This window comes from Afifella sp. IM 167, assembly GCF_020144925.1.
GTDB lineage: Bacteria > Pseudomonadota > Alphaproteobacteria > Rhizobiales > Afifellaceae > Afifella.
Window position 1 is genome coordinate 55775 of sequence record NZ_NSLC01000006.1, and the last position, 110318, is coordinate 166092.

General features: G+C 66.5%; 114 protein-coding genes (2 of these 114 running past the window's edge). 65 read left to right on the forward strand and 49 right to left on the reverse strand.

Annotated features, from left to right (window positions below):
* On the reverse strand, window positions 1–307 hold the 5' portion of the coding sequence (locus CLD20_RS11950; protein ID WP_224406872.1) for a MarR family winged helix-turn-helix transcriptional regulator. 161 nt of this gene lie to the left of the window's left edge; 307 of the gene's 468 nt are visible here — the first part of the coding sequence; the start codon lies at window positions 305–307; the stop codon falls past the left edge of the window.
* Between the two features lie 133 nt (window positions 308–440).
* On the opposite strand from CLD20_RS11950, the gene CLD20_RS11955 reads away from it, so the two are divergent.
* The 5 genes from CLD20_RS11955 (at window position 441) to CLD20_RS11975 (ending at window position 6490) form a co-directional block, all read left to right on the forward strand.
* Window positions 441–1691 carry a sarcosine oxidase subunit beta family protein gene (locus tag CLD20_RS11955; protein WP_224406873.1) on the forward strand — a complete coding sequence of 417 codons (1251 nt, stop codon included), beginning with the start codon at window positions 441–443 and terminating at the stop codon, window positions 1689–1691.
* A 13-nt stretch (window positions 1692–1704) separates the two neighbouring features.
* Window positions 1705–2070 (forward strand): sarcosine oxidase subunit delta, encoded by a 366-nt coding sequence (locus CLD20_RS11960; RefSeq protein ID WP_370636875.1) that lies wholly within the window; start codon window positions 1705–1707, stop codon window positions 2068–2070.
* Complete coding sequence (locus CLD20_RS11965) at window positions 2070–5129, forward strand: sarcosine oxidase subunit alpha family protein (protein WP_224406874.1); 3060 nt, start codon at window positions 2070–2072, stop codon at window positions 5127–5129. Before CLD20_RS11960 ends, CLD20_RS11965 begins: the two co-directional genes overlap by 1 nt.
* A complete protein-coding gene (locus tag CLD20_RS11970) occupies window positions 5122–5781 on the forward strand; it encodes a sarcosine oxidase subunit gamma (protein WP_224406875.1) in 660 nt (219 codons plus the stop codon). The genes CLD20_RS11965 and CLD20_RS11970 overlap by 8 nt, the downstream gene beginning before the upstream one ends.
* Window positions 5782–5863: 82 nt before the next feature.
* On the forward strand, window positions 5864–6490 hold the full coding sequence (locus CLD20_RS11975) for a class I SAM-dependent methyltransferase (protein ID WP_224406876.1): 627 nt from the start codon (window positions 5864–5866) through the stop codon (window positions 6488–6490).
* A 158-nt stretch (window positions 6491–6648) separates the two neighbouring features.
* On the opposite strand, the gene CLD20_RS11980 is transcribed toward CLD20_RS11975, so the two are convergent.
* Window positions 6649–6792, reverse strand: a complete 144-nt coding sequence (locus tag CLD20_RS11980; protein ID WP_224406877.1) for a hypothetical protein — start codon at window positions 6790–6792, stop codon at window positions 6649–6651.
* A gap of 287 nt (window positions 6793–7079) precedes the next feature.
* On the opposite strand from CLD20_RS11980, the gene CLD20_RS11985 reads away from it, so the two are divergent.
* Entirely contained in the window at window positions 7080–7262 is a 183-nt protein-coding gene (locus tag CLD20_RS11985; RefSeq protein WP_224406878.1) for a hypothetical protein, read from the forward strand.
* 217 nt (window positions 7263–7479) lie between these two features.
* Here CLD20_RS11985 and CLD20_RS11990 read toward each other — a convergent pair whose 3' ends face one another.
* From CLD20_RS11990 to CLD20_RS12005, 4 genes are all read right to left on the reverse strand, one after another.
* On the reverse strand, window positions 7480–9495 hold the full coding sequence (locus CLD20_RS11990) for an ASKHA domain-containing protein (RefSeq protein WP_224407167.1): 2016 nt from the start codon (window positions 9493–9495) through the stop codon (window positions 7480–7482).
* A 205-nt stretch (window positions 9496–9700) separates the two neighbouring features.
* Window positions 9701–10666 (reverse strand): methyltetrahydrofolate cobalamin methyltransferase, encoded by a 966-nt coding sequence (locus CLD20_RS11995; RefSeq protein ID WP_224406879.1) that lies wholly within the window; start codon window positions 10664–10666, stop codon window positions 9701–9703.
* 80 nt (window positions 10667–10746) lie between these two features.
* The gene (locus CLD20_RS12000) at window positions 10747–11046 is read right to left on the reverse strand and encodes a virulence factor (protein ID WP_224406880.1); all 300 of its coding nucleotides are present in this window, start codon (window positions 11044–11046) and stop codon (window positions 10747–10749) included.
* A 94-nt stretch (window positions 11047–11140) separates the two neighbouring features.
* Window positions 11141–11770: a DUF1638 domain-containing protein gene (locus CLD20_RS12005; protein WP_224406881.1), complete on the reverse strand. Its 630-nt coding sequence runs from the start codon at window positions 11768–11770 to the stop codon at window positions 11141–11143.
* Between the two features lie 205 nt (window positions 11771–11975).
* Between CLD20_RS12005 and CLD20_RS12010 the strand changes: the two genes are divergently transcribed.
* A complete protein-coding gene (locus tag CLD20_RS12010; protein WP_224406882.1) occupies window positions 11976–12125 on the forward strand; it encodes an entericidin A/B family lipoprotein in 150 nt (49 codons plus the stop codon).
* A 69-nt stretch (window positions 12126–12194) separates the two neighbouring features.
* Here the strand turns inward: CLD20_RS12010 and CLD20_RS12015 are convergent, their stop codons facing one another.
* Window positions 12195–12842, reverse strand: a complete 648-nt coding sequence (locus CLD20_RS12015; protein ID WP_255599854.1) for a B12-binding domain-containing protein — start codon at window positions 12840–12842, stop codon at window positions 12195–12197.
* A gap of 274 nt (window positions 12843–13116) precedes the next feature.
* Between CLD20_RS12015 and CLD20_RS12020 the strand changes: the two genes are divergently transcribed.
* A complete protein-coding gene (locus CLD20_RS12020) occupies window positions 13117–14673 on the forward strand; it encodes a trimethylamine methyltransferase family protein (protein ID WP_224406884.1) in 1557 nt (518 codons plus the stop codon).
* A 111-nt stretch (window positions 14674–14784) separates the two neighbouring features.
* A complete protein-coding gene (locus CLD20_RS12025) occupies window positions 14785–15171 on the forward strand; it encodes a DUF4345 domain-containing protein (RefSeq protein ID WP_224406885.1) in 387 nt (128 codons plus the stop codon).
* A 7-nt stretch (window positions 15172–15178) separates the two neighbouring features.
* Here the strand turns inward: CLD20_RS12025 and CLD20_RS12030 are convergent, their stop codons facing one another.
* Both CLD20_RS12030 and CLD20_RS12035 read right to left on the reverse strand, forming a co-directional pair.
* The gene (locus tag CLD20_RS12030) at window positions 15179–15805 is read right to left on the reverse strand and encodes a glutathione S-transferase family protein (protein ID WP_224406886.1); all 627 of its coding nucleotides are present in this window, start codon (window positions 15803–15805) and stop codon (window positions 15179–15181) included.
* 88 nt (window positions 15806–15893) lie between these two features.
* Entirely contained in the window at window positions 15894–16790 is an 897-nt protein-coding gene (locus CLD20_RS12035) for a LysR family transcriptional regulator (RefSeq protein ID WP_224406887.1), read from the reverse strand.
* Window positions 16791–16883: 93 nt separating this feature from the next.
* On the opposite strand from CLD20_RS12035, the gene CLD20_RS12040 reads away from it, so the two are divergent.
* Window positions 16884–17912, forward strand: coding sequence for a DMT family transporter (locus tag CLD20_RS12040; protein ID WP_224406888.1), 1029 nt, complete (start codon window positions 16884–16886; stop codon window positions 17910–17912).
* Here CLD20_RS12040 and CLD20_RS12045 read toward each other — a convergent pair.
* From CLD20_RS12045 to bmt, 7 genes are all read right to left on the reverse strand, one after another.
* On the reverse strand, window positions 17857–18279 hold the full coding sequence (locus tag CLD20_RS12045; RefSeq protein WP_224406889.1) for an MAPEG family protein: 423 nt from the start codon (window positions 18277–18279) through the stop codon (window positions 17857–17859). The genes CLD20_RS12040 and CLD20_RS12045 overlap by 56 nt on opposite strands.
* A gap of 131 nt (window positions 18280–18410) precedes the next feature.
* Complete coding sequence (locus tag CLD20_RS12050; protein ID WP_224406890.1) at window positions 18411–19178, reverse strand: ABC transporter permease; 768 nt, start codon at window positions 19176–19178, stop codon at window positions 18411–18413.
* Entirely contained in the window at window positions 19175–19954 is a 780-nt protein-coding gene (locus CLD20_RS12055; RefSeq protein WP_224406891.1) for an ABC transporter ATP-binding protein, read from the reverse strand. Before CLD20_RS12055 ends, CLD20_RS12050 begins: the two co-directional genes overlap by 4 nt.
* Window positions 19955–19967: 13 nt before the next feature.
* A complete protein-coding gene (locus tag CLD20_RS12060; RefSeq protein WP_224406892.1) occupies window positions 19968–20981 on the reverse strand; it encodes an ABC transporter substrate-binding protein in 1014 nt (337 codons plus the stop codon).
* A 96-nt stretch (window positions 20982–21077) separates the two neighbouring features.
* On the reverse strand, window positions 21078–22481 hold the full coding sequence (locus CLD20_RS12065) for an adenylate/guanylate cyclase domain-containing protein (RefSeq protein WP_224406893.1): 1404 nt from the start codon (window positions 22479–22481) through the stop codon (window positions 21078–21080).
* A 110-nt stretch (window positions 22482–22591) separates the two neighbouring features.
* Complete coding sequence (locus CLD20_RS12070; protein WP_224406894.1) at window positions 22592–23587, reverse strand: magnesium transporter CorA family protein; 996 nt, start codon at window positions 23585–23587, stop codon at window positions 22592–22594.
* A gap of 112 nt (window positions 23588–23699) precedes the next feature.
* Complete coding sequence (gene bmt / locus CLD20_RS12075; RefSeq protein ID WP_224406895.1) at window positions 23700–24704, reverse strand: betaine--homocysteine S-methyltransferase; 1005 nt, start codon at window positions 24702–24704, stop codon at window positions 23700–23702.
* Window positions 24705–24894: 190 nt separating this feature from the next.
* Here bmt and CLD20_RS12080 point away from each other — a divergent pair, with 190 nt between their 5' ends.
* Window positions 24895–25398: a DUF992 domain-containing protein gene (locus tag CLD20_RS12080; protein WP_224406896.1), complete on the forward strand. Its 504-nt coding sequence runs from the start codon at window positions 24895–24897 to the stop codon at window positions 25396–25398.
* 37 nt (window positions 25399–25435) lie between these two features.
* On the opposite strand, the gene CLD20_RS12085 is transcribed toward CLD20_RS12080, so the two are convergent.
* Window positions 25436–26275: a helix-turn-helix domain-containing protein gene (locus tag CLD20_RS12085; RefSeq protein ID WP_224406897.1), complete on the reverse strand. Its 840-nt coding sequence runs from the start codon at window positions 26273–26275 to the stop codon at window positions 25436–25438.
* 122 nt (window positions 26276–26397) lie between these two features.
* Between CLD20_RS12085 and CLD20_RS12090 the strand changes: the two genes are divergently transcribed.
* From CLD20_RS12090 to CLD20_RS12100, 3 genes are all read left to right on the forward strand, one after another.
* Window positions 26398–27309 carry a fatty acid desaturase gene (locus CLD20_RS12090; protein ID WP_224406898.1) on the forward strand — a complete coding sequence of 304 codons (912 nt, stop codon included), beginning with the start codon at window positions 26398–26400 and terminating at the stop codon, window positions 27307–27309.
* On the forward strand, window positions 27309–28154 hold the full coding sequence (locus CLD20_RS12095) for a phosphate/phosphite/phosphonate ABC transporter substrate-binding protein (RefSeq protein ID WP_224406899.1): 846 nt from the start codon (window positions 27309–27311) through the stop codon (window positions 28152–28154). The genes CLD20_RS12090 and CLD20_RS12095 overlap by 1 nt, the downstream gene beginning before the upstream one ends.
* A 75-nt stretch (window positions 28155–28229) precedes the next feature.
* A complete protein-coding gene (locus CLD20_RS12100) occupies window positions 28230–29303 on the forward strand; it encodes a hypothetical protein (protein ID WP_224406900.1) in 1074 nt (357 codons plus the stop codon).
* A gap of 18 nt (window positions 29304–29321) precedes the next feature.
* Here CLD20_RS12100 and CLD20_RS12105 read toward each other — a convergent pair whose 3' ends face one another.
* On the reverse strand, window positions 29322–29936 hold the full coding sequence (locus tag CLD20_RS12105; protein ID WP_224406901.1) for a YitT family protein: 615 nt from the start codon (window positions 29934–29936) through the stop codon (window positions 29322–29324).
* 74 nt (window positions 29937–30010) lie between these two features.
* Window positions 30011–32455 (reverse strand): FAD-dependent oxidoreductase, encoded by a 2445-nt coding sequence (locus CLD20_RS12110; protein ID WP_224406902.1) that lies wholly within the window; start codon window positions 32453–32455, stop codon window positions 30011–30013.
* A gap of 89 nt (window positions 32456–32544) precedes the next feature.
* On the opposite strand from CLD20_RS12110, the gene CLD20_RS12115 reads away from it, so the two are divergent.
* Window positions 32545–32826 carry a DUF6516 family protein gene (locus CLD20_RS12115; RefSeq protein ID WP_224406903.1) on the forward strand — a complete coding sequence of 94 codons (282 nt, stop codon included), beginning with the start codon at window positions 32545–32547 and terminating at the stop codon, window positions 32824–32826.
* Window positions 32827–32836: 10 nt separating this feature from the next.
* Window positions 32837–33169: a transcriptional regulator gene (locus CLD20_RS12120; RefSeq protein ID WP_224406904.1), complete on the forward strand. Its 333-nt coding sequence runs from the start codon at window positions 32837–32839 to the stop codon at window positions 33167–33169.
* Between the two features lie 22 nt (window positions 33170–33191).
* Here the strand turns inward: CLD20_RS12120 and CLD20_RS12125 are convergent, their stop codons facing one another.
* Window positions 33192–34766: a trimethylamine methyltransferase family protein gene (locus CLD20_RS12125; protein WP_224406905.1), complete on the reverse strand. Its 1575-nt coding sequence runs from the start codon at window positions 34764–34766 to the stop codon at window positions 33192–33194.
* A gap of 305 nt (window positions 34767–35071) precedes the next feature.
* Between CLD20_RS12125 and CLD20_RS12130 the strand changes: the two genes are divergently transcribed.
* The 8 genes from CLD20_RS12130 (at window position 35072) to CLD20_RS12165 (ending at window position 45058) form a co-directional block, all read left to right on the forward strand.
* A complete protein-coding gene (locus CLD20_RS12130; protein WP_224406906.1) occupies window positions 35072–36769 on the forward strand; it encodes an ABC transporter substrate-binding protein in 1698 nt (565 codons plus the stop codon).
* Between the two features lie 109 nt (window positions 36770–36878).
* Complete coding sequence (locus tag CLD20_RS12135; RefSeq protein ID WP_224406907.1) at window positions 36879–37820, forward strand: ABC transporter permease; 942 nt, start codon at window positions 36879–36881, stop codon at window positions 37818–37820.
* A 116-nt stretch (window positions 37821–37936) separates the two neighbouring features.
* The gene (locus tag CLD20_RS12140) at window positions 37937–38959 is read left to right on the forward strand and encodes an ABC transporter permease (RefSeq protein WP_224406908.1); all 1023 of its coding nucleotides are present in this window, start codon (window positions 37937–37939) and stop codon (window positions 38957–38959) included.
* Window positions 38960–39049: 90 nt separating this feature from the next.
* The gene (locus CLD20_RS12145; RefSeq protein WP_224406909.1) at window positions 39050–41260 is read left to right on the forward strand and encodes an ABC transporter ATP-binding protein; all 2211 of its coding nucleotides are present in this window, start codon (window positions 39050–39052) and stop codon (window positions 41258–41260) included.
* Between the two features lie 202 nt (window positions 41261–41462).
* A complete protein-coding gene (locus CLD20_RS12150; protein WP_224406910.1) occupies window positions 41463–41891 on the forward strand; it encodes a hypothetical protein in 429 nt (142 codons plus the stop codon).
* An 87-nt stretch (window positions 41892–41978) separates the two neighbouring features.
* Window positions 41979–43136: an iron-containing alcohol dehydrogenase gene (locus CLD20_RS12155; protein ID WP_224406911.1), complete on the forward strand. Its 1158-nt coding sequence runs from the start codon at window positions 41979–41981 to the stop codon at window positions 43134–43136.
* A complete protein-coding gene (locus tag CLD20_RS20400; RefSeq protein WP_224406912.1) occupies window positions 43133–44242 on the forward strand; it encodes a mandelate racemase/muconate lactonizing enzyme family protein in 1110 nt (369 codons plus the stop codon). Before CLD20_RS12155 ends, CLD20_RS20400 begins: the two co-directional genes overlap by 4 nt.
* Before the next feature lie 156 nt (window positions 44243–44398).
* A complete protein-coding gene (locus tag CLD20_RS12165; protein WP_224406913.1) occupies window positions 44399–45058 on the forward strand; it encodes a hypothetical protein in 660 nt (219 codons plus the stop codon).
* A gap of 3 nt (window positions 45059–45061) precedes the next feature.
* Here the strand turns inward: CLD20_RS12165 and CLD20_RS12170 are convergent, their stop codons facing one another.
* From CLD20_RS12170 to CLD20_RS12210, 9 genes are all read right to left on the reverse strand, one after another.
* Entirely contained in the window at window positions 45062–45769 is a 708-nt protein-coding gene (locus CLD20_RS12170) for a DUF1194 domain-containing protein (protein ID WP_224406914.1), read from the reverse strand.
* Window positions 45770–45806: 37 nt separating this feature from the next.
* Complete coding sequence (locus CLD20_RS12175; RefSeq protein ID WP_224406915.1) at window positions 45807–46373, reverse strand: sarcosine oxidase subunit gamma; 567 nt, start codon at window positions 46371–46373, stop codon at window positions 45807–45809.
* A complete protein-coding gene (locus tag CLD20_RS12180; protein WP_224406916.1) occupies window positions 46366–49425 on the reverse strand; it encodes a sarcosine oxidase subunit alpha family protein in 3060 nt (1019 codons plus the stop codon). Before CLD20_RS12180 ends, CLD20_RS12175 begins: the two co-directional genes overlap by 8 nt.
* A 3-nt stretch (window positions 49426–49428) precedes the next feature.
* Window positions 49429–49698 carry a sarcosine oxidase subunit delta gene (locus CLD20_RS12185; protein ID WP_224406917.1) on the reverse strand — a complete coding sequence of 90 codons (270 nt, stop codon included), beginning with the start codon at window positions 49696–49698 and terminating at the stop codon, window positions 49429–49431.
* Between the two features lie 34 nt (window positions 49699–49732).
* Window positions 49733–50992 carry a sarcosine oxidase subunit beta family protein gene (locus tag CLD20_RS12190; protein WP_224406918.1) on the reverse strand — a complete coding sequence of 420 codons (1260 nt, stop codon included), beginning with the start codon at window positions 50990–50992 and terminating at the stop codon, window positions 49733–49735.
* A gap of 127 nt (window positions 50993–51119) precedes the next feature.
* Entirely contained in the window at window positions 51120–51917 is a 798-nt protein-coding gene (locus CLD20_RS12195; RefSeq protein ID WP_224406919.1) for an ATP-binding cassette domain-containing protein, read from the reverse strand.
* 1 nt (window position 51918) lies between these two features.
* Window positions 51919–53283 (reverse strand): sugar ABC transporter permease, encoded by a 1365-nt coding sequence (locus tag CLD20_RS12200; RefSeq protein ID WP_224406920.1) that lies wholly within the window; start codon window positions 53281–53283, stop codon window positions 51919–51921.
* Between the two features lie 61 nt (window positions 53284–53344).
* A complete protein-coding gene (xylF, locus tag CLD20_RS12205) occupies window positions 53345–54400 on the reverse strand; it encodes a D-xylose ABC transporter substrate-binding protein (protein ID WP_224406921.1) in 1056 nt (351 codons plus the stop codon).
* A 142-nt stretch (window positions 54401–54542) separates the two neighbouring features.
* The gene (locus CLD20_RS12210) at window positions 54543–55184 is read right to left on the reverse strand and encodes a tetratricopeptide repeat protein (RefSeq protein WP_224406922.1); all 642 of its coding nucleotides are present in this window, start codon (window positions 55182–55184) and stop codon (window positions 54543–54545) included.
* A 250-nt stretch (window positions 55185–55434) separates the two neighbouring features.
* On the opposite strand from CLD20_RS12210, the gene CLD20_RS12215 reads away from it, so the two are divergent.
* The 6 genes from CLD20_RS12215 to CLD20_RS12240 all read left to right on the forward strand — a co-directional run bounded on the left by CLD20_RS12215 (window position 55435) and on the right by CLD20_RS12240 (window position 64978).
* Window positions 55435–56010 (forward strand): TRAP transporter small permease, encoded by a 576-nt coding sequence (locus CLD20_RS12215; RefSeq protein ID WP_224406923.1) that lies wholly within the window; start codon window positions 55435–55437, stop codon window positions 56008–56010.
* Window positions 56007–57329, forward strand: coding sequence for a TRAP transporter large permease (locus CLD20_RS12220; RefSeq protein ID WP_224406924.1), 1323 nt, complete (start codon window positions 56007–56009; stop codon window positions 57327–57329). The genes CLD20_RS12215 and CLD20_RS12220 overlap by 4 nt, the downstream gene beginning before the upstream one ends.
* A 113-nt stretch (window positions 57330–57442) precedes the next feature.
* Window positions 57443–59713 carry an acyl-CoA dehydrogenase gene (locus tag CLD20_RS12225; RefSeq protein ID WP_224406925.1) on the forward strand — a complete coding sequence of 757 codons (2271 nt, stop codon included), beginning with the start codon at window positions 57443–57445 and terminating at the stop codon, window positions 59711–59713.
* A 3-nt stretch (window positions 59714–59716) separates the two neighbouring features.
* Window positions 59717–61003, forward strand: a complete 1287-nt coding sequence (locus CLD20_RS12230) for an acetyl-CoA C-acetyltransferase (protein WP_224406926.1) — start codon at window positions 59717–59719, stop codon at window positions 61001–61003.
* 8 nt (window positions 61004–61011) lie between these two features.
* Entirely contained in the window at window positions 61012–63129 is a 2118-nt protein-coding gene (locus CLD20_RS12235) for a 3-hydroxyacyl-CoA dehydrogenase NAD-binding domain-containing protein (RefSeq protein ID WP_224406927.1), read from the forward strand.
* Entirely contained in the window at window positions 63116–64978 is a 1863-nt protein-coding gene (locus CLD20_RS12240; RefSeq protein ID WP_224406928.1) for an acetyl-CoA hydrolase/transferase C-terminal domain-containing protein, read from the forward strand. The genes CLD20_RS12235 and CLD20_RS12240 overlap by 14 nt, the downstream gene beginning before the upstream one ends.
* A gap of 1 nt (window position 64979) precedes the next feature.
* Here CLD20_RS12240 and CLD20_RS12245 read toward each other — a convergent pair whose 3' ends face one another.
* Complete coding sequence (locus CLD20_RS12245; RefSeq protein ID WP_224406929.1) at window positions 64980–65258, reverse strand: helix-turn-helix domain-containing protein; 279 nt, start codon at window positions 65256–65258, stop codon at window positions 64980–64982.
* Window positions 65227–65499 (reverse strand): BrnT family toxin, encoded by a 273-nt coding sequence (locus CLD20_RS12250; protein ID WP_224406930.1) that lies wholly within the window; start codon window positions 65497–65499, stop codon window positions 65227–65229. The genes CLD20_RS12245 and CLD20_RS12250 overlap by 32 nt, the downstream gene beginning before the upstream one ends.
* Window positions 65500–65607: 108 nt before the next feature.
* Between CLD20_RS12250 and CLD20_RS12255 the strand changes: the two genes are divergently transcribed.
* The 5 genes from CLD20_RS12255 to CLD20_RS12275 all read left to right on the forward strand — a co-directional run bounded on the left by CLD20_RS12255 (window position 65608) and on the right by CLD20_RS12275 (window position 68205).
* Window positions 65608–66468 carry an urease accessory protein UreD gene (locus tag CLD20_RS12255; RefSeq protein WP_224406931.1) on the forward strand — a complete coding sequence of 287 codons (861 nt, stop codon included), beginning with the start codon at window positions 65608–65610 and terminating at the stop codon, window positions 66466–66468.
* Window positions 66469–66477: 9 nt separating this feature from the next.
* A complete protein-coding gene (locus tag CLD20_RS12260; protein ID WP_224406932.1) occupies window positions 66478–66780 on the forward strand; it encodes an urease subunit gamma in 303 nt (100 codons plus the stop codon).
* 125 nt (window positions 66781–66905) lie between these two features.
* Window positions 66906–67496 (forward strand): HupE/UreJ family protein, encoded by a 591-nt coding sequence (locus tag CLD20_RS12265; RefSeq protein ID WP_224406933.1) that lies wholly within the window; start codon window positions 66906–66908, stop codon window positions 67494–67496.
* A 2-nt stretch (window positions 67497–67498) separates the two neighbouring features.
* Window positions 67499–67804 carry an urease subunit beta gene (locus CLD20_RS12270; RefSeq protein ID WP_224406934.1) on the forward strand — a complete coding sequence of 102 codons (306 nt, stop codon included), beginning with the start codon at window positions 67499–67501 and terminating at the stop codon, window positions 67802–67804.
* 47 nt (window positions 67805–67851) lie between these two features.
* On the forward strand, window positions 67852–68205 hold the full coding sequence (locus tag CLD20_RS12275; RefSeq protein WP_224406935.1) for a GFA family protein: 354 nt from the start codon (window positions 67852–67854) through the stop codon (window positions 68203–68205).
* A 46-nt stretch (window positions 68206–68251) separates the two neighbouring features.
* Here the strand turns inward: CLD20_RS12275 and CLD20_RS12280 are convergent, their stop codons facing one another.
* Together CLD20_RS12280 and CLD20_RS12285 are read right to left on the reverse strand one after the other, a co-directional pair.
* The gene (locus tag CLD20_RS12280; protein ID WP_224406936.1) at window positions 68252–69100 is read right to left on the reverse strand and encodes a cytochrome c; all 849 of its coding nucleotides are present in this window, start codon (window positions 69098–69100) and stop codon (window positions 68252–68254) included.
* Between the two features lie 240 nt (window positions 69101–69340).
* Entirely contained in the window at window positions 69341–69823 is a 483-nt protein-coding gene (locus CLD20_RS12285; RefSeq protein WP_224406937.1) for a hypothetical protein, read from the reverse strand.
* Window positions 69824–70072: 249 nt separating this feature from the next.
* Between CLD20_RS12285 and ureC the strand changes: the two genes are divergently transcribed.
* The 7 genes from ureC to ureG all read left to right on the forward strand — a co-directional run bounded on the left by ureC (window position 70073) and on the right by ureG (window position 75118).
* Window positions 70073–71785 (forward strand): urease subunit alpha, encoded by a 1713-nt coding sequence (gene ureC, locus CLD20_RS12290; RefSeq protein WP_224406938.1) that lies wholly within the window; start codon window positions 70073–70075, stop codon window positions 71783–71785.
* 8 nt (window positions 71786–71793) lie between these two features.
* On the forward strand, window positions 71794–72315 hold the full coding sequence (locus tag CLD20_RS12295; RefSeq protein ID WP_224406939.1) for a GNAT family N-acetyltransferase: 522 nt from the start codon (window positions 71794–71796) through the stop codon (window positions 72313–72315).
* A 72-nt stretch (window positions 72316–72387) separates the two neighbouring features.
* On the forward strand, window positions 72388–72996 hold the full coding sequence (locus CLD20_RS12300; RefSeq protein WP_224406940.1) for a LysE family translocator: 609 nt from the start codon (window positions 72388–72390) through the stop codon (window positions 72994–72996).
* On the forward strand, window positions 72993–73481 hold the full coding sequence (locus CLD20_RS12305; RefSeq protein WP_224406941.1) for an urease accessory protein UreE: 489 nt from the start codon (window positions 72993–72995) through the stop codon (window positions 73479–73481). Before CLD20_RS12300 ends, CLD20_RS12305 begins: the two co-directional genes overlap by 4 nt.
* A gap of 29 nt (window positions 73482–73510) precedes the next feature.
* Window positions 73511–73792, forward strand: a complete 282-nt coding sequence (locus CLD20_RS12310) for a YrhK family protein (RefSeq protein ID WP_224406942.1) — start codon at window positions 73511–73513, stop codon at window positions 73790–73792.
* 22 nt (window positions 73793–73814) lie between these two features.
* Window positions 73815–74450 (forward strand): urease accessory protein UreF, encoded by a 636-nt coding sequence (locus CLD20_RS12315; protein ID WP_224406943.1) that lies wholly within the window; start codon window positions 73815–73817, stop codon window positions 74448–74450.
* Window positions 74447–75118 carry an urease accessory protein UreG gene (ureG, locus tag CLD20_RS12320; RefSeq protein ID WP_224406944.1) on the forward strand — a complete coding sequence of 224 codons (672 nt, stop codon included), beginning with the start codon at window positions 74447–74449 and terminating at the stop codon, window positions 75116–75118. Before CLD20_RS12315 ends, ureG begins: the two co-directional genes overlap by 4 nt.
* Here ureG and CLD20_RS12325 read toward each other — a convergent pair.
* Window positions 75030–76067, reverse strand: a complete 1038-nt coding sequence (locus CLD20_RS12325; protein ID WP_224406945.1) for a LysR family transcriptional regulator — start codon at window positions 76065–76067, stop codon at window positions 75030–75032. The genes ureG and CLD20_RS12325 overlap by 89 nt on opposite strands.
* 120 nt (window positions 76068–76187) lie before the next feature.
* Here CLD20_RS12325 and CLD20_RS12330 point away from each other — a divergent pair, with 120 nt between their 5' ends.
* The 14 genes from CLD20_RS12330 (at window position 76188) to CLD20_RS12395 (ending at window position 88938) form a co-directional block, all read left to right on the forward strand.
* Window positions 76188–77237, forward strand: a complete 1050-nt coding sequence (locus tag CLD20_RS12330) for a class 1 fructose-bisphosphatase (protein ID WP_224406946.1) — start codon at window positions 76188–76190, stop codon at window positions 77235–77237.
* Between the two features lie 10 nt (window positions 77238–77247).
* Window positions 77248–78123 (forward strand): phosphoribulokinase, encoded by an 876-nt coding sequence (locus tag CLD20_RS12335; RefSeq protein ID WP_224406947.1) that lies wholly within the window; start codon window positions 77248–77250, stop codon window positions 78121–78123.
* Between the two features lie 16 nt (window positions 78124–78139).
* Window positions 78140–80179 carry a transketolase gene (tkt, locus tag CLD20_RS12340; protein ID WP_370636877.1) on the forward strand — a complete coding sequence of 680 codons (2040 nt, stop codon included), beginning with the start codon at window positions 78140–78142 and terminating at the stop codon, window positions 80177–80179.
* Window positions 80179–81261: a class II fructose-bisphosphate aldolase gene (gene fba / locus CLD20_RS12345; protein ID WP_224406948.1), complete on the forward strand. Its 1083-nt coding sequence runs from the start codon at window positions 80179–80181 to the stop codon at window positions 81259–81261. Before tkt ends, fba begins: the two co-directional genes overlap by 1 nt.
* A 41-nt stretch (window positions 81262–81302) precedes the next feature.
* A complete protein-coding gene (locus tag CLD20_RS12350) occupies window positions 81303–82760 on the forward strand; it encodes a form I ribulose bisphosphate carboxylase large subunit (protein ID WP_224406949.1) in 1458 nt (485 codons plus the stop codon).
* A 28-nt stretch (window positions 82761–82788) separates the two neighbouring features.
* Window positions 82789–83208, forward strand: a complete 420-nt coding sequence (locus tag CLD20_RS12355; RefSeq protein ID WP_224406950.1) for a ribulose bisphosphate carboxylase small subunit — start codon at window positions 82789–82791, stop codon at window positions 83206–83208.
* Window positions 83209–83284: 76 nt separating this feature from the next.
* A complete protein-coding gene (gene cbbX / locus CLD20_RS12360) occupies window positions 83285–84232 on the forward strand; it encodes a CbbX protein (RefSeq protein ID WP_224406951.1) in 948 nt (315 codons plus the stop codon).
* Window positions 84229–84912: a ribulose-phosphate 3-epimerase gene (gene rpe, locus CLD20_RS12365; protein ID WP_224406952.1), complete on the forward strand. Its 684-nt coding sequence runs from the start codon at window positions 84229–84231 to the stop codon at window positions 84910–84912. Before cbbX ends, rpe begins: the two co-directional genes overlap by 4 nt.
* Window positions 84913–84923: 11 nt before the next feature.
* On the forward strand, window positions 84924–85478 hold the full coding sequence (locus tag CLD20_RS12370) for a thioredoxin family protein (protein ID WP_224406953.1): 555 nt from the start codon (window positions 84924–84926) through the stop codon (window positions 85476–85478).
* Entirely contained in the window at window positions 85478–86164 is a 687-nt protein-coding gene (gene gph / locus CLD20_RS12375; RefSeq protein WP_224406954.1) for a phosphoglycolate phosphatase, read from the forward strand. Before CLD20_RS12370 ends, gph begins: the two co-directional genes overlap by 1 nt.
* A gap of 10 nt (window positions 86165–86174) precedes the next feature.
* Window positions 86175–86963, forward strand: coding sequence for a crotonase/enoyl-CoA hydratase family protein (locus CLD20_RS12380; RefSeq protein ID WP_224406955.1), 789 nt, complete (start codon window positions 86175–86177; stop codon window positions 86961–86963).
* A gap of 115 nt (window positions 86964–87078) precedes the next feature.
* Window positions 87079–87390: an antibiotic biosynthesis monooxygenase gene (locus tag CLD20_RS12385; RefSeq protein ID WP_224406956.1), complete on the forward strand. Its 312-nt coding sequence runs from the start codon at window positions 87079–87081 to the stop codon at window positions 87388–87390.
* Between the two features lie 84 nt (window positions 87391–87474).
* Complete coding sequence (locus CLD20_RS12390) at window positions 87475–88209, forward strand: amino acid racemase (RefSeq protein WP_224406957.1); 735 nt, start codon at window positions 87475–87477, stop codon at window positions 88207–88209.
* 24 nt (window positions 88210–88233) lie between these two features.
* Window positions 88234–88938: a haloacid dehalogenase type II gene (locus CLD20_RS12395; RefSeq protein WP_224406958.1), complete on the forward strand. Its 705-nt coding sequence runs from the start codon at window positions 88234–88236 to the stop codon at window positions 88936–88938.
* Window positions 88939–88953: 15 nt separating this feature from the next.
* Here CLD20_RS12395 and CLD20_RS12400 read toward each other — a convergent pair whose 3' ends face one another.
* Window positions 88954–90351 carry an MFS transporter gene (locus CLD20_RS12400; RefSeq protein ID WP_370636878.1) on the reverse strand — a complete coding sequence of 466 codons (1398 nt, stop codon included), beginning with the start codon at window positions 90349–90351 and terminating at the stop codon, window positions 88954–88956.
* Entirely contained in the window at window positions 90302–91327 is a 1026-nt protein-coding gene (locus CLD20_RS12405) for a LacI family DNA-binding transcriptional regulator (protein ID WP_224406960.1), read from the reverse strand. Before CLD20_RS12405 ends, CLD20_RS12400 begins: the two co-directional genes overlap by 50 nt.
* A gap of 190 nt (window positions 91328–91517) precedes the next feature.
* Between CLD20_RS12405 and CLD20_RS12410 the strand changes: the two genes are divergently transcribed.
* The 8 genes from CLD20_RS12410 (at window position 91518) to CLD20_RS20220 (ending at window position 98268) form a co-directional block, all read left to right on the forward strand.
* Complete coding sequence (locus CLD20_RS12410) at window positions 91518–91778, forward strand: hypothetical protein (protein WP_224406961.1); 261 nt, start codon at window positions 91518–91520, stop codon at window positions 91776–91778.
* 49 nt (window positions 91779–91827) lie between these two features.
* The gene (locus tag CLD20_RS12415; protein WP_224406962.1) at window positions 91828–93045 is read left to right on the forward strand and encodes a TRAP transporter substrate-binding protein; all 1218 of its coding nucleotides are present in this window, start codon (window positions 91828–91830) and stop codon (window positions 93043–93045) included.
* 75 nt (window positions 93046–93120) lie between these two features.
* Window positions 93121–93636, forward strand: a complete 516-nt coding sequence (locus CLD20_RS12420) for a TRAP transporter small permease (RefSeq protein WP_224406963.1) — start codon at window positions 93121–93123, stop codon at window positions 93634–93636.
* Window positions 93636–94943, forward strand: a complete 1308-nt coding sequence (locus CLD20_RS12425) for a TRAP transporter large permease (RefSeq protein WP_224406964.1) — start codon at window positions 93636–93638, stop codon at window positions 94941–94943. Before CLD20_RS12420 ends, CLD20_RS12425 begins: the two co-directional genes overlap by 1 nt.
* Window positions 94944–95000: 57 nt before the next feature.
* A complete protein-coding gene (gene hisD, locus CLD20_RS12430) occupies window positions 95001–96308 on the forward strand; it encodes a histidinol dehydrogenase (protein WP_224406965.1) in 1308 nt (435 codons plus the stop codon).
* Window positions 96309–96310: 2 nt separating this feature from the next.
* Window positions 96311–97084: an SDR family oxidoreductase gene (locus CLD20_RS12435; RefSeq protein WP_224406966.1), complete on the forward strand. Its 774-nt coding sequence runs from the start codon at window positions 96311–96313 to the stop codon at window positions 97082–97084.
* A gap of 13 nt (window positions 97085–97097) precedes the next feature.
* Window positions 97098–98087, forward strand: a complete 990-nt coding sequence (locus tag CLD20_RS12440; RefSeq protein ID WP_224406967.1) for a zinc-binding dehydrogenase — start codon at window positions 97098–97100, stop codon at window positions 98085–98087.
* Between the two features lie 55 nt (window positions 98088–98142).
* The gene (locus CLD20_RS20220) at window positions 98143–98268 is read left to right on the forward strand and encodes a hypothetical protein (protein ID WP_255599760.1); all 126 of its coding nucleotides are present in this window, start codon (window positions 98143–98145) and stop codon (window positions 98266–98268) included.
* A 78-nt stretch (window positions 98269–98346) separates the two neighbouring features.
* Here the strand turns inward: CLD20_RS20220 and CLD20_RS12445 are convergent, their stop codons facing one another.
* Genes CLD20_RS12445 through CLD20_RS12465 form a run of 5 tightly spaced genes read right to left on the reverse strand, consistent with a single transcriptional unit; the run spans window position 98347 to window position 102134 of the window.
* Window positions 98347–99498: a cysteine desulfurase family protein gene (locus CLD20_RS12445; RefSeq protein ID WP_224406968.1), complete on the reverse strand. Its 1152-nt coding sequence runs from the start codon at window positions 99496–99498 to the stop codon at window positions 98347–98349.
* A 4-nt stretch (window positions 99499–99502) separates the two neighbouring features.
* Window positions 99503–99853: a DsrE/DsrF/TusD sulfur relay family protein gene (locus CLD20_RS12450; RefSeq protein ID WP_224406969.1), complete on the reverse strand. Its 351-nt coding sequence runs from the start codon at window positions 99851–99853 to the stop codon at window positions 99503–99505.
* A 27-nt stretch (window positions 99854–99880) separates the two neighbouring features.
* Window positions 99881–100246 carry an SHOCT domain-containing protein gene (locus CLD20_RS12455; RefSeq protein WP_224406970.1) on the reverse strand — a complete coding sequence of 122 codons (366 nt, stop codon included), beginning with the start codon at window positions 100244–100246 and terminating at the stop codon, window positions 99881–99883.
* Between the two features lie 50 nt (window positions 100247–100296).
* Window positions 100297–101295, reverse strand: a complete 999-nt coding sequence (locus tag CLD20_RS12460; protein ID WP_224406971.1) for a VTT domain-containing protein — start codon at window positions 101293–101295, stop codon at window positions 100297–100299.
* Window positions 101292–102134, reverse strand: a complete 843-nt coding sequence (locus tag CLD20_RS12465; RefSeq protein WP_224406972.1) for a sterol desaturase family protein — start codon at window positions 102132–102134, stop codon at window positions 101292–101294. The genes CLD20_RS12460 and CLD20_RS12465 overlap by 4 nt, the downstream gene beginning before the upstream one ends.
* 86 nt (window positions 102135–102220) lie before the next feature.
* On the opposite strand from CLD20_RS12465, the gene CLD20_RS12470 reads away from it, so the two are divergent.
* Entirely contained in the window at window positions 102221–102880 is a 660-nt protein-coding gene (locus CLD20_RS12470; RefSeq protein ID WP_224406973.1) for a metalloregulator ArsR/SmtB family transcription factor, read from the forward strand.
* Between the two features lie 14 nt (window positions 102881–102894).
* Here CLD20_RS12470 and CLD20_RS12475 read toward each other — a convergent pair whose 3' ends face one another.
* The 8 genes from CLD20_RS12475 to CLD20_RS12510 all read right to left on the reverse strand — a co-directional run.
* Window positions 102895–103374: a cytochrome c gene (locus tag CLD20_RS12475; protein WP_224406974.1), complete on the reverse strand. Its 480-nt coding sequence runs from the start codon at window positions 103372–103374 to the stop codon at window positions 102895–102897.
* A 7-nt stretch (window positions 103375–103381) separates the two neighbouring features.
* The gene (locus CLD20_RS12480) at window positions 103382–104779 is read right to left on the reverse strand and encodes a multicopper oxidase family protein (protein ID WP_224406975.1); all 1398 of its coding nucleotides are present in this window, start codon (window positions 104777–104779) and stop codon (window positions 103382–103384) included.
* Between the two features lie 47 nt (window positions 104780–104826).
* Window positions 104827–105240 (reverse strand): cytochrome c, encoded by a 414-nt coding sequence (locus CLD20_RS12485; protein WP_224406976.1) that lies wholly within the window; start codon window positions 105238–105240, stop codon window positions 104827–104829.
* On the reverse strand, window positions 105237–105635 hold the full coding sequence (cueR, locus tag CLD20_RS12490) for a Cu(I)-responsive transcriptional regulator (protein ID WP_224406977.1): 399 nt from the start codon (window positions 105633–105635) through the stop codon (window positions 105237–105239). The genes CLD20_RS12485 and cueR overlap by 4 nt, the downstream gene beginning before the upstream one ends.
* A 67-nt stretch (window positions 105636–105702) precedes the next feature.
* A complete protein-coding gene (locus CLD20_RS12495; RefSeq protein WP_224406978.1) occupies window positions 105703–107013 on the reverse strand; it encodes an APC family permease in 1311 nt (436 codons plus the stop codon).
* Between the two features lie 3 nt (window positions 107014–107016).
* Entirely contained in the window at window positions 107017–109500 is a 2484-nt protein-coding gene (locus CLD20_RS12500; RefSeq protein WP_224406979.1) for a heavy metal translocating P-type ATPase, read from the reverse strand.
* A 96-nt stretch (window positions 109501–109596) separates the two neighbouring features.
* The gene (locus tag CLD20_RS12505; protein WP_224406980.1) at window positions 109597–110049 is read right to left on the reverse strand and encodes a hypothetical protein; all 453 of its coding nucleotides are present in this window, start codon (window positions 110047–110049) and stop codon (window positions 109597–109599) included.
* 59 nt (window positions 110050–110108) lie between these two features.
* Window positions 110109–110318, reverse strand: partial view of a Crp/Fnr family transcriptional regulator gene (locus tag CLD20_RS12510; RefSeq protein WP_224406981.1) — the end only. 321 nt of this gene lie beyond the right edge of the window; only the last 210 of its 531 coding nucleotides appear in the window; the start codon falls outside the window, past its right edge; it ends in the stop codon at window positions 110109–110111.

Sequence of the window (110318 nt, forward strand, 5' to 3'; positions counted from 1 at the left end):
CCGGCAGGAGGTTGCGCCCCGTCTCGGTGATGTAGAGCAGCCTGACCCGCCGGTCGCTCGCATCCGGGCGGCGCTCCACGAAGCCCGCGGCCTCCATCCGGTCGATATGCCGGCAGACCGTGATCGGCTCCATGTCGAGGAGGGCGGCGAGGCCCGCCTGGTTGATGCCTTCGTTGAAGGCGATGCGGCCCAGAATCTGCAGCTGCGCCGAGGTCATGCCGAGATGGCGCGAGCGCTGCTCGAAGTGCCGCCGCAGGTGCCTTGCCGCATCCATGATGAGGAAGCCGAGTGTGGTCTTTTGTTGCATGACGCCGCATATAATAAGCACGCTTATGATGTGCAAGAGGGTGTAATGCGGGATTCTCCGATTGGCCGCTGAGCGACATTAGGGCGCCGCTCCCTGATTTGCCCTTGCCGGCCATCGCAGCTAAAGGCGCCCTATGCACGGCTACAACGTCCTGCGGCTCGTCCGCGAAGGCCTCACCGGCCACAAGGGATGGCAGCCCGCCTGGCGCAAGGCGGAGCCGAAATCCTCCTACGACGCCGTGATTATCGGTGGCGGCGGCCACGGCATGGCGACGGCCTATTATCTCGCGAAGATCCACGGCATGACGAACATCGCCGTGATCGAGAAGGGATGGATCGGCGGCGGCAATGCCGGCCGCAACACGACCATCATCCGTTCCAACTATCTCTATGACGCCTCCGCCGCGATCTACAATCACGCCCTGACATTGTGGAAGGGCCTGTCGCGCGAGCTCAACTACAACATCATGATGAGCCATCGCGGCGTCCTCAATCTCGCCCATGACGAGGGCGAGGCGCGGCAGCTGAAGCGCCGCGTGGAGGCGAACCGGCTCAACGGCGTCGAGGCCGAATGGCTGGAGGCCAAGGAGGTGAAGGCCTTCTGCCCGCCGATCTCCGTCGCCGCCGATGCGCGCTATCCGGTGATCGGCGCCACGCTCCAGCGCGACGGCGGCACCAACCGGCATGACGCGGTCGTCTGGGGCTATGCGCGGGCCGCCTCCGAGATGGGTGTCGACATCATCGAGCAGTGCGAGGTGACAGGCATTGCGACCGAGAAGGGCGCCGTCACCGGCATCGAGACGACCAAGGGCCATATCGCCACGCCGAAGATCGCTTCCGTGACTGCGGGCCACACCTCGGTGATCGCGAACATGGTCGGCGTGCGCCTGCCGATCGAGAGCCATCCGCTGCAGGCGCTGGTCTCCGAACCGCTGAAGCCGGTCATGCCGTGCGTCGTCATGTCGAACGCCGTGCACGTCTATATGAGCCAGTCCTCCAAGGGCGAACTCGTCATCGGCGCGGGTATCGACCCCTACCTTTCCTATACCCAGCGCGGCTCGCTCGACATCATCGAGCACCAGATGGCGGCGCTGATCGAGCTCTTCCCCTTCGTCTCGCGCCTCAGGATGATGCGCCAGTGGGGCGGCATCGTCGACGTCTGCCCGGACGCTTCGCCGATCATCTCCGCCACCGAGGTGAAGGGCTTTTACGTCAACGGCGGCTGGGGCACCGGCGGCTGGAAGGCGACGCCCGGCTCCGGCCATGCCATGGCCGATCTTCTGGCCAACGACAGGCCGAACGCCATCGCCGCGCCCTTCACGCTGGAGCGCTTTGTCACCGGCGACCTCGTCGCCGAGCACGGCGCCGCCGCCGTGGCGCATTGAGGGAGGCCGGGAAATGTTCGTGATCACCTGCCCCTATTGCGGAGAGCGCGATCTTTCCGAATTCGCCTATGGCGGCGAGGCGCATATCGCCCGGCCCGAGTGGCGCGAGGATATGAGCGACGCCGAATGGGCCGAGTTCCTCTTCATGCGCACGAACCCGAAAGGCATCCTTGCCGAGCGCTGGATGCATGCGGCGGGCTGCCGGCGCTTCTTCAACATGCTGAGGAACACGGCGACCGACGACATTCTCGCCGTCTACCGCATCGGCGAGACGCCGCCGAAGGTAGAGGCGCGCCTGCCGGCGACGCCGTCGGGCGAGGCGCCGATCGGTTCGGGCAACGACGCCGTGAAGATCATCCAGCCGGGCGAGGGCGCGTGATGGGAAAGCAGCCCTACCGCGCCCCGAAGGGCGGGCTCGTCCAGCGCAACCGGGTGATCCGTTTCACCTTCGACGGGCGCTCCTATCCGGGCCATCCGGGCGACACGCTCGCCTCGGCGCTGCTCGCCCACGGCCACCACATGGTGGCGCGCTCCTTCAAGTATCACCGCCCGCGAGGCATCCTCGCCGCGGGCTCGGAAGATCCCGCCGGGCTCGTCACCATCGGCGCGGACGCAAAGCGCCGCGACCCGAATACCCGTGTGGCGGAGCAGGAGCTCTATGACGGTCTCGTGGCCAGTTCGCAGAATTGCTGGCCTTCGCTGCTGACCGATTTCGGCGCCATCAACGACGCCTTCGCCCGCTTCATGCCGGCCGGCTTCTACTACAAGACCTTCAAGGGCCCGCCGGGCACCTGGACGGGCCTCTTCGAGCCGATCATCCGCGCCGCGGCCGGCATGGGCCGGGCGCCCGAGCCGGGCGATCCGGATCGCTACGAGGCGATCAACCGGCATTGCGACGTCCTCGTCGTCGGGGGCGGCCCGGCAGGGCTGATGGCGGCGCTGGCGGCCGGCCGCTCCGGTGCTCGCGTCATTCTCGTGGAGGAGACGGCGCGGCTCGGCGGCTCGGCACTGGCGCGCGATCCGGACCGGCTCGCCTTCGACGGCACGCAGCCGGCCCAGTGGGTCGCCGACATCGAAAAAGAGCTCGCCACGATGCCGGAAGTGACGGTGCTGCCGCGCACCTGTGCCTTCGGCTATTACGCCAACAACTTCGTCGGCCTTTGGGAAAAGGTCTCCGACCACCTGCCGGAGGACAAGCGCCTGGGCCACCTGCCGCGCCAGCGCCTCTGGCGCGTGCGCGCCAGGGAGGTGGTGCTCGCCACCGGCGCGCTGGAGCGCCCGCTCGTCTTCCACGAGAACGACCGGCCCGGTGTCATGCTCGCCGGCGCCGTGCGCACCTTCCTGCACCGCTACGGCGTCATGGCCGGCCGGCGGCCGGCGATCTTCACCAACAACGACAGCGGCTGGGTGGCGGCCTTCGACCTCGCCCGTGCCGGCGCCGAGATCGCCGCGATCATCGACGTGCGCCGGGAGATGTCGCCGCAGCATCTGGCGGAGGCGGCGCGGCTCGGCATCCCGATCCATGCAAGCTCCACCGTCGTCGCCACGGCCGGCTACCGGCGCATCCGTCAGGTCGAGGTGCGTCCGCTGCATGAGGACGGCACGGTCGGGCAGGGCGGCTCGAAGATCGCCTGCGACGTGCTCGCCGTCTCCGGCGGCTGGGCCCCGAACGTGGCGCTCTTCTCCCAGTCGCGCGGCAAGCTCGCCTGGGATGGCGAACTCGCCGCCTTCCGGCCGGGCCTCTCCTGGCAGCGCGAGCGCTCCGCGGGCGCTGCGAACGGCACCTTCGCGCTCGCCGACGCGCTGGCCGAAGGCGCAAGGGCGGGTGTCGAGGCGGCGGCCGCCGCCGGCTTTGCCTCCGGCGACGTGACGGTACCCGAGGTCGAGGGCGCCGAGCCGGGCCAGGGCCGCATCAAGGTGATGGCCGAGCTTCCCTCGCATCTGCCGGCGCACCGCCGCAGGGCCTGGATCGACCTTCAGGACGACGTGACGGCGAAGGATCTTCGCCTTGCCGTGCAGGAGGGCTATTCGGCCGTCGAGCATGCCAAGCGCTACACCACGACCGGCATGGGCACCGACCAGGGCAAGGTCGTCAATCTCAACGCCTTTGCCTTCCTGGCCGCCGAGCGCGGCGAGGACCCGGTGAAGGTGGGCACCACCACCTTCCGCCAGCCCTACAAGCCCGTCACCTTCGCCGCCCTTGCCGGCCAGCATATGGGCCCGCATTTCCTGCCGCGGCGCACCACTCCGATGCATGCCTGGCACCGCCGGCATGGCGCCGTCTTCGAGCCGGTGGGCGAATGGCTGCGCCCGCGCGCCTATCCGCGCGAGGAGGAGGATTTCTTCGCCGCCGTGCAGCGCGAGGCGCGTACCGCGCGCAGCGCCTGCGGCGTCCTCGATGCGTCCACGCTCGGCAAGATCGACGTGAAGGGCCCCAACGCCCGCGAGTTCCTGAACCGCGTCTACACCAACGCCTGGATGAAGCTCGCCCCCGGCATGTGCCGCTACGGGCTGATGCTCGGCGAGGACGGCATGGTGATGGATGACGGCGTCACAGCCTGCCTCGCCGACGATCATTTCCACATGACGACGACGACGGGCGGCGCGGCCCGCGTTCTTGCGAAGCTGGAGGATTATCTCCAGACCGAATGGCCGGAGCTGAAGGTCTATCTCACCTCCGTCACCGAGCAATGGGCGGTCGCCTCCATCTGCGGGCCGAAATCGCCCGAGCTCGTCGGCGAGATCCTCGACGATTTCGATCCCGACCCGGAGAAATTCCCCTTCATGGCCTGGCGCGAGGCGACGATGGCGGGAATTCCCGTGCGCGTCTTCCGCATCTCCTTCACCGGCGAGACCTCATACGAGATCAACATCCCGGCGACCTACGGGCGCTGGATGTGGCGCACCATCCTGGAGAAGGGCCAGAAGCACGGCATCGCGCCCTACGGCACGGAGGCGATGCATCTCCTCAGGGCCGAGAAGGGCTTCATCATCGTCGGCCAGGACACCGACGGCACGGTGACGCCGCACGACCTCCGGATGAGCTGGATCGTCAAGAAGAGCGGCGATTTCATCGGCAAGCGCTCGCTCTTCCGCTCCGACACGGCGCGCACCGATCGCCGCCAGCTGGTCGGCATCCTGACGGAGGATCCCGAGCTCGTGCTGGAGGAGGGCTCGCACATCGTGGCAAGGCGCAACGAGCCGGCGCCGCCCGTGCCGATGCTCGGCCATGTGACGTCGAGCTACTACAGCCCGAATGTCGGCCGCTCCATCGCGCTGGCGCTGGTGGAATCGGGCGGCACGCGCATCGGCGACCGTCTCTTCGCCACGCGCGGCGGCCTGCCAACCGTGCCGGTGCGGGTGACGGAAACGGATTTCCTCTCGCTGAAGGAAAACAGGCAGCTGCCGCAGGCGCCGCGGGAGGCACTCAATGGCTGACGAAACCGGCGGCGCGCCGGAGCGGCGGATGCCGCTCTTCCGCCGCCAGGCGATCGAGGGCGCGCCGGGCACGTTGAGGCTCGAGGAGCTGGCCTTCGCGGCGAAGTTCATCCTGCGCCTCGACCCGCAAGCGGGCGGCGAGGCGTTTGGCGCGGCGACGGGGCTCGACCTTCCGCCCGCGCCGCTGATGTCGGTCGTCAACGGCGAGCGCGCCGTCCTCTGGCTCGGCCCGGACGAATTCCTGGTGCTGGCGCCGGAAGGGGAGGCGGCCGGGCTTGCCGATGCCGTCGCCTCGGGCCTGAAGGATGTGCACCATCAGTTCACCGAGGTGAGCGACTACTATACCTGCATCGCCGTCGAGGGCCCGAAGGCGCGCAAGGCGCTCATGAAGCTGACGACGCTCGACCTTCATCCGCGCGCTTTCTCGGTCGGCACGGTTGCCGGCTCCAATTTTGCCCAGGCGCAGGGCTGGCTCTGGCTGGAACACGAGGCGGAGGGCGCCGCGCGCTTTCGCCTCTATGTGCGCTGGTCCATGGCCGAGTATCTCTGGGGCACGCTCGCCGAGGCCGGCCGCGAATGGGGCCTGCCGGAGCAGGAACCGGTCACCGGCGAGCCGATGCTGACGGAGAGCGTCACCTCCCGCAAGGCGTAGGCCGGGGCGCGCTCGCCCGCGCGTTGCGGCAGGCGGTCGCTCTCCTCGATCCGCATCCGTGACCGCAGGGGAGGGACGGGCAATGGCGAAGACCGCGCATCAAGGTTTCTGGGACAGGGTCGCCCGGCGCTACGCCGCGCGCCCGCTTAAGGACCCGGCCGCCTACGAGGCGATGCTGGCCGACGCCGCCTGCCGCCTCGGACCGGGCGACCGGGTGCTGGAGATCGGCTGCGGCACCGGCTCGACCGCGATCCGGCTGGCGCCCTCGGTGGCGCAATGGACCGCGAGCGACTTCTCGCCGGAGATGCTGCGCATTGCCAGGGCCAAGCCCGCGCCGGACAATCTGCGCTTCGTTCTTGCCGATGCCGAGAGCGCCTTCGACGGCGGGCCCTTCGATGCGATCTGCGCCTTCCAGGTGCTGCACCTGGTCGACGACCTTCCCGGAACGCTGTCGGCCATCCATGCGAATCTGAAGCCCGGCGGGATGCTGCTCTCCAAGACCTGGTGCTTCGCCGATATGAGCCTGCGGCTGCGCGCTCTTTTTTTCGTGCTGCGCACGCTCCGTCTGTTCCCTCAGGTGAATGCGCTGACGAAAGATGCGCTTCGCCAGACCATCCGGGACGCGGGCTTTGAGATCGCCGACGAACGCGTCTTCGGCACCAACCCCCACGGGCCCTACATCGTCGCCCGCAAGCCAGACCGGCCCTGATTCCGGCCGCCGATGGGTCTCGACGCCGAGCGCCGGGTCAGCGGCGGGCCGATTGCGGTGTGGAGACGCTCTTGCCGCGAGGCGCGAGCGGACGCGCGAAAACGCTCGCGCAGAAGCTGCGCGAGGCGTGTCGGCCTGAAGGGGATGGAAGAGGGCCGTTACCGGCTGAACAGCCGCAACGCTTCCAGCGTGCCGGTCTCGCCGAGCATGGAATGGGCGAAGCGGGACCGCGCGCGGGCGGTGACCGGGTTGACGGCCTGACGGCGGCTCAGGCGGGCGACAAAGCGCGACAGGGCGCTCATGGCCAATACTCCAGGTGCAAGAGACGGGCGTCATCGCTCCGTTCTCTTCCCGCAGATGCTCCTGCCGCGACCTTCTTTCAAGCGAAAACGACGTCGCGGCAGCCATGCAACCTCCGCGCAAGCCGCGCGATGGCGTCGCAGGTGCGACAGGCCCGCCTCCGACGCGTCTGCCCTCTGCCCTAATTCGACCGATTTCGCAGGGAAAAACTCGCAGTGTGCGCAATCGCACAGATCGGCGGTTCCCATTCTGGTCTGGAACATGTCGATCGAGACAGAAAGCCGGAACGATGAGTGCCATCGAAAAGATCTCCATCGCCATTCCCCCTGCGCTGGCGGGCGTCCTCAAGCAGGTCGTGACGGAAGGTCGATATCAGTCGATGAACGATGTCGTACGCGAAGCGCTGATCGAGTGGCGCGAGCGCCGCGAGACCACCGGCACGACACGGCACGAGGTCCCGCGCCCGCGCTGAGCGGCTGTCGGACCCCCTTTAGATCCGAGGTATATCCGCTCCCTTCACGGGGGTGAGGCCGTGCGCCCGCACGGCCTCTCCTCGCGGCAGGGGCGGAGCCGAGCGGGTGAGAGGCGACCCACACCCTGCGAGGCGTTGCGGATGTGATGGGGCCCGACGGCGGTGATCGCGATCTCGCCTGCGCGGCGAGCCCGTCCAACAGTAGCGCCTTGAAGCGCTAGCGCGCGCCGCGTCTCCCGCCGCGCCGGCGGGGGCGGCCGTCTTCGCCCGTCTCGGCCAGCGCCTTGCGGGCGGGCAGCGTCACTTCCTTCGAAAGGTGCGGGAAGGCGTGCACCTTGTTCGGGAAGGCCATGGCGGCAACGAAGTGCTCCTGGAAGCGCGGCTCCAGCGCCGTCTCGATCTTTTCGATCCTGCGCACCACCTCCTCGATCTCGCGCCGGTGGCCGCGGTTGAGGAGCGCCATGCGCGCGCCCGTGCCCGCCGCGTTGCCGACCCCCTTCACCTTGTCGAGGCGGCAGTCCGGGATGAGGCCGATGACCATGGCGTATTTCGGATCGATATAGGAGCCGAAGGCGCCGGCAAGCTTGATTGCCTCGACTTCTTCAAGCCCGAGTTCGTCCATCAGCAGGCGCACGCCCGCATAGAGCGCCGCCTTGGCCAGCTGGATCGCCCGGATGTCGGTCTGCAGGATCTTGATTTCCTGGCTTTTCTTCGCCTCGTCGCCGGCCCACAGGAGATAGGAGAAGGTGCGCCCCGTCGGCTGCACGCGGTCCGATCTCTCCGCCAGCCGCCCGTCGATCACCCCGTCCTCGTCGATGATGCCGGCAAGGTACATCTCGCCCACCGCCTCGATGATGCCGGAGCCGCAGATACCGGTGACGCCGACATCCTCGGCGACCTTTGAAAAGCCTTCCTCGTTCGACCATTCGTCGCCGCCGATCACCTTGATCTTCGGCTCCAGCGTCTCGGGGTCGATCCGCACGCGCTCGATGGCGCCCGGCGCCGCGCGCTGGCCGCCGGAGATTTCCGCCCCCTCGAAGGCGGGACCGGTCGGCGAGGAGGCGGCGACGAGCTTGTCCTTGTTGCCGAGAACGATCTCGGCGTTGGTGCCGACATCGACGACGAGGGTGATGTCGTCGGAGCGGTGCGGGCCTTCCGAAAGCGTCACGGCCGCCGCATCGGCGCCGACATGGCCGGCGATGCAGGGCAGGACGTAGACGCGGGCGCCCTCGTTCATCGGCAGGCCGATCTCGCGCGCCGGCATCGACACGGCGCCGGAGACGGCCAGCGCGAAGGGCGCCCCGCCGAGTTCCGTCGGATCGATGCCGAGGAAGAGGTGATGCATGATCGGATTGCCGACGAAGGTCGCCTCCAGCACGTCTTCCGGCGTGACGCCTGCGCCCGAGACGAGCTCGGCGATGAGGACGCCGATCGCCTCGCGCACCGCTTTCGTCATCGCACCGCGCCCTTCCGGGTTCATCATCACATAGGAGACGCGGCTCATCAGATCCTCGCCGAAGCGGATCTGCGGGTTGGGCGCGCCGGCCGAGGCGAGCGTGCGGCCGGAAAGGAGCGAGGAAAGATGCGCCGCGATCGTGGTGGAGCCGATATCGACGGCGATGCCGCAGGCGACGTTGTGAAAGCCCGGGAAGATCGCCGTGACGAGCGGCCCGTCCCCGTCGTCATGGACCGCGCAGGTGACCTTCCAATCACCCTCGCGGAGGAGCTTCTGCACCAGCGGCAGGAGGCGGAACTCGATGCGCGGATTGTCGAGGTGCCATTCCGCCACGAGCGCATTCAGGAGCCGGTCGGCGTCCCCGAGCGGGGCTTCCATGTCCGGCTCCTCCACCTCCACGTAACAGAGATGGGTCGCCGGATCGCGCTCGATATGGCGGGTCTCGGCGCGCTTGCGCACGATCTGGCGGTTGATCTGCACGTCCTGCGGCACGTCGACCACAAGGTCGCCCTGGACCAGCGCCTGGCAGGAGAGGCGGCGGCCCGGCGCAAGAATGCGCTTATCGGCGTAGCGGTTTTCCGCCTCCGTGACGCCCGAAAGGTTCTCCGGCGTGGAGGAGATGCCGTGCTTGGCGAAATGGCCCTCCTGCGCGGCGATCTGGCAGCGCCCGCAGATGCCCCGCCCGCCGCACACGCTCTCGATATAGACGCCGAGCTGGCGCGCCGCGTCGAGCACGGGCGTGCCTTTCGCAAAGCGTGCCCTTCGGCCCGAAGGCATGAAAAGGACGAGGGGATCTTTGGTGGGTTCGGTCACGTGCGCTTGCTTTGGTCTTTGGCTGGCAACGAACTGGGGTGGCGCTCGCTCGGCTGCAACCGCTCCCCCGCGGCACGGCAGAATTCCCCTCCTCCTTGCGGCGAGGGAACTGGGAGCACGCAGCTTGCGCCGCGGTGAACAGGACAGTCGTCAGGGACAGGCTGCAGCGTCAGCCCCCCGTGCGCGCCCGGCGCGCCTCGCGGCCGCCGCGGCGCCGGCCGGTGCTTTCGCCGTCGGCGGGCGTGGGGGCGGCGGTGGGAGAGCCGCCGGCCGAAGGCTGGTGGTCCTTGTAGGCGCGGATCCAGGCCATGCAGTCCTTGTCGGTGCCCATCAGCACATTGGCGGCGCGCACCGCCTCGATTTCCTGCGGCCGGAGCGGATTCATGATCGCCGAGGTCATGCCCGAGGCGATCGCCATCGGCAGGAAGGCGGCGTTGATGCCGTGCCGGTGCGGCAGGCCGAAGGAGACGTTGGAGGCGCCGCAGGTGGTGTTGACCTTCAGCTCCTCGCGCAGGCGCCGGACGAGCGCGAAGACCTGCAGGCCCGCCGTGCCCATGGCACCGATCGGCATGACCAGCGGATCGACGACGATGTCGTGCGGCTTGATCCCATGGTCGGCGGCCCGCTCCACGATCTTCTTGGCCACGGCGAAGCGCACGTCCGGGTCTTCGGAAATGCCGCTCTCGTCGTTGGAGATCGCCACCACCGGCACGTCGTATTTCCTGATCAGCGGCAGGATGGCTTCCAGCCGGTCCTCCTCGCCGGTGACGGAATTGACCAGCGGCCGGCCCTCGGCGACCTCCAGCCCGGCCTTGAGCGCCGCCGGCACGGAGGAATCGATGGAGATCGGCACCGAGACCAGCGACTGGACGATGCGGATCGTCTCGATGAGAAGCGGCGGCTCCGTCTCGTTCGGGTCGACGGCGGTGACGCCGGCATTGACGTCGAGCATGGTGGCGCCGGCGGCGACCTGCGCCAGCGCATCGGCCTTCACCGTCTCGAAATTGCCTTCCACCATCTCGGCGGCAAGCTTCTTGCGGCCGGTCGGGTTGATGCGCTCGCCGATGACGCAGAAGGGCTGATCGAAGCCGATCACGACCTCTCGCTTGGCCGAGGCGACGATGGTGCGGGTCATTTGGATTCCTTCCCTGTTCGGCTGCCTCTTAAGGGCGGATGGGCCTGCGGGTCAAAGCGGCGGGGCCGGAAAACGCGGACTTAGCGCTCAAAGCCGTCGCTCTTTACCAGCGCGGCGAGCCGCTCCCTGGGATATTCGGCCTCGATGCGGCTGAGCGCGGCATCGGCCTCGGCCTCCAGATCGTCGCCGCATGGCTCCGGCGTGCCGCGCCGCCATTCGGCGAGATAGGCTTCCGAATCGCGTGCCCCGACGCGCATGGCGCAGGCGTCGATCGCCTCGGTGAAGCGGAACGGTAATTCGCGTTTGGCGCTCTTGCGCCCGGCTTTCACGATCACCTGGGCCGGGATATCGCGCCAGGAAAGGATGATCCGGTCGGCCATATCACTTCCTTGCTCTTCTTCTGCCTATCGCAGGCATGGGATGGTGGAGCGCTCTTCTTCGCGACCTGGCGGCCGATGGATTGCGACGCGCTCTTCAGGAGGCGGGTTCGACAGCCTTTTCGGCTGCCTTGAGAAAGCCCGCAAGGTCGCCGTAGCCGGTGACGCGCTTTTCGAAGGCAAGGCCGAGCCGCTCCGCCGCCGCGCGCGCCTTGGCTTCGAGCGCGCAATCCTCGTTCTGGGCGAGATAGACGAGGCGGCGGTAATGCCCGAAATAATCCTCGCGCAGCTCCGGATGCCGGTCGAGGCCGAGCGGCTCGATGACGAAAGCCTCGAACTGGCGGGCGAGAAAATCGGTGAGAAAGAAGGCGTCCATGTCGCCGTCCTCGCGCGCGGCGAAGGCGGCGTTGCCGGAGTAGAAGGCATAGCAGTGCGGGCCGGCGATGCGCGATACGCCCTCCGCCGCGCAGACCTTGTCGAGCATGCCGCCGGTGCCGCAATCGGCGTAGCCGACCATGATCCTGCCGTAGCCGGCCGCCTTCGCCTTGCGGATGGCCGCCTCGACCGCGCCGGGGATCTTTTCGGGACGGTTGTGCAGCATCGCCGGCAGACAGGTGAGCTCGACATGAAACAGCCGGTTCGCCTCGACGATGTCGCCGATCTCGCGCGCCAGCGCCCCGCAGGCGATGACGAGGATCTTCTGGGCGGTGTTGCCGGAAGCGTTCATGTTCCCCTCTATATGGCTCTCCCGGCTTCGATGCGAGGTTCGCCCGGGAAGGCGAAGCTTCGTCAAGCAAGCGTCCTCAGCGTCGAGCCTCTTGCGGCGGCTAAGCTTTCTGCTGCCGCGCCGATGGCCTGCGCAGGAACCATTGCCTGCAAGCTCCCGTTCCATGCCAAAGCCGTCCTGATCGGCGGCCCAAGGGAGCTGAGCCATGGATTTACTTCGCCGAGGTGTCTTTTTTCTCGTCCTTGCAGGTTTTGGCCTGAGCCTTGCCGCTTGCGAGCACACGGTGCGCGGCGTCGGCCGAGACGTTCAGGAAACCGGCCAGGCCGTCGAGGATACGGTGCAGGGCAATCCGTAAGGCCTGCGGTGGCGCCCTCGGGCGCCGCCTTTCCCTGTCTTCACCCGCTAAGTCTTAGTCCGCCGTGCCTCAGCCTGTCGCAGCGGCCTTCTGGTTGTGGCGGCGCTTGATGAGGTCCTTGGCGGTCTCCACCGTTACGGCGGCATCGCGGCAATAGGCGTCGGCGCCGATTGCCCGGCCGAAATCCTCGTTGAGCGGCGCCCCGCCGACGAGCACGATATAATCGTCGCGGATGCCCCTCTCCTTCAAGGTGTCGATGACCACCTTCATGTAGGGCATGGTGGTGGTCAGAAGCGCCGACATGCCGACGATGTCCGGCTGATGCTCCTCGATGGCGGCGAGGTAGTTCTCCACCGGGTTGTTGATCCCGATATTGATCACCTCGAAGCCGGCGCCCTCCATCATCATGGCGACGAGGTTCTTGCCGATGTCGTGGATGTCGCCCTTCACCGTGCCGATGACCATCTTGCCGATCTTCGGCGCGCCGGTTTCCGCCAGGAGCGGGCGCAGGATGTTCATGCCGGCCTTCATGGCATTGGCCGAAAGAAGCACCTCCGGCACGAACAGGATGCCGTCGCGGAAATCCTCGCCGACGATTCGCATGCCTTCCACGAGGGCCTGGGTGAGGATGTCGTAGGGCGCCCAGCCGCGCTCCAGGAAGATGTTGACGCCTTCCTCGATCTCTTCCTTCAGTCCGTCATAGAGGTCGTCATGCATCTGCGCGACGAGCTCTTCGTCACTGAGCTCGGAAAGTACGATGTCCTCTTCAGCCACGGCAGGCTCCTTGCAAGCTGCGTCAAGGCAGCGTCATCGCATCATTAGGTCGTTCGGGGCAACCGAGTGGTTCGAACGCGACTTTGACAAATTTCGTCTGCGACTTTTCCGCACAACCCTTTTCCGCCCGCGTCACGCTCTGCCGCTGTCGGAAGACCCCCGCTCCGAACGGCTCTCTAGGGGTGGTTGAGCAAGCCCTGTGCCAGTGGAGCCAGACATGTCGATCACCGAGGCCTCAACCGGCGAACGCCGCCGCCGCGCGAGTGGCGGGGCCGATGCCCGCCGGGCGCGACGCCAGGGCGGGCGCTCCCTGCAGCTTTCCTATATCCGCCGCACGCTTCCCGAGCAGGAAGTGCTCTCCGAGGAGGGGCTGGCGCTGATCGAGGCGAATGCCGACCGGGTACTCGAAGAGATCGGCATCGAGTTTCGCGAGGATCCCGAAGCGCTCGCCATCTGGCGCGAGGCCGGCGCGGATGTCGCCGGCGAGCGCGTGCGCTTTCCCAAGGGGCTGTGTCGCGAGCTCCTGAAGAGCGCGCCGGCGAGCTTCACCCAGCATGCGCGCAACCCGGAACGCTCAGTGGAAATCGGCGGCAAGGCGACGGTCTTCGCCCCCGTCTACGGCCCGCCCTTCGTGCGCGACCTCGACGGCGGGCGTCGCTACGGCACGATCGAGGATTTCCGCCAGTTCGTGAAGCTCGCCTACCATGCGCCGGCGATCCATCATTCGGGCGGCACGGTCTGCGAGCCGGTCGATATCCCGGTCAACAAGCGCCATCTCGATATGGTCTATGCCCATATCCGCTATTCCGACAAACCCTTCATGGGCTCGGTGACGGCGCCGGAGCGGGCCGCCGATTCCGTGACCATGGCCAAGCTCGTCTTCGGCGAGGAATTCGTCGACCGCAATTGCGTCCTCATCAACCTCATCAACGTCAACTCGCCGATGGTCTTCGACGGCACCATGCTGGGCGCGCTGAAAACCTATGCGCGGGCCAACCAGGCCGCCATCGTCACCCCTTTCATCCTCGCGGGGGCGATGTCGCCGGTGACGGTCGCCGGCACGCTGACGCAGATTCTCGCCGAGGTGCTGGCCGGCACCGCCTTCACCCAGCTCTGCCGCCCGGGCGCGCCGGTCGTCATGGGCACCTTCGCTTCCTCGATCTCCATGCAATCGGGCGCGCCGACCTTCGGCACGCCGGAGCCGAGCCTCGTCCTCTACGGCGCCGCGCAGCTCGCCCGCCGGATCGGCATTCCCTTCCGCTCCGGCGGCTCGCTCTGCGCCTCCAAGACCTGTGACGCGCAGGCGGCCTATGAGAGCGCCCAGACGCTGACGCCGACGGTGATGGCCGGCACCAATTTCGTGTTGCACGCGGCCGGCTGGCTGGAGGGCGGGCTCGTCTCCTCCTACGAGAAATTCGTCATGGATTGCGACCAGCTCGGCATGATGCAGCAGCTTTCGGCCGGCGTGGATCTTTCCGAGAACGGCCAGGCGATGGACGCCATCGCCGAGGTCGGGCCGGGCAACCATTATCTCGGCTGCGCCCACACCCAGGCGAATTTCGAGACGGCCTTCTACCGCTCCTCCATCGCCGACAACAATTCCTTCGAGCAATGGCATGCGGAAGGCTCGCACTCGGCCGAGGACCGGGCGAACAAGCTCTGGAAGAAGTGGCTCGCCGATTACGAGGCCCCGCCGCTGGATGAGGCAATCGACGAGGCGCTGAAGGAATTCATCGACAAGACCAAGGCTTCGATGCCCGACGCCTTTGCCTGAGCGCGCCTGATACGCTGTCGAGAAACCCCGGCGGGACCTGAAACGTAACCTTCGCAGTCGCTTCCATTCGGGTGGAGCTTTCCGCCCGATCGCGACCCGCGAAAGGTTTTCATGTCCCGCCGTCTTCTCCAGGTGGTCGTCTCGATCCTGTCGCTCATCCCGCTTTCCGCGGGCGCGGCGGGCGTAGTCTTCGGTCCGGCCTTCCTTCAGGTCGAGCCGCGCTGGCCGGCCGATCTCGACAGCCATCTGCGGTTTCTCTCCGGCGTGTTCTTCGCGGTCGGCCTTGCCTTCCTCTCCTGCGTGCCGGCGATCGAAACGAAGACGGCGCGCTTCCGGCTCCTCTCCGGCTTCGTCCTTGCGGGCGGGCTGGCGCGGCTTCTTTCGCTCGTTCTGGCCGGCACGCCCTCGGCCGGTCATGTCGGCGGCCTCGTCATGGAGCTTGGAATCGTGCCCTGCCTAGTCCTCTGGCAGGGGCGGGTGGCGCGGCAGAGCCTTTGAATCGCCCTCAGGCAGGCGCGTCAAAAGGCTGGTAGATCGTCCTGAACGCCGGCAGCGCTTCCAGCCGCTCCGCATGCGCCTTCAGCGCAGGATATCCGGCCATGTCGATCAGCCCGCGATGCGCTTCGGCGAGGAAACGGAGGGCGGCGGCGACGACGATGTCGCCATGGCCGATGCGCTCGCCGAACCAGTAGGGCGTTTCACGTGCGGCCCGGTCGGCCTCCAGCGCGTCGAGGACGCCGCCGATCTGCGCCCGGCAGCGCTCCATCCACAGGTCCGACTTCTCGCCGTGCAGCCTGAGCTCGTAGAAGAGGCTGACGGCCTTGTCGGCGAGCCCGGAGGCGAGCGAGGCAAGCTTGATGGCGCGGTGCCGTGCCGGCTCCTCGACCGGGTACATTGCCCTCTCCGGGCCGACGAGGCGGTCGAGATAGTCGAGGATGGCGTGGCTCTCGATGAGGACGTCGCCGTCTGCAAGGACGAGCGTCGGCACCCGCATCAAGGGGTTGTAGGGGCGGATCCTGTCGCGGTCGCCGAAGGTCGACCAGGGCCGCTGCTCGAAGGCGATCTCGTAGAGGGTGAGCGCGACGCCGACGCGCCGCACGAAGGGTGAATCATACTGTCCGATGAGGATCATGCCGGGTGCCCGTCCGAGAAGGGAGATCGGAGGCTGCCACCGGCCGTCTCGCCCGGCAAGCGCCATCTACCGACCGCGCCGGGACCGCTCAGCCCCGGCGCTCGCCGAGAAAATCGATGAGGACGCGCAGAAGCTCCAGCCGCCGGTTCTGCTCCGTGTAATAGAGGAAGAAGGGCGGATGCTCGGGCGTATAGGCGTCGAGAACCGTTTCCAGCCTCCCGGCGGCAAGCTCTTCGGCAACGACCGGGCGCAGTGACCAGCCGATGCCGTGGCCGGCGAGGGCGGCCTGCACCACTGCCTGAAAACTGTCGAAGACGAGCGCCGCCGGCGGGTCTACGGCGAATTCCCTGTCCCCTTCCACGAATTGCCAGTCGGCGAGCCGGTTGGTGCTGATGAAGCGGTAGCGGATCGCCCAGTGGGCGAGGAGATCGCGCGGGTGGCGCGGCCGTCCATGCTGCGAAAGATAGCCGGGCGAGGCCGAATAGGCGCCCTTCAGCGGCGGGGTGAGGCGCGTCGCGATCATGCCGGGCGAGAGCCGGTCGCCGAGGCGCATGCCGGCATGGAAGCCGCCCGCCACGATATCGACCAGCGCCTCGTTGAAGGAAAGCTCCAGTCGGATCTCGGGATAGGCCGCCCGGAAATCGGCGAGATGCGGGGCGAGCACGATCCGGTAGGCGCTCCAGGGAAGGGTGATGCGCAGGGCGCCCTTGCGCGTGCTGCCGGCCCCGCGCGCTTCCTCCAGAGCTGCGACCAACCCCGCAAAGGCGGGCTCGGCGCCTTCCAGCAGCGTCCTTCCGGCCGCCGTCAGCTCCAGCGAGCGCGTGGTCCGGTCGAAGAGCGTGACGCCGATCTGCGCCTCCAGCGTCTTCAGCTGGTGGCTGACCGCGGGCGCGCCGAGCCCAAGCGATGCGGCCGCGCCCCGCAGCGAGCCTTCGCGGGCGATGGCGAGAAAGACCTCCAGACCGGCGAGCGATGTTCGGCGCATTGTTCGAAATTATCGACTAATCACATGCACACAAGGCCAATTATCGAACGATGCGTTCGCGCCTAGCCTCTCCGTCGCAACAGGAGAGAGCTCATGTCGGAAGAAAATCGCAGGTCGGATCGCAGGGCGGATCCCGGGGCGGACCGGGTGGTGCTCGGCATCGTCCTCATCGTCGGCGCCGTCTTTGCCATGTCGCTGCAGGATGCGCTGATCAAATACGCCAGCACCGACATGTCGCTCTGGCAGATCTACGTGCTGCGAGCGCTCGCGGCCTTTCCCGCGCTCCTCTGGCTTGCCCGTCGCGGGGCCAGGCGGGGCGGGCCGGACCTCAATGCGATGCCCAGCCGCTGGGCCTGGCTGCGGGCCGGCTGTCTGGTGGCGATGTATGTCGCCATGTATGCCGCGATCCCGGTCCTGTCGCTCTCCGTCATCGCCGCGGCCTTCTATACCGGCCCGCTCTTCATCACGCTTCTTTCCGCCCCGGTCCTCGGCGAAAGGGTCGGGGCGCGCGGCTGGCTCGCCGTTCTTCTCGGCTTTTCCGGCGTCGCCGTCATGCTGCGGCCGGGCGGGGAGGCGTTCGCGCCCCTTGCCCTCCTTCCGGTCCTTTCCGGCTTCTTCTATGCCCTGGCCGCAATCCTCACGCGGGCGAAATGCCGTTCGCAGAGCGCCGCAGCGCTGGCCTTTGCCCTCAACGGGGCGCTGCTGGCCGCCGGTCTCCTCGCGAGCCTGGTCCTCGCTCTCTTGCGGCCGGGCGGCGACCTGTTGCGTGCGGCGCCGTTTCTCCTCGGCGGCTGGGCGCCGATGGGGGCGCCCGACTGGGCGCTGATCCTCTTTCTCGCCGCGCTCATCGTTTTCATCGGGCTGGGGCTCGCCGCCGCTTATCAGGCCGCGACGCCTTCGCTGATCGCGACCTTCGATTACAGCTATCTGGTCTTCGCCGCCTTCTGGGGCTGGGCTCTCTTTGCCGACCTGCCGGATGCGCCGACCCTTGCCGGCATGGCGATGATCGCCGGGGCGGGATTGCTGGCGATCCGCCGGCGGCCGGCCGGCGCCCCCGGCCCGGCGCTCAGATCCCGAAAAGAGTCCGGATCGCGAAGAGAAGCCACATGCCGATCAGAATGAAGAGCCCGACGGCAAACGACTGGAAACGCTTCCTGAGGTCGTTGGTGCCGGTATGGACGAAGGCATGCAGGAAACGGCTGGCCACGAAGGCATAGGCGAGCAGCACGAAGATGAGGCCGGCCTTGTCGGTGACGAGTGCCAGCGCCACCACCACGTAGAAGAGGAGGGGGATCTGGAACTGGTTGGCGAAGGAATTGGCGATCTGCAGCGGCTTTTTCGGCCAGTTCGGCTCGCCGAGCGCGATCCTGGAGACCTCCACCTCGCCGCGGCGGATGGCGGCAAAGCGCGAGCGGCCCATCCACAGGCCGAGGAAGAAGGTGAGGCCGACCTGGAAGAAGACCGGCAGGAGAACGACGGAAGGCGGCATGCATCAAACCTTGCGGGCAACGTGCGGGAAACCTGCCCGGCGGGCAGGCCCGCGCGGGCGAACGACAAACGGTTGGAAAAGGGGCATGAGGCCGATCGGTTCCGATGGAGCTGCTGCGACAAACGATCCGTTCAGGCCGCATGCCCGCCGCGATGCGCCCAGCCGGTCATGCGCTTTTCCACCCAGGCCATCAGCGCGTACATGACGATGCCTTCCACCGCGAGGGCGACAAGGCCGGCGAAGATCAGCGGCACCTGGAACTGCGCCTGCGCCTGCAGCATCAGGTTGCCGATGCCGTGGTTGGAGGCGATGGATTCGGAAATCACCGAGCCGACGAAGGCGAGCGTGATGGCGATCTTCAGGGAACCGAAGAAATAGGGCAGGGCCCGCGGGATGCCGACCTTGCGCATCACGTCGAGCCGCGAGGCGCCCAGCACCTTCAGGACGTCTTCCAGCTCCGGCTCGGTGGTGGCGAGCCCGGTCGCGACATTCACCACGATCGGGAAGAAGGAGATGAGGAAGGCCGTCAGCACGGCCGGCACGCCGCCGATGCCGAACCACAGGACGAGGATCGGCACCACGGCGACCTTCGGTACGGCGTTGAAGCCGATCATCAGCGGATAGAGCCCGGCATAGATGGTCCGCGAGGCGCCGACGAGGAGGCCGAGGCCGAGGCCGAAGACGACGGCCATGGCAAAGCCGATGAGCGTGGTGATCAGCGTATAGAGGCTTTCCGATGCGATCGCCGGGCCGAAGCGCACGAAGGCTTCCGCGATCGCCGTCGGCGGCGGCAGGAAGAAGGGCGGGATGTTGAAGAGCTTCACCGCCGCCTCCCAGAGGAGAAGCGAGAAGAGGGTGAAGGCCGTCGGCGCCGCCCAGGTGATGGTCGAATGCCTCATCCGCGCGCCTTGATGATGTGGTCGCGCATCTCGTGCACGATGGTCTGGAATTGCGGTGTGAAGGTCACGTCGAGCTCGCGCGGGCGTGGAAGGTCGATGCGCCGCTCCTCCAGCACCCTGCCGGGGCGGGAGGTGAGCACGACGACGCGGTCGGCGAGGAAGACGGCTTCTCGAAGGTCGTGCGTGACCAGGATGATGGTAACGCCCGTCGTGCGGTGCAGGTCGCGGATCACGCACCACAGTTCCTCGCGCGTGAAGGCGTCGAGCGCGCCGAAGGGCTCGTCGAGCATGAGGAGCTGCGGCGCATGGATGAGGGCGCGGCAGAGCGAGGCACGCATCTGCATGCCGCCGGAAAGCTCCCAGGGATATTTCTCGCCCGCGCCTTCAAGGCCCACCTGCGCCAGCAGCTCCTCGGCCCGCTCGCGATAGGCCGCCCGCGATCGGCGGATGCGCGAGCGGTGCGGGCGCACGATCTCCAGGGGCAACAGGACGTTGTCGATCGTCGTCCGCCACGGCAGCAGCGTCGGCGCCTGGAAGGCCATGCCGGCGAGGCTGACGGGGCGGCTCACGCGCTCCCCGTCCACCGTCACCGTGCCGGCCTGCGGGAATTGCAGGCCGGTGGCGAGTTTCATAAGGGTCGACTTCCCGCAGCCCGACGGGCCGACGACGGCGGCGAACTCGCCCTTTTCCACGGCGATGTCGAGATTTTCCACCGCGAGCGGCGTGCCGGCCCCGCCATAGGCGTGGCAGACGCCGGCAAGCTCGACGAAGGCCATCGGAACGGCCGGCCTATTCGACTTCCCGCTCTTCCTTCTGCGGCAGGTAGGAAGGGTCGAAGACGCTCTCCGCGGAGGGCTTTGCGGAGAAATCGAAGGTGAGCGCGATCTGGTCGATGGAGGTGGTAAGCCGGTCCATTTTCACCGCGCCGAGCCCGTCCGCCTTCACCTCGTCGGTGACGATGTTCTGGTCGATCGCCATCTGGAGGCGCTCCAGCTCGGTCTCCTGGGTCACGACCGGGTTGGCGTCGGTGACGTACTTCACTGCCGCCTGCGGGTCGGCGATCACCTCCTTCATCGCCTTGTTGAAGGCCGCCAGAAAGCCCTTCACCGCGTCCGGATGGGCCTCGGCATAGGCGGGGGCGACGAGGATGGCGTTGCCGTAGAGCTCAACGCCGTAATCGGCCATCAAGAGCACGGCGATGTCGTCGGCGGGCACGCCGGCCGTCTTCAGGTTGATGAAGGAGGAGAAGGAAAAGCCGGTGATCGCCTGAACGGCGCCCTGCGCCAGCATCGGCTCGCGCACGGGAAAGCCGACATTCTCGATCGTCACCTTGGAAGCGTCGATCTCGTTGGCTTTGACGAAGATCGGCCATTGCGCATAGGCCCCGTCCGGGGCCGGGGCGCCCAGCGTCTTGCCTTCCAGGTCCTTCGGCGCGGCGACGCCGAGGCTCTTGCGCCCGATGATGGCGAAGGCCGGCTTGTTGTAGACCATGTAGATGGCCGTCAGCGCCGAATCCGGGTTCTGATCGTTGAACTTGATGAGCGAATTGATGTCGCCGAAGCCCATATCGTAGGCACCGGAAGCGACGCGGTTGATCGGCTCCAGCGAGCCGGCGCCGGTGTCGATCGTGACGGCAAGCCCTTCATCGGAAAAGTATCCCTTCTCGAGCGCCAGCAGGAACGGCGCCGCCGGGCCTTCGAGCTTCCAGTCGAGCGAGAATTTCAGCGGCGTCTCTGCCGAAAGAGCAGGCACGGCGGCGATCGCGGCCGCCGCCAGCGCCGCTGCGAAAACGAATTTCTTCATCGAGTTGCCCCTTTTGGAAATCTTCCGGCCGGCGTCGGGCCGGCCCCGCAGGGGCGAAGCATGCGGCGTGCCAGTTTTATGGGCAGGAGAAGAGCGTCAGTCGGCGCTCAGCACTTCCACGAGCTCCGAGCGGCCGTAAAGCCGCTGCGGCCCGCGCGGCTCGAAGCGGGCGAGAAGCGCTTCGGCCTCTTCCGGCGCTTCCGCCAGCGCCGCCTCGGCGGCCGCCCGGCTGATCGCGGCGCGGCATGCGAGCTCGCGGGTGATACCTTCCAGCCGGCTCGCGACGTTGACCGTGTCGCCGAGGACGGCGAATTCCAGCCGCCGTTCCGTGCCGATATTGCCGACGACGACCTTGCCGTAATGCAGTCCGATGGAGATCTGCACGGGCTCTGCGCCGCGCTGCAGCCGCCGCGCATTCCAGCGGGAGAAATGCTCCAGGATCGCGCTGAGGCAGGCCAGCGCGTCGAGCGCGTCGTGCTCCCCGGGATCGGGCGTGCCGAAGGTCGCCATCATGCCGTCGCCGATGAACTTGTCGACCGTGCCGCCGTGGAGGAACACCGCCTCTTCCAGTTTGGCGTGCACGTTCCTGAGATAGGCGATCACCTCGGCCGGCCGGTGCCGCTCCGACCAGGTGGTGAAGCCGACGAGATCGGCGAAGAGGACGGCGCCGTTCTGCTCGCGGATCTGGGCGAGCGCGGCATCCTCGCGTGCCAGCCGGTCCACCGTGGCGGGCGGGAAGTAGCGGGCAAGGTTGGAGCGCTCGCGCTCCAGACTCGCCTGGCGGCGCACAAGGGCGCGCGAGCGGGCGACGACCATGGCAAGGAGCAGCGAGACGATCAGGAAGACGCCGATATTCTGCGCCACCGCGGAAAGGTCGATCAGCGTCGGCTGCCGGGCGGCGAGCTGCAGCGCCTCGATCCCGCCGACGCCGCGCGGCAGGAGCACCGTGTCGGGCAGCATTACCAGGATGGCGACGCCGGCAAGCCACATCGCCGCGCCGATGATGCCGCCGATGAGCACGTGTTTCGGCTGGAAGGCGAAGGCGAGCCCGCCGAGCATGACGTAAAGATAGACGAAATTGCCCGTCCTGAGCGCGTGCTGCGGCGGATGGTCGAAGGGAAAGAGCGGGTTTGGATAGAGCAGCGTGAAGGTCAGCAGCGCGAAGTCGACCGCCGTCAGGAGATAGCCCGTCCACCAGCGGTAGAGCTTGCCGGCGTCGAGCCACAGCCGCGCCAGCCCGAGGAGGAGGAAGACCGCCAGCAGGCCCTCGTAGTAGAGGATGCCCGGGAAGGGCACGATCAGGAAGAGCAGCAGGCCGATGCCGACGACGGAGACCGTGCGCCCGTAGACGGCAAGCCGCCTGCCGGCGTGCTCTTCGGCTTCGATGGCGGCGGCAAGGCGCGCCGCGCGCCGCGCGCCATGCGCCAGCGCCGGGCTGCCGGCCGGGCCGGCCCGGCGCCCTGCCGAAAGGCTCTCCTCCAGGAGGCGCTGGAATCGCATCGCTCGCCCCTTTGCCCGTGCCGGGCCTTGCGGCTCGGCATTGCATCCGCGGCCCTAGGCGATTTTGGCCTTTGGCGAAAGCCTGCCGATCGCCTCCCGCGGCGCGGCCGCTAGAGCCAGCCGCGGCGCTTGAAATAGAGGAAGGGCAGGGCGGCCGAGAAGATCATCAGTCCGAGCGCCCAGGGATAGCCGGCCCCCCAGTCGAGTTCCGGCATGTTCTTGAAATTCATGCCGTAGATCGAGGCGACCAGCGTCGGGGGCAGGAAGACGACGGCGGCGACGGAGAAGATCTTGATGATCTGGTTCTGCTCCAGGTTGATGAGGCCGAGCGTGGCGTCGAGCAGGAAGGAAAGCTTGCCCGAGAGGAAGGTCGCGTGCTCTCCGAGGGACTGCGCGTCGCGCACGAGGATGCGCGAGCGGCTGCGGGCGGCCTTGTCGCCCTTGGCGCGCGGCGACAGCGTCTGATGGTAGATGAGCAGCCGCACCAGCGAGACGAGGCTTTCGCGCACCAGCGACAGGAGGTCTCCCTGCCGGCCGATCTCCGTCATGATGGATCTGAGGTCCGCCGTCTTGCGGTTCACCTTCTTGATCTTGCTCTGGAAGACGCCGTGCGAGAGGACGTCGATGTCCCGCCCGACCCGCTCCAGAAGGTCGGCAAGCCAGTTCACCTGCGCCTCCAGCAGGCCGAGCATCACCGCCTCGCTCGTTTCCGTCTTCTCGCCCGTGCCGCGCAGCGCGTTGGCGAGGAAGAGGCCGAACTGGCGCGGTTCGGCATAGCGCACGGTGATGAGGTGGCCGTTGCGCAGGATGAAGGCGACGGGCGTCTTCGTCGGCTCGCCGGCCCCCACGCCCACCACCGTCGTCACGGTCATGAACTGCGCGCCTTCTTCCGAATAAAGGCGCGAGGAGGGCTCGATCTCCTCCATTTCCGCCATGCCGGGAATCTGGATGCCGATATAGCCGGCGACGGCCGCCGCCTCGTCCGGGCTCGGCTCGATGAGGTCGATCCAGATCGGTCCGGACGCCTCCGCCGCATTCATGGTGGAAAGGTCGATATTGTCGCTTTCGACGAGGCGGTCGCCCTCGCCGCGGTAGATCTTCAGCACGCCCTCTCCTTTCGTACCCGGCCGAGACTGCCGTCAGAGCGTGACAGCAAATAGACAGGTTGCCCGAAAGGTCGAGCGCCCGCGCAGTCGGCGCCAGGTGGGGCGTGAGGCTTCAGGCGCGCTCGCGTCTTCCCGTCCGCTTGCGCGGCGCGGCGCCTTCCTCGCGCGGCGGCGCGGCGAGGGGGCCGATCAGCGCTTCGATCCGCTCACGATCCGGCTTGTCGCCGCGATTGTGGCTGTCGATGGCGGCGCGGATGGCGGTGAGGTGCTCCGGCGTGGTGCCGCAGCAGCCGCCGATGATGGTGGCGCCGGCATCCATGGCGAGACGCGCGTAATTGCCCATCAGCTCCGGCGTGCCGGAATAATGGACGTGCTCGCCATGCACGACCGGGATGCCGCAATTGGCCTTGGCGATGACGCCCCAGCCGTGCTTGGCGCCGTCGATGGCGAGGACGGAAAGGACGAGATCGGAAGCGCCGACGCCGCAATTGGCTCCGAAGGCCTGCGGCGGCTGCGAAAGGCCATCGAAGACGGCGGCGAGGCCGTCGGGCTTCAGCCCCATCATGGTGCGGCCGGCCGTGTCGAAGCTGGCGGTGGAGGTATAGGGCATGCCGGCATTGATGGCGCCCTGCGCGGCGGCGCGGATCTCGGCCGGGGCCGACATGGTCTCGATCCAGCACACATCCGCCCCGCCGGCTTTCAGGCCCCTGGCCTGTTCGGTGAAGGCGTCGACGGCGTCTTCCTCCGTCAGCGAGCCGAGCGGTTCGAACAGTTCGCCCGTCGGCCCGACCGAACCGGCGACGACCACTTCGCGGCCCGCCTCGCGGGCGGCCTCGCAGGCGATCTCGGCGCCCCGCTGGTTGAGCTCGAAGACGCGGCCCTCCGCCCGGTGCAGCTTCAGCCGGTGCTTGTTGGCCCCGAAGGTGTTGGTGAGGATGATGTCGGAGCCCGCCGCCAGGAAGCCGGCATGCAGCCGCTTCACCCGGTCGGGATGATCGACGTTCCACAATTCGGGCGGGTCGCCGGCCGACAGGCCCATCTCGAAGAGGGTCGTGCCGGTGGCGCCGTCCGCCATGAGGACGCCTTTCTTGGCGAGCAGGTCGCTCAGCGATGTCATATGCAATCCTTCGCTCTGTCGGCGGCCGGTACATCATTTCTCGCCCGCAGGGGCAAGGGTCAAGCCGCCACACTGTGCAAGCTTTGCTGGCACGAAGCTGGTTTCCTCGGAACGGCCGGGCCCCGTCCGCGTTTGCCGGGGGAACGGGCGTCCGCCCGCGCACATTCCCGATTTTCGAGGAGAAAAGACAATGAAGAACCGCCAGTCCCCGCTCGCCTACATGGCCGCGATCGCGCTTTCCGCCGCCTCCGTGGTGGGCTTTGCAGCCGGCGCCCATGCGCAGGAGCGTGTCAAGGTCGGCAGTCTCGACTGCGTGGTCGAAGGTGGCGCCGGCTTCATCATCGGCTCTTCCAAGAACCTGACCTGCAGCTACACCCCGGCCGATGGCGGCCCGAAGGAGCAGTATGCCGGTACGGTGAAGAAGTTCGGCCTCGATGTCGGCGTCACCGGCAAGACGCTGATCAAGTGGATCGTCATGGCGCCGACCGCGAATGCCTATTCCAGGGGCGCGCTGGCCGGAGACTACGCCGGTATCGGCGCCGAGGCGACGGTGGGTGCCGGTGTCGGCGCCAATGCGCTGGTCGGTGGCTCCAACAAGAGCTTCGTGCTGCAGCCGCTCTCCGTGCAGGCCCAGCAGGGCCTCAACCTCGCGGTCGGCTTCCAGTCCTTCACGCTGCGTCCGCTGATCCAGTAGCGTTTTTCCAAGTGCCGTGCCGGCCCTTGCGGGACGGCTAGACCACCTTCAGGCCGCGGATATGATCCGCGGCCTGATGTGCATTGACGACCGCCTGGCGGATCAGGTTGTCGAAATGCTTCGTCAGCGCGCGGATATGCTCCGTGGCGTTGAGCACGAGATACATCTCCCCGACGAAGATCGCGGCCCTTTGCGAGCCGAAGACGGTGTAGGGGATCGAGTAGTTCTGCATCTGGTCGTAGAGGAAGAGCCGGAAGGTCGGATAGAGCTCGTCCAGAAGGTCGGCCATGTAGGTGAGCTGCATGGCGCGCGAGCGCCGGTCGAGGTCGCGCCAGACCCCGCGCCCCTCGGCGAGAAGCTCCAGACGCTGGCGGGGGATGCACACCTCCATGTCCGTCTCGGGCCTGCGATTATAGTCGAGCCGGAATTCCGCTTCCTTCAGCTGCGTCTGCGGCAGGGGGCTCGCTCCGCCTGAATACTCGTACTCGATCACCCGCTCCGTGCGCAGGAGATCGGGAATCTGCGTCGGCACATAGCGGATCTTGGTGCCGACCGCCTCGCGGTGCCAGCGCTCCAGAGGCGTCTCGCCCTCCGCGCCCTCGCTCTCGGCGATCTCCAGCACCTGGCGCATTTCGGCGGCAAGCTGATCGTCCTGGGAAAGACCGACCAGCCAGTCGAGACTGACGGAATGGCGCTCGGCGATGCGCCACAGCGTCTCCGTGCGCGGCAGGCGGGTCGATTGTCCGGACAGGAGCTGGGTGATCGCCGACCGGTCGAGCTCGACGGAGCGGGCGAATTCGGAGCGGTTCTGGCCCGCCCTTGCCATCAGCAGGGAGAGGCGCTCGCGCAGAACGGGAAGAAGGTCGCGCTTATCCATGTAGCGATCATGCACATTACGGCGCGTTCGCACAACAATTGATGCTCATGTGAACGAAACGCAACATATGCGTCGCATGTAACCGTTGTGGTGAACAGCCGGCTAATGTCTCTCTAGCAGGCATGAACAAGATTCGGGCAACACTTCAAACGGCCGAATGGCCAACCCTCTTTTTGATCCTTCTCTGCCACCTCGTCTGGGCCGCCGCGCTCCTCTTCCACCAGAGCCTCGGCTTCGCGCTGACAGCCCTGCTCGCCGTGCCCATGGTGACGCTGCATTCCTCGCTTCAGCATGAGGCGCTGCACGGCCATCCGACCCGCTCCGCCGGGCTCAACGAGGGGCTGATTTTCCTGCCGCTCGGCCTTGCCTATCCCTATCGCCGTTTCAAGCGCATGCATCTGCGCCACCACAACGACCAGAGCCTCACCGACCCTTACGACGACCCGGAATCCTACTACTACGCGCTTGCCGACTGGCAGCGCCTGCCCGCGCCGTTGCAGCGCGTCCTCGATTTCAACAACACCCTCTTCGGACGGCTGCTGATCGGCCCGGCGGTGATGAGCGTCGGCTTCTACGGGGCGGAGCTGCGCCTTGCCCGCTCCGGCAAGGAGCGTGGCATGGGCCTGGCCTGGGCGGCGCATGCCCTCGGCGCCGCCATCGTCCTTGTCTTCGTCCTCGTCGTCGCCGGCATGCCGCTGTGGCAGTATCTCCTCATCGCCTATGGCGGCCTGTCGCTCCTCAGCCTCAGAACCTTCGCCGAGCATCAGGCGAGCGAGGCGCCGGGCGGGCGCACCGCGATCGTCGAGGAACGCTCGCTGCTCTCGCTGCTGTTCCTCAACAACAACCTTCACTACGTCCACCACGAGCATCCGCGCCTGCCGTGGTATCGCCTGCCGGCGCTTTACCGCTCGGCGAGGGCGGAGTTCCAGGCCGGCAATGCGGGCTATGTCTTCGCCGGCTACGGCGATATCCTGAGACGCTATCTCTTCCGCAGGAAGTCTCCCGTGCCGCATCCCTATCTCCGCCGCCCGTAATGGTTCTTTCGACCGGGGCGGCGCATGTGGCCGCCCTTCCGATGTACGACTGGCCCGAGGTACGGGCTGCGACCGATGCGCTCTGGACGGCCCTTGCCGCGGCGCTCGCTGCACGTGGCGTCGCAGCGCCCCGGGCACTGGAGAGGCGGCGCGAGGCCCCCGAGATATGGCGCGATCCGGCGCTCATCCTCTCGCAGACCTGCGGCTGGCCCTATGCGACCGGGCTCCGCGAAAACCTCCGCATCGTGGCGACGCCCGTCTATGCCGTCGAAGGCTGCGAGGGCCCTTGCTATTCGAGCGCTCTCATTGTGCGCCGGGACGATTGCGCAACGAGCGCCGCCGACCTTGCCGGCCGCCGCCCGGCGGTCAATTCGGCCGACAGCCTGTCGGGCTGCGTGGCCTTGGAGGAGGCGCTGCGCACCGCCGGTGTTTCTTCGGATCTGTCGCAGGCGCTGAAGACAGGGGCGCACAGGGCCTCGCTCCGTGCCGTTGCCTCTGGCGAGGCCGACGTCGCCGCCATCGACGCGATCGCCTGGCGGCTGGCGCAGGATTTCGAGGCCGATGCCGTGGCCGAACTCAAGGTGCTGGCCTTCACGCCGCTGCGGCCGGCCCTGCCTTTCGTCACGGCGAGGTCGAGAAATGAGGAAGAGGCCGCCGCCATCCGCGCGGCGCTCGCTCAGGTGCTTTCGGGTCCCGAAAGCGCCTCGATCCGCGCCGCGCTTCATCTTGCCGGCATCGAATCATTGCCGGAGGACGCCTATGCGGCGGAAAGCCTCCGCCGGGGCCTGCCGCGTCCCCAAACGCCGCGTTCCCAAACGCCGCGTCCACAAACGCCGCGTCATTGAACTTTGTCTTGCGGCGCTGCCGGGCGCACGCGAAAATTCTTGCCCGGTTGCAACATCAGATTGCGGGTTTCGCGTGTGAGAAAGCTCCGTCTTTGCCTCGCCGTCATGCTGGCGGGCATCCTTTCGTCGCCGTCTTTCGCCCAGCAGGTCGAGCTTGACGGCTACTTCATCGCGCTCTCCGCTTGCGAGGCGACGAAGAAGAAGGACACCGAAAACCCCGGCAATGTCCGGCTCGAGGTCATGCGCGCCTATGAGATGGTGGCGCGCAATTCCACGCCCGGCACCCATTATCAGGTGAAGGTCCCAGGCGCGCCGCAGACGGAGGCACGCTGGGTGCCGATGAACTGCGGCGCCTATGCGCCGGCCGAGGCGCTGGTGAGGCCGGCGCCTTCCAACCCTACGGAGCCGACGCGCGAGCCGCCGTCTGTCGCCACGCTCGCCCCCGACAGCATCGAATACGTGCTCGCCGCCTCCTGGGAGCCGGCCTTCTGCGCCACGGCCGCCGGCACCAACAAGCCGGAATGCACCACGCTGCGGCCCGGGCGCTTTGACGCGACGCATTTCGCCCTGCACGGGCTCTGGCCGGACGATCTCGACGACAGGAACATCTTCCCTTGCTACTGCGACCGCGGTGGGCCGGTCTCCTGCGCCGGCAGCCAGCCGCGCGACGAGGAGATTGCGCTCGACGCGAACCTCCTGGCGGCGCTGAAGGTGGTGATGCCGGGCGTCCAGTCGGGCCTTCATCTGCACGAATGGCCCAAGCACGGCGCCTGCTATGAGGACGACCGGACGGACGCCGACAAGGGCGCCGATCCGGACGAGTATTTTCGTGAATCGCTCCTCCTCATGAATCTCCTCAACGCCTCGCCGGTGCGCATGCTCTTTGCGCAGAACCTCGGCAAGGTGCTGCAGCGCTCCGAGATCGAGGATACCTTCGACACCGCCTTCGGGGCGGGCGCCTCGGACCGGCTCCTCATCCGCTGCGCCAAGGTCGGCGGCGAGAACGTCATCTCCGAGCTCTGGATCGGCCTGAAGGGCAATATCGGCGAGGCGCCCGACCTCGGCGCCCTGATCCGCGCCGCGCCGCCGAGCGAGGCTTCCTCGAACCAGACGAGCTGCAATTCCGGCCGCGTCGTGAAGGTGGAGTAGTTTTCCCGCGCTTATCTCTCAGCTGATGCCGACATAGCGGCCCGGCCGGTGGTTGATGGCGATGATGAAGTTGAGGACGGCGGCGCCGAGCAGCGACAGGAGCACCCGGTCCGCATCGACGACGAAGAGGGCGGCGACCATGATCGCCGCGTCGATGGCAAGCTGCACATAGCCGGCCCTCAGCCCGAAATGATCCTGCAGGTAGACGGCAAGGATGTTGACCCCGCCGAGGCCAGCCCGGTGGCGGAAGAGGACGAGGAGACCTGTGCCCAGAAGGATGCCGCCCATCAGCGCGGCATAAAGGGAATTCACCTCGCCGATCTCGATCCACTCCGGCGTCAGCCGGGTGAAGACAGAGACGAGCCCGACGGCGAGGAAGGTCGCGATGGTGAAGCGCCAGCCCATCTTTCCGATCGCCAGTGCATAGAAGGGCAGGTTCACGACGAAGAAGACCGGCGAGAAGGGAATGCCCGTCCCGTACTGGACGAGGAGCGCGAGGCCCGCCGTCGAGCCGGTCAAGAGCGTCGCCTCGGCATAGATGTCAAGGCCGAGCGCGACGAGCAGCGTGCCGATGAAAAGCGCGAGGGCGTCTTCGTAGAGCCGGTGTTTGTGCGCCGGCGGCTGGTCGGTCATCGAAGATTCCGCATGATGGCCCGCATATGCGAGGCGGGGTAACTACCCCGCCCAGCAAGCAAGGGCCATGCCGCTCAGCCGCGCATCCTCTCCCCGGCAGGGTCGAAGGGCGGCTCCATCTGCAGGCGGGCAGGGCGGCGCTCGCCGAGGATCTCGATCTCGAAGCTGCCGCCGCCATTCACGAGCTCGGCCGGCACGTAGCCCTGTGCGAGCGACTGCTCGACATAATGCGCGTATCCGCCGGAGGTCACCCAGCCGACCACTTTTGGCTCGGCGCCGTTCGCCGCGTACCAGATCGGCTCGTCGCCGATGACGTCGGCATCCTCCGCGTCGACGACCATGGCGATGCGGGCGAGCGCCCCGCCTTCCTCCTTCTCCCGCGCCGCCGCCTCGCGGCCGATGAAGTCGTTTTTCTTCAGATCCACGAAGCGGTCGAGCCCCGCCTCGAACGGCCCGTAGATGGGGCGCAGCTCTCGGAACCACGTGGGGAAATTCTTCTCCAGCCTGAGCGCCAGAAGGGCGCGCATGCCGAAATTCTTGATGCCGAGCTCTTCGCCCGCCGCCATCAGCCGGTCGTAGAGGGCGCGCTCGTATTCCGGCTTCACCCAGATCTCGTAGCCGAGATCGCCCGTATAGGTGAGGCGGTTGACGCGCGCCGGCACGCCCGCGACGTCCATTTTCCGGTGGCTCATGAACGGAAAGGCTTCGCGCGAGACGTCCTCGTGGGTGACGCGGGCGAGAAGCTCGCGCGCCTTCGGCCCGGCAATCGAAAGGCCGACCATGCCGAGGTCGATCCGCTCGACCTGCACCGAGCCGTCTTCCGGCAGATGCGCCTCGAACCAGCGCATGTGGTAGATCTGCGCCTGGCTCGATCCCCACATGAGGAAATCGTCCTCCGCCACCTTGGCGATGGTGAAATCGCCGATCAGCTTGCCGCGCTCGTTGAGCATCGGGGTGAGAGCGATGCGCCCCGTCTTCGGCATGCGGTTCGTCATCATGCGGTTGAGCCAGGATTCGGCGTTCGCCCCGGCGATGCGGTACTTGGCGAAATTGGCGATCTCGGTGATGCCGACGCCCTGGCGAACGGCCATGCACTCCGCCTTGACCGGCTCGAAATCGTTGGAGCGGTGGAAGGAGAAGATGTCCTCGGCCGTCGCGCCATCCGGGGCGAACCAGAGCGGCGTCTCCAGACCCCAGGAGGAGCCCATCACCGCACCCTGCTCAAGCATCCGGTCGTAGAGCGGCGTCGTCTGCGTCGGCCTTGCCGCCGGCAGTTCCTCGTTCGGAAAGCGGATGCGGAAGCGGCGCGAATAGTTCTCGCGCACCTTGGCGTTGGTGTAGGCGAGCGTCGCCCAGTCGCCGAAGCGGGCGACATCCATGCCCCAGACGTCGAAGCCCGGATCGCCCTCCACCATCCAGTTGGCGAGCGCCAGGCCGACGCCGCCGCCCTGGCTGAACCCCGCCATAACGGCGCAGGCGCACCAGTAGTTTTTCAGACCCTGCACCGGTCCCACCAGCGGATTGCCGTCCGGGGCGAAGGTGAAGGGCCCGTTGATGATCTTGCGGATGCCGGTGTTTTCCAGCGCCGGGAAATGCCGGAACCCGACTTCCAGCGAGGGCGCGATGCGGTCGAGATCGGGCGGCAGCAGATCCTGGCCGAAATCCCATGGCGTCTCGGTCGGCGACCAGGGCGTGGCCGCCTTTTCGTAGGTGCCGAGCAGCAATCCGCCGCGCTCCTGGCGGGTATAGATCTCGCCGGCGAAATCGATGGCGTGGACGACCTCCTTGCCGGTCGACCGGTTGATCTCGGCGACTTCGGGCATGTCCTCCGTCAGGATGTAGTGGTGCTCCATGGCGAGCACGGGCAGTTCCAGCCCGACCATCCGCCCGACCTCGCGCGCCCACAGCCCGCCGGCATTGACGACGTGCTCGGCATGGATGGTGCCCTTCTCGGTGACCACCTGCCAGGAGCCGTCCGCCTGCGGATTGAGCTCCACGACGCGGTTATGGGTGACGATCTCCGCGCCGGCGAGGCGGGCGGATTTCGCATAGGCCTGGGTGGTGCCGTAGGGATCGAGATGGCCCTCGATCGGGTCCCACATGGCGCCGACGAAGTATTTCTCGTCGATGAGCGGCAGAAGTTCCTTCGCCTCGGCGGCGGAGATGATTTCCGTCTCCATGCCGAGATAGCGGCCCCTTGCATGCGCTTGTCGCAGCCATTCGAGCCGTTCGGGCGTGTCGGCGAGCTGCAGCCCGCCGGTGAGGTGCAGCCCGCAGCTCTCGCCCGAGATCGCCTCGATCTCCTTGTAGAGCGAGACCGTGTAGGCCTGCAGCTTGGCGACGTTGGGATCGCCGTTGAGGGTGTGGAAGCCGCCCGCCGCGTGCCAGGTGGAGCCGGAGGTGAGCTCGGAGCGCTCAATGAGCATCACGTCTTTCCAGCCCGCCTTGGTGAGGTGGTAGAGGACCGAGCAGCCGACGACGCCGCCACCGATCACGACGGCCTTGGTGTGGGTTTTCATGCGTATGCTCCGAGGGCGGGCGAGGGTGCCAGGCACCGGCGTGTTGGAGGAATGGACAACGGGCGGGTGGTGTTGGTAGAATTGACAACATGAAGGCCGAGCCGATCCTGGACGACCTGACGCGCTTCGACGAACGGTCTTTCGTCCAGCTCGTCATCTGGCGGGTTCCGAAGCCGCTCAGAGGCTCCGGGCATCTCTTCAAGTACCGGCTCGCCTACGTGGTCGATGGTGTCTGCGTGCTGCGCTACGACAACGAGGCGGGAAAAGGCGACCACGTCCACGATGGCAACCGTGAGGGAACTTATGACTTCATCACCATCGAGCAGCTTCTCGAAGACTTCTACGCTCACGTGGAGCGAAGACGACGGTAGTTTCGGCACGGTGACCTTCGGCGTCGGGACCTTCGAGGATGCGATCGAGCGGGCGAAAAAGGCGGTGGCGGGCTTCCCGCAGGAGCCTCGCATCAATTTCCCGAATGCCAGCGATCTCTTCTCGACCATGACCGCCCGCCGCTGGGAGATCGTCCGAAAAATGGCCGGCGCCGGGCCGATGTCGATCCGCGAGCTGTCGCGGCGCCTTGGCCGGGATGTGAAGGGCGTGCACGGCGACGTGCATGCGCTTCTCGATTGCGGCGTTCTCTCCCGCACCGACGAAGGGCAGATCGTCTTTCCCTTCGACGCGGTGCATGTCGACGTCATGATCGAGGCGGCATAGCCGGTCATCGGCGCCCGCACTGTCAGAAATCCGTCGGCGCGCCGCCTTCGCGCCTGCGGCGCTCGACGAACTCGCCCAGTTCCTCGCGGATCGCCTCGTCCATCGGCGGCGCCTCGAACTCGGCAAGGATCTTCTTCCACACGCCGAGCGCGCGCTCGGGCGCGGTGAGGCCCCCGGCTTTCTGCCAGGTCTCGAAATTGCGCCAGTCGGAGAGGAAGGGCGAATAGAAGGCGCTTTCGTAGCGCGCCTGGGTGTGCGCGCCGCCGAAGAAATGGCCCTCCGGCCCGACTTCGGCGATGGCGTCGACGGCGAGGTCGTCCTCGGTGACGGAGACCGGTCGCATGGCGTGCTGCACCTGCTGCAGCATCTCGCAATCCATCACGAACTTTTCGTAGGAGGCCGTCAGCCCGCCCTCCAGCCAGCCGGCGGCGTGGTAGACGATATTGGCCTGCGCGCTGGTGCAGGCCCACAGCGAGAAGGCGCTCTCCCAGGCCGCCTGCGCGTCCGGGGTATTGGCGGCGCAGGCGTTGGAAGCGCGGAAGGGCAGGCGATAGAAGCGCGCCATCTGCCCGGACATCTGCGTGGCGCGCAGATATTCCGGCGTGCCGAAGGCCGGCGCACCCGACTTCATGTCGACATTGGAGGTGAACGAGCCGTAGCCGACCGGCGCCCCCGGCTTCACGCACTGGAGAAACACGATCGCCGCCAGCGCCTCTGCCGTCTGCTGTGCCACGGCCCCCGCCAGCGTCACCGGCGCCATGGCGCCGGCGAGCGTGAAGGGCGTCACGATCACCGGCTGGCCGCGCCTTGCCAGGCGCATCGCCCCGTCGAGCATCGGATAATCGTGCTTGAGCGGCGAGGAGGAGTTGATGTTGGTGTACATCCTCGGCTCGGCCTCGAATTCGGCGTGGCTGAGGCCGCCGGCGATCCGCACCATCTCCATGGCGTCCTCGACCCGCTCCTTGCCGAGCGAATAGGCGTGCACGACTTTGTCGGTCAGCGTCAGCTTGTCGTAGATCGCATCGAGATGGCGGGTGGAGGGATGCAGGTCGATCGGCTCCACCGGATAGCCGCCGGCAAGATGCAGGCAGTTGAAGGCCTGCGTCAGCATCAGGAGTTCGCGCATGCTCGCCCGGTCCCCGACACGCCGGCCGCGTTCCAGATCCGAGCAGTTCGGCGGGCTGGAGACGTTGACGTAGAGGGCATGCCTGCCGCCGACCACGATCCGCCGTTCCGCGTTTCGCGGCGTGATCGGAAAGGTCTCCGGCGCGAGCGCCACCTTCTCCATCACGAAGGCGCGGTCCATGCGCACGCGCCCCGACGGCTTTTCGACGTCGCAGCCGGCCGCCAGGAGAATGTCCTGCGCCTCCTCGTTCAGGAACCAGATGCCGATCTCTTCCAGGATGCGCATCGCCGCGCCGTGGATGCGGGCGATGCCTTCCTCGTCGAGCGGCTCGCTCGCGCGGTCGCTGTAGGTGGGCAGATCCCAGGGCGGCTGGGCGATGCTGGCGGTGCCGGAACGGCGCGCATTGCCGGCGCGGCCTCCAGCGCGGCGCCTGCGCGGGCTCTCGGTCTCGGCAAGGCTGTCTGGGGCCATTCGGAAAGGTCGCTCCGGCCGGATTGCGCCGCAGGATGCGTCCCGCGCTGGCAAGCGGAAAGGAAATTCCGAATCCGCTCCGGCGCTGCTTCGTAAAGCGACACCTTCTTGCCTTTTCGCGACCTTCGTTGATTTGATTTTGCCGGCTGCGACGAGGGGTTGCCCAATTGCATCCCCGCCATGTTAGGTTCTCGCCCGAACGGAGGATGCCGAGCGACGGCGCGTCTGCCGCCTGTCCCCGCACAGGGCGCAAGCCCGTCTCTCCATTCGCAACTGGCGGAAAGCCAAGAGGGAGAACGTGTACCATGAAGCGCGAGAACGAGACGCGGCTGCATCCGAAGGCTGCCGAGGCGAAGGATCTGATGGAGCGCGGACGCCTTAGCCGGCGAGGCTTCATCCGGGTTGCGGCGCTGACCGGCATGTCGGCGGCCGCCGCCTATGCGATGGCCGGCCTGCCGTCGCCGGCCTTTGCGCAGGACAGCAAGCTTCCCTTCGTCGACGATCCCGAGGCCAAGAAGGGCGGCACGCTGCGCGTTGCCATGGAAATCCAGAAGATGGAGGACCCGGCGAACTACGACTGGACGCAGATGTCCAACGTCAGCCGCCAGATCGTGGAGTACATCGCCTTCACCGATCCCAACAACGTCACGCACCCCATGCTGGCGGAGAGCTGGGAAGCCTCCGATGACCTGAAGACCTGGACGCTCAATCTCAGGCAGGGCGTCAAATGGTCGAACGGCGACGATTTCAACGCCGACGACGTGATCTTCAACTTCACCCGCTGGATGGATCCGGCTGTCGCCTCCTCCAATGCCGGCCTCTCCACCTTCGCAGCGATGATGGAGGAGGTCGATTCCGGCGAGAAGAACGACGACGGCTCGGCCAAGATGACCAAGCGCATGATCGACGGCTCGGTCGAGCGCGTCGACGATCATACCGTGCGCCTGCATCTGACCAAATCGGTGCTGTCGGTACCGGAGGATCTCTACAACTACCCGACGGCGATCCTGCATCGCGACTTCAAGGCACCGTTCTCCGATAATCCGGTGGGCACCGGTCCGTTCGAGCTGGCCGAGTTCGCCGTTGCCGACAAGGCGATCCTGAAGCGCCGCGAAGGCCCCTATTGGGGCGGCGACGTCTATCTCGACGAGATCCACTACCTCCATTACGACGCCGACAACCAGCTGACCGCCTTCGCCTCGGGCGAGGCGGATGCGATCTACCAGTTCGGCATCGAGCAGATGGAACTTGCCAAGGCGATCGACGGCGAGATCATCCCCGCCCGCACCGCCCAGACCCTGTGCTGCCGCTTCCACGTCGACACGCCGCCCTTCGACGACAAGCGTGTGCGCCAGGCGATCACCAAGGCGGTCGACAACGCGGCCCTGAAGGCGCTGATCTTCCCGGAAGGCGGCGATGTCGGCGAGAACCACCACGTCGCCCCGATCCATCCGGAATATTTCGCCCTGCCGCCGCTGGAGCGCGACGTCGAGGGCGCCAAGGCCCTGCTTGCCGAAGCCGGCAAGGAGAATCTGGAAATCACCATCGATATCGGCAACACGGACGGCCCCTGGCACCAGGCGGTGGCCGAGGCCATGCGCGACCAGCTCTCCGATGCCGGCATCCGCCTCAACATCAACGTCATGCCGGCCTCGAAGTATTGGGAGGTCTGGACCTCCACGCCCTTCGGCGCGACCGCCTGGACGCATCGTCCGCTCGGCACCATGGTCCTGTCGCTCGCCTACCGGGCGGGCGTCGCCTGGAACGAGACCAACTACAACAATCCCGAATGGGAAAAGCACCTCGACGCCGCCGAGGCGACCCTCGACGTGGAAGAGCGCCGGAAGCTGATGGAGCCGGTGGAAAAGATCCTCCAGGACGATTCCGTCATGGTCCAGCCGATCTGGCGGCCGGTCTACACGATCGTCACGGCCAAGGTGCACAACTACCCGCCGCATCCGACCCAGTACCACCAGTTCAACAAGGTCTGGATCGAATCCTGATCGTGCCGAAAAGGCCTGTCCGTGTCCGGCATGACCGGGCACGGATAGGCCGGCCGGATGTTTGCCGGCCACGGCCTGGCGTGGGGCAGGGCAGAAAAGGGGCGGCGCAATGGTGAAGCTCATCCTGCAGCGGCTTCTGCAGATGGCGCTGATTATGGCGGTCGTCTCGTTCGTCCTCTTCCTCGTCTTCGACAGCCCCAAATTCAAGAAGCAGCTTGCCGTCAACGATCTGGGCGGCTTTGCCGTCGCCACCCTGACGCAGTCCGACTACCAGGCATGGCTCGCCGCCAAGGGGCTGAACGTGCCCTTCTACGAGCGCTACGGCAACTGGCTCGTCGGCATCGCCCATGGCGATTTCGGTCGTTCCTTCCAGAAGAACGAGGATGTCGGATTCCTGCTCGGCCGGGCCCTCGTCAAGACCGGTATTCTCGCCTTCTGGGTCTTCGCGCTGATGATCCCGCTGGCGCTCGTCACCGGCGTCTTCGCCGGCATCAGCGAGGGCAGGGTGCAGGACCGGGCCATCACCTTCATGTCGGTGGTGTTCACCTCCATTCCGGAGATCGCGACGGCGATCATCCTCACGGTCATCTTCGCGCTCGGCCTCGGCTGGCTGCCGGCGAAATCCAAGGGAGACGGGCTGGAATACATCATCCTGCCTGTGCTCACCCTGGTCCTTTACGATTTCGGCTATGTGGCGCGCATGACCCGCGCCTCGGTCGCCGAGGTGATGACCTCGCAATACATCCGCACGGCGGTGCTCAAGGGCATCCCCTACCGCCGGGTGGTGATGAAGCACGTCCTGCGCAACGCGCTGATCGCCCCCTTCACCGTGATCGTCCTGCAGCTGAACTGGCTCCTGTCGGGCGTCGTCGTGGTGGAGGTGTTCTTTCAGTATGACGGCTTCGGCAAGCTCCTGCTCGATGCGGCCCTCTTCGGCGACCTCTATGTCGTGCAGGCGGCCACGCTCGCCGCCGTCCTGGTGGCCGTCCTGTCGCAGCTGATCTCCGACATCGGCTACACCTTCCTCAATCCGCGCATCCGCTTCAGCTAGGGGGCACAGATGAAGCTCTTGCTCGGATATGGCAGTCCGCAGGCCATTCTCACGCTGAAGCGCGCGCCCAGGGTGCGCCTCGGAATGAGGGCGGGACATGGCATGGAGGCCCTGTGATGGCCGTCGCCGCAGAACCCGCCCCCGCCAGGTCGCTCTTTGCCCGCCTGGCGCAGCCGCGCCCCGCGCTTGCGCTCCTCTTGCTCATGTGGGTGCCGCTCGTCGCCTATGTCATGTTCAATCGGCAGATCGGCGATCTTCGCGAGGTGGTGCTGCTGCCCGCCATTCCCGCGGCCCTGCTTCTCTATGCGGTGGCGGTGTGGAGCTGGCGCGAATCGACCATCGCGGTGATCGGCGTCACCCTGGTCTTCTTCTGGCTGCTGCTCGCCCTTTCCGCCCCGTATCTGCCGCTCCTCGATCCGAACAAGCCGGTGGCGCCCTTCGTAACGCCCTTCACCGAGAAGAACGGCGTCTTCTACTGGCTCGGCACCGACACACGCGGCCGCGACATGCTCTCGCGCACCATCTGGGGCTGCCAGCGGGTCATCGTCTGGGGGATCACGGCGACGGTGGTCGCCTATTTCGTCGGCGCCATGCTCGGCCTCATCGCGGGCTATCTTGGCGGCTGGTGGGACCAGGTCGTCTCCTTCCTCGCCAATGTGCTGCTGTCCTTCCCGGTGATGATCCTCTTCATCCTGATCCTGAACTATCTGGGTCCGAGCGGCTTCAACATCGTCATCGCCGTCACCTTTTCCTCCGCCCCCGCGATCATGCGCATCGTCCGTGGCCTCGCCCTCGACGTGAAGACACGCGACTACATCTTTGCCGCCCAGACGCGCGGGGAATCGGCGCTGCGGATCATGGTGATCGAGCTCCTTCCCAATGTGCGTGGGCCGCTCATCGTCGATGCCTGCCTCAGGCTCGGCTACACCACCGTCGCCATCACCACCCTGACCTTTCTCGGCCTCGGCCTGCAGCCGCCCGATCCCGACTGGGGCCTGATGATCAAGGAGGCTTCCTCGACGGCGCTCTTGTGGAAATTCTCCTACATGCTGCTCATTCCGGCCTTGTCGGTGTCGAGCCTGATCCTCGGCTTCAACCTGATGGCCGACGGTTTGCGCGAGATGAGCCTGAGGGATTGAGCCGGTGGGCAGCAAGGCGAGAGGCGGCAGGGCATTGGGCGGGCAAACGACGGCAGGGGCTCACATGACCGCAGAGCGGGAGGCCGGACGATGAGCATGGCAAGCGATGCTGCGGCGGCCGCACCGGCGCCGAAACCGGGCGAGGGCGGCTCCGAGGTCCCCGTCCTGGAATGCCGCAATCTGTGCATTTCCTATTTCACCCGCGCCGGCGAGATCCCGGCGGTGGTGGATTTCAACCTGAAGCTCATGCCGGGGGAAAGCCACGGCATCGTCGGGGAATCGGGCTGCGGCAAATCCACCGTGGCGCTCGCCATCATGCAGTACATGGGCAAGAACGGCCGCATCGTCGGCGGCGAGATCCTCTTCAATGGCCGCGACATGCGCGAGATGAACGAGGAGGAACTGCGCCAGATCCGCGGCTCGCAGATCGCCATGGTCTACCAGGAGCCGATGGCCTCGCTGAACCCGGCGATGCGCGTCGGCGACCAGCTCGCCGAAGTGCCGATCTACCATGACGGAGCGACGAAGGAGGAGGCGCTGGCGCGCGCCCGCGCCATGCTGGAGAGCGTGCGCCTGCCGGAGCCGGACCGCATCCTGCGCTCCTATCCGCACCAGATTTCCGGCGGCCAGCAGCAGCGCGTCGTCATCGCCATGGCGCTCCTGTCGAGCCCCAAGCTGCTCCTCCTCGACGAACCGACGACGGCTCTCGATGTGACCGTGGAGGCGGGCATCGTCGATCTCATCCGCGAGATCGCCGATGAGTACGGCACCTCCATGATCTACATCTCCCACAATCTCGGGCTGATCCTGGAGACCTGCGACCGCATCACGGTGATGTATTCCGGCGAGGCGGTGGAAGTCGGCACGGTGAACGACGTCTTCGACGCCATGCGCCACCCCTACACGCAGGGCCTATTCGCCTCCATCCCGCTGCCGCATGCCGACAAGAACGCCCGTCCGCTGGTCGCCATTACCGGCCAGCTGCCCCTGCCGCACGAGCGCCCGCCCGGCTGCAATTTCGGTCCGCGCTGCGACCATTTCCTCGCCGGGCTCTGCGATTCCGGCGAAATCCCGATGCTGCCGATCACGGGCGACGATCGCCATTACTCGCGCTGCGTCAGGATCGAGGAGATCGACTGGCAGGCCGCTGCGGGCGAGGGCATCGTCAAGTCCGCCGCCCCTCCCGGAGACGTGGTGCTGAAGGTCGACGAGATGACCAAGCACTACGAGATCGAAGAGGGTGCGATCTTCTTCGCTGGCGAGAAGAAGACGGTGAAGGCGAACGAGCGGCTCAGCTTCGAGGCCCGCGAGGCCGAGACGGTCGCCATCGTCGGCGAATCCGGCTGCGGCAAGTCCACCTTCGCCAAGGTGCTGATGGGCCTGGAGGAGGCAACCTCCGGCGAGGTTCTCCTCGGCAATGTCGAACTCGGCAAGATGCCGGTCGAAAAGCGCAGCCCGGAGACCATCGCCAAGCTTCAGATGATCTTCCAGAACCCCTTCGACACGCTCAATCCGAGCCATACGGTCGGCGGCCAGATCGCCCGTGTCATCAAGAAGTTCGGCGTGGAGAAGGACGAGGAGAAGATCAACCAGCGCGTCCTGGAGCTCCTCGACATCGTCAAGCTGCCGCGCGACTTCGCCAAGCGCCGGCCGCGCCAGCTCTCGGGCGGCCAGAAGCAGCGTGTCGGCATTGCCCGCGCCTTTGCCGGCAACCCCTCCGTGGTGATCGCCGACGAGCCGGTTTCCGCGCTCGATGTCTCCGTCCAGGCGGCGGTGACCGAGCTTCTCATGGATATCCAGCGCGAGAACCGCACGACGCTGCTCTTCATCAGCCACGACCTGTCGGTCGTGCGCTATCTCGCCGACCGCATCGTCGTCATGTATCTCGGCCAGATCATGGAGCAGGGGACGACGGAAGAGATTTTCTCCCCGCCCTATCATCCCTACACCGAGGCCCTCCTTTCCGCCGTGCCGATCGCCGACACGAAGGTCAAGAAGCGCCATATCGTGCTTTCCGGCGAGATCCCCTCCGCCTCCAACCCGCCTGAGGGTTGCCCCTTCTGCACCCGCTGCCCCTATGTGATCGAGGGAACCTGCGAGACGGTCCCGCCGCCGATCCGCGCATTCGGGCCGGGCCATCTGATCGCCTGCCATCTCTCCGAGGAGACGCTGAAGGCGATGCAGCCGGTGATTCAGATCGGCGAGGGACCGATCCCGGCCGAGGCGGACCGCGATGCGGAAAAGGGGGAGCAGGTGAGCCCGGTGGCAGCGGCCGAAAGCGAGCGCCGCTCCGACGTCTGAAGCGGGTTGAAGCCGAGGCGGGCGTTGCGGACAATCGGGTCTGCGAATCGGCCGCCCTGTCTTCAGTGAAAGGCGAAGCGGGCCGTCTCGACCGGAGCTTTGCATTCTGCCCCGACTTTTTCTTCTTCTCGTGCTGCCACTCCTCGTCCTGTCGCCCGGCAGGGCGGCGGCCGCCAACGATTGCGCCAGCTGGAGCGCAGACGTGTCGCTCTATACGTCAGAGGGCCGTGGCTGGGTCGCGAGCGTCTGCGGCACGACCTACGACACCCCGACGGAGCTGAGGCTCGAATGCCGCGGTGCCGACGCGCTGAGCTTCAGCTACGCGCCGGGCTACGAGGGCGACGAGCCGAAGGAGTTCGATCTCGATCCGGACGGCGAGGCGGAATTCCGCTTCACCACCGACAAGGGATCCTCGCTCGTGAACATGCGCAACGAGCCGGAGGCAGGCGTCTTTCTCGCCGTTCTGCCGCTCTATGACCTCCTCATCGAGGACATGAAGTCGGGGGTGAGACTGGAAATCTCCTCGCCTTCGGGCCTGACCCCGCCGAACGAGGTCTCCCTGATCGGCTCGCGCCTTGCGATCGAGCGGGTGGCGCGATCCTGTCTCAAGGGCCGCGTCGCCGCTCCCTGATCGCCCGGAGTTTCTCCCGCCCCTGCTGCCCGCGAGGGTCTTCCGCGCTATAAGGCCGGAAGAAGCCGGAGGGCCTGGGAGGGAAGAGTGCAGCTCGTCGAGAAATACGCCGCCATCGAGGTCGCCACCGGCCCGGGACGTCTTGCCGGCATCTCCGGCGACGTCGACCGCCTCGCCGGCAGAGGCGCCGCCGTGCTCCTCGTCGCCGATGCCGGTCTCAAGGAGCCGGGTATCGTCCTGAAGGCCGAGCAGGCGCTCCTGGAAGGCGGGCACCGCCTTGTGACCTACGACCGTATCGCCGGCGAGCCGAAGGAGCGTCAGGTCGCCGAGGCGGCGTCCATCGGCGCGGGGGAGGGGGCGCGCCTCGTCGTCGCCCTCGGCGGCGGCTCGGCGCTCGATGCCGGCAAGATGGCAGCCGCCATGCTCGCCAATCCCGGTGAAGTGGAAGACCACCGTCTCGCCGCCGAGCCCTTCGTGAGGCCGGCCGCGCCGCTGATCGCCGTGCCGACCACCTCCGGCACCGGCTCCGAATTCACCTCCATCTCCGTCCTCTCCGGTCCGGACGGGACCAAATACTGGTACTGGGCGGGCGAGCTGTTGCCGGCGCTGGCGCTTCTCGACCCGGAGTTGACGCTCGGCCTGCCGCCGCTTTTCACGGCCATGACCGGCATTGACGCCCTTGTCCATGCGGTGGAGGCGGCGACCTGCCGGCGGGCGAGCGAGGAGAGCATCGCCCCCTCGCTGGAGGCGATCCGCCTGGTCGCCGAAAACCTGCCGAAGGCCGTGGCCGAGCCGAAGGATATCGCTGCCCGCGCGGCGATGATGGAAGCGGCGGGTCTTGCCGGCATCGCCATCGAGATGGTCGGCACCGCGCTTGCCCACAATATCGGCCATGCTCTCGGCTCGCTCGCGCCCGTACCGCACGGGCTTGCGGTCGGCATCGCCATGGAAGCGACGGCCGACTGGGTGGCGGAGGGCAACCGTGAAGCCTTTGCCGCCGTCGCCGAGGCGATGGGGGCAGGGCGGGATGCTGCCGCCTTTGCGCCGGCCTATCGCGATCTCTTCGCCCGGGCCGGTCTGCCACGATGGCCGGAGACGCTCGAGGAGGTGACCGTCGAAGCGCTTACTGAGCGCATGGCGGCCCCCGAGAACGCGGCCATGCGCAAATCGACGAAACGCTTCACCGCCGACGAGGACCTGCCGGTTCTTGCCGCCATGGTGCTTTCCCGGGAGCTTGCGGCGTGAAGATCGCCGAGATCCGCCTCACCCATCATCGCCTGCCGCTCGATCCGCCCTTCCGGCCGAGCTGGGATTTCCGGCCGCGGCATCATTTCGACGCCACGATCGTGCGCGTCAGGACCGATGAGGGTCATGAGGGCATCGGCTCGGGCGATGCCATGCTCGGCTTTGCCGGTCACGAGCATCTCTTTGTCGGCGAGGATCCCCTGCGCCTGGAGCGGCATTTCCGCATCCTTTCCAATATCCAGTTCCATGGCGGGCGCTGCTGGCCGCTCGACCTTGCTCTTTGGGACCTCGCCGGAAAGATCACCGGCCAGCCCGTCTGGAAGCTCCTCGGCGGCCGCACCGACCGCATCTCCGCTTACGCCTCATCCGCGACGCTGCGCGATGACGCCGAAATGGCCGAGACGGCCGTGCGCTTTCATGAGGCGGGCTTTGCGGCGATGAAGGTGCGCTTCCACCGGAAGGACTGGCGCGACGACATTCGCGCGCTGGAAGCCATTCGGGGCGAAGTCGGCGACCGGCTGACCCTGATGGTCGACTGCAATCAGGGCTGGCGGATGTCGCATGACGACGAGCCGCCCTGGACCTTCAAGGACGCGCTCGCCGTCGCCCGCGAATTGGAGCGCCTCGGAATCTTCTGGATGGAGGAGCCGCTTTTCCGCGGCGACAGGGAGGGCATGCGCCGGCTATCCGATGCCACCGATCTGCGCATCGCCGGCGGAGAGATGACCCGCGAGCTCTATGAATTCCGCGAGATGATCGAGGCCCGCTGCCTCGACGTCCTGCAGCCGGACGCCGCGCTTGTCGGCGGCATTACGGGGCTGCGCCGCGTTGCCATCATGGCGGAGGAGGCGGGCATCCTCTTCACGCCGCATACCTGGACGAACGGTCTCGGCATGGTGGCGAACGCGCATCTGACGGCCGGCCTCGCCGCCGCGCCCTTCATCGAATATCCCTTCGATCCGCCCGAATGGTCGCTGGAGCGCCGCGATTACATGCTGGCCGAGCCCGTGCGGCTGGAGGATGGGCGGATCGTCCTTTCGGACGCGCCCGGATTCGGCGTTGCGCTTGACGAGGAGCGCCTTGAGCGTAGCTTGAAATTAACCTGAGCCACCCCTAATAAGGCGCTGGAAGCGATGAGCGGTACGCGATCCTTCCCCGAAAGGCTGAAAGATGGTTTTCGACGGTTTTCACGGTCTCTAGGACGGAACGCGCGCAGCGCGGCAGCTCGTCTGCGCAGCGATGAACCCCTGACGCCCAATCTGATGACCCCGCAGGCGCTGCTTGTCGCATGTGGGGTTTTTGTTTGCCTGGCGCTGGTCACGCTCCTTCTTGCCGTCACGACGCGCCTGACGCTCGCCGATGTCGGGGTGCCGATTTCGCTCTTCTCGGCCGTTGCCGGCTTCCTGTTCAATTCCGCGGTGAAGCTGCATTCCGAAGCGCGCGACCGCGCTTTCGACTTTCTCAAGGAGCACAGCGAGAACGAGAAGCTGCATGCGGCCTTTGTCCGGATCGGCAGTTTCGGCCGTGCGCATCCGGCTCTTTCCGAAACGGAAGCGGTCAGGCTGACGGCGCTGATGCTTGCCACGCCCGCCCCGGCACAGCCCGGGGAGGGGGACAGCGGCCCGGCGGGCGATGCCGTCGACGAGGCGTTGTTCGCGGCGGTCCTGCGTGCCGGCAACTTCTTCGAGGTGATGGAGATCGCCACCCGCAACGGCGCCGTCAACGAGGCGATCGTGCGCGACTACTATCGCGAGCCTCTGCATCGCTTCGGGAAGATCGCCGGCCCGATCATCGATGTCTTCCGCAACGATCCGCCGAAGCCGAATTCGCCCTACGGCAACGTGCGCAGGCCGCGGGCGCTGATCGGGGTCGACAGGCTGCTGAGGCGCTGGCCGCTGCCGAAGCCGCCGGCTGGCGCCTGAGGGCTACTCAGCCATCCCGATCTTCGGGCGGTCCTCAATCTCGCGCACGAGCTTCTTCACCATCGCGATAGCGAAATCCTGAAAGTCCGCCACCTCCATGACGAAGGCCGAGCGGCCTGCGATGACGTTTCGCCGGTACCACTCGCCGACGTCCTCGTCCTCGTTGAGGATGGCGAGGCCGTTGACCGTCACCCCTCGCGAAATCGCCATCGCCCGCGCCGCCGGCATGAGGAGGACGTTCTCGCGCGGCGGCGTCTCCTTGCCATCGCCGGAGACATCGACGGTCTGGCGGGGCGCCGAAAAGCCGTTGCGCTCGAACTTGCGCATCGAAAAGGCAATGCCCGCGCCGATCCCGGTGCCCCCGAGGACGGCGCGGCGCAGCCGGTAGACGTCATTGGCCAGTCGCTCCGCCTCCTCTGCCGAACCGACGAGGTACCAGCCGGTCTCCTCCTTCGGCAGCGTCGCGTCGGCCCAGACGACGAGGGAGATCGCGATCCGCCCGACCGGACCGCCCCGGATGGCCGCGATCACCTGCGGGTGCCGGAGAGCGGCCGAGATGCCTTCCATCTGCAGCCGGAATTCGCCGGCATCGATGGAGCTCGAGGCATCGACGGCGAGAACGAGCTCGAGGTCGACGGGTATGTCCGCCGCGCCCGCCGGTCGTGGCAGGAGGAGGAAGAGGAGGAGCGCGAGACGCGTCAGGCGGACCATGCCCCAGATTACGGGCAGGGGCGCCTTTCCGCGAGCCTCAGCGCGTGAAGCGGATGCCGAAGGGCATGCCGGCGTCGATCAGCCACTCTGCCGCCGCCTCGCCGAAACTGCGGAAGAAGAGAAGCTCGAAGCACTCCTCTGAACGGCGCATCGCCGTCACGTCGAAATGCTCCATCCGCGTCTGCGCGGCGGCGCCGGGCGGCATGCGCGCAAGATCCATGGCGATGCCGCGGTTAAGCACCTCCTCGACGGACGGCCCTTCCAGCCGCAGGAGCGTGCGGGCATGCGAGAGATCGGTGGCGGTGCCGCTCGGCCCGAGGGTCTCGCGCAGCGTTGCCGCGAGACCCTCGCGGCCGCCGAGAGCCAGCAGCCTTCCGGCGCCGAGCGAGACGAGCGTCGCATCCTCGCCCTCGGCGAAATAGGCGTTCTCCGGGATGTCGAGGGACAGCGCAGCGCCGAGCGCCTCGCCGAAGGCCATCGCCGTATCGAGGAAGGTCTGCAGCGCGACGATGGAGGCGGGGCGCAGCTCCGAAAGGGTGAGCGCCGCCGTGCCCTCGGCAGCGGGCACGGAAAGGCGCGAAAGCGCGGAGATCCGCTCAGGCATCGAGGCGTTCTCCCTGCGGGTCGACGAAATGGGGCGAGACGATCTCCACCCGGCAATGGGCGCCGCGGATCGGATCGGCGGCAAAGAGCGTCTGGCCGTGGCGCTTGCGTCCGCCCTTCAGCATCGCCAGGCCGATATGGTTGCGCAGCTCGGGGCTGTAGGTGACGGAGGTGACGTGTCCCTCGCTGGCGCCCGGCGCTTCTTCCGTGCCGGCGACGAGATGCGCCCCCGAACGGAAGGCGGCGTCGGTGGCGAGAAGGCCGACAAGCTCCATCCGGCCTTCCTCCGAGAGCGCCGGCCGCAGCGCGAGCGGCTTGCCGACGAAGGGCTTCTTCTTCGACAGCAGCTTGCCGAGGCCGAGATCGTGGGCGCTGACGCGCCCGTTCAGCTCCGGTCCCGCGACATGGCCCTTTTCGATGCGCAGGGTGCCCATGGCTTCCAGTCCATAAGGCGCAACCTCCAGATCCGCCCCCTGGCGCAGAAGCTCCGACCAGAGGAAAGGCCCGCAATCGGCGCCGACATAGACCTCGTAGGCGTTCTCGCCGGAAAAGGAGAGGCGGGCGATCAGCGCCGGCACGCCGGCGATGGAAGCTTGCCGCACGCCCATGAAGGGGAAGGCTTCCCGGTCCATCGGCGTGCCGTCGACCAGACGGGCGAGAAGCGCGCGCGAGCGCGGCCCCGCCACAGCGATGCCGGCATACTGGTCGCTGACGGAGGCGAGCGTTGTCTTCAGTTCCGGCCATACGGCGGCCAGCAGGAACTCCATGTGCATCATCACCTCGGCGGCCTTCGCCGTCGTCGTGGTGACGAGGTACCGGTCCTCGGCGAGCCGCCAGGCGGTGCCGTCGTCGAAGACGAAGCCGTCCTCGCGCAGCATCAGCCCGTAGCGCGCCTTGCCGACCGGCAGGGTGGAAAAGGTGTTGGTGTAGACCCGGTCGAGGAAGGTCCCGGCATCCGGTCCCGCCACCTCGATCTTGCCGAGGGTGGAGACGTCGGCGATGCCGACCTTGGCGCGCACATGCCGCGCCTCGCGCGTATAGGCGGCGAAGAGACCCTCGCCCTTGTGGGCATAGACGCGCGGGCGCAGCCAGAGCCCCGCATGCATCATCTCCGCTCCCGCCTCCAGATGGGCATGGTGCAGGGGCGAGCGGCGGATGGGCCGCATGTGATGGCCGCGCTCGCGCCCGACGATGGCGCCGAGCGGCACCGGGGCGAGGGGCGGGCGGAAGCGCGTCGTACCGACCGCGGGGATCGGCATCTGCCGCTCGCCGGCGAGGATCGCGAGCCCGTTGATCGCCGAGGTGCGGCCCTGGTCGTTCGCCATGCCGAGCGTCGTATAGCGCTTCAGATGCTCGGCCTCCACGAAGCCCTCGCGCCCGGCAAGGCGCACATCGTCGGCCGTCACGTCGTGCTGGAGATCGACGAAGGCCTTGTCCGGCTTCTCGCCGACGGGCTCCACCTCGAAGAGGGGCAGGAGGCCGCCATCCTGAATCGATGTGCGAAGTCCTTGAATCTGAATCTGAACTGCAAGTTCTTTCGCTACCGCGTTGAATCCGAGGGCGTTTGCCGCAAGCGTTCCCGCCTCGGCGCCCTGGTTGACGGCGATTTCCAGCGTCGGGGCGCCGGTCATGGCCCCGGCCGCGATCCAGTCCTGCCGGGGCTCGCCGGGGACGAAGGCGGCGATCTCCTCGCGCCAGACGGGCGGCCCGCCGGCCTGGCTCGCAAGGTTGATGATCGGGGTGTGCCCGCCGGAGACGAGGATGGTGTCCGCGGCGATCTCGAAGACGCCGCCCGGGGAGGCTGGCGGCACGCTTTCACCTTCCGCCTCGCCGGCCGGCCGGTCGATCCGCGCCGCCTCGGCCGCGCGCGCCGCTTCCCCGACCGGAGCGATGACGGCGGCTTCCACCCGCCGCGCGCCCTTGGCGGCGGCGACGACATGGCTGAGGATGATGTCGATGCCCTTCGCCGCGATCGGACCGGCGAGCGTGCCCGGCACCTCGGTGCGCGGATCGACGATGGCGGCGATCTTCACGCCGGCTTCGGCGAGCAGCGCCGCCTGCCGCCAGGCCTCGTCGTTGTTGCAGAAGAGGACGATGCTGCCGCCGGGCGCCGTGCCGTAGCGGCGGACATAGGCAAGGCCGGCCGAAGCGAGCATCACGCCCGGGCGGTCGTTGCCGGAAAACACGATCGGCCGCTCGCAGGCGCCGGTGGCGAGGATCACCTGCCGCGCCTCGATCCGCCAGTGGCGGCAGCGCGTTTCGCCTTCGCCGCCGCAATCCTCCAGCGCCGCCAGAACGCCGCCGTCGTAATAGCCCCAGACATGGGTGCGCGGCATCAGCCGCACATTGGCCATCTCCGAGAGCTCAAGGCTCGCCATCGCCGCCCATTCGGCGGCGGGCGCCCCGTCGATCGTGGCTTCTTCCAGGTCGATGGCGCCGCCGGGTCCCGGTTCCGCCTCGGCGAGGATCACCCGTGCCCCGGCGCGTCCGGCCGCGAGCGCGGCGGCAAGGCCGGCCGGGCCCGCGCCGACGACGAGGAGGTCGGCGAAGACGTTCGCCTTCTCGTAGCGCGCCGGATCGGGATCGAGGCTGGCGCTGCCCATGCCGGCGGCCCGGCGGATCGCCGGCTCGTACCACATCCACGAGCGCCTCAGCGGCCCGATGAAGGTCTTGTAGTAGAAGCCCGCGCCGAAGAAGGGGGCGAAGACCTGGTTCACCGCGCCGATGTCGCGGTCGACGGAAGGCCAGGCGTTCTGGCCCGAGACTTCCAGCCCCGGCGCGGCGAGGCGCGTGGCGGCGTTGACGTTCGGCTCGCGCTCGCCGCCGGAGCCGACGGTGACGAGCGCGTTCGGCTCCTCCGCCCCGGCCGAGAAGATGCCGCGGGGCCGGTGGTACTTGAAGGAGCGGGCGACGATGGAGCGGCCGGAGGCCATCAGCGCCGAGGCGATGGTATCCCCGGCGAAGGCCTCCACGGGCGAGCCGTCGAAGGTGAAGGTGAAGGGGCGCGAGCGGTCGATCCGCGAGCCGCCGGAGGAGAGGCGGAAGCCGGCCATCGCCTATTCTCCCTGCCCGAAGGGGCCGACGAGCCGCGCTTCGAAGACCTCATGGGTCTCCGTATTGCGGCGTACAACGAGGAACTGCCGGCAGCCATGCACATGCTGCCAGAACTCCAGATGCTCGCCGCGCGGGTTTTGACGCTCGTAGACGTAGCGGACCCAGGGCTCGGCCGCTTCCTCGGCCAGCGGCGGGCGCTCGGCGGTGGCGTCGCCCCGGTAGTGGTATTCGCCGGCATCGCGCATGCCGCAGACAGGGCAGGGGATCAGCATCGTGCGCTCCGCGGGCTTTGGGTCGTCCGTCTCATCAGTGCAGCCCCGGCACGGCGCCCGTGCCGGCCTCGTCGATATGCCGGCCCTCGGCGAAGCGCGACAGCGTGAAGCCGGCGTTGAGGGCATGCGGTTCGTCGCGGGCGATCGTATGGGCGAAGCACCAGCCGGAAGCGGGCGTCGCCTTGAAGCCGCCGTAGCACCAGCCGCAATTGAGATAGAGGCCGGGCAACGGCCCGGGCGTGATGATCGGGCTGCCGTCCATCGACATGTCCATGATGCCGCCCCAGGAGCGCAGGAGCTTGATGCGCGCCACGTTCGGGAAGATGGCGAGGAGTTCGCTCACCGTGTCGTGCACGTTGGCGAGGTTTCCGCGCCGGGCGTAGGAATTGTAGAAATCGAGCGAGCCGCCGAAGACCAGCCCGCCCTTGTCCGACTGGGAGACGTACATGTGGCCGGCGCCGTAGGTGACGACGCAATGGACGAGCGGCTTCACCGGCTCCGAGACGAAGGCCTGCAGCACATGGCTCTCGATCGGCAGGCCTTCCACGCCCGCCATGCGCATGACTTCCGAGGTCATGCCGGCGACGGCGACCCCCACCTTGTCGGCGCGGATCTCGCCCCGCGGCGTGACGACGCCGGTGATCGTGCCGCCCTCGGTGATGAAATCGGTGACGGGGGCGTTCTCGATGATGTCGACGCCGAGCCGGTCGGCGGCATGCGCGTAGCCCCAGGCGACGGCATCGTGCCTTGCTGTTCCGGCGCGGCGCTGGATCAGCCCGCCGGCGACCGGAAAGCGCGCCTCCTCGGAAAGGTCGATGCCCGGGCAGAGCTGGGCGACCTCGTCCCGGCCGATGAGGTCGGCGTCGATGCCGGCGAGGCGCATGGCGTTGCCGCGCTCGGCCGCGACGTCCATCTGCTCGGGCGAATGGGCAAGGTTGAGGACGCCGCGCTGCGAGAACATGACGTTGTAGTTCAGCTCGTGGGAGAGGCCCTCCCAGAGCTTCAGGCTCCATTCGTAGAAATCGTGGTTCTCCGGCAGGAGATAGTTGGAGCGCACGATGGTCGTGTTGCGCCCGACATTGCCGAGGCCGATCGGTCCCGCCTCCACCACCGCGACATGGCGCAGCCCGTGGTTCTTGGCGAGATAATAGGCCGTGGCGAGGCCATGGCCGCCGCCGCCGACCACGATGACGTCGTAGCGCGGCTTCGGCTCGGCCTTGCGCCAGGCCGGTTTCCAGCCGCGATTTCCCCTGAGCCCCTCGGTGATGACCCTGAGGGCCGAATATTCCGCCATTTTGCTCGGTCCGGGAAAGACGTGAATCGCCCCATAGGCGGCTTAGATCATTGCCCGAAAGGAGCTTGTTCCGAAAGCGCCCTTCCGCCCTTCGCGGCCGACAGATTGCCGCTTGTGGAAGAACGCCTCAGGCGGCGACCGAAGCGAGCTGCTCCTCGGGCGTCGCGCCGGGGCCACGGACCGCCCCCGGCGGGCATTTGCCGAGGATGATCATGCCGAGGACGTCGTCCTTGGAGACGTCGTCCACCCGCGCCGTGCCGACGAGCGCGCCGTTCTTCATCACCGCCACGCGGTCGGCGAGGTCGAAGACGTCCTCGATGTCGTGGCTGATGAGGAAGATGCCGATGCCCTCGGCCTTCAGCTTCAGGATGAGGTCGGCGACCATCTTGGTTTCCTGGACGCCGAGCGCCGCCGTCGGCTCGTCCATGATGAGGATGCGGGCGTTGAAATAGACGGCGCGCGCGATCGCCACCGACTGCCGCTGGCCGCCGGAAAGAGCGATGACCGGCGCGTGGAAGGCGCGGAAATTGGGATTGAGGCGGCCCATGATCTCGCGCGTCTCCGCTTCCATCCTGACGTCGTCGAGCGCGCCGAAGCTCGTCGTCAGCTCGCGCCCGAGGAAGAGGTTGGCCGAGGCGTCGAGGTTATCGGCGAGCGCCAGCGTCTGGTAGATGGTCTCGATGTTGTAGCGGCGCGCGTCGCGCGGATTGGCGATCGCCGCCTTCTCGCCGTTGATGAAGATCTCGCCGCGGTCGGCGTGGTAGGCGCCCGACAGGACCTTGATCAGCGTCGACTTGCCCGCCCCGTTATGGCCGAGAAGGCCGACGACTTCGCCCGGATGAAGGTCGACCGTGACGTCGTCGACGGCTTTGACGCCGCCGAACGAGACGCTGATGTTGCGCAATTCCACGAGGGCAGGGGACATGTCAGTCTCCGATCCGCTTGCGATAGACCTGGTCGATCCACACGGCGAGGACGAGGACGGAGCCGATGACGATCGACTGCAGCGCCGTCTGGATGCCGATGAGCGCCATGCCCGATTGCAGCGACTGCATGACGAGGGCGCCGAGGATGGCGCCGTAGATCGTGCCGACGCCGCCGGCGAGCGAGGTGCCGCCGATGACGGCGGCGGCGATGACGCGCAATTCGTCGAGCGTGCCGAGGTCGTTCGCCGCCGATTGCAGTCGGGCCGAGGCGATGACCGCCGAGACGGCGGCCAGCGCGCCCATCAGCATGAAGATGTAGAGCGTCATGCGCTTGGTATCGATGCCGGAAAGCTCGGCCGCCTGCGGGTTGCCGCCCATGGCGAAGACGTAGCGGCCGAACTTGGTGCGCTGGGCGATGTAGGTCATCGCAAGGGCGACCAGCGCCACCACCACGACCGGCACGGCGATGCCCTGGGCCCAGTCGAGCCCGCTTTCGGGGATGGGAATGCCGCGCGCCTCCGCGATGCGGCGCGCCGCCCGTTCCGGTACCGGATAGGCGTTCATCACCCAGACGAAGGCGACGACCGCGCCGGACAGCACCACGGCGTTGGTGATCTCCGCCCAGACCGGCTTCAGCGGGAACTTGAAGTGCATGCGCATGCGCCGGTTGTTGATGGCGAAGGCGACGATGGCGACGATGGCGACCGCGCCGAAGACCCAGCTCCAGGTGGCGCCGAGCGTGCCGCCGATGCCGCCGCCGAAGACGCGGAAATTGGCGTCGAGCGGGGCGATGGTGCGCCCCTCCGTGACCCACCAGGCCGCCCCGCGCCAGACCAGCAGGCCGCCGAGCGTGACGATGAAGGACGGAATGGTGAGATAGCCGATCAGAAAGCCCTGCAGCGCCCCGACGATAAGGCCGATGAAGACGCCGAAGAGGATGGTCAGGACGAAGGTCGCCGGGTGGTCGAAGCCGAGATATTGCGGGATGAAATCGGCCTGGAAGGCGCCCATCATCATGGCGATGAAGCCGAGCACGGAGCCGACCGAAAGGTCGATGTGGCGCGCCACGATGACGAAGACCATGCCGCAGGCCATCACCGCCACTGAGGCGGTCTGGACGGTGAGATTGAACAGGTTGCGCGGCGTGATGAAGGTGCCGCCGGTGAAAAGGTCGAAGACGATCCAGATGAGGGCGAGCGCGCCGACCATGCCGATGAGGCGCATGTCGACTTCCATGGCGCGCAGCGCGCCGCGTATGCCGCCCCTGGCCGGCCCGGCCTCCGGCCTGTGCTCGCCCGCGGCGGCGGGGTTGCGCGAATGCGCCGGCGCTTCGCCCTCGGCGGCCGTCTCGGCCTTTTCGGTCATGAAATGAGCCCTTTTCGCAGGCGGCCGGAAGCGCCGGCCGCCGCTTTCACTACGGGCGGCCTCAGTTGCAGGCCTCGACCGTCTTCGCCGGCACGTTCTGGCAGAGCTCGTCCTTGGTGATCCAGCCGGCGTCGACGACCACGTTGAGGTTGTCGCGCGTGATCGGGATCGGCTTCAGGAAGATGGAGTTGAGCTCCTTGCCGCCGGGGCTCGTCCATTTCGTGGCGCCCTCGACCTCTTCCATCGAGCTGCCCTTGGCCATGGCGACGGCGATCTCGGCGGCCTTGCGGCCGAGCTCGCGCGAATCCTTCCACACCGAGACGGTCTGTGTGCCGAGCGCGATTCGGTTGAGGGCGGCGTGGTCGCCGTCCTGGCCGGAGACCGGGATGCCGGCCATGCCCTGGGCGGCGAGCGCGGCGATGGCGCCGCCGGCCGTCCCGTCGTTGGAGGCGACGACGGCGTCGACCTCGTTGTTCACGGAGGTCAGGATCTGCTCCATGTTGCGCTGCGCGTTCGCCGGCAGCCAGCCGTCGGTATACTGCTCGCCGACCACCTTGATCTTGCCGGAATCGATGGCCTCCTTCAGCACTTCGAGCTGGCCCTCATGCAGGAAGTCCGCATTCGGGTCGGTGGGCGAGCCCTTGATGAAGACGTAGTTGCCTTCCGGCTGCACCTCGTACACGGCGCGCGCCTGCATGCGGCCGACTTCCTTGTTGTCGAAGGTGAGATAGAAGGCGTTCGGGTCTTCGATCAGCCGGTCGTAGCCGACGACGGGGATGCCCTCGTTGACCGCCTTCTGCACCGCCGGGCCGATGGCCGAGGCGTCCTGGGCGAGGATGATCAGCGCATCGGCCCCGCGCGCGATCAGGCTTTCCACGTCGGAAAGCTGCTTGGCGGTGGCGCTCTGCGCGTCGGTGGAGATGTAGTCGGCGCCGAGCTCGTCGAGCTTTTCCTTGATCGCCGCCTCGTCCGTCTTCCAGCGCTCTTCCTGGAAGTTGGACCATGAGACGCCGATGGTGGGCCTGTCCTGCGCACTGGCGGGGCCCGCAAGGCCGCCCGCGGCGGCCGCGAGCGCTGCCGCGCCCGTCAGAAGATAGAGAAAGGACCTGCGTAGCATTCGATTTCCTCCCGTACTGCGGTCTGTGCCGTCTTGCCGCGCATAACATCACGCTCCGCCGGGAGGGTCCAGAGCGTCGAAAGTCGATGATATCGGCCTTCCGGCCGCAAGGTTACGGATATCGCAGGCGCCGGCTTCAGCCTCAGATCCGCTCCTCCGCCCCCGGCGGCAGAGGCCTTCCTTCTTCCGGCGTCGGGATGATCATGGAGCGCTCGCGCAGCCAGGGATCGATCTCCACAGCCTGCCGGAGCGCCTTCTGCCCGAGCTCGAAGCGGCCCTGGCGCATCAGGATGACGCCGCGCCCGGCGAGCGCTCCGAAATGGCGCGGCTCCAGCTCCAGCACCCGGTTGATGTCGTCGAGCGAGCGGTCGAAATCCTCTTTGAGGAAATGCAGTGTGGCGCGCTGGTTCCAGGCCTCCGAATATTCCGGCTCCATCTTAATCACCTCCTCGATGATCGACAGGGCCTTGTCGTAGTCGAAGTCGCTGCGCGCCTTCATCGCGTCCTGCATCATCTCGCTGGTGCGCCGGTCGGGACCAACCATCCAGGCCTGCCAGATGCGGTTCTCGATCTGCCGCGCCTCCGGCTCGGAGCGGGCCTTGGCCAGCATGGCGAAGAGCCGGTCGAGTTCCCGGTTCGACTCCTCGTAGGCACTCTCGCCCGGCCCTGGCTCCTGGGCGGCGCCGGCGGGCGCGGGGGCCGCCAGAAGGAGCGCTGTGACGAGGGCGAGAAGGGCCGGCGAATGCCGGGCGCGGCGGGGCCTGCGGGTATCGGCCTTGGTCATGGTCACCTTCCTGCCCCCCGAAAGATGCGTCATCGGCCCGGGAAAGATAGCACCACCGCCGCCGCCCGCCAGCCGGCGCCCGGTCAAAGCAACGCGAGCAGGTGCAAGGCGAGGCGGCGAGGGCGGATACTTGACCGGGAGGCTCTGATTTTCCTTTGATGGCGAGCCGAAGACGGTGGCCTTCCCACCCTGGAACGGCTACGCAATCGCACCGCGCGGAAGGTGGGGGCGCTGAGGGCATGGATCGGCGGTGAGCGCAGCGAGAGGATTCTTTCCTGGGGCCGAAGCCGCCTGCGGCCGCATCGTCGGCGCCCTGGCGCAGTTCCTCGCCATCCTCGGCGGCCTCGTCCTGCTTGCCATCACCGTCATGACCGTCGTCTCGATCGCCGGACGCGCGCTCATCTCTCTCGGTTTCGGCCCCGTGCCGGGCGATTTCGAGCTGGTGGAGGCCGGTGTCGCCTTCGCCGTATTCTCCTTCCTGCCCTGGTGCCACTACCGCCGCGGCCATGTGATGGTCGATCTCTTCGCCCAGACCTTCGGGCCGCGCGGTCTCGCCGCCTTCTCCCTTGTCGGCAATTTTTTGATGACGGTGGCGGCGGTACTGATCGCCTGGCGGCTCGGCCTCGGCACCTCCGACAAGCTCGCCTATGGCGAGACGACCTTCATCCTGCAGTTTCCGCTCTGGTGGCCCTATGCCGCCGCGCTCGTCGGAGCCTGGCTCTTCGCCCTCACCGCCGCCTATACGGTCTGGCGCTCCTTGAACGAGATGCTCGGCAAGGGCGAGGATGAAGCCATGCGGCCGACCGGCACGGAGTGGGGCGAGTGAGCAACCTTTCGCTCGCGGGCTGGTCCTTCGTCGTCCTGCTCCTGCTCATCTTCCTGCGCATGCCGATCGGGCTGGCCATGCTCCTCGTCGGCGTCGTCGGCAACGTTTTGATCAACGGCTCCTGGATCCCGCTCCTGGCGCAGCTGAAGTCGCTGACCTACGAGACCTTCTCCTCCTATTCGCTGTCGATCGTGCCGCTCTTTCTCCTGATGGGCCAGTTCGCGACGCGCGGCGGCATGTCGAAACAGCTCTTTCGCGCCGCCGACGCCATGCTCGGCCATCACCGCGGCGGCGTCGCCATGGCCGCGATCGGCGCCTGCGCCGGCTTCGGGGCGATCTGCGGCTCCTCGCTCGCCACGGCCGCCACCATGGCGCAGGTGGCGATGCCGGAAATGCGCCGCTTCGGCTATTCCGGCGCCCTGTCGACGGGCTGCCTTGCGGCCGGCGGCACGCTCGGCATCCTGATCCCGCCCTCCGTCATTCTCGTCATCTATGCGATCCTGACCGAGCAGAACATCGCCAAGCTGTTCCTCGCCGCCTTCATTCCGGGCATCCTCGCCGCGCTCGGCTACATCATCGCCACGGCCTGCTACGTCCGTCTCTGGCCGGAGGCCGCCGGCCACCGCGAGAAGGCGCACTGGCGCGAGAGGGCAGGGGCGCTCGTCGCCGTCTGGCCGGTCCTCATCGTCTTCGTGCTCGTCATCGGCGGCATCTATCTCGGCGTCTTCACCCCGACGGAGGCGGCCGCCGTCGGCGCCGCCGGCACCGGGCTGATCGCGCTCGCCTCCGGCGAACTCGGTTGGCGCCAGCTCGTCGCCGCGCTGCTCGAAACGGCGGTCGCCACCGGCATGATCTTCTTCATCGTCTTCGGGGCGGCGACCTTCAACACCTTCCTCGCCTTCTCCCAGCTTCCCCAGACCATGGCGGCGATGGTGGTGGAAAGCGGCTACGATCCCTGGCTGGTGCTGGTCGCCATCCTGCTCTGCTACCTCGCCTTCGGCTGCGTCATGGATTCGCTTTCCATGATCCTCCTGACCATCCCGATCTTCTTCCCGGTCGTCAGCGGCCTCGATTTCGGCCTGGGTCCGGAGGAGTTCGCCATCTGGTTCGGCATCCTCGTCCTGATCGTCGTGGAGGTGGGGCTGATCACCCCGCCGGTCGGAATGAATCTTTTCGTCATCAACTCGCTTTCCGGCGGCGTGAGGATGAGCGAGACCTTTCGGGGCGTTTTACCATTCGTGGCGAGCGACCTCGTCCGGGTGGCGATTCTGGTAGCCTTCCCCTCCGTCACACTGGTTATGCTGCGTCTGCTCTATTGAGTAGCCGGCAAGGCTTCTTATCTGAGGAAGCACGATTCCGGTGTCCCCTGCGCCGCTTCGGCTGCAACTGAAGGCCTCCGCCGGCGTTGGCGATGCAACACAGGGAGGACGTCATGTCTTTTCGCGCCCGATATATCACCCGCCCGCTCTTCGGCTGGGCCCGCTCCGTCATGCCCGCCATGTCCGATACCGAGCGCGAGGCCATCGAGGCCGGCGGCGTGTGGTGGGACGCCGAGCTCTTCACCGGCACGCCGGATTACGACAAGCTCCTGAGCGCCGCGCCCGCAAAGCTTACCGAGGAAGAAAAGGCCTTCATGGACGGCCCCGTCCAGGAACTCTGCCGGATGGTGGACGACTGGGACATCAACTGGAACCGTCACGACCTGCCGCCCGAGATCTGGGACTTCCTGCGCGAGAAGCGCTTCTTCGGCATGATCATTCCGAAGCAGTATGGCGGCCTCGGCTTTTCGGCCTTCGCCCATTCGGAGGTGATCCGGATGGTCTCCACGGCGAGCGTTACCGGCGGCGTCTCCGTCATGGTGCCGAACTCGCTCGGACCGGGCGAACTCTTGATGCTCTTCGGCACCGACGAGCAGCGCGACTACTGGCTACCCCGTCTCGCCCGCGGCGAGGAAATCCCCTGTTTCGGTCTGACCAGCGAGCATGCCGGCTCGGATGCGGCGGCGATGGTCGATACCGGCGTCGTGACCCGCGGCACCTATGAGGGCGAGGAAGTCCTCGGAATTCGCCTCAACTTTTCCAAGCGCTACATCACGCTGGCGCCGATCGCGACGGTGATCGGCCTCGCATTCAAGATGAAGGATCCGGATCATCTTCTTGGTTCACAGGAAGATCTTGGCATTACCGTCGCGCTGGTTCCGGCCAGCACGCCGGGCGTCAAGCGCGGCGAGCGGCACATCCCGGCCATGACCTTCTTCCAGAACGGCCCGCTTGAGGGCGAGGACGTCTTCGTGCCGATGTCGGCGATCATCGGCGGCGAGGCGCAGATCGGCAAGGGCTGGCGCATGCTGATGGGCGCGCTGGCTGCCGGCCGGGGCATTTCCCTGCCGTCCCTGTCTTCCGCGGCGGCTTCCTTCGCCGCCCGCTCCACCGGCGCCTATTCGCGCGTGCGCCGACAATTCAACATTCCCGTCGGCCAGTTCGAGGGCGTGCAGGAGCATCTCGCCCAGCTCGCCGGCGCCGCCTACGAGCTCGATTCGGCCCGCCGGCTGACCTGCGCCGCGCTCGACGACGGGCACAAATCGGGCGTCATCGCCGCCATCATGAAGGCGCACGCCACCTACCGCATGCGCGAATCCGTCAACAGCGCTTACGACATTCATTCCGGCAAGGCGGTCATCGACGGGCCGAAGAACTATCTCGGCAATCTTTATCGCGCCGTGCCGGTCGGCATCACGGTCGAGGGCGCCAATATCCTCACCCGCAACCTGATGATCTTCGGCCAGGGCGTCATCCGCGCCCATCCCTTCCTCCTGGAGGAGATGACCGCGCTCGCCGAGCCCGACAGGGAAAAGGCCGTCGCCGATTTCGACAAGGCCTTCTGGGCCCATGTCGGCCACACCTTCAAGAATGCCTTCCGCGCCATCGGCCGCGGCTGGACCTTCGGCCTCTTCGCCCCGGCGCCGGATGCCGGCAAGGCGACGCGCCACTACCGACAGCTGTCGCGCTATTCGGCCGCCTTCGCCCTCCTCAGCGATCTTGCCCTCGTCACCCTCGGCGGCAACCTCAAGCGCAAGGAGCGCATCTCGGCCCGTCTCGGCGACATCCTTTCCGAGCTCTACCTTCTCTCCGCGACGCTGAAGCGCTTCGAGGTCGATCAGCGGCCGGACGCCGACCTGCCGCTCGTCGATTACGTCTGCGAGCGCGGCTTCCAGAAGATGGGCATCGCCTTTGCCGAGCTGTTCGACAATCTGCCCTTCCGCCCGGCGGCCTGGCTGATGCGCGTCGCATGCTTCCCGTTCGGCGCGCGCCGCGCCGGCCCGTCCGACAGGCTCGCCCAGACTTGTGCCGAAATGCTGATGGTGCCGTCGGAGGCGCGCGATCGCCTCACCTCCGGCATCTATCTGGGCGCCGGCAAGGAAGTGAGCGCCATCGCCGATCTGGAGCGCGCCTTCGCACTGGTGGTGGAGACGGACGATCTCCGCCGCAAGCTCGCCAAGGCGAAGATCCGCACTCCCGAGGAGGCGAGGGAGAAGGGTCTCGTCACCGCCGAGGAAGCGGCGCGCCTTGCCGAGGCCGACGAGGCGGCGGCGAAGGTCATCGCCGTCGACGCCTTCCCCGCAGAGGCCTTCAACGGCGCCGAGCTGCTTCACGAGCACGCTGCCCCCACCACAAATGTCCACGACCTGAAGCGGACCGCATAAGACATGCCACAGCCAGTCTACATCGTTGACGGGGCTCGCACCCCGTTCCTGAAGGCGCGCGGCAAGCCCGGCCCCTTCACGCCGGTCGACCTTGCCGTGCAATGCGGCCGGCCGCTCCTGATGCGCCAGCCCTTCGCGCCGGACGCCATCGACGAGGTCATCCTCGGCTGCGTCAACGTCATCGCTGACGAGATGAACCCGGCGCGGGTGGCCACGCTCCGCCTCAACATGAGCGACGAGACGCCGGCCTTCACCGTGCAGATCAACTGCGGCTCCGGCATGCAGTCGATCGACACGGCCTTCCGCTACGTGCAGGACGGCAGCCGGGACCTGGTTCTCGCCGGCGGCGCGGAATCGCTCTCCCATTCGCCGATGGTCCTGAAGAACGACGCCGTGGAATGGCTCGGCAAGTTCAACACGTCGAAGTCCTTCTGGGACAAGCTCTCCACCGCCACCGCGCTGAAGCCGGGATATCTGGTGCCGGAGATCGGCCTGGAGCGCGGCCTCACCGATCCGATCGTGGAACTCAACATGGGCCAGACCGCCGAGGTGCTGGCCCAGATGTTCGACATCTCCCGCGAGGAGGCCGACCGCTACGCCATGGAGAGCCATCACCGGCTCGCCCGGGCACAGGAGGAAGGCTGGCTCGGCACCGAGGTGATGCCCTCCTTCGACCGCGACGGGAAGGTCTACGAGGCCGATGACGGCGTGCGCCCGGACAGCTCCATGGAGAGCCTCGCCAAGCTGAAGCCGGCCTTCGAGCGCCCCTTCGGCAAGGTGACGGCGGGCAATTCCTCGCAGATCACCGACGGCGCCTCCTGGGTGATCCTGGCTTCCGAAAAGGCTGTCGAGGAGCACGGGCTGACGCCGAAGGCGAAGATCGTCGACTGCGCCTGGGGCGCGCTCGATCCGTCCATCATGGGCCTCGGCCCGGTCGTCTCCTCGGCAAAGCTGATGCGCCGGAACGAGATCGCGCTTTCCGACATCGACCTTTGGGAGCTGAACGAGGCCTTCGCGGCACAGGTGATCGCCTGCCTCAGGGCCTTTGAGGACGAGACGGTCTGCAAGGACGTTCTGGGTCTGGAGGGCCCGCTCGGCCATATCGACCGCGACAGGCTCAATATCGACGGGGGCGCCATCAGCCTTGGCCATCCGGTCGGCACCTCCGGCAACCGCATCGTGCTGCATCTCGCCAATGCGCTGGAGCGCACCGGCGGCAGGCGGGGCATTGCCACAGAATGCATCGGCGGCGGCCAGGGCGGCGCCATGCTCATCGAACGCGTGATGTGAGGATCGCCATGGGACACATGCTGGACGCGCTTTCGCCGCGCCTTCTGGAAACCGGGCCGGTCGATCTCGCCGCGGCCCCTTCGGGCACCAATTTCAGGCGCGGCCGCGACGCCGAGGGGGTGGAATGGCTCCTCCTCGACATGCCGGGCCGCTCCGTCAACGTCGTCGACCAGTCGATGCTGGAAGAGCTCGACGGCATCCTCGGCGAACTGGAGAGGAACCCGCCGAAGGCGCTCGTCATCCGCTCGGTAAAGCCCTCTGGCTTCATCGTCGGCGCCGACATCAAGATGTTCGACGGCCTGAAGAGCGCCGGCGAGGTGGAAGAGGCGCTGGGCAAGGCCCATGCGGTCGTCGACCGGCTGGAGAAGCTTTCCTTCCCGACCGCCGCGATCATCCACGGCAACTGCCTCGGCGGGGGGCTTGAGATCGCGCTCGCCTGCAAGCGGCGGATCGCCGTCGGCAAGGCCAAGCTCGGTTTCCCGGAAGTGATGCTCGGCCTGCATCCGGGTCTTGGCGGCACCTATCGCTCCACCGCGCTCATCGACCCCACCGAGGCGATGACGATGATGCTGACGGGCAAGACGAAATCGGCCCGCGCCGCCAAGCGGCTCGGCCTCGTCGACGTCGCCATCGAGGAGCGCCATGTCGCCGCCGCCGTCTCCGCGCTTGCCAAGGGCGAACTGAAGAGCGCCGCCTCCGACGGGCTGATGGACAAGGCGCTGGCGACCGGCCCCGGACGCCGCTTCGCCGGCGAGCGTATGCGCTCCAAGGTCGCCGAGCGGGCGCGCCGGGAGCATTATCCCGCCCCCTATGCGCTGATCGAGCTCTGGCAGGAGCATGGCGGCGACCGGAAGGCGATGCAGGCGGGCGAGATCCGTTCCTTCGCCTCGCTGCTCGTCACCGACACGGCCCGCAACCTCATCCGCGTCTTCTTCCTGCGCGAGAAGCTGAAGGGCGAGGGCGCCGGCAAGAGCGGCATCCGCCACGTCCATGTCGTCGGCGCCGGCACGATGGGCGGCGAGATCGCCGCCTGGTGCGCCAAGAGCGGCATGACGGCGACGCTTCAGGACGTCGCCACCGCCCCGATCGGCAAGGCCGTGAAGTCGGCCGCGAGGATGCTGGAAAAGGTGCTGAAGGACCGGATCGCCATCCGCAACGCGCTCGACAGGCTGATCCCGGACCCGAACGGCTATGGCGCGGCCAAGGCCGACCTCATCATCGAGGCGGTGCCCGAAAGGCTCGACCTCAAGAAGAAGATCTATGCCGGCCTTGAAGAGAGGATGAAGCCCGGCGCGATCCTTGCGACCAACACCTCGTCCATCCCGCTGGAGGATCTGCGCGACGGACTGAAGGATCCCGCCCGCTTCGTCGGCATCCACTTCTTCAACCCGGTCTCGCGCATGCAGCTGGTGGAGGTGGTGCGCCATGACGGGCTGTCGGAAGAGACGCTGAAGACCACGCTCGCCTTCGTCACCGATATCGACCGCCTGCCGGCGCCGGTGAAGTCCTCGCCGGGCTTCCTCGTCAACAGGGTGCTGACGCCGTATCTCCTGGAAGCCATGCTCCTCCTCGACGAGGGCGTGGAGCCGGAGATGATCGACGAGGCGGCCGAGGAATTCGGCATGCCGATGGGCCCGGTGGAGCTGATGGACAATGTCGGCCTCGATGTCGGTCTGGCCGTCGCCGACGAGCTGCGCGGCCGGCTCTCCACGCCGATCCCCGAGGCACCCGCCTGGCTGAAGGAGAAGGTGGAAAAGGGCGAGCTCGGCAGGAAGACCGGCAAGGGGCTTTATACCTACGGCAAGGACGGCAAGCCGGAGAAGAAGCGCCACGAGGGCACCATCCAGCGCGCCGACCTTACCGACCGCCTGGTCCTGCCGCTCCTCAACACCTCCGTCGCGGCGCTGCGCGAGAACGTCGTCCGGGACGAGGACATCCTCGACGGCGCGATGATCTTCGGCACCGGCTTTGCGCCCTTTCGCGGCGGTCCGATCCACTATGCGCGCGGACGTGGCGTCGCCGAGATCGTCAAGCGGCTGGAGGAACTCGCCGAGAAATACGGCGAGCGTTTTGCGCCCGACGCCGGCTGGGCGGATCTGAGACAGGAAGAGCGTGCAGCCGCCTGAGGCATTTTCCGACGCCGAGGAGATCGCCGAGCGCATCATCGCCCATGTGGGCCGGGACATCGTTCTCGGCCTGCCGCTCGGCCTCGGCAAGGCCAACCGCGTGGCGAACGCGCTCTACCGGCGCGCCGCGCGCGATCCGTCCGTATCGCTGCGCATCTTCACCGGGCTGACGCTGCAGGCACCCTCGGCTTCTTCCGAGATCGAGAAGCGCTTCGTCGGTCCGCTCGCCGAACGGCTCTATGCCGGCTATCCGCCGCTCGAATACGCCGCGCCGATGCGCCGGGGCGAATTGCCGGCGAACGTCGCCGTCAACGAGTTCTTCTTCCTCGCCGGCAAATACCTTTCGAGCCCCGCGGCGCAGCAATCCTACATCAGCGCCAACTACACCCACGCCACCCGCGCGCTGCTCGACCGCGGCGTCAACGTGCTCGCCCAGATGGTGGCGAGGAAGGGGGAGGGGGCGGACGCCACCTATTCGCTTTCCTGCAACACCGACATCACCCTCGATATCCTGCCCACCTTCCGCCGCCGGCGCGAGACGGGCGAGAAGGTCGCCTATGTCGGCGAGGTCAACAACGCGCTGCCCTATATGCCCGGCCCGGCAGAGCTGCCGGCGAGCGATTTCGAGTTCCTGCTCGATGCCGGCGACCATCCCCTTTTCGTCACGCCCAAGCCGCCCATCTCGCTGGCCGATTACGCGATCGGCCTCAACGCGGCGAGCATGGTGCCGGATGGCGGCACGCTGCAGATCGGCATCGGCTCGATCGGCGATGCGCTGACCCATGCCCTCATCCTGCGCCACCGCGCGCCCGAGGTTTTTTGCGCCGCGCTCGATGCCCTCGGGCCTCCGCCGCAAGGGCTGGAGCGCCATTGCGAACCGTTTCGCGAGGGGCTTTACGGCGCCTCGGAGATGTTCGTCGACGGCTTCCTCGACCTTTACGAGGCCGGCATCCTGAAGCGGCCGGCGCATGACGGCGCCATCCTCCATGCCGGCTTCTTCCTCGGCCAGAAAAGCTTCTACGAGCGGCTGAAGGCGTTGCCGGAAGCCGAACGCATGAAGCTTTCCATGCGTGAGATCTCCTTCGTCAACGAGCTCTACGGCGTGCGCGAGGAAGAAAAGCGCCAAGACCGGCGCAAGGCCCGCTTCGTCAACAACGCCATGATGGCGACGCTGATGGGGGCCATCGTCTCCGACCAGCTGGAGGACGGGCGCGTCGTTTCCGGCGTCGGCGGCCAGTACAATTTCGTCGCCCAGGCCTTCGCGCTCCAGGATGCGCATTCGGTGATGGCGCTCCACGCCTCGCGCACCTCCGCCGGCAGGCCCCGCTCCAACATCGTCTGGAGCTACGGCCACGAGACGGTGCCGCGACACCTGAAGGACATCGTCGTCACCGAATACGGCATTGCGAGCCTGCGCGGGCGCACCGACAGCGAAACGATCGCGGCGATGCTCGCCATCGCCGATGCCCGCTTCCAGGCGGATCTGGAAAAAAGCGCCAGATCGGCCGGCAAGCTGGAGAAGGCCTATCGTTTCACGGGGCCCGAAAACACGCGCGCGCGCATCGAAACGGCGCTTTCGCCCTTCCGGCGCGAGGGGCATCTGCCGCGCTTTCCGCTCGGCACCGATTTCACCGCGGACGAGCAGGCGCTTCTGCCCGCGCTCGCCTTCCTGAAGGGCCACAAGGGCGACTGGCTCGCTCTGGCGAAGACGCTGCGCGAAGGCTGGCGCGCCGACGACATTTCGGCTGAGGAGGAACGCGCGCTCGCCCGCATGCAGCTTCAAAACCCGTCGGGGCTGAAGGAAAGGGCCCTGGCGGCCCTGATCCTCGGCGCCCTGCGCAAGGGCTGACCTACGCTACGGCGTCGGCGACCATGTCGGGGTCGCGCATGATCACCCGCACATAGGCGACGGCGAAATCCGGCGGCGTCACGCGCGCCTGCTCCCAGTCCCGCAACGTGCCGAGGGGCACCCGGAAGCGCCGCGCGAACTCCGCCTGCGAGAGGCCGAGGCCGATGCGTGCCTTGCGCACGATGCGCGCTTTCTGCCCCCGGTCCATCGCTTCGGCCGAGACGTCGAAATCTTCCGGGTCCTGCGGATCAGCGGGCAGAACGATACGATCTTTCTTCACTCTTGTTGCTCCTGCGCACCGAGATGAAACGCGGCAGCGTACCGCGCCAGACGAAAACGGCCGTGTACGCCTTGCCGTCGACCTCGCCGATCGCCTTGAACCGTTCTTCCCCGTCCTGCGGCCGTATCGAGGGAAGGATCAGAAGGTTCTCATCCTCCATGATCCGGTCGCCGAAGATGAGCGGCAGGCCGTGACGCTTGAGATTGATTGCGTCCTTGGCCGGGTCGAACCTGTCTCCCATGGGAAATATATACGGAAATTCCGTAGTTCTGCAAATTGTCACCTTGGTCGCGCCCCTCGACTTCTCGGCCCGTCTCGCCGATGTTTCCGGCAGGCGAGAAGGGGCGGGATGCTGGAGACGGCCGGCGAGAGCGAGGATGCGGGCGGGCGGGCGATCCCTGCCGCGCCCCGGCGCATGCAGCGCGTGGAGGCAGCGGCGGGCGTTTCCTTCAAGCTCGCCGACGGCCGCACCCGCCTCGACCGGCTCTATCAGCAGGGCTCCGCAAAGATCCGCCTGCCGCGCGTGCCGGCCGGGCGAATGCCGGAGGCCGTCACCATCAACACCGCCGGGGGCCTGACGGGCGGCGACCGGCTGTCGCTGTCCGTCGAGGTGAAGGACGGCGCGGCCGCGATTCTGACCAGTCAGGCCTGCGAGAAGCTCTACCGCTCCGCGGGCGGCCTCGCCGAGATCGACGTCGACCTCAGGCTCGGAAAGGGCGCGAGCCTCTTCTGGCTGCCGCAGGAGGCGATCGCCTTCAACGGCGCCGGCTGCCGACGAAGTATCCGCGCCGAGCTGGCGGAGGGCGCGCGCCTTCTCGCCGTGGAATCGACCCTCCTCGGCCGCGCCGCGATGGGCGAGACCGTCACCAGCGCCGCTCTCTTTGAAAGCTGGCGCATCCGCCGGGCGGGCAGGCTCGTCCATGCCGACGAACTCGCCCTTTGCGGCGACGTCTCGGCGCTTTCGGCGGCGCCGGCCACGCTCGCCGGCGGGCGCGCCTTTTCAAGCCTCGTCATGGTGGCGGAGGATGCCGAGCGCTTCCTTTCGCCGCTGCGCGAAGCGCTTGGGCCGGGCGGCGGCGCGAGCGCATTTGCTGGCAAGCTTCTTGCTCGGCTTGTCGCCGCGGACGGGCTTGCGCTCAGGCGCCGGCTTGTGCCCGCCCTGAGAATCCTGTTGGCAGGCGAGGCCCTGCCCAAAATCTGGACCCTGTGAGGAAACGGCATGCAGCTCACCCCGCGCGAGAAGGACAAGCTCCTGGTGGCGATGGCGGCCGAAGTGGCGCGCAAGCGGCTGGAGCGCGGCGTGAAGCTCAATCATCCCGAGGCCATCGCGCTGATCACCGACTTCGTTGTGGAAGGCGCGCGCGACGGCCGCCCCGTCGCCGAGCTGATGGAGGCCGGCGCGCATGTCATTGCGCGCGATCAGGTGATGGAGGGCGTCGCCGAGATGATCCACGACGTGCAGGTGGAGGCGACCTTCCCGGACGGCACCAAGCTCGTTACCGTGCATGAGCCGATCCGCTAGGGGGCGGGAGAGAACATGCCGGCGCCGGCCCTTCCGGGCGCTGCGCCGGAGAAGAATTCGCGCAATGTCGCGCGAAGGGCGTGACCGATATCCGGGCGCCAGGTCGACCAAATGAGGGACTTTTTATGCTGAGACTGCTTGGAATTTCCGCCGGTATGCTGGTGGCTGCCACGGCGCCCGCCTTCGCCCATCTCAATCCGGGCGAGCACGGCTCCTTCGCCGCCGGCTTTTCCCATCCGATGTTCGGGCTCGACCATATCCTGGCGATGGTCGCCGTCGGCCTGTGGGCCGCCATGCTCGGCGGGCGCGCCGTCTGGGCCGTGCCTTCGGCCTTCGTCGGAACCATGGTGATCGGCTTCGCGCTGGCCCTTTCCGGCATCGCCCTTCCCTTCGTGGAGCCGGTGATCCTCGCTTCCGTCGTCGTCCTCGGCCTCGTCGTGGCGATGGCCGTGCGCCTGCCGGCCGCCGCCGGCGCTGTCCTTGTCGGCCTGTTCGCGCTTTTCCATGGCCACGCCCATGGCGGCGAGATCGGCTCTGCGACGGCCATGTCCTATCTCGCGGGCTTTGCCCTCGCCACGGCCGCGCTGCATGGCGTCGGTATCGGCACCGGCCTTCTTCTCGGCGCCAGCCGTTCCAGGACGGGCTTCGCGCTGGCTCGCGGCCTCGGCGGCGCCACCGCGCTCGCCGGCATCGGTCTTTTTGCAGGAGTGCTCTGACCATGATCCCCGGCGAGGTCCTCACGGCCGAAGGCGACATCACCTTGAACGCCGGGGCGGCGACCGTCACTTTGACGGTCGCCAATACCGGGGACCGGCCGGTGCAGGTCGGTTCGCACTATCATTTCTTCGAGACCAACGAGGCGCTCTCCTTCGAGCGCGACAAGGCCCGCGGCATGCGCCTCGATATCGCCGCCGGCACGGCCGTGCGCTTCGAGCCGGGCCAGAGCCGCGAGGTGACGCTCGTCGCCTATGGCGGCGACAGGAAAGTCTACGGCTTCAACCAGAAAATCATGGGCGCGCTTTGATGGCGGCACGCCAAGGGTGAAGCGCTCTCGACGATGGAGGGACAAGGATGGCGGCGGAGACCTATGAGGGCGGGTGCCATTGCGGCGCGGTCCGCTACACGGCGAAGGTCGACCTTTCCGAGGTCGTCAGCTGCAACTGCTCGCGCTGCTCGCGGCTCGGCTGGCTGATCGCCTTCCTGCCCGCGAGCGAGTTCACCCTGCATTCGGGCGGGGACAATCTCACCGACTACCAGTTCAACAAGCACGTCGTGCATCATCTCTTCTGCTCCACCTGCGGCATCGAGAGTTTTGCGCGCGGAGAGCACCAGGGCGCGGAGATGGTCGTGGTCAATGCGCGCTGCCTCGACGGTGTCGATCCGGCCAGCCTGAGCGTCCGGCACGTCGATGGCAGGAATCTCTGAAGGGCCGGGCATCCCGGCCCGGCCCTTCCTTGGCGGCACGCTTTGCTCAGCCGGGAAACGGCTTGGGCGGCAGGGAGCGCAGATAGGCGATGATCGCCTGAAGGTCCTCGTCCTTCAGATGGGCATAGAAGGCGTAGGGCATCGGCGGCAGCATTTTCGAGCCGTCCGGCCGCACCCCCTCCTTCAGGATGCGCGCCACCTGCGCGTCGCTGAGATGCGCGATCCCGTTCTCGTGCGGCGTGATGTTGGCCGAGGTCGAGATGCCCCACGGGCCGGGGAAGGCAAAGCCGCCGGCGCCGAGCTGGTTCTCAAAGTCGCGGCGCGGCCCGACCATCGGCGTGTGGCATTCCACGCAATGGCCGACAGGGCCGGCCAGATAGCCGCCATAGGCGAGGATATCCTCGTGCGGCACGTCGCCGACATGGCCGACGGGCGGTCCGTAGCTCGCCGGGAGGGGGATGTTGTAGGTAGATTTCGGCACCCGGTTCTTCACCGGCGGAACCGCGCGCAGATAGGCGACGATCGCCTTCACGTCGGTATCCGACATGCCGCGGTAGAGCTCGATCGGCATGGGGGGACCGATGATCGTGCCGTCCGGCCGCACGCCCTCGCGGATCGCGTGGATCAGCTCCTCGTCCGACCACGCGCCGATGCCCGTCTCGACGTCGGGCGTGATGTTGCCGGCATAGGCCGTGAAGGCCTCGTTCTCCTGAATGAGCTGGCCCGCAAGCTCCATCCCAGCGACCGGACCTTCGGGTCCGACGGGCGTATGGCAGTTGCCGCAGGCGGCGATGGAATTCATCAGGTAGGTGCCGCGTTCCAGCAGGGTCTCGGCCTGCGCCGGGTGGACGGCAGCCAGCATTGCGCACGCACCAAGAAGCGTACGGAGTCTCATCTATGTGTCTCCCCGAAAAAGACCGGCAGGCTAAGCATTGATGCCGGGCGTCGCGGCGAATTGCCGCGGGCGTGTCGGTAGAGGGGAGGCGGCTTCTTGGCAACGACTTTCGTTTGCTTTGCGGGCCGCAAGTGTTCGTTGCGTGAGCTATGTCACAAAGGCGGATCCGGGGCGCTTGCGCAAAGAAAAGGCGCGACATGGCATGCCGCGCCTTTCCCGGGGCATTTTCGCGCCGGCCCGTCAGGCGCGCACGAAGAGCAGCAGGTCGCCGGAGGGCATCACCTCGACGGCCACCACCTTGGTGACGTCGAGCCCGCCTTTGGAAAGGCGCGCACCAAGGTCCTCGTGGTGCGAGATGGCGCTCTGAAGGGCCGCGACCTTCTCCTCGTTGGCCGCGACGGCCTCGTCGACCTTCGCCGTCGTCTCGGCGCCGGCGCGCTCGTCGATGGCGATGACGCCGACGCGCTTCACCTCGGCGCCGGTGATGGCTTCGGCCGCGTTGCCCGCATCTTCGATCGAGGCGACGACGGTATCGACGGTGATCGGCTCTTTGGCCTGCGCGGCGACGGCCGGCTGATTGGCGGGGGCCCCGGCCTGAGGACTCGCCTGCGGGGTAGCGGCCGGAGCGGAATCCTGCGCCCCCGTTCCCTGTGCGAAGCCGGCCGCCGTCAGCGCCGGCAGGGCGATCGCGGCCGCGGCCGCTGTCTTCAAGATGGTGCGCATGGTCTTTTCCTCTCTGACAGAGTTGGAGACGCCCGCCAAAGGGCGGGCATGTTGCAGGCCCCGCCAGTCTCCGGCGCGAGGGGCCGAAAATGTGCTCCTCCAGTGATGATTTCCGGGCTTGTTGCCGGCGCTCCTGTGACGCGAGCAACGCCGGCTGAGCTTTGCCCATCCGCCCGCATTCACCCCCGTTCCGATCCTTCGCCCGCGCCCGCCGGATGGCGCGGCACCCAACCTGTGGAGAGCTTCTGAATGCCCGCAACGATCTCCCGCGCCGCCTATGCCGACATGTTCGGCCCCACCACAGGCGACAAGGTGCGCCTCGCCGATACCGAGCTCTTCATCGAGGTGGAGAAGGACCTCACAATCTACGGCGAGGAGGTGAAGTTCGGCGGCGGCAAGGTCATCCGCGACGGCATGGGCCAGAGCCAGCATTCGCGGCAGGGCGGGGCGGTCGACACCGTCATCACCAACGCGCTGATCGTCGACCACACCGGCATCTACAAGGCCGATATCGGCCTGAAGGACGGCCGCATTGCCGCCATCGGCAAGGCCGGCAACCCGGATACGCAGCCGGGCGTCGACATCATCGTCGGCCCGGGGACGGAGGCGATCGCCGGCGAGGGCAAGATCGTCACCGCCGGCGGCTTCGACAGCCACATCCATTTCATCTGCCCGCAGCAGATCGAAGAGGCGCTGATGTCGGGCGTCACGACGATGCTCGGCGGCGGCACCGGCCCGGCGCATGGCACGCTGGCGACGACCTGCACGCCGGGACCCTGGCACATGGCGCGGATGATACAGGCCGTCGATGCCTTTCCGATCAACATCGGCTTTTCCGGCAAGGGCAACGCCTCCCTGCCGGCGGCGCTGGAGGAGGTGGTGAGGGGAGGGGCCTGTGCGCTCAAGCTGCACGAGGACTGGGGCACCACGCCCGGCGCCATCGATTGCTGCCTGTCTGTCGCCGACGATTACGACGTGCAGGTGATGATCCACACCGACACGCTCAATGAATCCGGCTTCGTGGAGAACACCGTCGCCGCCTTCAAGGGCCGCACCATCCATGCCTTCCACACCGAGGGGGCGGGCGGCGGCCATGCGCCGGACATCATCAAGGTGTGCGGGCTGGCGAACGTCCTGCCGTCCTCCACCAATCCGACAAGGCCCTATACGAGGAACACCATCGACGAGCATCTCGACATGCTCATGGTCTGCCACCACCTCGATTCCAACATTCCCGAGGACGTCGCCTTCGCCGAGAGCCGCATCCGCAAGGAGACGATCGCGGCCGAGGACATCCTCCACGACATGGGTGCCTTTTCGATCATCGCCTCCGACAGCCAGGCGATGGGCCGCGTCGGCGAGGTGCTGATCCGCACCTTCCAGACCGCCCACAAGATGAAGGTGCAGCGCGGCCGCCTTGCCGAGGAGAGCGGCGACAACGACAATTTCCGCGTCCGCCGCTACATCGCCAAGGTGACGATCAACCCGGCCATCGCCCACGGCATGGCGGGCGAGATCGGCTCCCTGGAAGTCGGCAAGCGCGCCGATATCGTCCTCTGGGATCCGGCCTTCTTCGCCGTGAAACCCTTCATGGTGCTCGTCGGCGGCACCATCGCCGCCGCCCCGATGGGCGATCCGAACGCCTCCATCCCGACGCCACAGCCGGTGCATTACCGGCCGATGTTCGGCGCCTACGGCAAGGCGCTGACGAATTCCGCCGTGACCTTCGTTTCCAAGATCGCGGCCGAGGAGGGTCTGCGCGAGAAGATCGGCGTGGAAAAGGAACTTGTCGCCGTGGCGAACACCCGCGGCGGCATCTCCAAGGCGTCGATGCTCCTCAACGATGCGACGCCGGAGATCGAGGTCGATCCGGAAACCTACGAGGTCAGGGCGAACGGCGAGATCCTCACCTGCGAGCCGGCCGAGGTGCTGCCGATGGCGCAGCGGTATTTTCTGTTCTGAGGGGCGCGATGAGCCTGACTGTCTGCGAAGCCGATCCCGCCTTCGATCGCTGGGAAGAGCTGCATGCCCTCCTGATGGCGTCCTTCGCCTACATGGCGGAACGTATCGACCCGCCGTCCTCGCTCCTTGCCATGGGGCCTGCCGAGCTGCGGGCCAAGGCCGCTTCGGAGACGCTTCTCCTGGCGATGGAGGACGAGAAGATCGTCGGCTGCGCCTTCCTGCGGCTCGAGCCTGATTGCCTCTATGTCGGCAAGGTCGCCGTCGACGCGGCCCGGCGCGGTGCCGGCATCGCCCGCCGCCTCCTCGCTCTGGCGGAAGCGAGGGCGGTCGCGGCCGGCCGCCCATGCCTGAAGTTGCAGACGCGCATCGAGCTGACGGAGAACCACGCCGCCTTCGCCCGCCTCGGTTTCGTCCGCACGGCAGAGACGGCGCATGCGGGATACGACCGGCCGACCAGCATCACCATGACGAAACTGCTCGCGGAGGCCGCGTCGGAAGCTGGCGGCGAGAAGGTGGCGCTGGCGGGCTGAAGGCTACCGCGGCGGCCCGGCGCGCGGTAGAACGGGCACGAAAGAACGGGGCTGGGGTAGGAGAAATTCGCGATGATCGCCTGGGGCCTCTTCATTCCGGCGTGCTTTGCCGTCAACTGCGCGCCGGGCCCGAACAACATGCTGGCCTTTTCCAATGCCGCGCGGCTCGGCCCGGCGAAGGCGTTCGCCGGCGGGCTCGGCCGCATGTTCGCCTTCGTCATCCTGATCGCCATCACCATCGTCGGTCTCGGCGCCGTGCTCGCCGCCTCCGCGGAGGCCTTCTTCGTCGTGAAGATGGCGGGCGCCGTCTATCTTCTCTATGTCGGCGTCCAGATCCTGCGCCGTGCCCGGCGGCTGGCCGCGGTCGATCCGGCGAGCGTGGGCATCCGCGAGCTGATGCGCCGCGACTTCACCGTCGCCATCACCAATCCGAAGGCGATCGCGCTCTTCACCGCCTTCTTCCCGCAGTTCATCGATCCGGCCTATCCGGCCTGGGAACAGCTTGCCAGGCTCGGCGGCGCCTTCCTGGTGCTGGAGGTCGCGGCCGTCGCGATCTATGTCGCCGCCGGAGCGCTCCTCAAGGGCGCCCTGCGATCGCAGGGCGTCTTCGTCTGGCTGAACCGGCTGGTGGGCACGGCGCTGATTGCCTCCGGCGCCTCCATGGCGGCGACGAGCCGATGAGCGCCGCGCCGCTCGCGCGCGCCGGCGAGGTGAGGGCGGCCGGCACCTGGCAGGGCGAGCCGGCGGACGAGGTGCAGCTTGTCTCCGGCGACCGGCATCGCCGCCGGCTGGTGCTGACCACCGCCCACGGCCTCTCTTTCCTCCTCGACCTGCCGGAAGCGCGGCTTCTGCGCGAAGGCGACGCGCTCTGTCTGGAGGATGGCCGCCTCGTGCGCGTGCGCGCCCGGCCCGAGCCGCTGATGGAGGTCACGGCGCCCGACGGGAACGCCCTCCTGCGGCTCGCCTGGCATCTCGGCAACCGCCACACCCCGGCCGCGCTGGAAGGCACCCGCATCCTCATCCGCCCCGACCATGTGCTGGCCGAGATGGTGCGCGGGCTTGGCGGGCAGGTGCGCGAGGTGGAGGAGCCGTTCGATCCGGAAACCGGCGCCTATCATGGCCATGGCGAGGAGGGGGGCCATATGCACGGCCACACCCATACCTGACCACCCCATCCGAAACCGGACGAGGCGACATGTCATTCTTCGACCCGAGCAACGGCACGAAAAGCGAGCGGCACAGGAAGGTCTACGCGTTCTACGAGTTCGCATTCACCATCGTCGATTTTTCCGCCGCGATCCTCTTCTTCGTTGGCTCCATCCTCTTCTTCTACAAGCCGCTGGAGAACGCGGCGATCTGGTGCTTCGTCATCGGCTCGGCCTGCTTCGCGGCCAAGCCGACGATCCGCGTCATCCGCGAACTCCACTACATCTCCATCGGCGACTATTCCGATCTCGCCAAAGCGGGCCAGCAGTGAGCATCGGCTCTCCGGCCGCGCCATGAGCGAGGCGGCTCTCCTGAAGCTGCAGCACTGGCTCTCGCCGGCCTTTCCAGTCGGCGCCTTCGCCTATTCGCACGGGCTGGAGCGGGCCGTCGCCGCCGGCTGGGTGAAGGACCGCAAGAGCCTCAGGCAATGGCTCGCCAGCCTCGTGACGGCGGGCTCGTTAAAATCGGAGGCGGTGCTGTTCGCCGCTGCCTGGAAGGCGGCGGCCGCACGCGACGATGCCCTTCTTGCCGAAATCGCCGAACTGGCCGAGGCGCTCGCGCCCTCGGCCGAGCGCCGGCTGGAAACCATGGCGCAGGGCGAGGCCTTCGCGGCCGCGCTCGGCACCCCGCCGCGCCCCTGGCCCGTCGCTGTTGCAGGCGCGGCGGCGGGCGAGGGGCTCGCCCTCAAGGTGGCGCTCGCCGCTTTCCTGCAGGCGGGCGTCGTCAATCTCGCCTCGGCCGCGCAGCGCACCATCCCCATCGGCCAGAAGGACGCGCTCGCCGTCGTCGATGCCCTGCGGCCCGATATCCTCGCCATCGCCCAATGGGCGGAAGGCTCCGGCCTTGACGACCTCGGCTCGGCGAGCCTTCTGTCCGACATCGCTTCGATGCAGCACGAAGCCCAAGAGACGAGGCTGTTCCGCTCATGACGATCGCTGAGACGATGGAGAATTCAGGGCCGTCGCCTGCCGGCTCGCCGCATGGGCCGCTGCGCGTGGGCATCGGCGGGCCGGTCGGCTCCGGCAAGACAACGCTGAGCGAAAAGCTCTGCAAGGCGATGCGCGCCGACTACTCGCTCGCCGTCGTCACCAACGACATCTATACCAAGGAGGACGCCCTCATCCTCGCCCGCCTCCAGGCTCTGCCGGAAGACCGGATCGTGGGCGTGGAGACGGGCGGCTGCCCGCATACGGCGATCCGCGAGGACGCCTCCATCAACCTCGCCGCCATCGCCGACCTCAACCGCCGGCATCCCGATCTCGACCTCGTGCTGATCGAATCGGGCGGCGACAATCTCGCCGCCACCTTCTCGCCGGACCTTGCCGATCTGACGCTCTATGTCATCAGCGTCTGCGAGGGCGAGAAGATCCCGCGAAAGGGTGGGCCGGCGATCACCCGCTCCGACCTCCTCATCATCAACAAGACGGACCTTGCCCCCTATGTCGGGGCCGATCTCGACGTCATGGCGCGCGATGCGGCGCGGGTGCGCGAGGGGCGGCCGTTTCTCTTCACCGACCTTTCGCGCTCGAAGGGGATCGAGGAGATCGTGGCGTTCCTGGCCGCTTCGGGAGGGCTGGCGCCTGCGGCGCCTCGCTGAGCGTTCCGACGTTGTCCTTCGCTTCGCTATAGAGCTTCGGAAAGTGCGGCAGGAACTGCGTGCCTGAATGCACGACGAAATCGAGGAAGGCGCGGGCGGGCGGCGATAGCGTCTTGTCGCGCCTTCGCACGATGAACCATTGCCGGCGGATCGGCAGGCCCTCCAGATCGATGGCGACGAGCCGGCCGGCCTTCACCTCCTCGGCGACCGTATGGGCGGAGAGGAAGGCGATGCCGAGCCCGGCCATCACCGCCTGCTTGATCGTCTCATTGGAGCCGAACTCGACGTAGTGGATCGAGGGGTCGGCGATGAGGTCGCCGAGATAGATCTCCATGGAGGTGCGCGTGCCCGAGCCCGCCTCGCGCACCAGCAGCGTCTCGCCCGACAATTCGTTGGTCGAAAGGCCGACGCCGCCCGCCAGCCGGTGCTCCGGACCGGCGATCATGATGAGCGGATGGTCGCCGAAGACGGCCGCCTCCACCGGCAGGCCCTTCGGCGGGCGGCCCATCACCGCGCAATCGATGGTGAAGTCGCCGAGCGCCTTGATGATCTCCTCGCGATTGCCGAGCGTCAGCCGCACGTCGATGATCGGATGGCGCCGCTTGAAGCCCGCGATCAGGGCGGGGGCGAAGTACTTGGCCGTGGAGACCGCACCGGCCTTCACCATGCCCGAGGAGAGCCCCTTCAGGCCGTTGACGGTCTCGTCGAGCCGCGCCAGCGCTGCCTCCACCTCCAGCGCGGTCTGGTTCACCGCCACGCCAGCGTCAGTCAGTCGCATCCCCTGCGCCGTGCGGTCGAAGAGGAGCAGGCCGAGCCCTTCCTCCACCTGCTTCAGCGTCAGAGTCACGGCCGGGCCCGTCAGGCCTAAGGCTCTGGCGGCGCTCGCGATTGTGCCGCGTCGCGCAATTTCCGCAACGGCTCTCAGCTGCCGCATGGTCATCCATTCCATGGCGTGCAGTTAAACAAACTTACTGGCAGGCTTACAAGAATTAAATTTACTTATCTAAACCAGGGTGTATCCCACCGGACCAAGGCCGGGGACGCTCCCTGGCCAAGGGAGGGCAGAAAAATGGCGGGGCTGAGCACGCTCGAAGCGTTTCTGACAGCCTATAGCGGCAGGGATCCGCTGAAACTTGCGGTCGTCGACACCGTCCGGGCCATCGCCCGTGCAAGCCGCCAGATCCGCGATATTGTTTCCCAGGGTGCCCTTGGCGGCGACCTGGGCGGGGCGCGGGGCTCCACCAACGCCGATGGCGACCGGCAGCGCTTCCTCGATGTGCGCGCCGACGAGATCGTCCTCTCGGAGCTGCGTCAGGCGCCCGTCGCGGCCTATGCCTCCGAGGAGATCGGCTCGCCGATCCTCATCAATCCGGATGGCCCGCTCGCGGTCGCCGTCGATCCGCTCGACGGCTCGTCCAACATCGACACCAACGTCTCGATCGGCACGATCTTCTCGGTGCTGCCGCATGTGGCCAGCGCCACCGATGGCGTCTCCTCCAGCTTCGCCCAGTCCGGCCGCAAGCAGCTGGCCGCCGGCTTCGTCGTTTACGGGCCGCAGCTCGCTCTCGTCCTGTCGGTGGGCGAGGGCACGCACGTCTTCGTCTATTCGCACCGCATCGGCGGCTACCAGCAGATCCTCGACAACGTGCTGATCCCGCCGAACACCGCCGAATTCGCCATCAACATGTCGAACTACCGGCACTGGCACGAGGGCGTGCGCCTCTATATCGACGATTGCCTCGACGGCCAGGCCGGCCCGCGCGCCCGCGATTTCAACATGCGCTGGATCGCCTCGCTGGTCGCCGACGCCTACCGGATCTTCAATCGCGGTGGCGTCTTCCTCTATCCGCGCGATGATCGGCGCGGCTACAGCGAGGGGCGTCTGCGCCTCGTCTACGAGGCGAACCCGATCGCCATGCTCGTCGAGCAGGCGGGGGGCGCGGCGACCGACGGCGTCCTGCCGATCCTCGACTGCGTACCCACAAGTCTTCACCAGCGCACCCCGCTCGTCTTCGGCTCCAAGCGCGAGGTCGAGCGAATTGCCCGTTACCACGAGGCTCCCGCGATGATCGGCGAGCGCTCGCCTCTCTTCACCCATCGCGGCCTCTTCCGAGTCTGAGGCGAAAGATATGTCAGCCAAGCACCCGATCATTTCCGTGACCGGCTCCTCGGGCGCAGGCACCACTTCGGTGCGGCGCACCTTCGAGCAGATTTTCCGGCGCGAAGGCGTCAACGCCGTCTTCATCGAGGGCGACGCCTACCACCGCTACAACCGCGTGGAGATGCGCGCCGAGACGGAGCGCCACAAGGCCGAGGGCGACCTTTCCTTCAGCCATTTCAGCCCGGAGGCGAACCTCCTCTGCGAGCTGGAGACGATGTTCGAGGAATACGGCCGCAAGGGCACCGGCAAGACCCGCCACTATGTCCATGACGACGACGAGGCGAAGCTCTACGGCAGCCCTCCGGGCGAGTTTACCGACTGGGAGCCGTTCGCGACCGATTCCGACCTCCTCTTCTACGAGGGCCTGCACGGGGCCGTCGTCACCGAGGACGTCAACATCGCCCAGCATCCGGACCTGAAGATCGGCGTCGTGCCGGTCATCAATCTCGAATGGATCCAGAAGATCCATCGTGACCGCTCGACCCGCGGCTACACCACCGAGGCGGTGACGGACACGATCCTGCGGCGCATGCCGGACTACGTCCATTACATCTGCCCGCAGTTTACCGAGACGACGATCAACTTCCAGCGCGTGCCGATCGTCGACACCTCGAACCCGCTGGTGGCGCGGTGGATCCCGACGGCCGACGAATCCATGGTCGTCATCCGCTTCGCCAATCCGCGCGGCATCGATTTTCCCTATCTGCTCTCGATGATCCACGACTCCTTCATGTCCCGGGCGAACTCCATCGTCATCCCCGGCGGCAAGCTGGACATCGCCATGCAGCTCATTTTGACGCCGCTGATCCTGCAACTCATCGAACGCAAGCGGCGCGTGTCGTAGACGGAGGAACGTCGCTATGGTCCCAGTCAATTCCAGTGCCCTGGCCACCGCCTCCGACGAGGTCGGTCCGGACATGAAGCGCATGGCCGACGCCATCCGCGTCCTTTCAATGGATGCGGTGGAGAAGGCGAAATCCGGCCATCCGGGCATGCCCATGGGCATGGCCGATGTCGCAACCGTGCTCTTTTCGAAGTTCATGCGCTTCGACCCGCAGGACGCCGCCTGGCCCGATCGCGACCGCTTCGTGCTGTCGACCGGCCACGGCTCCATGCTGCTCTATTCGCTCCTCTACCTGACCGGCTATCCGGAGGCGACGATCGAGGAGCTCGCCAATTTCCGCCAGCTCGGCGCCAAGACCGCCGGTCATCCCGAATACGGCCATCTGGCGGGCGTGGAGGTCACCACCGGCCCGCTTGGCCAGGGCCTCGGCGCGGCGGTCGGCATGGCGCTCGGCGAGCGGATGATGGCCGCGCGCTTCGGTGAAGACCTCGTCGACCACTACACCTACGCCATCGCCGGCGACGGCTGCCTGATGGAAGGCGTCAGCCACGAGGCGATCGATCTTGCCGGCCATCTGCGGCTCTCAAAGCTCATCGTCCTGTTCGACGACAACGAGATCTCCATCGACGGGCCGACCTCGCTGTCGACCTCCGTGGACCAGCTGAAGCGCTTCGAGGCGGCCGGCTGGTCGACGCGCCGGGTCGACGGCCACGACATCGCCGCGGTCGAGCAGGCCATCGCCGAGGAAAGGAAGACCGACCGGCCCTCGCTGATCGCCTGCCGCACCGTCATCGGCCGCGGCGCCCCCAACAAGCAGGGCACCCATGGCGTCCACGGCGCCCCGCTCGGCGCCGACGAGATCGCCGCCGTGCGCGAGGGGCTCGGCTGGACCGACGAGCCGTTCGTCGTGCCGGCCGAAATCCTCGATGACTGGCGGGCCGCCGGTGCGCGCGGCACGGGCCTCCACGCCGAATGGAAGGATCGCCTCGCGGCCGCCCCGGACACCATGCGCCAGCTCTTCCACCAGGCGCTGGAACTCGATTTCGACACCGATCTGGAAGACACGATCGACGCCATCAAGGTGCGCTTTGCGGCCGAGAAGCCGAAGCTCGCCACCCGCCAGTCCTCGCAGAAGGTGCTGGAGGAGCTGGTGCCGGCGCTGCCCTGGATGATCGGCGGCTCGGCCGACCTGACGGGCTCTAACGGCACCCGCATCGCCTCCCACCGTTCCGTCTCGGCGGATGATTTTTCCGGCGGCTACATCAACTACGGCGTGCGCGAGCACGGCATGGCAGCCGCCATGAACGGCCTCGCCCTGCATGGCGGCTTCGTGCCCTATGGTGGCACCTTCCTGGTCTTCGCCGATTATTCGCGGCCTTCGATCCGCCTGGCTGCCCTGATGGGCGTGCGCGTCATCCATGTGATGACCCACGATTCCATCGGCCTCGGCGAGGACGGGCCGACCCACCAGCCGGTGGAGCATCTGGAATCGCTGCGCGCCATGCCCAACGTCAACGTCTTCCGCCCGGCCGACGCGGTGGAGACGGCCGAATGCTGGCTCTCGGCGATCCAGAACTCGACCGGGCCTTCCGTCCTCTGCCTGACGCGCCAGGGTCTTCCGACCCTGCGCACCGAGCACCTGTCGGAGAACCTGACGGCGCGCGGCGCCTATGTCCTGCGCGACACCGAGGGCGAGCGCGACGTGACGCTGATGGCGAGCGGTTCGGAAGTCGCGATCGCCGTCGAGGCGGCCGAGCGGCTCGCCGGCGAGGGCATCGCCGCAGCCGTCGTCTCCATGCCCTGCATCGACCTCTTCAAGAAGCAGGACCGGGACTACCAGGAGAAGATCCTCGGCACCGCACCGCGCATCGCCGTCGAGGCCGCGGTGCGCGATGGCTGGGACCGCTGGCTCGGCCCGCAGGGCACCTTCATCGGCATGCAGGGCTTCGGTGCAAGCGGGCCCTACGAGGAGCTTTACGAGCACTTCGGCATCACCCCGGCCGCCATCGTCGAGGCGGCCAAGACCTACATCAACATTGGCAAGGAGAGCGAGTGATGGCGCGCATCACCCTTCGGCAGCTTCTGGATCACGCCGCCGAGCACGGCTACGGCGTTCCCGCCTTCAACATCAACAACATGGAGCAGGGGCTTGCCATCCTGGAGGCGGCCTCCGCGGTTGACGCCCCGGTCATCATCCAGGCGAGCCGGGGTGCGCGCGCTTATGCGAACGACATCATGCTCGCCAAGATGATGGAGGCGCTCGCCGAGATCTATCCGCAGATCCCGATCTGCATCCATCAGGACCACGGCAACGACGAATCCACCTGCCTGACGGCCATCCAGCACGGCTTCACTTCCGTGATGATGGACGGCTCGCTGGAGGCGGACGCCAAGACGCCCGCTTCCTACGAGTACAACGTCGACATCACCCGCCGCGTCGCCGAGATGGCGCACTGGGTCGGCGCCTCGGTGGAGGGCGAGCTCGGCGTGCTCGGCTCGCTGGAGACCGGCGAGGGCGAGGCCGAGGACGGCCATGGCGCCGAGGGCAAGCTCTCCCACGACCAGCTCCTCACCGATCCCGACCAGGCGGTGGAGTTCGTGCGGGCGACCAAGGTCGACGCGCTGGCGATCGCCATGGGCACCAGCCACGGCGCCTACAAGTTCACCCGCAAGCCCGACGGCGACATCCTGGCGATGCACGTCATCGAGGAGATCCACCGCCGCCTGCCGGATACGCATCTGGTCATGCACGGCTCTTCCTCGGTGCCGCAGGAGCTCCAGGACATCATCAACGCCTATGGCGGGGCGATGCCGCAGACCTACGGCGTGCCGGTGGAGGAGATCGAGCGCGGCATCCGCCACGGCGTCAGGAAGGTGAACATCGACACCGACTGCCGCATGGCCATGACCGGCCAGTACCGCAAGATCGCCCAGGAAAACCCCGCGGAATTCGATCCGCGCAAGTTCAACAAGCCCGCCATGGAAGCCATGCGCGAGCTCTGCCGGGACCGCTTCGAGCGCTTCGGCACGGCCGGCAACGCTTCCAAGATCAAGGTCATCCCGCTTTCGGAGATGGCCAAGCGCTACAAGAGCGGCGCCCTCGATCCCAAGACCGACATGGCACGCGCCGCCGCCTGAGGCTGGAGCCCAAGGCCGACAACCCGAAAGCGAGGAGAAAGATGGATACCACTTCGACCACCGTCACCGGCAAGGACCGCTACAAGTCCGGCGTCATGGAATACAAGAAGATGGGCTACTGGGAGCCGGACTACGAGCCCAAGGAGACGGACATCATCTGCGTCTTCCGGGTGATCCCGCAGGAGGGCGTCGACCCGGTGGAGGCATCCGCCGCCGTCGCCGGCGAGAGCTCGACCGCGACCTGGACCGTGGTGTGGACCGACCGTCTGACGGCCGCCGAAAAGTACCGCGCCAAGTGCTACCGCGTCGATCCGGTGCCGGGCGCCGAGGGCCAGTACTTCGCCTATATCGCCTACGATCTCGACCTCTTCGAGCCGGGCTCGATCTCCAACTTGACGGCCTCCATCATCGGCAACGTCTTCGGCTTCAAGCCCCTGAAGGGCCTGCGCCTGGAGGACATGCGGCTGCCGGTCGCCTATGTGAAGACCTTCCAGGGTCCGGCCACGGGCATCGTCGTGGAGCGCGAGCGCCTCGACAAGTTCGGCCGTCCGCTTCTCGGCGCCACCGTCAAGCCGAAGCTCGGCCTTTCTGGCCGCAATTACGGGCGCGTCGTCTACGAGGCGCTTAAGGGCGGCCTCGACTTCACCAAGGACGACGAGAACATCAACTCGCAGCCCTTCATGCACTGGCGCGAGCGCTTCCTCTACTGCATGGAGGCCGTCAACAAGGCGCAGGCCGCCACCGGCGAGATGAAGGGCACCTACCTCAACGTCACCGCGGCCACCATGGAGGACATGTACGAGCGCGCCGAATTCGCCAAGGAACTCGGTTCCTGCATCGTCATGATCGACCTCGTGATCGGCTATACGGCGATCCAGTCCATGGCCAAATGGGCCCGCAAGAACGACATGATCCTGCATCTGCATCGTGCCGGCCACTCCACCTATACGCGCCAGAAGACGCACGGCGTCTCCTTCCGCGTCATCGCCAAGTGGATGCGCCTTGCCGGCGTCGACCACATCCATGCCGGCACCGTCGTCGGCAAGCTGGAAGGCGACCCGGCGACGACCAAGGGCTATTACGACATCTGCCGCGAGGAGTTTAATCCGCAGGCGCTGCAGAACGGCCTCTTCTTCGACCAGCCCTGGGCCTCGCTCAACAAGCTGATGCCGGTCGCTTCCGGCGGCATCCATGCCGGCCAGATGCACCAGCTCATCGACCTTCTCGGCGAGGACGTGGTGCTGCAGTTCGGCGGCGGCACGATCGGCCATCCGATGGGCATCGCGGCCGGCGCCACGGCCAACCGCGTGGCGCTCGAGGCGATGATCCTCGCCCGCAACGAGGGCCGCGACATCCTCGCCGAGGGTCCGGAGATCCTGCAGACCGCGGCCAAGACCTGCCAGCCGCTGCAGCAGGCGCTCGAGACCTGGAAGGACGTCACCTTCAACTACGCCTCCACCGACACGCCGGACTTCGTGCCGACGGCGACGGCGGCCTGAGCGAAACCGAGATCAGAGGATTTTGATGATGCGTATCACACAGGGCGCCTTTTCCTTCCTGCCCGACCTCACGGACGAGCAGATCACCAAGCAGGTGCAATACTGCCTGGACAACGGCTGGGCGGTGAACATCGAGTTCACCGACGACCCGCATCCCCGCAACACCTACTGGGACATGTGGGGCCACCCGATGTTCGACATCGCCGATGCGGCCGGCGTCATGATGGAGCTTGCCGATTGCCGCAAGGTCTATGGCGACCGCTACATCCGCCTGTCGGCCTTCGATGCCACCCATGGCTGGGAATCGGTGAAGCTCTCCTTCATCGTCAACCGGCCGAAGGAGGAGCCGGGCTTCCGCCTGGAGCGCCAGGAAGATGCCGGCCGCATGGTCCGCTACACGACCAAGCCCTACGCGGCCGACAAGCCGGAAGGCGGGCGCTACGCCTGACGGCGTGCGACATGAACATGGCGCCGCGCCCCGGCAAGGGCGCGGCGTCCGACGGCCTTGAGGATCGGGTGGTGGAATGAACGACGAAGCTGAGACCGGAACCGGCGAGGCGGCCCCGCCCGCCACCGCCATCGACCTTCACCGCGAATTCGAGGAATCGGGCGTCGGCGACGTCCTGCGCGAGCTCGACGAGACGCTCGTCGGCCTTGCTCCCGTCAAGAAGCGCATCCGCGAGACCGCCGCTCTGCTGCTCGTGGAGCGCGCCCGCCAGCAGCTCGGTCTCGCCTACGAGCCGCCGACGCTGCATATGAGCTTCACCGGCAATCCCGGCACCGGCAAGACGACCGTGGCGCTGAGGATGGCCAACCTGCTCCACAAGCTCGGCTATATCCGCAAGGGGCACCTCGTCTCCGTCACCCGCGACGATCTCGTTGGCCAGTATATCGGCCACACGGCGCCGAAGACGAAGGAAGTCCTGAAGAAGGCGATGGGCGGCGTCCTCTTCATCGACGAGGCCTACTATCTCTATCGCCCCGAGAACGAGCGCGACTACGGCCAGGAATCGATCGAGATTCTCCTTCAGGTGATGGAGAACCAGCGTGAGGATCTCGTGGTCATTCTCGCCGGCTATGCCGACAAGATGGACAAGTTCTTCTCCTCCAATCCGGGCTTCCGTTCGCGCATTGCCCACCACATCGACTTCCCCGATTATTCCAACGAGGAACTTCTCAGGATCGCGGAGATGATGCTGAAGGCGCAGAACTACGATCTGACGCCGGATGCGCGCGAGACGCTGATCCGCTATATCGACCGCCGCCGCCAGCAGCCGCATTTCGCCAATGCGCGCTCGGTCAGGAACGCGCTCGACCGGGCGCGCCTGCGCCAGGCGAACCGCCTCTTCGAGCGCATGGACCGGCCGGTGACGGCCGAGGATCTTTCCCTGATTTCGCCCGAAGACATCAATGTGAGCCGCGTCTTCTCGATCCCGACGGACGAGGAACGCAGCCAGCAGGAGGCCTCATGAGCGACGTACTGATTGCCCCTTCGATCCTCTCGGCCGATTTCGCCAGGCTCGGCGAGGAGGTGGCCGCCGTCGACCGCGCCGGCGCCGACTGGATCCATCTCGACGTGATGGACGGGCATTTCGTGCCGAACATCACCTTCGGCCCGCCCGTCATCAAGGCGCTGCGCGCCTCCTCGCCCAAGGTGTTCGACTGCCACCTGATGATCGCGCCGGCGGATCCCTTCCTTGAGGCCTTCGCCGAGGCGGGCTGCGAATACATCACCGTGCATCAGGAGGCCGGCCCGCATCTCGACCGCTCTTTGCAGGCGATCCGCAATCTCGGCGTCAAGGCCGGCGTCTCGCTCAATCCCTCGACGCCGGAGACGACGCTCGAATACGTGCTCGACCGTCTCGACCTCATTCTCCTGATGAGCGTCAACCCGGGCTTCGGCGGTCAGGCCTTCATTCCCTCCGTCGTGGAAAAGGTGCGCCGCGTGAAGGCGATGATTGGCGATCGCGACATCCGCATCGAGATCGATGGCGGCGTCACCCCGCAGACCGCGCCGGCGCTCGCCGAAGCGGGGGCGGACGTGCTCGTCGCCGGCTCGGCGGTTTTCAAGGGTGGCCACGAGGACGCCTATCGTGAGAACATCGCCGCAATACGTCAGGCGGCGGAGGGTGCGCTCCGCAAGGCCGCCTAGGGAGGTTTTGCATGGCAGCCACTGCCGGCATCTGCGATTTTGGCTGGAAGGCCCCCGATTTTTCCCTGAAGGCGACCGATGGGAGCACCTATTCGCTGGCCGATGTCGCCGGCGAGAAGGGCACGCTCGTCGCCTTCATCTGCAACCATTGCCCCTATGTGAAGGCGATCATCGACCGGCTGGTCCGCGACGCGCTGGAGCTGGAAGCCTACGGCGTCAAGACCGTCGCCATCTGCTCCAACGATGCCGAGACCTACCCGGAGGATTCCTTCGAGAAGATGGCGGAGTTCGCCAGGGAGCACGGCTTTCATTTCCCCTATCTGCATGACGAGGACCAGGCCGTGGCGCGTGCCTGGGATGCGGTCTGCACACCCGATTTCTTCGGCTTCAACGCCGATATGGAGCTCCAGTACCGCGGCCGGCTCGATGCCTCCCGCAAGGAGGCCGGTCCGAGCGAGGCCCCGCGCGAGCTCTTTGCGGCGATGAAGTCCGTCGCCGAGACGGGCAAGGGCCCGGCCGAGCAGATCCCTTCCATGGGCTGCTCCATCAAGTGGAAGGCCGCCTGATGGTGGCGGCCACCTGGCCGAGGGCGATCCTCTTCGATCTCGACGGCACGCTCGTCGATTCCGTCCCCGATCTTGCCGGGGCGCTGAATGCGCTGCTGGACGAAGAAAGCCTTGTCGCCATCCCCGAGGAGGAGGTGCGCGGCATGGTCGGCAACGGGGTGGAAAAGCTCGTGGAGCGCGGCTTTGCGGCCCGCGGCCGGGATCTCGCGGGCGAGGCGCTTGCCGAGATGACGCGACTCTTCATGGCGCTTTACGAACCGCGCGCCACCTTGCGCACGCGCCTTTACCCGGGCGTCGCCGAGACGCTTCAGAGCCTGCGCTCGGAGGGCATCGCGCTCGCCGTCCTCACCAACAAGCCGGCCGAGCCGACCCGCCTCATCCTCGAGGGGCTGCGCATCGCGCCCTGCTTCACCGCCGTCATCGGCGGCGACAGCGGCCTGCCGAAGAAGCCCGACCCCGCCGTCATCCATGCCGCGCTCAAGATGCTCGGCGTGTCGGAGGAAGAGGCGCTGATGGTGGGCGACAGCCCGGCGGATGTGGGCGCGGCCCGCAACGCCGGTATCCCGGTCGTCGTCGTCAGCTACGGCTATACCCATGTGCCGGCTGGCGAACTCGGCGCCGATCATGTCGTCGACACCCTCACCGAGATCGCCACGGCGATCCGCATCATGCGCCAGGCCGCCTGAGAAGATGGAAATGTCCGAAAGACCGGTCGCCGAAGAGGGCCTTCTGAAGCTTCACCGCAACGGACCCGTCCTCTTCGTCGCCCTGCATCGGCCGCGCAAGCGCAACGCCCTCAACGATCGCGCGGTGCTGGAGCTGGAAGCCTGCTTCGCGGGCCTCGACCCGCAGGTAAGGGCGGTGGTGCTCTATGGCACCGGCGATCATTTCTGTGCCGGGCTCGACCTTTCCGAATTGTCGGAGCGCGACGTCGCGGAGGGAATTGCCCATTCCTCCATGTGGCACAGGGCCTTCCAGCGGATCGAGTTCGGCGCCGTCCCGGTCGTCGCGGTCCTGCATGGCGCCGTGATCGGCGGCGGGCTGGAACTAGCCGCGGCCTGCCATATCCGCATCGCCGAGGAGGGCGCCTATTACGCCCTGCCGGAGGGCCAGCGGGGCATCTTCGTCGGAGGCGGCGGCTCGGTGCGTCTGCCGCGCCTCATCGGCGCCGCGCGCATGGCCGACATGATGCTGACCGGCCGCACCTACGATGCGGCGGAAGGTGAGCGCGTCGGCTTCTCGCAATATCTCGTGCGCAGGGGCGAGGGCCTCGCCAAGGCGCGTCTTGTCGCCGAGGCGATCGCGGCCAACGCGCCGATCACCAATTTCGCCGTCGTCCAGGCGCTGCCGCGCATTGCTGCGGCCGATCCAGCCACCGGCTACATGATGGAATCGCTCGTCTCCGCGATCGCCCAGAACGAGCCGGAGGCGAAGGCCCGCATCCGCGACTTCCTTGCCGGCAAGGCGAAGAAGACGACCGTCTGAGCGGTGCGGCGAATTTCGCCGGCGGCACGGCTGGCATTCGCGGCGGAGCCGGCTATAAGGCGAAAGTCATTTTCATATTTAAGGCCGCTGGCCGTAGCGACGAGGGATTTGCTCCATGTACATCGCCATGAACCGCTTCAAGGTGCGCACCGACGCGGCGGAGGATTTCGCCGAGGTCTGGCGGAGCCGCGACTCGCAGCTCTCCAAGGTGCCGGGTTTCGTCGAGTTCCATCTCTTGAAGGGCCCGGAGCGCGAGGACCACATCCTGTTTGCCTCGCATACCGTCTGGCGCTCGCATGCCGATTTCGAGAACTGGACGAAGTCGGAGCATTTCCGCAAGGCCCATGCCGGGGCGGGCGATCGCAAGCCGCTCTATCTGGAGCACCCCCAATTCGAGGGTTTCGAGGTCATGGAAGGCATTTCCTGACGCCGCTTCGCTTCGTCCACTGGCTGCGATGAGCCTCCTCTGCTAGGGCCGGCTCAACCAGCCGGGACGACAGGAGAGGAAACCGTGGCCGAAAGACCGCTTGCGCAGAAGACGATCGGCCTCCTCGGCGGCTCGAGCAATGTTGCCACAGGGCATTACTATCGTTTCCTGAATCAGATTGTGAACGAGCGTCTCGGCGGCTGGGACATCGCCGAGACGATGATTGCCGGCATGAATTTCGGCAATATCGAGGCCTTTCTGCGGGCCGACGACTGGGCCGCGCTCGAGACCTATATGGCGAGGAAGGTCGACGGCCTCATCGCTGCCGGCGCGGACGTGCTGCTTTCCGTTTCCAACACGCTGCACAAGCCGCTGGAGCCGATCCTCACCACGCGGAAGATCGACTTCATCCATATCGTCGATCCGACCGGCGAGGCGATCGCGAAGGCGGGGCTGAAGCGCGTCGCGCTCTTCGGCACCCGGCCGATCATGCAGCTCGACTATGCCCGCCGCCGCTACGAGGAGAAGTTCGGGCTGGAAATCCTCGTGCCGGACGAAGCCGAGCAGGTGGAGATCGACCGCATCATCTTCGACGAGCTCGTCAAGGACGTCGTGCGCCCGCAGTCGAAGGCACGTTATCTGGAGATCGCCGCGCGCCTTCAGCGCGAAGCGGGCGCCGAGGGCCTCATCCTCGGCTGCACGGAGATCTTCCTGTTGATCGACCAGCCGGACCGGCCGGATTTTCCGATGTTCAACACCACCCGGCTGCATTGCGAGGCGGCGGTCGATTATGCGCTGCAAGCGGCCCCGCGAGAGTGAGGCCTGGGGGAGGGGAGGCGAGAGATGTCGCTTTGGGGCGCGAAGCCGCGCTGGCTCACCTTTGACTGCTACGGCACGCTGATCCAGTGGGACGAGGGGCTCCTTGCCGCCGTCGCCGATATCCTGCGGCGGGGCGGGCGCGGCGATGTCGACCCGCACAAGGTGCTTCTCGCCTATGACGCGATCGAACATGAGCTGGAGCAGACGCCGCCCTTCCGCAAGTTTCGCGACATCGTCGGCGAGAGCCTGAAGAGCGCGATGGCCGAGGTCGATGTGGAGATCGGCCCTGCCGAGGTCGGCTTCCTGACCGACCGCATCGCGGCGATGTCGCCTTTTCCGGAAACCGTGCCGACGCTGAAGGAACTGAAGCGCGCCGGCTACCGGCTGTGCATCGTCTCCAACACGGAAGACAGCGTCATCGCGGGCAACGTCGCCCAGCTCGGCGGCACGATCGACCGCGTCGTGACGGCCGAGCAGGCCAAAGCCTACAAGCCCGACGAGGCGCTCTTCCGCCATGCATGGCGCAGCATCGGCGCGCGGCCGGAGGAGGTCGTGCATATCTGCGCCTCGCCGCGGCTCGACCTGGCCGCCGCGCGCGAACTCGGCTTCCGCTGCGTGTGGATCGACCGCGGCACCGGCCGCGAGCCCTTGCCCGATTATGCGCCGGACGCGGTCCTTTCGGACCTGGCCGGCGTTCCGGAGCTTTTCGCCGAGGCCGGCTGGGATTGAGCCGGCCCGTACCCGCTATCGCGGCGGCTCGCGCACGAAGAGGAGCGCCGCGATGCCGAGTACGAAGAAGCCGAGGATCGAGGCCATGCCGGCGCGCTGGCTGTCATAGGCCTGCGTGACGAGGGCGAGCACCAAGGGGCCGATGAAGGCGGTGACGCGGCCCGAAAGCGAATAGAGGCCGAACATCTGCGCCTCCATCCCCTCCGGCACCAGCCGCGCCATGAAGGAGCGGCTCGCCGACTGCGCTGGGCCGATGAAAACCCCGAGCGCCAGCCCGCCTGCCCAGAAGACGGTCTTGTCGGTGGTCGCGACGAGCAGCGTGCCGATCGCCAGCAGCGCGACGAGGGCAAGGAGGATCGTCTTCTTCGGGCCGAGCCGGTCGTCGATCCAGCCGAAGGTGGCGGCGCCGATGCCGGCCGTCAGGTTGACCCCGATGGCCAGAAGCGTGATCTCGTCGAGCCCCATGCCGAAGGTGCCGGCCGCATAGACGCCGGCGAAGGCGAAGAGCGTTCCAAAGCCGTTGGCCGAAAACAGCCAGGAGACGAGCAGCCAGACGATGTTCCTGTGCTGCCCGAGATTGCGCAGCGTCGCGGCGAGGGTTCTGAGGCCGGAGAAGATCGCCCCGCGCATCGGCAGCGGCCCCTTCGGCCGGTCCTGCGTGAAGAGGAAGAGCGGTAGGGAGAAGAGAGCGAACCACAGCCCCGCCAGCACCGCCGTCGCGCGCACCGACTGAAGGCCGCCGTCGCTGTCGAGGAATTTGAGCGGCGCGTCCTCGCGCACGAAGAAGACCAGCGCGGCGATGAGCGAGAGCATGCCGCCGGCATAGCCGAGACCCCAGGCCCAGCCGGAAATCCGTCCGACGCGCTCGCGCGAGGCAAGGCCCGGCAGCATGGAATTGTAGAACACCCAGGCGAGTTCGGAGGAAACCAGCGCCGCGCCGACGAGGATAAGAGCCGGCCAGACGGTCTCCGGCTCCGGCGCGACGAAATAAAGCCCGCAGGAAAGCACGGCCGTGACGGCGGTGAAGGTGGCGATCCACGGCTTTCGCCGCCCGCCGCGATCGGCGATCGAGCCGAGGATCGGGCTCGCCACCGCGACGCAGAAGGCGGCGATGCTCGTCATGTGGCCCCACAGCACCGTGCCCTCGGTCGCATCGGGCGCCACGGCGCGGATGAAGTAGGGGGCGAAGATGAAGGTGGTGACGATCGTCCCGAAGGCGCTCTGCGCGAAGTCGTAGAAGCACCAGGCGAAGACGCCTCTTCGGGCAGCTCTTTCGCCGAAACGTGCCGGCGCGGTTCTGTCGGGAGCCTGCATCGCACAGGACTGCCACGCCGCGCCGGCTTTGACAAAGCCGAAAGCCCCGTCAGGCGGCGGGCGGCGCCGTCGTCTCGCGCACCAGAAGCGGCGCCTCAAGCTCCCGGCTCGCCACCGGCACGCCGTCGCCGATGGCCGACAGGATCGCCCTGGCGGCCAGATGGCCCATCGCCGAGGCCGGCACGTCGATGGTCGTCAGCGCCGGGCGGATATGCTCGGTCAAGGGCAGATTGTCGAAGCCGGTGATGGAGAGCGCCTCCGGCACCGGGATCTTCCGCTCCATCGCCTCCAGCAGGACGCCGAGCGCGATGACGTCGTTGCCGCAGATGAGCGCCGTCGGCAGCGTGCCGGCTTCCACGAACTCGCCGAGCACGCGCCGTCCCTCCCGCACCGAGTAGCGGATCTCGGTGGTTGCGGCTTCCTCCAGCGCGAGCCCGTGCGCGGCGAGGCGCTCGCGGACCCCGATGGCGCGCTCGCGCACCCGGTCGTTGCCCTCGGCGATGCCGGAGACGAGGCCGATGCGGCGATGGCCGAGGCCGACGAGATGATCGGCGAGGGCGGCGCCCGCCCGGCGGTTGGAAAAGCCGATGTTGGGAAGCTGCAATTGCGGCTCCCAGGCCCAGGTGTTGACGTAGTTGGTGCGGGTACGCGCCAGGAGCTCGTAGACGGCCTCGCTATGGGCGTTGCCGATCAGGAGGAGGCCTTCCACGCCGCGCTCCAGAAGGCGGCGGACGAGGACTTCCTCGGCGCCGAGGTCGTAATTGGAAACCGCGAGAAGCAATGTGTAGTTGCTCGCCTGGATCTCGCGCTCGAAAGCGTTCGTGCAGGCGGCGAAGATGGCGTTGTTGAGCGTGGGGACCACCGCGCCGAGCGTGAAGGTACGGTTGGAGGCAAGCGCGCGGGCGGCCGCATGCGGGTAATAGCCGAGCTGCTCGATCACCGCTTCGACGCGCGCGCGCAGCGCCGGCTTCACCAGCGGAGAGCCGTTCAGGACCCGCGAAACGGTCGCCGTCGACACCCCCGCCTTGCGGGCGATGTCCAGTTGGGTTGGCTGCTTTTCGGCTTCGTCAACCATGCAAATTGCCCCGACAGCGATTGACAGGCGCGTCGTCCTGGATCAGTCTTGTAGAAAATGTAAGCGCATACAAAACAAAAAGCGAGCGCTTGTCGGGGAGGAGAGAAGGGCGCCGAAAGGCTTTCCTGCGGCGTTTCCGCCTCTTCCCGCCAGCCGTCTCGCAGCGCTGCGCAGGGAGGAATGCAGTCCGATGAGCATCACGCTCATTCTCTTCTGGATCACGTTCGGCCTCTTTGCCGCCGACGTCGTGCTCGGCAAGCTCGGCGTGATGACCGGAGGCGAGGTGGGCGAGTTCCTCCCCGACGTGCCGCATTTCCTGCTGCTTGCCCTTTCCGCCGTCTTCCTCACCGCCGCAGGCCTGCAGCGCGAGGCGCGGCGCGATGCCGAGGCTCCGCCCGGCGAGGAGACCGGGCCGGGCTCGCCCCCCGAAGCCCAGGAAGAGGTCCGCTAGGACCCGACACGCAAGAAAAACGCACAACAATCCAACCGGGAGGAAAAGAATGAACGAGATGAAGGAAGGCAGGCTCGCTCGGGCGCTCCGCCAGATCGACCATATGCGTGGGCGCGACGGAGAGCCGGGCGACGAGCTCCGCTCCGCCGAGCGGCGCCGTTTTCTGAGCCTTTCGGCGAAGTTCGGCTTCACCACGGCGATGGTGGCGGCAGCCGCCGGCACCCTCTTTTCCGAAGAGGCCTCCGCCCAGACCGCTTCGGAAGAGCGCGAGCGCGAATCCGCCGCCAAGTACACGATCACGCTGGCGACCGAGTACCGTATCGGCACGACCCGCTCCTATCCGATGATCCAGCTCAACGTGAAGGAGAACCTGCAGAATTTCTCCAACGGCGCCATCTACGTGAAGCTGCAGCCGGGCGGCGCGCTCGGCACGGGCACGGCGCTCGCGCAGAAAGTTCAGGCGGGCACGGTGGAGATCGGCCAGTTCTCGCTGTCGAACTTCGCTCCCTTCGCCCCCGCGGTCGACCTCATCAACCTTCCCTACTGGTGCGGCGAGAACCAGAAGTTCGTCAATCTCATCACCAGCGACGTGTGGGAGAACCAGGTCAACAAGCTGGTGCGAGAGAAGGGCTTCGAGCCGATGTTCTACTTCTGCATCGACCCGCGCACGGCCGCCAAGCGCCGCGGCTTGTCGGACGGCCCGTTCAAGACGCCGGCCGATCTCGAAGGCATCAAGTTCCGCGTGCCGGGCTCGGAGATCCTCAAGCAGTTCTACCGCCTGCTCGGCGCCAATCCGACGCCGGTCGCCTGGGGCGAGACGCCCTCGGCGCTGAAGCAGGGCGTCGCCGATGCGCTCGATCCCTCGCTCGGCGCGCTCTACGCCTTCGGCTTCGCCGACGTCCTCTCCTGGGTCACCTTCAACCGCCCGGTGCCGGACAGCCAGGTCTACGGCATGAACAAGCAATGGTTCGACGGGCTCGACGGCGAGACCAAGGAGGCGATCAAGCAGGCCTCCGAGACCTGCCTGCAGCAGAACCTCGCCCAGGTCCCGGCCTCGCGCGCCTTCGCCATGGCGGAGATGCGCAAGGCGGGCGTGGAATTCTACGTGCCGACCGAGGACGAGCTGGCGCAGTGGAAGGACAAGGCCGGCGCGCAGCGGCCGGAATGGGACGAGATCAAGACCCAGATCCTCGGTTCGCCCGACAAGTTCCAGGCCCTCGTCGACGCCGCCAACAGCCAGGGCCGATACTACGTCAACGACGTCTGATCGAAGACCGGCCCCGCTCTTTTGCCGCAAGGCGAGGAGCGGGGCTTTCCTTTCCTCACGTGTTGGAAGCGCGCCATGGGTGATTTTCTGAGGAAGCTCGATCAGCAGGGCGAACGCTGGCTCCTGCTCGGCTTCTACACCTTCATTGTTCTCGTCATCGCCGTGGAGGTGGTGCGCCGCTTCGGGCTTTCCTATTCCAGCGTCTGGGGCGAGGAGACGGCGCGTTTCGCCTTCATCTACCTCGTCTGGATCGGCGCGGCCTCCGCCGTGCGCGAGCGCGCCCATATCCGCATCGACGTCCTCTCCGACCTGCTGCCGCCGCGCGGCACCGCCTTCCTCTACATGTTCGGCGATATCCTGACGCTCGCCCTGGCCTGCGTGGCGATCTACTGGACGATCTCGCCGGTGCTGGTCTCCATCGAATACGATTCCGTGACGGACGGCCTGCGGATCACCCGCGCCTGGTTCCTCGTCGCGGTTCCCTTCGGCTTCATGCTCGTCGCCCTGCGCACCATCCAGTCCATGCTGCGCGATATCGGCGATCTGCGCTCCGGTCGTCCCCCCTATCGCGGAGAGAGGCTCTACGACTGATGCTGTACCAGGTCCCCGGCGCCACGCTCGAGCTCGGCTGGAGCATCATCGGCCCGCTTCTCATGGTGGTGGTGCTGCTCGGCCTTGCCGTCCCCGTCTGGGTGGCGCTCGGCATCGGCTCCGTCACGCTCCTCTGGGTCACCGGCGTCCTGCCGATGTCGCTCTTCGGCGAGGCGCTCTTCGACGGCGTCGACGCTTTCGCGCTCATCGCCATCCCGCTCTACATCCTGACCGGCGATGCGCTGGTGCGATCCGGGCTTTCCAACAAGCTGATCGACATCGCCGAGGCGACGATGGGCTCGCTGCGCTCCGGGCTCGGCACCTCCACCGTGCTCGGCTGCGGCTTCTTTTCCTGCATTTCCGGCTCGGACGCCGCCGGCGCCGCCGCCGTCGGTCGCATCACCTACCACCGGCTGCTGCAGCGCGGCTATCCGCCGGCCTATGCCTGCGCGCTCATCGCCTCCGGCTCATGCACCGGCATCCTGATCCCGCCCTCGATCGCCTACATCATCATCGGCCTGGTGCTGGGGATCTCCGCCTCCACCCTCTTCCTCGCCGCCGCCGTGCCGGGCGTTCTCATCATGGTCTCCATCATGGTGACCAACGTCGTCCTGAACCGGATCAACGGCTACGAGAACTCCGACGATCGTTTCTCCTTCCGCCGCTGGCTGAGGGCGCTCTGGGACGGCCGCTACGCCCTCGCCATTCCCTGCATCATCTGGGGCGGCATCTATTCGGGCGTCTTCACGCCGACGGAGGCGGCGGCCGCCGCCGTGGTGGTGACCGTCGCCATCGGCTTCTGGCAGGGCACGCTGACGCTGGCGGACTTCCCGAAGATGCTGGAATCCTCCGCCAAGGTGAACGGCGTCATCGTGCCGATCATCGCCTTCGCCCTGCCGCTCGCGCAGGTCTTTTCCGCCCTCGATGTGCCGCAGGCTGTGGTCCAGCAGATCACCGAAGTGACCTCGAACCCGTCGATCATCATCCTGTTGATGCTCGGCGTCTTCATCCTCGCCGGATGCGTCATGGAGACGACGCCCAACATCGTCGTCCTGGCGCCGATCATGCTGCCGGTCGCCCAGGAGATCGGCATGGACCCGATCCATTTCTGCATCTTCATGGTGACCGCGCTCGGCGTCGGCTTCATCACCCCGCCGCTCGGGCTCAACCTCTTCGTCCTGTCGGGGCTGACGGGGGTGAAGATCCTGCCCATCGCCTCCCGTGCGGTGCCTTACGTCCTTTCCATGCTCTTTGTGGTGCTCCTCCTCGCCTTCATTCCGGCGCTGTCGATGTGGGCGCTGCGCTGAGCGAGCCACCGCAAGGTTGAACCCACTAGAAGGTTGAACCCATCAGAAGGTTGAACGATGACGATTGAATACCTGAAGCGCGCCACCAAGACCGCCGCCACCGACGAGGCCGATGTGCGCGCCATCGTCCAGGAGATGCTCTCCGAGATCGAGGCGGGCGGCGAAGAAAAGGTCGCCGAATACGCCGCAAAGCTCGACAAGTGGGAGGACGAGATCGTCGTCTCCGCCGAGGACCGCGCCGCCGCCGCGGCCAAGGTTCCGCAGAAGCTGAAGGACGACATCGCCTTTTCCCACGACAAGGTGAGACGCTTCGCCGAGGCGCAGCGTGCGGCGATCCGAGACACCGAAATCGAACTCGCGCCGGGCCTCGTCGCCGGCCATCGCAACATCCCGATGATGGCGGCCGGCTGCTACGTGCCGGGCGGGCGCTACAACCATGTCGCTTCCGCCATCATGTCGGTGACGACGGCCAAGGTCGCCGGTGTCGACAACGTCATCGCCTGTTCGCCCCCGCGGCCGGGCATCGGCGTCAATCCGGGCGTGCTCTACGCCCTCGATCTGTGCGGCGCCGACACGGTGCTGGCGCTTGGCGGCGTGCAGGGCATCGCCGCGCTCGCCTTCGGCCTCTACACCGGCCATCCGGCCGACATCCTGGTCGGTCCCGGCAACCAGTTCGTCGCCGAGGCGAAGCGCATTCTCTATGGCCGCGTCGGCATCGACATGTTCGCCGGCCCTTCCGAAATCCTGGTCATCGCCGATGAGACCGCGGATCCGGAGATCGTCGCAGCCGACCTCGTCGGGCAGGCCGAGCACGGCTACAATTCGCCGGCCTGGCTTATTACGACCTCGCGCGATCTGGCCGAAAAGGTGATGGAAATGATGCCGGCCCTGATCGCCGACCTGCCGGAAGTGAATGCGAAGAACGCCGAGGCCGCCTGGGATTCCTATGGCGAGGTGGTTCTCGTCGGCAGCCGCGAGGAGGCGGTGAAGGTCTCCGACGACTACGCCTCCGAGCATCTGGAAGTGCATTGCGCCGATCTCGACTGGTGGCTTGCTCATCTCCGGAACTACGGCTCGCTCTTCCTCGGCGAGGAGACGACCGTCGCCTTCGGCGACAAGACCTCGGGCCCGAACCACATCCTGCCGACCAAGGGCGCGGCGCGCTACACCGGCGGCCTTTCCGTCGGCAAGTTCCTGAAGACGGTCACCTGGCAGCGCATGAGCCGCGAGGCGAACCGCGAGATCGGCGCGGTCGCCGCCCGCATCTCGCGGCTGGAAGGCATGGAAGGCCATGCCCGGACCTCCGATATCCGCCTCGCCAAGTGGTTTCCCGGCGAGAATTTCGACCTCGACGCGGCGGAATGAGTGTGAGCGATTTCCTTTCCGACCTCTTCTCGCTGAACGGCAGGACGGCGCTCGTCACGGGCGCTTCCTCCGGGATCGGCCGGCACATGGCCAAGACCCTGGCGCGGGCCGGCGCCTCGGTCATCTGCGTGGCACGGCGTCAGGAGGCGCTCTCGGCGCTGGTGGACGAGATCGCCGCGGCGGGCGGGACCGCCACCGCGCTCACCGCCGACCTTCTCGACGGGGGCGCCGTGGAAGCGCTCGGCGCGCGCGCGGGCGATGCGTTTGGCTCGCCGACGATCCTCGTCAACGCCGCCGGCATCAATCTGCGCGAGCCGCCGGCCGCGGTTTCCTTCGAGAGCTGGAACCAGACGCTGCATCTCAATCTGGGGGTGCCGTTTTTCCTCGCCCGCGCGCTCGTGCCCGGCATGGTGGCCAGCGGCGGCGGCTCCATCATCAACATCGCCTCGCTGCAATCCTTCCGCGCCTTCGCCAACGGCATGGCCTACGGCGCCTCCAAGGGCGGCATCGCTCAGCTCACCCGGGCGATGGCGGAGGCCTGGTCGCGGAACGGCGTCAGGGCGAACGCGATCACGCCCGGCTTCTTCCCGACCGAGCTGACCGGGCCCGTCTTTTCCGATCCCGAGCTTCTCCAGCACCATGCGGAGGCGACGGCCATCGGCCGCAACGGCGAGCTCGCCGATCTCAACGGCATCACGGTCTTCCTTGCCGCGCCGGCCTCCGCCTACATCACCGGCCAGGTGATCGGCGTCGAGGGCGGCTATCTCGCCAAGTGACACTGAGGACAGGATGAAGGCCCTCATCTATACCGGCCCGGAAACGCTCGCCTTCGGCGAGGCGGCCGATCCGCGCCCCGGCAACGACGAAGTGGTCGTCGGCGTCGATGCCGTCGGCATCTGCGGCTCGGACATGCATGCCTATCTCGGCCATGACGAACGCCGTCCGGCACCGCTGACGCTCGGCCACGAGGCCGCCGGCGTCATCCTGGAAGGGCCGGGGGAGGGAAGGCGGGTCACCGTCAATCCGCTCGTCACCTGCATGGCCTGTCCGGCCTGCCTGTCGGGCCGCACCAATCTCTGCCCGGATCGGCAGATCCTCTCCATGCCGCCCCGCCAGGGGGCCTTCGCGGAGAGGATCGTCATCCCCGAGCGCAATCTCCTGACGGTGCCGGAGGGCTTTGCCCTCGACAAGGCGGCGCTGTGCGAGCCGCTCGCCTGTTCATGGCATGCGGTGAAGCTCGCCGCCGCCTCCTCCTTCGTACCGCCGGCCGCGGCAAGCGCCCTCGTCATCGGCGGCGGGCCGATCGGTATCGGCGCCGCCCTCTCGCTTGCCGCCTTTGGCGCGGGAAAGATCGCCATCGTGGAGCCGAACGCGCTCCGCCGCCCGGTGCTGGAGGCGGCGGGCGACTTTTCCGTCGTCGCTTCGGTGGAGGCGGGCGCGTTCTTCGACATCGTCGTCGACGCCTATGGCGGCGAGGCCTCGCGCGCCGTCGCCAGCGAGGCGGTGAGGCCGGGCGGTGTCGTCGTCCATGTCGGGCTGGCGAGCGCCTCGGGCGGCGTCAACGTGCGCCGCGTCACCTTGCAGGAAGTCAGCTTCCTCGGCAGCTACTGCTACACGATGACGGATTTCGCCGAGACCTTCGCGGCGATGGTGGCCGGCCGGCTCGGCCCGCTCGACTGGTTCGACGCCCGCCCGCTCGCCGAGGGCGGGGCCGCCTTTGCCGATATCCGCGCCGGCTGCAACGCCCTGCCGAAGATCATCCTGCGCCCCGCCGGCTGAGGCCGACCGGGCGAGGGGGTTTGTCGCTTCGCGCGTCTGATGGCAAAAGGGCGCCATGAGCGCCATCACAGCCAACCTTTCCGGCCCCTATAGCGGCGCCGCCCCGGCGGCGCGCTTCGCCGTCGCGCCCATGATGGATTGGACGGATTTTTCGAAAAGAATAACAAAATCAGCAGCTTGAGCGCTCAAAATTTTGATTGTTGTACTTTGGTTGTATTTTGCCTTCCAATCGGAACGCACTAAGTGCGGCGACCGCCGTCTAGCTGGATGGGTTCGGCGCTACCTTCGAAAACAAGTTCGAGATGGATGCGATCAACCCTAGCACCGCATCGATCTCCTCATTCCTCGTGTATCGTCCGAGACTGAAGCGCACGGCGCCCATACCGATCTTCTCCGGTATGCCCATGGCCGCAAGCACCGGCGAAAGCTCGACCCGGCCCGCATGGCAGGCCGAACCGGTCGATGCCGCCACCCCATCGAGCTGCGCGAGAACGTCGGCGCCGGCCAGGCCGACGAAGGAGACATTGAGCGTGTTCGGCAGGCGACGCTCGGGATGGCCGTTCAGAACGATACGATCGCCGAGGCGGTCCCGCAGCGCATGCCAGAAGTGATCGCGGAGTTTTAGAATCCGCTCCACCGACGACAGGTCTTGCGCGAGTTCGCAAGCAGCGCCCAGACCGGATGCGAGCAGCACGCTCTCTGTACCGGCCCGCCGGCCACTCTCATGGCCTGCACCGTGGATCAGGGGCTCGAGTTCAATGCCGCCGCGTACAAAGAGCACTCCGATACCTTTTGGCGCGTAGAGCTTGTGCCCGGCAATCGTCAGGAGGTCGACGCCAAGATCGTCCGCGCGTGTCGGGATCTTGCCAACCGACTGCGCCGCATCTGTATGAAACCTGATGCCATGCTCTCTGGCAATGACGCCGATCTCCTCGATCGGCTGGATGGTGCCAACCTCGTTGTTGGCATGCATGACGCTGATCAGGATGGTGCGTGGCGAGATTGCCCGGCGCACGTCGTCGGGATCGACCCTGCCGTTCGAATCCACCGGCAGATAGGTGACCGTCGCGCCAAGCCGCTCGAGAAACCGGCAAGGGGCGAGGACGGCGGGATGCTCGACCGCGGTCGTGATGATGTGGTCGCCTTTGTCGCGGAGCGCGAAGAACGTGCCCTTGATCGCCAGGTTGTTGGCTTCGCTGCCACCGCTCGTGAACACGATCTCCTCGGGTGCCGATCCCAGCAATGCTGAGACCTGAGCGCGTGCCCGTTCCAATTCGGCCTTGGCCGGGGTACTGGCCCAATGGCCGCTGGAGGGATTGCCGAAATTCTCCTCGAGGAACGGCCGCATGGCGGCGGCGACGGCGGGGTCGATCGGCGTGCTCGCATTGTAGTCGAGATAGATCCGGGCCATCGGTTCAGAACACCAGCACCTTGTCGGCGCCAAGCGTCTCATCGCCGAGTTCATCCATGGTACTGCGCCGCGCGCCGTCCATGACATCGTCGTCGGTCATGCCGCGCGCATCCATGCAGGTGCCGCAAAGCAATACAGTGCCTTTAGCGAGCACACGCTTGAGCATGCGCTCCATGTTGTAATAGCCGTCCGGCGTCTTCTGCCCCTTGCGCGCGGCGATGACGTCATCGGCCATCAGGAAGACCGTTATCCCGGCCTCAGGCTCCTTTTTCATGAGCGTGTGGGCGAGGCGAAGGGCGTTGTAGCAGCGCTCGGTGCCGTAGGGCGGATCGTTGAGGATGAACAGGGTCTTCATGTGCCTTGCCTCCATCGCGGGTAAGGGTCATTCGCTAAGGATGCGTCGGCGTTCCTCGAATTCATCCTTGTCGATCTCACCACGGGCGAAACGTTCCTTGAGGATATCAAGAGGTGATTGCGCCGTTGGAGACTGATGGGGCGCGGTGGCGTGCCACGGCCCGCCGAGCCAACGGACAATGAGAACCGCGACCGCAATCACGACGGCAAGCACGAGGATCATGAAGATTGGCCCGAAGATCATGCCGAACCAGCCGCCCTCCCATCCCATCATGTGCGGCCCCCAGCCGTAGCGGTCATAATCGGGCGATGATTGTTGCGCCCATGCCGCGCTCGACAAAAGGGCGCTTGCGGTGACCGCCAGAAAGGCAGTCGATACTGGAAATCTTGTCATCTTCGTTCTCCTTCTCGATTTGACCCGGACAGTTGCGGCTACGGATGGCGTTATCGGGTCAGTTCCGTCGCCTGGCTGTTCTCAATCGGCCGACCGTCACGGTTCCACTGTTCCATGCCGCCGCGCAAAACGCTGACATCGCTGAAGCCGACTTTGCCGAGTACGGCCGCAGCGCTTGCCGAGCGCTTGTCCGTCTTGCAGACGAGAATGACAGGCCGCGCCTGAGACGCGCTGATCTCGGTCAATCTGCCAGGCAATTCACCGAGCGGGATGTTCAACGCGGCCTCGATATGGCCAAGCGGGCCAGCGAACTCGTCGGGACCGCGGACATCGACTATTGTGATGCCGCCGTCACGTAAGCGATCCGCCAAGGCACTCGCGTCGATCCATCGGTTCTGGTCGCCGCGCAGCCGGCGGATCAGCCTCGGCAAGAAGGCGATCGCCGCGAGCAGGCCGAGCGCGAGCAAGCCATAGCGGATTGCCGATGCGTCGCCGGCGAGCGCCTCGCGCCCGGCATGGCCGAGCCAGGTATAGGCGATCGCGCCCGGCGCCATGCAGATGAACGAGGTGATGGCGTAGGACCGGAAACTGATCTGGGTAAGGCCGAGCGCGTAGTTGGTCAGATTGAAGGGGAAGAGCGGCACGAGGCGCACGAAAGCGACAAAGCGCCAGCCCTCCGCCTCCACGCCGTCGATGAGTCGCTTTAGCCTGCCCCCGGTCCGCGCCGCCACCCAATCGCCGGCGAGGTAGCGGGCGATGAGGAAAGCGAGGCTTGCCCCGATCGTCGCGCCGACGAGGTTGAGCAGCGAGCCCCAGACGGGACCGAACAGGGCGCCGCCCGCCAGCGCGAACAGGGCACCCGGCAGGAATGCGACCGTGCCGGCGGCATAGAGCGCGAGATAGGCAAGTGGCGCGAGAAGCCCGAACCCGGCAACCCACGCATCGAGGTCTTCGATATCCAGCCGGTCGCGGTTGACGGCGGCCCAGGCGATTGCGGCGACAATGCCCAGAAGGAGAAGGACGCGTGGCTCAAAGTGTGGCGTGTTCACGGCTTCTCCTCCTCGCGGTTAATCGGATATCCGCTTGCGGGGCCGCGCAGCGGCTGGACCAGCATGCGGTCGAGCCACAAATCCCGGCGGGTGCGGAACTGCTCGATGCCGATGGTCATCGTCTCGTGCCCTTCGCGAGGCTGCGGCCGGTAGGTGCCGAGCAACCGGTCCCACCAGGGCAGGTTGAAGCCGAAATTGGAGTTGGTCTCGCTGGGGTGGATCGAATGATGCACCCGGTGCATGTCGGGCGTCACCACGATCATGCGCAGGACGCGGTCGACGGCTGGCGGAATGGCAACGTTGGAATGGTTGAACATGGCCGTTGCGTTGAGCAGCACCTCGAATACGAGAACCGCCACCGCTGGCGGCCCAAGTGCTGCAACGACCGCCAGCTTGATGCCCATCGACAGCAGGATTTCGACCGGGTGGAAGCGCAGGCCTGTCGTCACGTCGAATTCGAGGTCGGCATGATGCATGCGGTGCAGGCGCCACAGCGCCGGTACGGCATGGAACATCACATGCTGCAGATAGATTGCGAGGTCGAGCGCCAACACCGCGACGACGAAGGCGACCCAGGCCGGCACGTCGAGGATATTGAACAGGCCCCAGCCGCGCTGTTCGGCGACAATGGCAAGGCCGACCGCCACAATGGGGAAGGTGAGGCGCACCAGCAACGTGTCGATGACGACAACGCCGAGATTACTGCTCCAGCGGAGAAGGCGCGGTATCTCGCGACGGCGCCTAGGTGCCGCGACCTCCCAGATCACCATCGCCAGCAGGATGCCGAGGAAGAAGCCCATCCGGATTAGCGGTTCGTTTGAAAGAATAAGGTCGCTCATGGGAACTCGCGGAGGCCTTGCCAAGCCGGTAAAAGCCGATTACATTCAATTGATCACTTGAATGATATAGTATAAGGTAAGCGAGAATGTCAACTGGCCCCAAACAGGCGCTCTATGCCGAGTTCGCATCCGTCGCCCGCGCACTCGGGTCACAGCATCGGCTGGAAATCCTCGAACATCTCGCCCAGGGCGAACGCGGCGTGGACGCGCTGGCGGAGCGGGTCGGTCTGTCGATCGCCAATGCCTCGCAGCACCTGCAGCAGCTGAGACGTGCCGGGATGGTCATCCCGCGAAGGGACGGAAAATTCGTGCTCTACCGGCTAGCCGACGACAATGTGCTCAACCTCTTGTCTGCGCTTTCGGCTGTCGGGGAGCGCAATCTGGCTGCGGTTGATCGCATACGCCGGGACTATTTCGACGATCGCGACAACATGGAGCCCGTTTCGCGCGAGGAACTGCTACGGCGAACGCGAGACGATCTCGTGACCGTCCTAGACGTCCGCCCACCGGACGAATTCGCGGTCGGGCACCTGCCGGGCGCTATCAACATTCCGTTGAGCGAACTGGAGGCAAAGCTCGCCGATCTCGATCCGGACCACGAGATCGTCGCCTATTGCCGGGGGCCTTGGTGCGTATTGTCCTTCGAGGCGGTCGCGACGCTGCGCGCCCAAGGCTTCAATGTGCGTCGTCTGGAGGACGGTCTTCCCGAGTGGAGGGCGGCGGGTTTGCCGGTCGAGCACGCCTGATCGCGGCGCAAGATTCACTCGCGCGCACGCTCGCTCATCTGGTCATGCCGCCGTCGGATTTCTGTCGGCCATTGTGATTTAATGTAGGAGAGAACGGCCAATATTTCGTAGTCGTTCAATATGCCCTGATAGGACGGCATCCTTGTTTTATAATCGGTGCCAGCGAATTTCTGGACGCCATACTTGGTGATATCGAAAAGCACCTGGTCGGTATGATGCCAAGTGTGCCCGCTTTCATCATGGGGTGGCGCGGGCAGGTATCCGTCCGCGTCGCGCGTCTGCCAGTCCTCTTCTCCCGCCAAGCGCACTCCGTGGCAGGCTGCGCAGGTCTCGGCGTAGATGCGCTGGCCGATGGCCACGATTTGCGTGTTATCGGGCCTGAGTTGGCTGGGGGAGGGAACTTCGCCTTTGAGCGCAATGTAGAACCATCCTGATCCCAGGATCAGGATGACCACGGCGCCAACCATCGCTATCCGCATTTGGAAAGCCGCCATATTCGCTTCAGGTAATCTCGAACCACGTCGTCATACCGGCGGCGGCGTGCTCGAGCATGTGACAGTGAAACAGCCACTTGCCCGGATTGTCGGCGACGAATGCGATCTTTGCCATGCCGTCCGGTTCTATCAGAAACGTGTCCCGCCAGATCTGCTCGTCGCCGGCCTGTCCGTTGCGCTCCAGGAGCTTGAAGTGGTGGCCGTGAGTGTGCATCGCGTGCGGGAAGCTCGTGCGATTGACGACGTTGACGATCACGCTTTGACCGCGGGCGACCGAGAAGAATGGCTCGTCCGCCATGTTCGCGACGCCATTGAAGCCCCAAACCTGCTTGTTGGCCATGAAATCCATGCGCGTTTGCGCGCGGCCATTGTAAGTGAGTTGACTCATCTGGCCCATCGCGCCGCCCTCCATGAGAAGTTCGAACATCTGGGCGTTTCGCAGGTCGGGTGCTGGCAAGAGATTGGGCGGTAGCGTCGGCTCTCGATCCTGGCGTGTCTCGTTGTCCGCGACATTGAGCGTGGCAAAGCGATACGCGCTGGACTGCGACAGTTCCTCAAGTGCGACAGGGCCCGGTGTGTCGAACCGCACCAGAAGATCGACCCGTTGCGCGGGGCCGAGCAGCAATGGCGCATAGTCGAGTTCGCGCGCTTCACCAATTGCCTGTCCGTCATAGGCGATCACGCGTGCACTGAAACGGTTCGGGTCGATCTCAAGGATGCGGGAATTGCAGGCATTGATCAGGCGCAGGCGCAACCAGGTGTTGGCGGGCACGGAAATGTCGGGCGAGGTCATACCGTTGACGGTCAAATAATTGCCCAGCCGGCCCGCGTGACTCCAATCCATCATGTTACCGAGCGAGGCTGCGTCAAATCTGCCCTGCGCATCGAGACGCCAGTCATCAAGCATCAACAGGATGTCGGCCTCAGGGGTGAAAGTTGGCGCCCGCTCCTCAACGATGAGGGGGCCGTAAAGGCCCCGTGCGACCTGATCCCAGCTCTTGGTGTGGGCATGATACCAGAAAGTGCCCGCGTCGGGCAGGTTCACCTCATAGTCGAACGTGTCTCCCGGTGGCACTGGGGCTTGTGTCAGGCCGGCTACGCCGTCCATGGAATTGTCGACGCGCACGCCATGCCAGTGGATGGAACTCGGCTCCGGCAATTCGTTACGGAATCTAATCCGCAACGTCTCGCCTTGTCTTGCGCGCAGGAGCGGTCCGGGCACCTGGTCTTGATATCCCCATAGAGTGCTGGCCGGAGCTCCGCCGCCGGGTATGGATTTTTCGAATGGTTTGGCCGTCAATTCGATGGTGCCGTCTTCGGCCTTGGCCGAACGCCAAAAGGCTGCCGGCGCGACTACTGTCGCCAAACCCGTTGCGAGAAACCCGCGTCTGGTCAGTGAGCTCATTTTTGTCTCGATTCAAAAACACATGGCGGATGCTATTGGTCGTTCCTCTAGATGCCGTTCGCGCGCTGGAGTTCCCGGACATAGGTGACGATACTCGCCACCTCGCCCTGCGTGATGCCTTCAACCGGAGGCATGTTGCCGAACGGCCAGTGATGCGCGCGCACACCGTTCTGCGCGGCAAGAAAGAAGGCCTGATCGCCGTGATGGTTCGGCTCGTAGATCCGGTGGACGAAGGGAGGCGCGACGCCATCTTGTCCCGCGCCGTTCCGGCCATGGCAGGACGCACAGTTCTCGTTATAGGCTGCCTCGCCGACCTTGGCGGCAGTGCTGAGTTCCGGCACCGTGACGGCAACAAGCGGGCTGCCTTGTGTCGACGGTTCAGGAGCTTGCTTGAAATAGAAATAGGCGCCAAGCGAGAGGACCATGACGGCGGCGATGATAAGCAGGTTATTTCGGTTCATTGCTGTTTCGGTTCTCCCGCCAGGCTGTCGAGTATCGGGCATTCGGGCCGTTCGTCGCCATGGCAATGGGAGACCAGGTGACCCAACACGCGCCGCAATTGGTGCAGTTCCTCGATCTTGCGGTCGACCTCGTCCATTCTCTGTTTCGCCAGTGCCTTGACCTCGGCGCTGGCGCGGGACTTGTCCTCGTACAGGGCCAGGAGCTGGCGGCATTCCTCGATGGAAAAACCCAGTCCGCGCGCCCGCTGCAGGAAGGCGAGCTTGTGCACGTCGGTTCGGGTGTAATCCCGGTATCCGTTACCGGCCCGATCGGGCCGGACGAGACCGATGTCTTCGTAGTATCTGATTGTCTTGGCCGGGAGGCCGGATTGATCGGCTGCGGTTCCGATGTTCATTTTCAGAGCGCTCCGCGCATCGACGCATTCTAGTTATTGCAACATAAACCTTCCAGTAAGTGGAGGCTCAAGCAGTATTTCGGTGTTTTGAACCAAGAAACCAGCGCTCTCCGACCACAATGATCGCCAATGTCGCAGCGGCAAGTACTAGGATCATGAAATCCGTTGTCGCTTTGAGCCAGACGAAAGCGACGAGGACCACAGCATCCAGAGCGATCGCCGAAATCAGAACCCACATCCTCGCTGAGACCTCCTTGCGCAGGTGGCGCAAAACACCCCAGTGCACGGCGATATCCATAATCAGGTAAAGGATGGCGCCGAGAGACGCGATGCGCGTCAGGTCGAGAAACACGGTCAGAACCGCTGCTATGACGACCGTGTAGACTAGAAGGTGAAACCGCAGAGGACCCGTCATGCCGAAATGGCTGTGTGGTACCAGTTTCATCTCTGTGACCATCGTCAGCATGCGCGACACGGCGAAGATGCTGGCGACCAGCCCAGAGGCAGTGGCGATCATTGCCAGGATCACGGTGAGCAGGAGCCCGGTATCGCCAAGTGCCGGACGCGCGGCCTCGGCGAGCGCGAAGTCGCGGGCGGAAACTATCTGCGGCAGGGTGAGGTTGGCGCTGACACCGAGCGTGACGAGAAAATAGATCACGACCGAAATCGCAATTGAAATGACGATCGCCCGGGCGACATTGCGATGCGGATTGACGATCTCTCCGCCACTATTGGTGATCGTCGTGAAGCCCTTATAGGCAAGGATGGCGGGGGCCAGCGCCGCAAGAAATCCCAGCTTCGAAAACTCTCGCGGGGCGGAGAGCCGTGCGGCCGTGTCGCCCAGAGAACCCGCCACCCAAAGGCTGATGAGTGCGAACAGGGAAATGCCGATGATCTTGGCGGTCGACAACGTCAATGAGAACAGGCTGACGGTTCGGTTGCCTGCGACGTTGATCAGAAACGCCAACACGATCAGCCCAACGCCGAGGACCGGGGTCCAAAAGGCACGGTCCGCCTTATCGAACAATTGCAGGGTGTATGTCGCAAAGGTGCGGGCAACGAGGCTTTCATTGATGACCATGGAGAGGGCCATCAACACCGCACAGACTGCCGTGACAAGGCCGCGTCCGTAGGCCTTTTCAAGAAACATGGCGATGCCGCCCGCGGAAGGATAGGCCTTCGACATTTGCACATACGAATAGGCGCTGAACCCGGTGACAACCGCTGCCACGACGAACACGTATGGAAACAGACCGCCCGAGAGTTCCGCCACCTGTCCGGTTAGCGCGAAAATGCTGGCGCCGATCATGACGCCAAGACCCATGGCGACGGCGCCCCGGAGCTTGAGTGTTCCTTCCGATTTGTCGTGGCCGCGCATCACTTACAGCTTCAGCGTTCTCAAGCGCAACGCGTTGCCGATCACCGACACCGAGCTCAGGCTCATGGCCCCGGCGGCGATCATCGGGGAGAGCAACAGACCGAACACCGGGAAGAGAATGCCGGCGGCGACCGGCACGCCGAGCGTGTTATAGACAAAGGCGAAAAACAGGTTCTGCCGGATATTGCGCATCGTCGAACGGGCGAGGACACGGGCCCGGACGATGCCGTTCAGGTCGCCCTTGACCAGGGTGATACCGGCGCTCTCCACCGCGACGTCGGCGCCGGTGCCCATGGCAATGCCGACATCTGCGGCGGCAAGGGCCGGGGCATCGTTCACCCCGTCGCCCGCCATCGCGACGCCGCTGCCGCCTTTCCGGATATCCTCGACGAGCTTTTGTTTGTCTTCAGGCAGGACATCGGCCCGCACCTCGTCGATGCCGAGCTGCGATGCGACCGCTCGCGCCGTCCGTTCATTATCACCGGTCGCCATGATGATCTTCATGCCGCTTTGATGCAGGCGCCTGATCGCATCTACGGTGGTCGGCTTTATCGGATCAGCGACCGCCACGATCCCGGCGAGTTGGCCGTCGATGGCGATGAACATCGCTGTCTTGCCTCCGGATCTGAGACGGTCGGCCTCGGTCTTGAGGCTATTCGTATCCGCGGATACCTCCGTCATCATCGCGGCGTTGCCAAGAGCCACTGGCCGGCCGTCGACCCTGCCTTTCACGCCCTTTCCGGTAATGGCTTCGAAATCGGTTGCGTTCGATAACGCGACTCCGCGTTCCCCCGCACCCTCGACGATCGCTTCGGCAAGCGGATGTTCGGAACCGCGCTCCAGACTTGCCGCCAGCGCCAGTACGCTGTTTTCGTCATGACCGTTTGCGGCCAAAACATCTGTCAGTTTCGGGCGGCCTTCGGTCAGCGTCCCGGTCTTGTCGACGATCAGCGTGTCGATTTTGGCGAAGCGCTCCAGCGCTTCGGCGTCCTTTATCAATACACCCGCCTGCGCGCCGCGCCCGGTTGCCGTCATGATCGACATCGGTGTCGCGAGCCCCAAGGCACATGGACACGCAATAATGAGTACCGATACAGCGGAGACGATGGCATAAGCCATGCTCGGCTCCGGACCCCAGATTGCCCAGATCACGAAAGCGATGATCGCTACCGCGACGACGGTTGGGACGAAATAGCCGGACACAGTATCCGCCAGTCCCTGGATCGGTGCGCGTGAACGCTGCGCCTTGGCGACCATTTCGACGATCTGGCTGAGCATGGTGTCGGCGCCGACCTTTTCGGCGCGCATCACAAGGCTGCCATTCTTGTTGAGCGTACCGCCGGTCACCGGGTCGCCTTCGGATTTCTCGACCGGCACAGGCTCGCCGGTAATCATGGATTCATCGACCGAGGAGCGGCCCTCGACCACGACGCCGTCCACCGGCACGCTGTCGCCGGGCCGCACGCGCAGCCGGTCGCCCGCGGCGACCTCCTCAAGCGGCACGTCGCTTTCCGAGCCGTCATCGCCGACCCGGCGCGCCGTCTTTGGCGCGAGGTCGAGCAAGGCGCGGATCGCCGATCCGGTGCGCTCCCGGGCACGCAGTTCCAGCACCTGTCCAAGGAAGACCAATGCCACGATGACGGAAGCCGCCTCGAAATAGACGGCAACCGTGCCTTCATGGCCGCGGAACGCATCGGGAAAGATGCCGGGAAACAGGGTCGCAACGACGCTGTAGCCATAAGCGGTTCCTACGCCTATGCCGATCAGCGTCCACATGTTGGGGCTGCGGTTGAGGACAGAGCTCCAGGCCCGCTTGAAAAAGGGGATCGCGGCCCAGAGCACGACGGGGGTCGCAAGCGCGAGTTCGACCCAGACGGCAACGCGTTCGCCGATCCAATCACGGATCGGCAGGCCAACGACCATGCCCATGGTCAGGATCAGCAGGGGAACCGACAGCACAGCGCTGACCCAAAAGCGCCGGGTGAAATCGATGAGTTCGGGATTGGGACCTTCCTCGCCTGTCGGTACGCCCATGGGTTCGAGCGCCATGCCGCAAATCGGACAATCGCCCGGCGCGTCCCGTATGATTTCGGGATGCATGGGGCAGGTATATTTGGTGCCCTTCGGCATCGCCTTCAGCGCCGGACGGTCGCCCAGATATTCGTCCGGCGCGGCAGTGAACTTGTCGTGGCAGCCTTGCGAGCAGAAATAGACCTTTTCGCCTTCGTGCTTGTGGAGGTATTTGGCCGTCGACCGGTCCACGCTCATGCCGCAGACTGGGTCCTTGGCGGTAAGGTAAGCTTCGGGATCGGCCTGGAATTTGGACCTGCAGCCGTCACTGCAGAAATGATAGCTATGCCCTTGATAAGTGGCGCTCGGCTTGCCCACGTCGGGGTCCACCGTCATCCCGCAGACCGGATCGCGGGTGATCCCTCCACCGTGACTTTTGTGGGCATGGTCCTGATCGTGACTGTGATGTTCGCTCATTTTCTTGTTCCACATCTTCACGGAAATCGCATTTTGATGAATTTTGCGCCTTCCAGCGACTGGAAGGTCAAGAGGAACTTGCGACACGGTTGCCTTTCAGTCCCGGACCTGACGCTGGACCACGAAAACAACCAATAGCGGAACAATGATCCACTGCAGCAGAGGGCTTAATCCGGTGTCGAGCGGCGGAACCAGCGGCATGAGTTCGGAGTAGGTCCAGCGGTGCGTGATCTTTGTGTAGACAAATTCGAGCGCCACCGTGAGCATCAGGCCGGTTAGCAAATATACGCTCAGCGGCAGGGGCGTGAGCGGTCTGATCCATTGTCGTGATCGAACGAATAGGCTGGCCGCCCAGAACGCGATCAGCGCGATTCCGACATCTCCGAATGTCGCTTGGGTGCACACCAGAACACCTTGCCAATGGTTGAGTTCGGCCATCCCCGCATAGGTTGGTATCTGGATGAATTCCCAGATGAAGTGGAACGCGAACGAGAAGAACGCGATATTCAGTTCGGGGATGTTGATGACTTTGTTGATGCTGGACTCCAACGCATAAAGATGAATCTAAAGCCTAGGGGAGTTTCCCGGGTCCGGCAATTTGCGGCATTTCACCCGTATTTCCGCCGCTTGCCGATCTCTCGGTAAAGGGCTTCAGGACTGACCCCGATTTCGTATGCCAATCGGAGCCAATGTCCCTTTGGCGGCAGGCCCCGGTTCCACGTCAGCCATGCGTCTAGACGCTGCGAGACGGTTTTCAAGGACAGTATTTCGCTACGCAGCCGGGCCTGTTGGACTTGCCGAGCGAGCCGCTCCGTCCA

Excerpts from the sequence above, each read along its gene's own strand:
- CLD20_RS12170 (WP_224406914.1), bottom strand. The coding sequence starts at position 45,769 with ATGGTCCGCCTGACGCGTCTCGCGCTCCTCCTCTTCCTCCTCCTGCCA.
- CLD20_RS12250 (WP_224406930.1), bottom strand. The coding sequence starts at position 65,499 with ATGGGAGACAGGTTCGACCCGGCCAAGGACGCAATCAATCTCAAGCGT.
- CLD20_RS12465 (WP_224406972.1), bottom strand. The coding sequence starts at position 102,134 with ATGAGCGACCTTATTCTTTCAAACGAACCGCTAATCCGGATGGGCTTC.
- CLD20_RS12300 (WP_224406940.1), top strand. The coding sequence starts at position 72,388 with ATGATCGCCTGGGGCCTCTTCATTCCGGCGTGCTTTGCCGTCAACTGC.
- CLD20_RS12410 (WP_224406961.1), top strand. The coding sequence starts at position 91,518 with ATGAGCATCACGCTCATTCTCTTCTGGATCACGTTCGGCCTCTTTGCC.
- CLD20_RS11970 (WP_224406875.1), top strand. The coding sequence starts at position 5,122 with ATGGCTGACGAAACCGGCGGCGCGCCGGAGCGGCGGATGCCGCTCTTC.
- CLD20_RS12030 (WP_224406886.1), bottom strand. The coding sequence starts at position 15,805 with ATGATCCTCATCGGACAGTATGATTCACCCTTCGTGCGGCGCGTCGGC.
- rpe (WP_224406952.1), top strand. The coding sequence starts at position 84,229 with ATGAGCGACGTACTGATTGCCCCTTCGATCCTCTCGGCCGATTTCGCC.
- CLD20_RS12210 (WP_224406922.1), bottom strand. The coding sequence starts at position 55,184 with ATGACCAAGGCCGATACCCGCAGGCCCCGCCGCGCCCGGCATTCGCCG.
- cueR (WP_224406977.1), bottom strand. The coding sequence starts at position 105,635 with ATGAACATCGGAACCGCAGCCGATCAATCCGGCCTCCCGGCCAAGACA.
- CLD20_RS12415 (WP_224406962.1), top strand. The coding sequence starts at position 91,828 with ATGAACGAGATGAAGGAAGGCAGGCTCGCTCGGGCGCTCCGCCAGATC.
- CLD20_RS12475 (WP_224406974.1), bottom strand. The coding sequence starts at position 103,374 with ATGGCGGCTTTCCAAATGCGGATAGCGATGGTTGGCGCCGTGGTCATC.
- CLD20_RS12135 (WP_224406907.1), top strand. The coding sequence starts at position 36,879 with ATGGTGAAGCTCATCCTGCAGCGGCTTCTGCAGATGGCGCTGATTATG.
- CLD20_RS12125 (WP_224406905.1), bottom strand. The coding sequence starts at position 34,766 with ATGGCCCCAGACAGCCTTGCCGAGACCGAGAGCCCGCGCAGGCGCCGC.
- CLD20_RS12095 (WP_224406899.1), top strand. The coding sequence starts at position 27,309 with ATGGTTCTTTCGACCGGGGCGGCGCATGTGGCCGCCCTTCCGATGTAC.
- CLD20_RS12130 (WP_224406906.1), top strand. The coding sequence starts at position 35,072 with ATGAAGCGCGAGAACGAGACGCGGCTGCATCCGAAGGCTGCCGAGGCG.
- CLD20_RS12295 (WP_224406939.1), top strand. The coding sequence starts at position 71,794 with ATGAGCCTGACTGTCTGCGAAGCCGATCCCGCCTTCGATCGCTGGGAA.
- hisD (WP_224406965.1), top strand. The coding sequence starts at position 95,001 with ATGACGATTGAATACCTGAAGCGCGCCACCAAGACCGCCGCCACCGAC.
- CLD20_RS12425 (WP_224406964.1), top strand. The coding sequence starts at position 93,636 with ATGCTGTACCAGGTCCCCGGCGCCACGCTCGAGCTCGGCTGGAGCATC.
- CLD20_RS12065 (WP_224406893.1), bottom strand. The coding sequence starts at position 22,481 with ATGCGATTCCAGCGCCTCCTGGAGGAGAGCCTTTCGGCAGGGCGCCGG.
- CLD20_RS11990 (WP_224407167.1), bottom strand. The coding sequence starts at position 9,495 with ATGCCTTCGGGCCGAAGGGCACGCTTTGCGAAAGGCACGCCCGTGCTC.
- CLD20_RS12175 (WP_224406915.1), bottom strand. The coding sequence starts at position 46,373 with ATGCCTGAGCGGATCTCCGCGCTTTCGCGCCTTTCCGTGCCCGCTGCC.
- CLD20_RS12420 (WP_224406963.1), top strand. The coding sequence starts at position 93,121 with ATGGGTGATTTTCTGAGGAAGCTCGATCAGCAGGGCGAACGCTGGCTC.
- cbbX (WP_224406951.1), top strand. The coding sequence starts at position 83,285 with ATGAACGACGAAGCTGAGACCGGAACCGGCGAGGCGGCCCCGCCCGCC.
- CLD20_RS12025 (WP_224406885.1), top strand. The coding sequence starts at position 14,785 with ATGTCCCGCCGTCTTCTCCAGGTGGTCGTCTCGATCCTGTCGCTCATC.
- CLD20_RS12385 (WP_224406956.1), top strand. The coding sequence starts at position 87,079 with ATGTACATCGCCATGAACCGCTTCAAGGTGCGCACCGACGCGGCGGAG.
- CLD20_RS12355 (WP_224406950.1), top strand. The coding sequence starts at position 82,789 with ATGCGTATCACACAGGGCGCCTTTTCCTTCCTGCCCGACCTCACGGAC.
- CLD20_RS12330 (WP_224406946.1), top strand. The coding sequence starts at position 76,188 with ATGGCGGGGCTGAGCACGCTCGAAGCGTTTCTGACAGCCTATAGCGGC.
- CLD20_RS12225 (WP_224406925.1), top strand. The coding sequence starts at position 57,443 with ATGTCTTTTCGCGCCCGATATATCACCCGCCCGCTCTTCGGCTGGGCC.
- CLD20_RS12455 (WP_224406970.1), bottom strand. The coding sequence starts at position 100,246 with ATGACAAGATTTCCAGTATCGACTGCCTTTCTGGCGGTCACCGCAAGC.
- CLD20_RS11975 (WP_224406876.1), top strand. The coding sequence starts at position 5,864 with ATGGCGAAGACCGCGCATCAAGGTTTCTGGGACAGGGTCGCCCGGCGC.
- CLD20_RS12110 (WP_224406902.1), bottom strand. The coding sequence starts at position 32,455 with ATGAAAACCCACACCAAGGCCGTCGTGATCGGTGGCGGCGTCGTCGGC.
- CLD20_RS11980 (WP_224406877.1), bottom strand. The coding sequence starts at position 6,792 with ATGAGCGCCCTGTCGCGCTTTGTCGCCCGCCTGAGCCGCCGTCAGGCC.
- CLD20_RS12165 (WP_224406913.1), top strand. The coding sequence starts at position 44,399 with ATGACCCCGCAGGCGCTGCTTGTCGCATGTGGGGTTTTTGTTTGCCTG.
- ureC (WP_224406938.1), top strand. The coding sequence starts at position 70,073 with ATGCCCGCAACGATCTCCCGCGCCGCCTATGCCGACATGTTCGGCCCC.
- CLD20_RS12055 (WP_224406891.1), bottom strand. The coding sequence starts at position 19,954 with ATGGCCTTCGTCGAGCTTGCCGGCGTCTGCCACGCCTATGGCGGGGCC.
- CLD20_RS11955 (WP_224406873.1), top strand. The coding sequence starts at position 441 with ATGCACGGCTACAACGTCCTGCGGCTCGTCCGCGAAGGCCTCACCGGC.
- CLD20_RS12090 (WP_224406898.1), top strand. The coding sequence starts at position 26,398 with ATGAACAAGATTCGGGCAACACTTCAAACGGCCGAATGGCCAACCCTC.
- CLD20_RS12440 (WP_224406967.1), top strand. The coding sequence starts at position 97,098 with ATGAAGGCCCTCATCTATACCGGCCCGGAAACGCTCGCCTTCGGCGAG.
- CLD20_RS12145 (WP_224406909.1), top strand. The coding sequence starts at position 39,050 with ATGAGCATGGCAAGCGATGCTGCGGCGGCCGCACCGGCGCCGAAACCG.
- fba (WP_224406948.1), top strand. The coding sequence starts at position 80,179 with ATGGCGCGCATCACCCTTCGGCAGCTTCTGGATCACGCCGCCGAGCAC.
- CLD20_RS12180 (WP_224406916.1), bottom strand. The coding sequence starts at position 49,425 with ATGGCCGGCTTCCGCCTCTCCTCCGGCGGCTCGCGGATCGACCGCTCG.
- CLD20_RS11995 (WP_224406879.1), bottom strand. The coding sequence starts at position 10,666 with ATGACCCGCACCATCGTCGCCTCGGCCAAGCGAGAGGTCGTGATCGGC.
- CLD20_RS12185 (WP_224406917.1), bottom strand. The coding sequence starts at position 49,698 with ATGCTGATCCCCTGCCCTGTCTGCGGCATGCGCGATGCCGGCGAATAC.
- CLD20_RS12480 (WP_224406975.1), bottom strand. The coding sequence starts at position 104,779 with ATGAGCTCACTGACCAGACGCGGGTTTCTCGCAACGGGTTTGGCGACA.
- CLD20_RS12265 (WP_224406933.1), top strand. The coding sequence starts at position 66,906 with ATGCTGAGACTGCTTGGAATTTCCGCCGGTATGCTGGTGGCTGCCACG.
- CLD20_RS12020 (WP_224406884.1), top strand. The coding sequence starts at position 13,117 with ATGTCGATCACCGAGGCCTCAACCGGCGAACGCCGCCGCCGCGCGAGT.
- CLD20_RS11965 (WP_224406874.1), top strand. The coding sequence starts at position 2,070 with ATGGGAAAGCAGCCCTACCGCGCCCCGAAGGGCGGGCTCGTCCAGCGC.
- CLD20_RS12230 (WP_224406926.1), top strand. The coding sequence starts at position 59,717 with ATGCCACAGCCAGTCTACATCGTTGACGGGGCTCGCACCCCGTTCCTG.
- CLD20_RS12200 (WP_224406920.1), bottom strand. The coding sequence starts at position 53,283 with ATGACCGAAAAGGCCGAGACGGCCGCCGAGGGCGAAGCGCCGGCGCAT.
- CLD20_RS12035 (WP_224406887.1), bottom strand. The coding sequence starts at position 16,790 with ATGCGCCGAACATCGCTCGCCGGTCTGGAGGTCTTTCTCGCCATCGCC.
- CLD20_RS20220 (WP_255599760.1), top strand. The coding sequence starts at position 98,143 with ATGAGCGCCATCACAGCCAACCTTTCCGGCCCCTATAGCGGCGCCGCC.
- CLD20_RS12060 (WP_224406892.1), bottom strand. The coding sequence starts at position 20,981 with ATGAAGAAATTCGTTTTCGCAGCGGCGCTGGCGGCGGCCGCGATCGCC.
- CLD20_RS12080 (WP_224406896.1), top strand. The coding sequence starts at position 24,895 with ATGAAGAACCGCCAGTCCCCGCTCGCCTACATGGCCGCGATCGCGCTT.
- xylF (WP_224406921.1), bottom strand. The coding sequence starts at position 54,400 with ATGCTACGCAGGTCCTTTCTCTATCTTCTGACGGGCGCGGCAGCGCTC.
- CLD20_RS12500 (WP_224406979.1), bottom strand. The coding sequence starts at position 109,500 with ATGAGCGAACATCACAGTCACGATCAGGACCATGCCCACAAAAGTCAC.
- CLD20_RS11960 (WP_370636875.1), top strand. The coding sequence starts at position 1,705 with ATGTTCGTGATCACCTGCCCCTATTGCGGAGAGCGCGATCTTTCCGAA.
- tkt (WP_370636877.1), top strand. The coding sequence starts at position 78,140 with ATGGTCCCAGTCAATTCCAGTGCCCTGGCCACCGCCTCCGACGAGGTC.
- CLD20_RS12195 (WP_224406919.1), bottom strand. The coding sequence starts at position 51,917 with ATGTCCCCTGCCCTCGTGGAATTGCGCAACATCAGCGTCTCGTTCGGC.
- CLD20_RS12190 (WP_224406918.1), bottom strand. The coding sequence starts at position 50,992 with ATGGCGGAATATTCGGCCCTCAGGGTCATCACCGAGGGGCTCAGGGGA.
- CLD20_RS12395 (WP_224406958.1), top strand. The coding sequence starts at position 88,234 with ATGTCGCTTTGGGGCGCGAAGCCGCGCTGGCTCACCTTTGACTGCTAC.
- CLD20_RS12280 (WP_224406936.1), bottom strand. The coding sequence starts at position 69,100 with ATGAGACTCCGTACGCTTCTTGGTGCGTGCGCAATGCTGGCTGCCGTC.
- CLD20_RS12000 (WP_224406880.1), bottom strand. The coding sequence starts at position 11,046 with ATGGCCGACCGGATCATCCTTTCCTGGCGCGATATCCCGGCCCAGGTG.
- CLD20_RS12450 (WP_224406969.1), bottom strand. The coding sequence starts at position 99,853 with ATGAAGACCCTGTTCATCCTCAACGATCCGCCCTACGGCACCGAGCGC.
- CLD20_RS12335 (WP_224406947.1), top strand. The coding sequence starts at position 77,248 with ATGTCAGCCAAGCACCCGATCATTTCCGTGACCGGCTCCTCGGGCGCA.
- CLD20_RS12275 (WP_224406935.1), top strand. The coding sequence starts at position 67,852 with ATGGCGGCGGAGACCTATGAGGGCGGGTGCCATTGCGGCGCGGTCCGC.
- CLD20_RS12285 (WP_224406937.1), bottom strand. The coding sequence starts at position 69,823 with ATGCGCACCATCTTGAAGACAGCGGCCGCGGCCGCGATCGCCCTGCCG.
- CLD20_RS12445 (WP_224406968.1), bottom strand. The coding sequence starts at position 99,498 with ATGGCCCGGATCTATCTCGACTACAATGCGAGCACGCCGATCGACCCC.
- CLD20_RS12045 (WP_224406889.1), bottom strand. The coding sequence starts at position 18,279 with ATGCCGCCTTCCGTCGTTCTCCTGCCGGTCTTCTTCCAGGTCGGCCTC.
- CLD20_RS11985 (WP_224406878.1), top strand. The coding sequence starts at position 7,080 with ATGAGTGCCATCGAAAAGATCTCCATCGCCATTCCCCCTGCGCTGGCG.
- CLD20_RS12495 (WP_224406978.1), bottom strand. The coding sequence starts at position 107,013 with ATGCGCGGCCACGACAAATCGGAAGGAACACTCAAGCTCCGGGGCGCC.
- CLD20_RS12485 (WP_224406976.1), bottom strand. The coding sequence starts at position 105,240 with ATGAACCGAAATAACCTGCTTATCATCGCCGCCGTCATGGTCCTCTCG.
- CLD20_RS12040 (WP_224406888.1), top strand. The coding sequence starts at position 16,884 with ATGTCGGAAGAAAATCGCAGGTCGGATCGCAGGGCGGATCCCGGGGCG.
- ureG (WP_224406944.1), top strand. The coding sequence starts at position 74,447 with ATGACGATCGCTGAGACGATGGAGAATTCAGGGCCGTCGCCTGCCGGC.
- CLD20_RS12305 (WP_224406941.1), top strand. The coding sequence starts at position 72,993 with ATGAGCGCCGCGCCGCTCGCGCGCGCCGGCGAGGTGAGGGCGGCCGGC.
- gph (WP_224406954.1), top strand. The coding sequence starts at position 85,478 with ATGGTGGCGGCCACCTGGCCGAGGGCGATCCTCTTCGATCTCGACGGC.
- bmt (WP_224406895.1), bottom strand. The coding sequence starts at position 24,704 with ATGACATCGCTGAGCGACCTGCTCGCCAAGAAAGGCGTCCTCATGGCG.
- CLD20_RS12255 (WP_224406931.1), top strand. The coding sequence starts at position 65,608 with ATGCTGGAGACGGCCGGCGAGAGCGAGGATGCGGGCGGGCGGGCGATC.
- CLD20_RS12260 (WP_224406932.1), top strand. The coding sequence starts at position 66,478 with ATGCAGCTCACCCCGCGCGAGAAGGACAAGCTCCTGGTGGCGATGGCG.
- CLD20_RS12115 (WP_224406903.1), top strand. The coding sequence starts at position 32,545 with ATGAAGGCCGAGCCGATCCTGGACGACCTGACGCGCTTCGACGAACGG.
- CLD20_RS12140 (WP_224406908.1), top strand. The coding sequence starts at position 37,937 with ATGGCCGTCGCCGCAGAACCCGCCCCCGCCAGGTCGCTCTTTGCCCGC.
- CLD20_RS12405 (WP_224406960.1), bottom strand. The coding sequence starts at position 91,327 with ATGGTTGACGAAGCCGAAAAGCAGCCAACCCAACTGGACATCGCCCGC.
- CLD20_RS12015 (WP_255599854.1), bottom strand. The coding sequence starts at position 12,842 with ATGCATGACGACCTCTATGACGGACTGAAGGAAGAGATCGAGGAAGGC.
- CLD20_RS12350 (WP_224406949.1), top strand. The coding sequence starts at position 81,303 with ATGGATACCACTTCGACCACCGTCACCGGCAAGGACCGCTACAAGTCC.
- CLD20_RS12315 (WP_224406943.1), top strand. The coding sequence starts at position 73,815 with ATGAGCGAGGCGGCTCTCCTGAAGCTGCAGCACTGGCTCTCGCCGGCC.
- CLD20_RS12325 (WP_224406945.1), bottom strand. The coding sequence starts at position 76,067 with ATGGAATGGATGACCATGCGGCAGCTGAGAGCCGTTGCGGAAATTGCG.
- CLD20_RS12085 (WP_224406897.1), bottom strand. The coding sequence starts at position 26,275 with ATGGATAAGCGCGACCTTCTTCCCGTTCTGCGCGAGCGCCTCTCCCTG.
- CLD20_RS12105 (WP_224406901.1), bottom strand. The coding sequence starts at position 29,936 with ATGACCGACCAGCCGCCGGCGCACAAACACCGGCTCTACGAAGACGCC.
- CLD20_RS12050 (WP_224406890.1), bottom strand. The coding sequence starts at position 19,178 with ATGAGGCATTCGACCATCACCTGGGCGGCGCCGACGGCCTTCACCCTC.
- CLD20_RS12005 (WP_224406881.1), bottom strand. The coding sequence starts at position 11,770 with ATGAACGCTTCCGGCAACACCGCCCAGAAGATCCTCGTCATCGCCTGC.
- CLD20_RS12370 (WP_224406953.1), top strand. The coding sequence starts at position 84,924 with ATGGCAGCCACTGCCGGCATCTGCGATTTTGGCTGGAAGGCCCCCGAT.
- CLD20_RS12380 (WP_224406955.1), top strand. The coding sequence starts at position 86,175 with ATGTCCGAAAGACCGGTCGCCGAAGAGGGCCTTCTGAAGCTTCACCGC.
- CLD20_RS12470 (WP_224406973.1), top strand. The coding sequence starts at position 102,221 with ATGTCAACTGGCCCCAAACAGGCGCTCTATGCCGAGTTCGCATCCGTC.
- CLD20_RS12270 (WP_224406934.1), top strand. The coding sequence starts at position 67,499 with ATGATCCCCGGCGAGGTCCTCACGGCCGAAGGCGACATCACCTTGAAC.
- CLD20_RS12235 (WP_224406927.1), top strand. The coding sequence starts at position 61,012 with ATGGGACACATGCTGGACGCGCTTTCGCCGCGCCTTCTGGAAACCGGG.
- CLD20_RS12310 (WP_224406942.1), top strand. The coding sequence starts at position 73,511 with ATGTCATTCTTCGACCCGAGCAACGGCACGAAAAGCGAGCGGCACAGG.
- CLD20_RS12010 (WP_224406882.1), top strand. The coding sequence starts at position 11,976 with ATGGATTTACTTCGCCGAGGTGTCTTTTTTCTCGTCCTTGCAGGTTTT.